The following is a 115343-nucleotide window of genomic DNA, read 5'->3' as shown; positions in this document are numbered from 1 at the left end:
CGCTCTCATCCAGAATAATCACGTCCGTTGAGGGCACAGGCAATCCGATACTGCCCGTGTGACAGCTGATGTCATAAGGGTTTACTGAGACCAGCGGGGAACACTCCGTCAGACCATAGCCTTCCAGCAAATAGTGTCCTGTGAGCTTTTCCCAGCGTTCGGCCACCGCTTTTTGGACTGCCATGCCGCCGCCCGCTGAAAGGCGTAACGTCGAGAAGTCGAGTTTATTAAAGTTGTCGTCATTAAGCAGCGCATTGAACAGCGTATTCACGCCGGTAATGGCGGTAAACGGATATTTGGCGATCTCTTTAACAAAGCCGGGAATGTCGCGCGGATTGGTGATTAACAGATTCTGGCCGCCTAACTCAACGAACAGCAAGCCGTTAACGGTTAATGCAAAGATATGGTAGAGCGGTAATGCCGTGACGACGCACTCTTTACCGTCACGTAACAGCTTGCCGTAGGTCGCTTTGGTTTGCTCCAGGTTGGCCTGCATATTGCGGTGGGTAAGCATAGCGCCTTTGGCCACGCCGGTGGTGCCGCCCGTGTATTGCAAAAATGCCAGGTCATCGTTGCTGACTTCCGGACGCTGGTACGCCATTTTTTCACCGGCATCCAGAACATGGCGAAACGATATCGCGCCTGGCAGATGATATTTGGGCACCAGCCGCTTCACATACTTCACCACAAAGTTCACCAGCGTGGCTTTAACCGGCGCAAGCTGGTCGCCCATGCGGGTCAGAACAACGTGTTTCACGGCGGTTTCACTGACGACTTTTTCCAGCGTATGCGCAAAGTTAGAAACAATGACGATTGCACTGGCACCACTGTCATTGAGTTGATGTTTTAATTCGCGCGGCGTGTAGAGCGGATTAACGTTGACCACCACCATCCCTGCCCGCAGAACACCAAACAGCGCCACCGGATATTGCAGGAGGTTCGGCATCATCAAAGCAACACGGTCGCCGGGCTGCAGTTTCAGCGCATGTTGCAAATAGGCGGCGAAGGCCCGGCTTTTCTCGTCCAGTTGGCGATAGGTCATCTTTTGACCCATGTTATAAAAAGCAGGCTGCTCAGCGTAGCGGACAACGGCCTGCTCAAACATATCAACCAGAGAGTGGTAACGATCAGCATTGATTTCGGCAGGTACGTCTGCCGGGTAGCGTTTTAGCCAAACCTTATTCAAGGATTCACCCCGATAATCTTGTTGTGTACTCATCGCCGCCTCGACAATCGTATTTTTAACAATATTTTAACTGATTGTACCAGTTTGCTCTGCTTGTCATGTTGAGGTTGCGAAGTGCATCACTAAATTTCGTGTTAGTTAACAATACAAATAAAAAGCCCGGCTGCGAGCACCGCGACCGGGCTTATTAAAAACGGCTAACGCTTACGGCGTCAGGAAAGTTTCCACCTGGGCAGGCCCGGTGTTATACATGCCCCAGTAAGGATTGGGCCCCCAGTAACCGCCGCGATGACGCGTTGGCCCGTACCAAATCCACGGATCGATCGGCTGTGGTGGCGCAACGATCTGGCGCGTGAGATGCCAGCGCTGGTAGCCCCGCACGTCAATGACCACAAACTGGTAATTTGCCTCGCCAATCTTGCCCTGCTCGGTGCCTTTTAGCGTGCCGAGCACCGTCACGTACTGATCTTTCACATCGGTAGGATCAACAAAGCCCGGAATATCAGCATAGATTCGGCCAAGCGAGCTGGCACCCAACACCGGTCTTGCGCCCTCATCCAGCGGCTGCGTTGCGATTTCCAGCCGGGTTTTGCCGTTGCGGTTGATAACGTTAACCACTTTACCGCCGAAGCGAGATTCCTGACCAACATAGATGGCCGGATCTTTCATTACGCGCAGCAAGTCCTGCTGGGGCATCGGCGAGTTGCCCTTAATATTATCCGGCACGGAAACACAACCACTTAAAACCAGGGCACAGGCCAACATCAAACCTGCAACACCGCGACGACACATTGACATGGGTATTCTCCTGAACGTTGCTGTTTAGAGTGCCTGGATAACAATAAGTTGCGTCATATTTTACCGTCCGGGCAGTTTTTTCCATGCCACTTCGTTTCTCAGATAAGTGGGCTCGGCATGTTCAGGTTGCACGGTAGCGCCCTGCTGTAATGCGGCGACCGCCAGTGGCAACATATCTTCAGCGGCCGGCAGCGCCACATTGCTGTTGACCAGTTGCAGGGCGTGCCCCTGCTGCAGGTCCGGCCAGGCCTGCCAGCCCGTTCCAGCGGTGTACCATTCTCCTTCCAGCGCCTGCATCCGGGCCAGCGCGGCGGCGGGCGACAGCACGCTCTCAGTCGCTTCCTCCTGCCAGTTGCCCTGTTCATCGCGCTGATATTCGGCCCAGTAGACTTCACCCATACGGGCATCGATCGCGGTTAACACCCGGTTTGCGCCGTGTTGCCGCCAGGCACCCTGTGCCAGCGTGGCCAGGGTGGAGATGCCCGCCATCGGCAAGGCGGCACCTAACGCCAGGCCCTGGGCAATCCCGATACCAATACGGACGCCAGTAAAACTGCCCGGCCCGCGGCCAAATGCCAGCGCGTCGAGTTCGGTCAGTTCAAGCTGCTGAGACTCAAGCAGCTCTGCAATCAGGGGTAAAATGCGTTGCGTGTGATCGCGGGGCGCTATCTCAAAGCGCGCGTCAATCTGTTGCCCGTTGAGCAATGCCGCAGAACAGGCTTCTGTCGCTGTATCCAGCGCTAAAATTCGGACCGACATAACGACCTCTGAAGATTCAAAAACGGCGCGCATCTTAGCACACAATTACTCGCCAGGTTGCTGACGAATAAAGGCAATAGCTTGCGCAATATCACGTGTTCGTGGCGTTGGCGGCAGACTGTTAAGAAACAGCGCGCCATAGGGACGGGAAACCAGCCGCTGGTCGCAAATCACCAGCACGCCACGATCGTCCGTATCACGAATCAAACGGCCAACGCCCTGTTTAAGCGTAATCACCGCGTCGGGCAGTTGCACGTCGCTGAAGGGATCGCCCCCCCGAATCCGGCAGTCTTCCATGCGTGCTTTAAGCAGAGGATCTTCCGGCGAGGTAAACGGCAGTTTGTCGATGATCACCAGCGACAACGCATCGCCACGGACATCCACACCTTCCCAAAAGCTGCTGGTGGCCACCAGCAGTGCATTGCCTTTATCAATGAACTGCTTCAGCAGTTGCCCTTTGCTGGTTTCACCCTGCACTAACACCGGCAACGTCATAGAGGCACGGAACTCCGCGGCCAACTCACGCATCATCAGATGCGAGGTACAAAGAAAGAAACAGCGGCCTTTGTTCGCGTCGATCAGCGGCTTCATCATTTTTGCCAACTGACGCGCACCACCCGGACGATTGGGTTCAGGCAGATTGCGCGGCACGCACAGCAAAGCCTGCTGTGAATAGTCAAACGGACTGTTGAGGATCAGATTCTTAGCCTGGCTCACGCCCAGCCGGTCGGCAAAGTGGTCCATCTTTTCATCGACGGCCAGGGTCGCAGACGTGAAAATCCATGCGGCTTTACGGTTATCCATCACTTCGCGGAAGCGTTCGGCCACCGATAACGGCGTCAGCGCCAGCACAAAGTGACGCGATGTGCATTCATACCAGTAACTGAAGCCGGGTTCACTAATGGCGCGTATCCGTTTCAGTCGTGTGCGATAGAGCGCTGCACGTTCAAACGCCGCATCAAGCAGCGCCGAACGCCCCAGCGAGAGCTTGATCACGTCGTAACAAAGCTCCAGCGCATCATCGAGCAGGGTAAACATGCGCATGATGTTGTTATCGCTGAGTAGATCACGCAGGTTACCGCGATAACCCGGCTCGCCCAGCGCCAGACGGAAGTCCTGCGCGCATTGTGCCAGACGGTCGGCTGATTTTTGCAGCTGCTGTACGTCACGGACTTCCGTGCGATAGGCAATAATGATGTCTTTTGCCAGATCGCCTAACTGGCGGCTGGAGAGCTGCTGACCGAAATACTGGCTGGCGATGTCCGGCAGCTGATGGGCTTCATCAAAAATCATCACGTCCGCTTCGGGGATAAGCTCACCGAATCCGCCCTCTTTCACCACCAGATCGGCAAGAAACAGATGATGGTTAACCACCACAACATCGGCGTCCATGGCCTTCTTACGCGCCTTCACCACAAAGCACTCTTTGTACAGCGGGCAGTCGCTGCCCAGACAGTTGTCATTGGTGCTGGTCACCAGCGGCCAAATCGGACTGTCTTCGGTAACGCCGGCACAGGAACTGATGTCCCCATCTGTGGTTTGCGATGACCAGGCGCGCAGCGTCACTAAATCCGTGAGCGCCTGAACGCTCAGATCGCCGCCGGTCGCCGACTGTTGTTCCATGCGCTCAAGGCAAAGGTAGTTAGAGCGACCTTTCAGCAGTGCCGTTTTACCGGTGAACTTCAGCGCGTTGGCAATGGTAGGCAAATCGCGGGCGTAGAGCTGATCCTGCAGGGCTTTTGAGCCAGTGGACACGATCACTTTTTTATTGGCGCGTAAAGCCGGAGCCAGGTAGGCATAGGTTTTGCCTGTCCCCGTCCCCGCTTCGACCACCAGCTCGCCGCTATTCTGCACGGCTTCCGCGACGGCCTGCGCCATTTCACGCTGGGCTTCACGCGGTTTAAATCCCGCAATGCCTTTTGCCAGCGCGCCATCAGTTGCAAAATCGTCTGCCACGTACCCTCTCAATAACGGCAAAAAACACTGTATATTATGCCAGCATTCCCTGACTTAAGTAAATCGCTGACGGTGGCGTCTTTATCACCCTGCCGTCCTGTTGCCTGCAGACCCAGGGATGACGCCGTTTTCAGCGCTAATGACTGATGTAAAGCGCGCCGGCAATCAGTAGCACCAGTAACACCGCCAGGGTGATAAACCCCTGTTTGGCCGTGCGTGACATGCCGACAAAGGTCGATATCACGATAAACAGCAGTGCCAGTGCTCCAAACATCACCCAAAACAGATATTGCGTATTCGCCATGCCTTCATCCTGATAGTCCTGAACCGGTAAGCGACGTTTTATACCATTTTTCCGCCCGTGATGCGCGGCTGACGCCCAGCGCGCGCTGCAACGGATGACAATCGCACCGGGATTATGGCAGGCTAGGCGTTCAAAAAAACAGGGAGAAGATGATGAGCATTACGCGCATTGATCCAGAACATCGTATGTCCGAAGCGGTCATTCATAACGACACGATTTATTATACCAGCGTGCCTGAAAACCTGGAGGCGGATGCCGAAGCGCAAACCGCCAATGCGTTGGCGGTGATTGATGCCCTGCTTACGCGGGTGGGCACTGACAAAAGCAAAATCCTTGATGCCACCATTTTCCTGGTGGATAAAGCTGATTTTGCCGCAATGAACCGCGCCTGGGACGCCTGGGTTTCGCCCGATAACGCGCCCGTTCGCTGCACGGTTCAGGCAGGTTTAATGAATCCACAGTATAAAGTCGAAATAAAAATTATCGCTGCACGCTAAACCGCTTGCCGGGCGTCAGCCTTCGTCGTCTTCATCTTCGAAGCGCGCCCGGATCAGCTCACCAGTGTGGCTTTCGCGAATCTCCTGCGCAACCAGAGTAATGGCTTCACCGCTGGACATGCCACCAGCCATTAATTGCTGAATACGTTCAACAGCGCGCTGTTGCTGGTCGTGTGAAAGTGCGGGTAATCCTGTAATCATGTTTTACTCCTGCTATGAGGCTGCCATTATTTCATGGGGAACAAACAGGTGCCAGTCAGGAAAAAATATGTCAGTCTAACGGCCTTACTGATGTCAGATTTCGTGCTCAATGATCGTTCAAACTCATAACCTAAGTTATTCGCCTGACGCCATCACCCACTATTTTTCCCGTATTGCGCATCTGCCGTGGGCGATGCTGTTGTCTTCAGGGCAAGCTGACCACAGCGATAATCGTTTTGATATCCTGACCGCCGATCCGCTGACGACGCTGACGACCCGGGGCAGGATAACAGAAATTCAGCAGGGCGATCGCTCCCAACGTAGCCAGGACGATCCCCTGTCCCTGGTACAACAGCAGTGCGACGCGTTGGGCATTGCCCCGCAACGCCATCCGGACTTGCCGTTTTTAGGCGGCGCGCTGGGTCTGTTTGGCTATGATCTGGGCCGGCGTTTTGAGCAGTTGCCGCATACCGCCCTCGCCGATCTTCATACACCGGATATGGCCGTCGGCATTTATAGCTGGGCGCTGATTGCCGACCATCACCGTCATACATTAACGCTGGTTGCCATTGATGATGTTGCGCGACGTCTTCGCTGGCTTGAAGGCTGGCCCGAACGTGAAACCGCGCCTTTCTCTCTGACCAGCAAATGGCAGTCCAACCTTAGCCGGGATGAATACGCGCAACGCTTCCACAAAGTGCAGGCTTATATTCAGGCAGGCGACTGCTATCAGGTTAATCTGGCACAGCGCTTTAAAGCAGGCTATCAGGGCGATGAATGGCGTGCTTTTTGCCTACTGAACCAGACCAACCGCGCGCCGTTCAGCGCCTTCTTACGTCTGCCGGAAAGTGCCATCCTCAGCCTGTCCCCCGAGCGCTTTATGGCGCTGGATCAACACGTCATTACAACCCGGCCGATTAAAGGCACCCGCCCGCGTAACCGCGATCCTGTTGCTGACGCGGCTCAGGCCGAAAGCCTGCGTACCTCGACCAAAGACCGCGCCGAGAACCTGATGATTGTCGATCTGCTGCGTAATGATATTGGCCGGGTCGCCGTTGCGGGGTCTGTCAGCGTCCCGGAACTGTTTGTGGTGGAGCCCTTCCCTGCGGTTCATCATCTGGTCAGCACTATTCGCGCCACGCTGCCTGATCACCTGCAGGCCTGCGATCTGCTGCGCGCCTGCTTTCCCGGCGGCTCGATCACCGGCGCACCTAAAATTCGTGCCATGGAGATTATTGATGAGCTGGAGCCGCAACGCCGCAACGCCTGGTGTGGCAGCATCGGTTACCTGAGTTTATGTGGCCGTATGGATACCAGTATCACTATCCGCACGCTGGTGGCTGAAAATCATCACCTCTACTGCTCTGCCGGCGGCGGGTTAGTGGCGGACAGCGAAGTCGAATCTGAATATCAGGAAACCCTGGATAAAGTCAGTCGTATTTTACCTGCGCTGGAAAAAGGGGCCTGAATGGCATTGACGCTCGCGGATTTCCGCACCCGTTTTTTACTGCAACAGCCCCTGGAGCCTGCACAAGCGCTCTCTGGTCGTCATGCTGCGGTGTTAATTCCTATAGTGGCACGTCAGCAGCCGGGTTTGCTGCTCACCCAGCGTTCGCACGGATTACGGAAGCACGCCGGACAGGTGGCCTTTCCCGGCGGCATGCAGGACCCTGAAGATGCCTCTCTGGTTGCCACCGCATTACGCGAAGCGCACGAAGAAGTGGGTATTTCGCCTCTGCAGGTCGATGTCCTGGGCTGTCTGCCGGCTGTCACCAGCAGCACGGGGTTTCAGGTCACGCCGGTGGTGGGCATCATTCCAGACCAGATTGCGCTGCGCATCAATCCGGATGAAGTGTTAAGTGCATTTGAAATGCCGCTCACGGAAGCTTTACGTCTGAGCCGTTATGCCGAGCTTGAATACTATCGCGCCGGGATTCGTCATCCTGTCTGGTTGTCGCGCTATCAGGATTACCTGGTCTGGGGAATGACAGCAGGGATTATTCGTTCGCTGAGTCAGCAGATTGCTTTTTAATTGACGCAGCCTCCATTTTTAAGCCTGTTTACAGGCTTCCGCGCAATATCACACTATAATTTTTTCTCGTGGTGTTAATTAGTTTATTTCATGCGAAAAGCAGCGCGTTTACCCTGCTTAGCCGTTTACTATTAGCGCCATAAACTGCTGCGGCAGTCTGAACGTTTTTTGTGAGGAGTGTCACCCATGATTTCGGTTTTTGACATGTTTAAAGTGGGCATTGGCCCATCCAGTTCTCATACGGTCGGTCCGATGAAAGCGGGTAAACAGTTTGTGGATCTGTTGTCTGAACAGGGCAAACTGCATGAGGTGACACGCATCGCCGTCGATGTCTATGGTTCCCTGTCGCTGACCGGCAAAGGTCACCATACGGATATCGCCATTATTATGGGATTAGCGGGTGAGTCGCCTGACAGCGTCGATATCGATGCTATCCCCGCCTTCATTAAAGATGTGCAACAGCGGGAACGTCTGCTGATCGCGAAAGGTGCCCATGAAGTCGATTTCCCTCGCGAAGGCGGCATGGTGTTTCGCAGCGAGAATCTCTCGCTGCATGAAAACGGCCTGCGTCTGCTGGCGTTTTCCGGCGATCTGCTGGTGCTGTCAAAAACCTATTACTCCGTTGGCGGTGGGTTTATTGTCGATGAGGAGCATTTCGGTCAGTCTGCGCTGGATGAAGTGTCCGTGCCCTGGCCGTTCCATTCTGCCAAAGAATTATTATCCCACTGCCGTGAGACCGGGCTTTCCCTGTCCGGCCTGGTGATGAAAAACGAACTGGCGCTGCATTCGCGTGAAGAGATTAACCAGTATTTCACGACAATTTGGCAAACCATGCAGGCCTGTATCGATCGCGGTCTCAACACCGAAGGCGTCCTGCCTGGCCCGTTGCGCGTTCCACGCCGCGCTGCCTCGCTGCGTCGTTTACTGATCTCCTCCGCCAAGCACTCTAACGATCCCATGGTCGTTATCGACTGGATCAACATGTATGCGCTGGCGGTAAACGAAGAGAATGCCGCCGGTGGGCGCGTCGTTACCGCACCCACTAATGGTGCCTGCGGTATTGTGCCGGCAGTGCTGGCTTACTATGACCACTTCATTGAAACGGTTACACCCGATATCTTTATTCGCTATTTCCTTGCCTCCGGTGCCATTGGTATTCTTTACAAAATGAATGCCTCTATCTCCGGTGCTGAGGTCGGTTGTCAGGGTGAAGTTGGCGTGGCCTGTTCGATGGCGGCGGCAGGTCTGGCAGAACTGTTAGGCGCAAGCCCGGAGCAGGTTTGCGTCGCCGCAGAAATCGGCATGGAGCACAACCTTGGCCTGACTTGCGATCCCGTAGCCGGCCAGGTTCAGGTGCCCTGTATTGAACGTAACGCTATCGCATCAGTGAAAGCCATCAATGCCGCACGCATGGCCCTGCGTCGTACCAGCGAACCGCGCGTTTCACTGGATAAGGTGATAGAAACCATGTACGAGACCGGCAAAGACATGAATGCGAAATATCGCGAGACGTCACGGGGCGGTCTGGCAATAAAAGTTCAGTGTGACTAATCATTTTTGAGATTTAATTCTAATTTTTTGCTTTTTAACCAGTGCATTAGTCAGTCCTGCCTGCTATAAATATTAACGATATTAAAGCGACCTGCGGGTCGCTCTGCTTTTCTTCTAGCCTTTCATTTTACGCTCGGGTCCTAAATTTGCGTTGGGCCGTGCCGATAACAACCCAGCTATATCTATTTTCTGGTTTTGGGAAGGTGATTCTTGATGTTCATGGCCCAGCAATATGTTGGACAATACAGACGTAAGCGATTGCTTATTGCTGTGGTGATTGCTTCGATTGTTCTTTCGTTAACGCTGGCTTTTCGCTACTTTGAAGAAAAATCATATGTTCAACAGCGAGCAATCAGTTTTGCCGATAATGCGATTACGCGTTTTGATCGCATGTTTTCACCGCTTGATGTCTCCGCCAACAACATGCAGGGATTGGTCGGAATGTCCTGTCCGGATGCCCGTTTTCCCTTAATCGAAAAGATTTCTTCGCTACAAACCGTGCGCGCTATTTTGCTGGTCGATGAGGACAGGCTTTACTGTTCCAGTATTTTTGGCTCACGAGATATCGCGTTCAGCCAGGTCTACCCTGAACTCGCCCTTAACGAGAAGCGCATGCTGCTCTCCACGGATGACTATTTGCTCAAAGGTTCGCCCGTCTTGTTATTGTGGACGCCCACGACGCTGGATAACCGTTCCGGAATACTTCAGGCCATCAATATTGAATTAATGAGCAGCTACCTGCTGGAGCCGCAGGCACCCTGGGTTGAACGGGCAATTTTTAACGTGAACGGCAAAAGCCTTGAATATGGCAATCCTCTCATTGAGTCCACGCTGCCTTCTGAGGATGAAGTTACCTATACCGAAGCCTCGCTGCGTTATCCCTATACCGTTACCCTTTATGGTCCCTCACCTTCGCGCCTGGCCCTGGCCTCTTTGCCCTCGCAGTTGCCCCTGGCGCTCATGCTGAGTTTGCTGATTGGCTATGTGGTCTGGCTGGCAACCGCCAATCGCATGAGCCTGAGCTGGCAGATTAGCTACGGCATCACAGCCAATGAATTTATGGTTTACTGCCAGCCCCTGATCAATGCACGAAACGGTAAATGTGATGGCATTGAGCTTCTGTTGCGCTGGCATAATCCGCGTCAGGGCTGGATTCCACCCGACGTTTTTATTCCCCTGGTTGAACGCCAGAACCTGATTGAGCCGTTAACCCGCTTTGTGCTGAACCGCGTCGTCGACGCCTTGCCGGATCTTCCCCACAGTCCACACTTTCATATTGCCGTTAATGTCGCGGCCAGCCATTTTCGCGAACGTGCCATTCTGGAAGACCTGCAAAATATTTGGTGGCCCGCCAATCCTGTCCCCCAACTGGTGGTCGAATTAACCGAGCGTGATGCCCTGCCCGTGGTCGATCAGACGGTCATTGCTCAACTGCACGACATCGGCGTGCGTTTGGCGATAGATGATTTCGGTACCGGGCACAGTTCGCTGTCCTACCTGAAAGATTTGCAGCCGGACGTGCTTAAACTGGACAAAATCTTTACTGCCTCTATCGGAACGGATGCGATTAACGCCACCGTCACCGATATGGTGATCTCGCTTGCGCAGCGTCTGAATATCAGCCTGGTCGCAGAGGGCGTAGAAACCCAGGAGCAGGCAGCCTATCTTCGCGATCGCGGCGTGGATCATCTGCAGGGTTATTACTTTGCCCGTCCGATGCCGCTGGAGGACTTTCCGGCGTGGTTGCGCCATCATCAACTTACCTGTGACCTGTAGTGCCCTCAACGCCATCCATCACGTCGGCAGGTCATGTCTTCACGCAAAAAAAACGCATCACCATGTGATGCGTTTTACGCTAAGAAGGTAGGTTAACCTTCTTCTTCCTCATCATGTTGTTGATCTTTGGTCACGCGCACCAGATCGATACGGTACTCCGTGGCTTCGATGATCTGGAAATGAAGCGGCTCAATATCGATGACGTCGCCAGGTTTAGGCAACTGCCCTTTCTGCGCAATCAGCAACCCTGCCAGAGAAGCGTGATCTTCTTCCGGCTTTACCAGCTCGTGGAAGTCGAGGAGCTGCTGCAGTGAATGCAGGTCGGTACCGCCTTTCACTAACCAGCCATCACCGTCCATGATGATATCCGGCGTTTCATCTTCATCCGGGAACTCACCGGCGATCGCTTCCAGCACATCCAGCGGCGTGATTAAGCCCTGCACCACGCCAAACTCGTTAGTCACGATAACAAAGCTGCCTTTGGCACGGCGCAAGACGCCCAGCAGGTTAATCGGGTCAAGCGTTTCCGGCACGATGATGATCGGTGTATTGGCAGCAAAGGTCGCGACGTCAACGCCGTGATCCAGCGCCACCAACAGCTCTTTGGCTCTGACCACGCCAATGATTTCATCCAGCTCACCCCGGCATACCGGGAACAGGCTATGCGGCGTATCCAGCAGCTGAATACGAATTTCGTCAACCGGACGGTTGGCATCCACCCAGGAGATATCACCACGCGGCGTCATAATGCTGCGAATCGAACGGGACGCCAGCGTCAGCACGCCATTAATCATATAGCGTTCTTCGTCTTTAAAGGCTTCCTGTGGCATGGCAATGGCAATCGCCTGCTCTTCCGTGCTCGCAGGAGCGGACTGCACCCGATTACGTCCGCCCATCAACCGCAAAATCGCCTCGGCGGTGCGCTCACGCATAGGTCGATGCGACTGATGACGGATAAAGTTGTGGCGGGCAATCTGATTGAACAACTCGATAAGAATCGAGAAACCAATCGCCGCGTACAGATAACCTTTCGGAATGTGAAAACCAAAGCCTTCGGCCACCAGCGACAGGCCGATCATCAACAGGAAGCTGAGACACAGCACCACCACAGTGGGATGCGCGTTGACGAATTTTGTCAGGGGCTTAGACGCCGCCAGCATCACGATCATCGCAATAACAACCGCTGTCATCATCACCGGCAGGTTATTGACCATACCGACGGCAGTAATCACCGCATCCAGGGAGAAGACCGCATCCAGGATGACAATCTGCGTCACAACCGCCCAGAAGCTGGCGTAGCTGCGGTTGCCGTTGTTTTCCAACTCACGGTTCTCCAGCCGCTCATGCAGTTCCATGGTGGCCTTGAATAACAGGAATATCCCTCCCGCCAGCAAAATGAGATCGCGTCCGGCGAAGCTGAAACTTCCCACGCTAAACAGTGGACGCGTCAGAGTCACCATCCAGGAGATAAGCGATAACAGGCCCAGACGCATGACCAGCGCCAGCGACAAACCAATCAAACGCGCTTTATCACGCTGCTTAGGCGGCAGCTTATCCGCAAGAATGGCAATAAAGACCAGGTTATCAATGCCGAGGACGATTTCCAGCACGATGAGCGTGAGCAATCCCGCCCAGATCGAGGGGTCGAACAGAAATTCCATTAGTGACTCCTGAACAAGGATGTGATTACGTTAAAGCGTGCCAGCGTCAGATGACGTGACTGAAATAAGCGCGGAAAAGCAGAGAAAACGCGGTCTGGCGTGAATTGACGCGCTGAAGAGCGCAAAGACAAGGTTAAGCAACGTCGGTGACGATCCATAAGGGTGGGCTGCTGCCCGCTACTCCTGAATAATAAACAGATTGCTAATGTATCAGTTCGTACCACGAGGTCAAAAAATTTTCTTATTTTTACACTCTCTCACGGCCGGGTTCAGGCGTCATAAAAACTCAATTTCCCTCTTTTATGCTGCAAATAGCCAACCAATATCACAAACTTTATTTTTTCGGACACTAAAATAAATCCGGCATTCACGTAGTGAGTTGGTTATCCCAACAATGTTGAAATTAGGTTAATTCACATTAACAAGATTTAGATGTTGTTAACGCGATAATTCTTAACGGTTCCTCACATTATGATGAACCAACAAGCGAACGGAGGTAGCACGTGACCATTGCTCTTGTAATTGGTACACACGGCTGGGCAGCGGAGCAGCTGCTTAAAACGGCAGAGATGCTTTTAGGCGAACAGAAAAATGTCGCATGGATAGATTTTGTACCGGGGGAGAATGCTGACACCCTGATAGAAAAATATCAGGCACGACTGGCAGAGCTGGACACATCACAGGGGGTGCTTTTCCTGGTGGATACCTGGGGCGGCAGTCCATTCAATGCAGCCAGTCGGCTGGTCGTTGATAAAACGCATCACGAGGTGGTCGCCGGGGTAAACATTCCTATGTTAGTCGAAACCCTGATGGCCCGAGACGATAACCCCTCTTTTGACGAACTGGTGGCGATTGCGGTTGAAACCGGCCGTGAAGGCGTCAGAGCGTTAAAAGCACAACCTGAAGAAAAACCGGCTGCTGTTGCCGCCCCTCCGTCTGCGCCTCGCGCAGCGGCCCCCGTCAACCGGCCGCTGACGCCTGACGAACATATGAATATTTGCCTGGCACGCATCGACGATCGTCTTATTCATGGGCAGGTCGCTACGCGCTGGACCAAAGAAACTAACGTCAGCCGCATTATCGTGGTCAGTGATGAGGTGGCTAACGACAAAGTGCGTAAAACGCTGTTAACCCAGGTGGCACCGCCGGGCGTTACCGCGCATGTGGTGGACATCGATAAAATGGTGCGCGTCTGGAATAACCCCAAATATGCCCGCGATCGTGTCATGCTGCTGTTTACCAACCCAACGGATGTCCTGCGGATTGTTGAACAAGGCGTGGATATCAAGAGCGTCAACATTGGCGGTATGGCATTTCGCCAGGGGAAAACCCAGGTGAATAATGCCGTCTCGGTCGATGAAAAAGATATCGCCGCCTTCCGCCAGCTTCACGCGCGCAATATAGAACTTGAAGTGCGCAAAGTCTCGGGCGATCAAAAACTAAAAATGATGGATCTGGTGGCTAAGGTGAGCGCATAACACGCCAGCTATATTTTTCTATCCTGTAGAGGACAAGAAGTATGATGGAAATAACCACACTTCAAATTATTTTAATCTTTATTGTCGCCTGTATTGCCGGTATGGGTTCGATTCTGGATGAGTTCCAGTTTCATCGCCCGTTGGTGGCCTGTACGCTGATCGGGATTGTACTTGGTGATATGAAAACCGGCATCATCATCGGCGGTACGCTGGAGATGATTGCACTTGGCTGGATGAATATCGGTGCTGCTGTTGCGCCTGATGCCGCGCTGGCCTCCATTATCTCCACCATTCTGGTGATTGCCGGTGGACAGAGCGTGGGTGCTGGTATTGCGTTGGCTATCCCACTGGCGGCGGCCGGTCAGGTTCTGACCATCATCGTGCGTACGCTGACCGTGGCGTTCCAGCATGCGGCGGACAAAGCCGCGGAAAAAGGCAACCTTACGGCCATCTCATGGATTCACGTTTCAGCCTTGCTGCTTCAGGCAATGCGCATTGCGATACCGGCGCTGATTGTGGCCATCTCGGTGGGAACGGATGCGGTTCACTCTCTGCTCAGCTCCATCCCTGAGGTCGTCACCAACGGTCTGAACATCGCAGGTGGCATGATCGTGGTCGTCGGTTACGCCATGGTCATCAATATGATGCGTGCAGGCTATTTGATGCCGTTCTTCTATCTGGGTTTCGTCACTGCCGCGTTTACCAACTTCAACCTGGTGGCTTTAGGCGTGATTGGCGTCGTGATGGCGGTGCTTTATATCCAGCTCAGCCCAAAATATAACCGCGTAGCCGGTGGGCCTGCGGCATCGCCGTCAGCTAACGACCTCGACAACGAACTCGATTAAGGAACAGGTGACAACATGGTTGATATAACAAAAGTCGAAAAGAAACTGACGCCGGGTGACGTTCGCGCTGTATTTTTACGCTCAAACCTGTTTCAGGGTTCCTGGAACTTTGAACGTATGCAGGCGCTGGGGTTCTGTTTCTCAATGGTACCGGTGATCCGCCGTCTTTATCCTGAAAATAATGACGACCGCAAGCAGGCCATCAAACGCCACCTTGAGTTCTTTAATACGCATCCTTACGTGGCCGCGCCTGTCTTAGGTGTGACGATGGCGATGGAAGAGCAGCGTGCTAATGGTGCAGCGATAGATGACGGTGCAATAAACGGTATCAAAGTGGGCCTGATGGGCCCGCTGGCCGGCGTAGGCGATCCGATTTTCTGGGGAACCGTTCGTCCGGTGTTTGCGGCCTTAGGTGCAGGCATCGCGATGAGCGGCAGTTTGCTCGGTCCGCTGCTGTTTTTTATCCTGTTTAACCTGGCGCGCCTGTTAACCCGTTACTACGGCGTCGCTTATGGTTACCGTAAAGGGATCGATATCGTCAGCGACATGGGCGGTGGCTTCCTGCAAAAACTGACCGAGGGAGCATCGATTCTCGGCCTGTTTGTTATGGGCGCGCTGGTTAACAAGTGGACGCACGTCAATATTCCGCTGGTGGTTTCACGCATTACCGATCAGACCGGGAAAACCACGGTGACGACCGTACAGTCGATTCTGGATCAGCTGATGCCGGGCATTGTCCCACTCCTGCTGACTTTCGCCTGTATGTGGCTGCTGCGCCGCAAGGTTAATGCGCTGTGGATTATCGTTGGCTTCTTTGCTATCGGTATATTTGGTTACTGGATCGGTTTGCTCGGGCTGTAACGTTAACCGCATCGGGAGCCTCGGCTCCCGATGCTTTTAAGCGGCCCGCTGCGTGAGAAGGCCGGCTTTTCTCTGTAAAGGAAGAACAATGTCATTGACCGACGGCATCATCGCCCTCTGCATCATCGCCCTTCTGTTTTTTGCTGTTTATGATGAAGCGGTTCTGCCACGTCGTCATGGCCCCACGCTGTTACGTGTACCGTTACAACGCCGTCATAAAGCCGACAGCCTGATCTTCATAGGTTTACTGCTCATCCTGTTGTGGAACAACGTCGCCCATCAAGGCCCGAAACTTACCACCGCGCTGTTGATGGTGCTGTGCTTTTTATCATTTTGGCTTTTCTGGCTGCGCCGTCCCAAACTGCTGATGAAAAGTCAGGGATTGTTTTATGCGGGCAGGTGGACAGACTATCGGCGCATACAGCGCATGAATCTTTCAGAGGACGGCATTTTAGTCATGGAGCTTGAACAGCGACGTTTGCTGATCGCCGTGCAGCAGCTTGACGATCTTGAGCGTATTTACCAAACGCTGGTCGAGGCGCGTTAGTCGCGTTGCCAAAGGGTAATCATAAAGTCCGCTTCACAGTGAAATTGCGAGCTTTCAGCGAGGGACTGCCAGACTTCTGGCCGCGCGCGCCAGGCAAACGGGGTCATCTGCAACAGGGTGGTTGCCGCCTGTGCGGTCAACGCCATCGGATAGGTCAAACGGTGCTGGGCCCGTTGCGTAAATCCCTGGTAGACTTTCTCTTCCGACACGTGAAGCTGCACTTCGCGATAAATCAGCGCCTTGAACTGCTCCAGATGATGAGGCCCGGGCGTAACCGTTAGCAGCAGGCCACCCGGTTTGATGACGCGGCTCAGTTCCGCCTCGTTGCAGGGCGCATAGATACGTACCACCGCATCCAACATGTTGTCACTAAACGGCAGGCGCTGGCTTGAGGCCACACAGAATAACACCTGCGGATAGCGCTTAGCCGCCAGTCGAATCGCCATTTTCGCCACATCCAGACCGTATACCTGCCCTTCAGGGGCGAGATTGTCGGCGAATGCGCCCGTGTAGTAACCTTCCCCGCAGCCGATGTCCAGAATCTGCGCAGCCGGTTGCTGCAGATGCTGATCAAGCACGCTCACCACCCGATCCCGCAACGGCTGGTAATAACCGGCCTGGAGAAACTCACGCCGTGCCTGCATCATGTCAGCACTGTCGCCCGGCTCACGCGAGCCTTTATGTTGAACGGGCAGCAAATTGACATAGCCCTCTTTCGCCTGGTCGAACTGGTGACGATTCTCACAGCGCCAGCTGCGTTCGGTAAGGCTCAGGGGAAAGTGACAAAGTGGGCAAATCAAAGACATCAGGCGCTCCGGCAGAAATCGACGCGCAGAAGTGTACTCGACGGGAAACAATATCGAAAGCGTAAAAAAAGCCTCGGCCAGATGGCCAAGGCTTTAATATCTGAGACAGTGGTGCCTGGCACCCGTCTGAGGCGAAATCAGATAGCAGTGACGTTAACTGCTGCTGGACCTTTCTGGCCGTCCTGAATTTCGAACTCTACGTTCTGGCCTTCAGCCAGTGTTTTGAAACCGTTGCCCTGAATAGCAGAGAAGTGTACGAACACATCTTTGCTACCGTCAGCTGGAGTGATAAAACCGAAGCCTTTAGACTCGTTGAACCACTTAACCTGACCTTTAATCTTTGCCATTTTACTAATTCCTTAAAGTGTTTATTTTGCCCGGAGGCTAACCTACAGATAAAACAGAGACATTACTGAATGAGGCACTGATTAAAGTTCGGCAAGGAAGCGGTATTCAACGTCAACGTCTTTACTCGTAACTTCTTTACTGAAGATGCCATACATAAACAGAACTGTACCTCGTTTAACCCACGAATTGTTATCACATATCCGCTAAATAATGGCAAGCCATTTTTATATGCCTGACCGGCGCTTTTTGCATAATTGCAAAGTGGCTCCCAGAGAATGTACTTCCTGGTACAAAACCCTGGATAGCGAACGCCAGTAATAGCCCTGACATCACTATAAAATAATGCTTTCCTGCCCGGACAGGATGATATCTGACTCCCTTACCCACCTCACTCGCGATGGATAACATTAAAAAAATAACATTGCACTAATATGGCAATATTGCACCAAATAAAGGAGCAGATAAGTGAAGCGCGAGTAATCTATTGCGGCAAGCTTGTACAACAAAACTTATTCCGTACACATATAAATATTATTTTCAGCAAAATCATAAGTTGAGCGTGAACGCAATCATTTATAGCTTGCGCGCAGGCGCTTTTTGAATTAGGCCTGCGCCATGAAGGATATTAAAATGGATTCCAGTCAACACGTAGCGGCGTCTGACGAGAATGTTATCACGACGGATTAATCGGGTTGATATATGTCAGGCTGCGGCTCTCCCCAATCTGCCATGGCGTAAAGCGCCTGCTCGCTTCACCGCTTTGCGTTAAAACACGCTGCAATTCCGCCGGAGGCGCATCCAGCGATTCATCGGCCAGTTCAAAAACCCCCCAATGGATTGGGACAGTAAGAGGCTGGCCGATTGCCCGCCACAACGCCACCGCCTGTTGAGGGTCCATATGTTGTGCCCCCATAAACCAGCGGGGTTCATAGGCCCCGACGGGCAGCGCGGCCAGATTGAACGGGCCGTGACGTTCTGCAATGGCATGAAGATTTTCCGTGTAGCCACTGTCACCCGAGAACCAAAAGCGCACTGTGTCGGTTTTAATGACCCAACCGCACCAGAGAGATCGGTTGCGATCGGTAAAGGTGCGCATACTCCAGTGACGGGCCGGTACCGCATCAAACTGAATCCCACCCATCGCCTTGTGTTGCCACCAGTCCAGCGCGTGCACCTGTTTAACCCCACGACGTTTACACCAGTCCGCCAGACCCAAGGGCACCAGAAAAACAGCCTCAGGAAAATGGCGTACGATCTGCTTGATGGTTGGCTTATCCAGATGATCGTAATGATTATGGGAGATCAGCACGTAATCCAGACGAGGCAACTGACTGATGGTCAGCGGGGACGGCGTTTTCCGTTCTGGCCCGATAAACGGCAGAGGCGAGGCCCGCGGGGAAAGCGCGGGATCGATTAATATATAGCGTTGATTCAGCCGCAACAGCAGCGCAGCATGGCCCAGCCACCAGAGCCGGTCATCCTCACCGCTCAGGTCGGCAGGTTGCCACCACTGCGCAATAAAGTCGTCATAACCCCGCTGAGGCGGATGGGGTAATCCCTGGGCTTTACGTTCCTTACGCCAGCGCTTCAGGTCACCCTGCTGGCGTGTGTCAGGTTCGGGGTTGCGAAAACCCGCCGGTGTGTGATGGGCTTTACTGCTGTCAAACCAGGGATTCTTCCAGGCCATCCGGCCTCCATGCAGGCGTTAACGTTCCGGAATGAGGCGAATAAAATCGCCATTTTCCGGCTGCGCGTCAGTTTTTTGCTCTGACGTACCATTTTGCTTCTCGATCAAACGCTTCAGCAGGGCGTTTTGTTTCTTTTGCTCTTCCAGCAGCGACGCCAGCAACGCAATCTGTTCATTTGCCCGAACGCTGGCGCGGTTAACGTAGAACCACAGGATCAATGCCACAATCAGCATTATCCCCATCACGCCATAGCTGACCACAGGACCCGCATTAGCGGCTAACTCATTCATAACTGCCTCAAGATACCAGGTGAAACCACCATAAAAGGTGCGACCGTCTATTCTACCCTGCGGCGCAGTAAAAGATAATGGCGGAGTAAGGGATGGGCATCATTCTGCTCATTTCAGTTATCTCTGATCGCTTCCCGCGTAAAAGCGAGGCATGCTGCTGCGGTACATCATGTCAGGCAGCAGTCACTGGAACGCTGCGTTAGGTATCATAAGGAGATACAATGAAACTGTTTATTCGGGCGATTGTTGTTGTGGGGATTATCTGGCTGGCGATGCTGTTTACCGGCTATGGCATTCTGGCTGGCAGTAATAAGAATGCGGCGGGATTAGGACTTAAGTGTAACTACCTTACCGCACGGGGCATGATCACGGCACAGTATCTGCACACAGACAGCGGCGTAGTAGGCGTCACCGACTGCCCGCTGTTGAAGAAAAGTAGTGAAGTGGTTGATAACTGATCGCACTGAAGCGGGCCAACTGGCCCGCTTTTTTTTACGAAAACGTGTAATCGTGATAACCCAGCTCGGCGGAAAGACGTCGTCCCGCGCCTTGCAGCATCGTGACATAGGTTTGCTTATTCGACTCTGAGAAGCGAATGGTGGGAAAAGAGATACTCAGCCCGGCGACGGCCACGCCAAAGCGATCAAAAATGGGCACGGCGATACAGCGCACGCCCGCTTCCTGCTCTTCGTTATCCTCACCATAACCCTGCTGCTTCACCTGACTCAGCGCCTCCAGCAGCGCACCCGCGTCCGAAAGCGTATTGGCGGTATGAATGCTAAACGTCATGCGCTGCAGAATCTCGTTGACGTCATCACGGCTGCGCCATGCTAATAACACCTTACCCAGCGCGGTAGAGTGCAGCGGATTACGGCGACCGATACGCGACGACATGCGCAGGTTATACAACGAATCGATCTTGTGAACATAGACGATGCTCTCGTCATCCAGCGCGCCCAGATGAATCGTTTCTTTGGTCAGGCGGGACAATTCCCGCATCTGCACATCGGCACTGCGAATCAAATCGATGTTCTGCAGCGCTTTCGATCCCACCTCAAACAGTTTTAGCGTCAGCGAGTATTTCTCGCTTTCCCCTTCCTGGGCCACATAACCCAGTGACTTCATGGTTTGCAGGAAACGGTAAACGGTGCTTTTCGACATCATCAGCCGTTGAGCCAGCTCGGTAATCCCATGTTCGCGCGCGTCACTTAATGCCTGCAAAATGCCAAACACCTTTTGCACCGACGAGACCGAATCAGGCTGTTTGTCCTTTTCATCAGGAACCATGTGCCACCTTGAATACGTGTTTCAAAAAAAACGGAACGAGGTTGCAGTATAGATGGGCCGACATTGCCCCAGCAATCTTTCAACGCCTGTAACATCTGCAAAATATATTTTTCGGCCCGGCGCGATGCATTTTGTCCGGTAATTGATTAGGATCATGATATTCACCCCCTTTAATATTAGCCTCTATGTCACTCTCTTCTTCAGACGGCGGACTTGCTGTGCCACAACGGTACTGGGCCATTCTGACGATCGCCATTGGTCTCATCATGGCGGTGTTAGACGGTTCGATTGCCAACGTGGCGCTTCCCACCATTTCACGTGAACTGCAGGCCAGTCCGGCCCAGTCGGTGTGGGTGATTAACGCCTATCAGATCGCCATTGTTTCTTCGCTGCTGTCATTGTCATTTCTGGGTGATATCGTCGGCTACCGTCGCGTGTATCAGTTCGGCCTGGTGGTGTTTGTCGCGACCTCCGTATTCTGCGCCCTGTCGTCCTCCCTGACGATGCTGACCGTTGCGCGCGTCATGCAGGGGCTGGGCGGTGCCGCGATAATGAGCGTGAACACGGCCCTGATACGCATTATCTACCCACCCCGCTATCTGGGACGCGGGATCGCCATTAACGCACTGCTGGTCGCGATCTCAACCGCCGCCGGGCCTACAGTTGCGGCGGCCATTCTCTCGCTCGCCAGCTGGCGCTGGTTATTCCTGGTTAACCTGCCGCTCGGTGCGGTGACACTGTGGCTTGCGTTACGCTACCTGCCGGATAACCCACAGCGGGCAAAAACACAGAAGTTTGATGTCATCAGTGCCGTGATGAATGCGCTTTTTTTCGGCCTGTTGATTTCTGCGCTGGGCGGCTTTGCACAGGGACAATCGCACTGGCTGATAGCCAGTGAAGTGGTGGTGGTCATCCTGGTGGGTTATTTCTTTATTCGTCGCCAGTTATCGATGGCGGTGCCGTTACTGCCGGTCGATTTATTGCGTATTCCCATTTTCGCCCTGTCTATCTGCACATCAGTGTGCTCTTTCTGCGCCCAGATGCTGGCCATGGTCTCACTGCCTTTCTATCTGCAAAGCGTACTGGGTCGTGATGAAGTTGCTACGGGCTTGCTGTTGACGCCCTGGCCGCTTGCTACCATGCTGCTTTCGCCGGTGGCTGGCCGCCTGATTGAGCGGGTGCATGCCGGTTTACTGGGCGGCATTGGTCTGGCTCTGTTTGCTGTCGGGCTGTTCCTGCTCGCCCGGATGCCAGTCCAGCCTGAGGATAGTGATATTATCTGGCGCATGATGCTGTGCGGTGCAGGTTTTGGCCTGTTTCAGTCACCCAATAACCACACCATCGTTACCGCAGCCCCGCGCAACCGCAGCGGCGGTGCCAGCGGTATGCTAGGAACGGCACGTTTACTGGGGCAGAGCAGCGGTGCAGCGCTGGTTGCGTTGCTGTTCAATCTGATGGGAAATGGCGGAACCCACGCCTCGCTGTTATTAGCCGGGGGATTCTCTACCGTCGCCGCCCTGCTCAGCCTGTCAAGGATGAAAGCGTCCTGAGTCCGGCGACAAAAAAGGCGACTGAGCAGTCGCCTTTTTATCGGGGTTTACTTCAGATATTCGCCGCTACGCAGCGCTTCGATACGTTTGTCTAACGGCGGATGCGACATAAAGAGTTCGCTAAATGACTTTCCTTTGCCGTTGATACAAAACGCCATCATGCTGCTGGGTTCCTGCGGCTCATAGCTGGTTTTCAGACGCTGCAAAGCCGCAATCATCTTCTCGCGCCCAACCAGTTTGGCCGAACCGGCATCGGCATGGAATTCACGATGGCGTGAAAACCACATGGTAATAATGCTGGCAAGGATACCAAACACCAGCTCAAGCACCATGGAAACGGCAAAGTACACCAGCGGATTACCGTTGCTGCTTTCTTCACCATCACGGTTGCCGGACATAAAACCGGCCGCAATCTGTGCCAGGATGCGCGACACAAAAATAACAAAAGTGTTCACCACACCCTGAATCAGCGTCATGGTAATCATGTCGCCGTTCGCAATGTGCGCAACTTCATGCGCCAGCACGGCCTCCGCCTCATCCCGGCTCATGTTTTGCAGCAGGCCGGTAGAAACGGCGACGAGGGAAGCATTACGTCGCGCACCGGTTGCAAACGCATTGATATCCGGCGCGTGGTAAATAGCGACCTGTGGCATCGCGATGCCCACTTGCTGTGCCTGGCGGCCAATGGTCTCAAGTAACCAACGCTCGGTTTCATTGCGTGGTTGTTCAATCACTTCACCACCGACCGAACGGAGCGCCATCCACTTCGACATCAGCAGTGAGACAAACGCACCGCCGAAGCCAAACAGACCTGCCATTATCATCAGGCCCTGAACACTGCTTGACTGAATTCCTGTCAGGCTGAGAATCAGCCCGAATACCAACATCACAGCCAGGTTGGTCAGCAGGAAAAGAGCAATACGCATCATAACGGTTAATCTTCCTCAGTAGTTCATGCGCTCATGCGCGGATACATATCCTATGAGCATTACGCGGGTTTTCAAGCGACCTTAACGTTTAAGTGCCTAAAAAGACATAACTTTACAATATGACACAACCTTCCGCGTAACCTGCCGAAAACCGCCCGGAAGAACACATTAACTGTGCTAATCACTGCCAAATTAATGATAAAAAAAAGCACCGCGCTGAGCGGTGCTTTTCGTCAATCTTATGCCGTTAGTTGGTCTTTGCCGCGGGAGCGTCGGGTAATGACTTCTCCAGTTGCGCCAGATCATTGGCAATTTTGACCGTTTCATCCAGATAAGGATCGGGCTCTTTATAGTCCTTCGGTAAATCATCCAGGCTTTTCAGCGGCTTTTTACCTTCAGCCTGATAGCGCGCATTAATCCGTTCCAGACGCAGTGCATCTTCTTCGTGATTCTCTTTCTCACGCTGGGCAAGATTGAGTGACACGATATTGCGTTTGTCTTTCATGGCATTAAAGCGAGCGATGTCCTTCATGATGTACTGGAACTCGCGATCTTTAGCGATACGTTCGTCGTGTTCTTTGGTCAGCTGCGGTGCCAGCGCTTTGACATCACCGGTCCTGGTGTACGTGGCGGCCGTAATGCTGTCCCACGGTAACGCGTTATCTTCAAACTTCTCGCCCGTTTCTGCCGCTTCTACGCCGGTCGGCATCAGCAGGTCAGGCGTAACGCCTTTGCGCTGAGTACTGCCACCGTTGATGCGATAGAACTTCTGAATCGTATACTGCACCGAACCCAGTGCCGGCCATTCCGGGCGCAGCATCTGATCGTAAATCCGGTTCAGAGAACGATACTGCTGAACGGTACCTTTACCAAACGTCGGCTCGCCAACAATCAGCGCACGTCCATAATCCTGCATGGCAGCCGCGAAGATTTCTGATGCTGAAGCACTGAAGCGATCAACCAGCACCACCAGCGGGCCTTTATAGTAAACAATGCCGTCGTTGTCGCTGTCCTGGCGAACGTGGCCGTTGTTATCACGCACCTGCACAACCGGGCCGCTGGGTATAAACAGGCCGGAAAGTGAAACCGCTTCGGTCAGCGCACCGCCGCCGTTGGTACGCAGGTCAATAACAATACTGTCCACATTCTGCTTCTGCAGTTTCTGCAGCTGTACCTTAACGTCATCGGTCAGGCCAACGTAGAAGCCCGGAATGTCCAGCACGCCGACTTTCTGTTTACCGACGTTATGAACGCTCATTTTAACGGCGCGATCTTCCAGACGGATTTTCTCACGCGTTAACGTCACAATGCGGGTCTTGGTGCCTTTGCCTGCAGGCAGAACCTCAAGGCGAACCTTGCTGCCTTTCGGCCCTTTAATTTTGGCGACCACATCATCCAGACGCCAGCCGATCACGTCTTCCATTGGCTTGCCCGGTTCACCGACGCCGACAATCCGGTCGCCAACGGTAATGGCTTTGCTTTTCGCCGCCGGACCGCCTGCCACCATCGAGTTGATAACGGTATAGTCATCATCCATCTGCAACACGGCACCAATACCTTCAAGCGACAGACTCATTTCAGTATTGAACTGCTCGGTATTACGCGGCGAGAGATAGTTGGTGTGCGGATCGATTTCGTGAGCAAACGAATTCATGGCCAGCTGGAACACATCTTCACTGTTGCTCTGCGCCAGACGGCGTATCGCAAAGTTATAGCGTTTGGTCAGCACTTCACGAATTTCTTTTTCGTCTTTCCCGGCGAGTTTAAGGCTCAGCTCATCGTATTTGACCTTGGCGTCCCACAGCGCATTTAACTCGCTCTGATCTTTCGGCCAGGGGGCTTTAGCACGGTCAATATCGATCGTGTCATTGCCGGAAAAGTTCATCGGGCGAGCCAGCACCGTGAGCGCATACTGATAGCGCTCAAAGCGGCGTTTCTGCGCCAGATTATAAAGATCGTAGAAAATATCCAGTTTACCGCTACGCAGCTCATCACCCAGTTGGGCTTTCTTGCTGGCAAACTGCGCGACGTCCGACGCCAACAATACGTTGTGGCTGTAGTCGAGCATATTCAGGTAGCGATCAAAAATCTTAGCGGAAAACGTACCGTCAAGATCGAACTGGCGGTAGTGAGAACGGGTAAACCGCGAGGTCACACGCTCGCTTACCGTCGGATCCTGCGGGTCCTCGTGCAATTGAGGAATTTGATCGGCACGCGTGATGTTCTCGGCCGCAAAGGAAGGGCCTGACAACAGCAGGCCCGCGATCAATCCAACTTTTAAAAGGGTGTTCATGCCGGGGTCAGCCTCCGTTTCAGAACTGCAAATGTTCTGCGCGCACAATCATTGCCATGCCGGAAGCGAGCTGCACCCGGACGCCGTCTTTTGATACTTCCAGAACGGTCGCGTCCATCGCACTTTTGCCTGCTTTAACTTTAATACTCTGGCCGGGTTGCAAAGTTGAGGTATCAGTGATGGGTTTAGCCTGCTGCTCCGGGCGTGGTGCCGGTTTGTGATTCTGTGATGCAGTAGGACGCTCAGCAGACTGTGGACGCGGCTTACGCGCGGCCTCACCTTCTGCCGGTTTACGCGAAGCAGGTTTACGTGGGCGACGTGGTGCAGATGCACCTTCTTCGCCTTCACCGGCTTCACGACGCGCGGCTCGCTGCTGGTCGCGTTGTGCCTGAACGCGCGCTTTCGCATCTTCAAGCTGCTTGCGGGCATGCTCCACGTGCTGCTCATCGAGCACACCACATGGGTTTCCATCGAGATCCACGCGGGTTGCGCCCGCTTTGATACCGTAGAGATAACGCCAGCTGGAGGTATAAAGGCGCAGGGCCGAACGCAACTGCGTTTTGCTCAGGTTCATTTCGCCCTGAACGCGCTCTACCAGATCCTGAAAGATACCGATTTTGAGCGGACGCGCTTCACCTTCAGCGCTAAAGCAGTGCGGAAAGCGCTCCGCCAGAAAGCTAATGACTTCTTTACTGCTATTCAACTTAGGTTGATTTTCCATGAAATTTCCTGATTACTACGGGTTTGCCGACCAGAGCAGGCATGAACAGGCGACATTATAATGACAACATCGCCAAATGCCATGCAATCCAGTCGATTAGCTGCGCGTCAGTTGCAAATATTTTTCTAAGTCACTGTTCGCGAGCACGTCGCAAAGCCCGTTAGTCAAGGCGACCAGCCCTTTTTCATCTTCACTATCAAAGCGATTGTATTCCACGCTGTCGATGTCCAGAACGCCGACAACCTGACCGTTTATTTTCAGAGGAATCACAATTTCTGCATTACTGGCCGCATCGCAGGCGATGTGTCCGGGGAAAGCATGGACATCATCAACACGCTGAACCTGTTCCTGCGCCAGTGCCGTACCACAAACTCCTTTACCCACCGGAATGCGGACGCAGGCAATCTTACCCTGGAACGGGCCAAGTACCAGCGTGTCCGCTTCCGTCAGCAGGTAGAAGCCTGCCCAGTTCACGCCTTCAAGACGTTCATACAACAGCGCGCTAAAATTACCCATCGCGGCGAGGAACGCCGTTTCTCCCGCCAGTAAGGCGCGCATATCGCGATCTAAATCGGCGTAAAAGGCAGTTTTGTTCATTATTCAACCGTTACTAGTGACATCCGAGCGGCTAACCACTCCGCTTGTTAAAAATAAGCACTAAAAATCCATAGCCATAAGGTGAATCATAGCGTTAGTTACTATAACCTTAACATTCTGTGGATCGAAGCGTGATACCCAAGACAGGTACCCAGGCGATGTCTTACTGACCCTTTGCGTTAATGACAATAAGCGAAACTTGCACTTAATGATGAAAATTCACGCTATCAGCCAGACATTGCCTCACGCACGTTATCAGCGTTGTCCGCAATGCGATACCCTTTTTTCCTTACCAGATGTGAAATCGCATCAGTCAGCGCACTGCCCCCGCTGCAACGCGCAGATTGTGAGCGGCCGTGACTGGTCAATGACGCGTTTACTGGCGATGGCGGCCACCATGCTGGTGCTGATGCCTTTTGCTTTTAGCATGCCGCTCATCGACATTCGCCTCCTGGGCATGCGCATTAATGCCAGTGTGCTGGAAGGCATCGTGCAGATGACGCTGCAGGGCAATGTTCTGACGGCCTCGATGGTCGCGTTCTGTACTATCGGTGCGCCAGTCACCCTGGTAGCGGGCATCGGCTACCTGGCGCTGGGTCAGCGTTTAGGCATGAACCTCCGTCCGGTGTTGTTGATGCTGGATAAGCTTAAAGAATGGGTCATGCTGGATATTTTTTTGATTGGCATCGCCGTGGCCTCAATCAAAGTGCAGGATTATGCCGATCTTGAACTGGGCTATGGGCTGGTGGCCTATGTGGCGTTAACCGTGCTGAGCGTGATAACCCTGATCCATCTGAACATGGAGCAACTCTGGGAACATTTTTACCCACAACAGCCTCAGGTGACGCGCCGGGACGATTTGCAGGTCTGCCTCAACTGCCACTATACCGACATTCCTGATGCGCGCGGGCGCTGTCCGCGCTGTCATACGCCGCTCGACTTTCGGCGTCGCCACAGCTTACAAAAATCCTGGGCCGCACTGATCGCTTCTATCGTGCTGTTGATTCCGGCCAATCTGCTGCCGATTTCTGTGGTGTATCTGAATGGTTCGCGCCGGGAGGACACGATTTTCTCCGGTATCCTTTCGCTGGCCTCCGGTAACGTCCCCGTGGCCGCCGTGGTATTTATCGCCAGTATTTTAGTCCCGTTTACCAAAGTGCTGGTGATGCTGGCGCTGCTGATCAGTATCCATTTCCGCTGCGAGCAAGGCATGAAAACCCGCATTCGTCTGTTGCGTTTTGTTACCTGGGTTGGACGCTGGTCTATGCTGGATCTGTTTGTCATTTCACTAACCATGTCGTTGGTCAACCGTGATCAACTGCTGGCTTTTACCATGGGACCAGCCGCGTTTTACTTTGGCGCTGCTGTTGTCCTGACCATTATGGCCGTTGAGTGGCTGGATAGCCGCCTGCTCTGGGATGCACATGCAACAGGAAACGCCGACTACACCGACTAATGCTACGCTGCGCAATAAGCGTAAGATTTCGCCTTTTTGGCTTCTGCCCATTATCGCAATGCTGATTGCGGGCTGGTTGCTCTGGACAAGCTTTCAGGAGCGCGGCACCACCATTTCTATCAATTTCCAGACGGCCGATGGCATCGTGCCTGGGCGGACGCCTATTCGCTATCAGGGCGTGGAAGTCGGTACGGTGCAGGGCATCAATCTGAGCGATGACTACAGCAAGATTCAGATCAAAGCCAGCATCAAAAGCGATATGCGCGATGCGCTGCGTGAAAATACGCAGTTCTGGCTGGTCACGCCGAAAGCCTCGCTGGCGGGTGTGTCCGGTCTTGACGCGCTGGTTGGCGGTAACTACATCGGCATGATGCCAGGTGATGGTAAAGAAAGTGACACCTTCACCGCACTGGATACCCAGCCCAAATACCGCGTGAACACCGGTGAGCTGATGATTCACCTGCATTCACCTGACCTCGGCTCGCTAAATACCGGCTCGCTGGTGTATTACCGTAAAATCCCGGTAGGTCGGGTTTATGATTACAGCATCAACGGTCAAAATAACGGCGTTTCGATTGACGTCCTTATTGAACGCCGCTTCGTGAATCTGGTGAAAACCAACAGCCGCTTCTGGAATGTGTCGGGGATGAACGCTGACGTCAGCCTGAGCGGTGCCAAAGTCCAGCTTGAAAGCCTGGCGGCACTGGTCAACGGCGCTATCGCCTTCGACTCCCCTGACGGCGCTGAAGCCGCGAAAACCGATCAGAACTACCAGCTGTATCCCGATCTGGCACACAGCCAGCGCGGCGTGCTGATATCACTTGATCTTCCCAGCGGGGATAACCTCTCGGCAAACCGGACGCCGCTGATGTACCAGGGCTTAGAAGTGGGCACCCTGACCAAGCTGAATTTGCAGGATGGCGGTAAAGTGACGGGCGAGATGACGATCGATCCGTCGGTCGTGGGCCTGATGCGCGCAGGCACCCGCATTGAGATGCGCAGTCCTAAACTCAGCCTTACCGATACCAGCCTGAGCAGCTTACTCACCGGTAACACCTTTGAACTGGTGCCGGGCGACGGTGCGCCGCAGCAGCATTTCACGGTGGTCGCGCCCAACAAGACGTTACTACAAAAACCCAATGTCCTCACGGTTAAGCTCAGTGCTCCCGAGAGCTATGGCATTGATGCGGGACAGCCGCTGATGTTACACGGCCTGAAAATCGGCCAGGTAATTTCGCGGGATCTGGATGAAAACGGCGTTAACTTTGTGGTCGCAGTCGATCCTGAACAGCGGCAACTGGTCCATGGTGACAGCAAATTCATTGTTAACAGTCGTCTTGACGTGAAGTTTGGTCTGGATGGCATGCAGGTGCTGGGTGCCAGCGCCCGCGAATGGGTTGACGGTGGCATTCGCCTGGAGCCGGGTAAGCAAGGCGCACCCAAAACGGCTTATCCGCTGTTTGCCGATGCCGAACGCGCAGAAGAAGGTATTACCGGCGATGGCCCGTCAACCACACTGATGCTGACTGCCAAAAGCTTACCTGACGTGCAGGCTGGCTCCATCGTGCTCTATCGCAAATTCCAGGTGGGTGAAATTACCAACGTCACGCCGCGAGCCGATGCGTTTGATATTGCAGTCCATATCAAACCGGAATACCGCAAGCTGGTCTCTGGCGAAAGTGTGTTCTGGGCGGAAGGCGGCGCACGTGTTCAGCTTAACGGCAGCGGCTTAACCGTGCAGGCGTCACCTTTGAACCGTGCGTTAAAAGGGGCCATCAGCTTTGATAACCTGACGGGCGCGAAAGTTGATAAAGGCGTTAAACGGGTGCTGTATCCGTCTGAAACTGCGGCCCGTGCGGTCGGCAGCCAGATTACGTTACATACCTACGACGCCAGCAAACTGTCCGCCGGTATGCCAATTCGCTACCTGGGGATTAACGTCGGGCAAATTGAGTCACTGTCGCTGAGCAATGATAACAATCAGGTGGTGGCGAAAGCCGTGCTTTACCCTGAATATGTCCAGAGTTTCGCCCGCGTCGACAGCCGTTTCTCCGTCGTGTCACCAGAGATTTCTGCTGCGGGCGTCAATCATCTGGAAACCATTCTGCAGCCCTACGTTAATGTCGATCCGGGCAAAGGCCGTGGCGCGCGGACGTTTGAGCTGCAGGAAAGCACCATTACCGACTCACGTTACCTCAACGGCCTGAACATCTATGTTGATGCCACCGAGGCGGGTTCCCTGTCACTGGGGACGCCGGTGCTGTTCCGCGGGGTGGAAGTGGGTACGGTGACCGGCACCTCGCTGGGTAATATGGCGGACCGCGTCCAGATCGCCCTGCGCATCAGTAAGAAATACCAACATCTGGTGCGTAATAATTCCGTATTCTGGCTGGCCTCTGGCTACAACCTGGACTTTGGACTGATTGGTGGTGTGGTGAAAACCGGCACCTTCCAGCAGTTTATTCGCGGTGGTATTCAGTTTGCTACGCCGCCAACGGTGCCGCTGGCTCCGCAGGCGACCGCAGATAAACACTTCCTGTTGCAGGATGAACCGCCTAAAGCGTGGCGGAACTGGGGAACGGCGATTCCGGACCCAAATCAGCCTTAAGACAGACGGGCAGAGCAGGCTGCCCGTTTTCTTTCTGCGTGCTACACTGCCACCTTTGCCTCAAAGAGAACCTATCCGTGTCCGACTCCGCCTCACGCTTCCCTGCCGACTTCCTTGACCTGATACGCCAGAGTTTGCCCGATGACACCAGCCTGCAGCAGTTTATGGATATCAGCCTGCAGCCTTTGCGCCGCAGCCTGCGGGTTAACACCTTAAAGATCAGCGTGAGCGACTTTCTGGCACAAACGGCCCACTACGGCTGGCAGTTAACGCCCGTGCCCTGGTGCAAAGAGGGATTCTGGATCACCCGCGAGGATGAAAGCCTGCCATTGGGCAGCGTCGCCGAGCATCTGAGCGGCCTGTTCTATATCCAGGAAGCCAGCTCGATGCTGCCGGTAACGGCATTGTTTGATGCGCAACCCGATGCGATGAGCGTCATGGACATGGCCGCGGCACCCGGCTCAAAGACCACCCAGATTGCCGCCTGTATGCATAATCAGGGCGTCATCCTTGCCAATGAGTTCTCCTCCAGCCGGGTCAAAGTGTTGCACGCCAATATTACCCGTTGCGGCGTCACCCATAGCGCACTCACGCACTTTGATGCCCGCGTCTTTGGACCTGCGCTACCGGAGCAGTTTGATGCGATCTTGCTGGATGCGCCCTGCTCCGGCGAAGGTGTCATGCGTAAAGACGCTGATGCCCTGAAAAACTGGTCGCTTGCCAGCACCCATGATATTGCCGCTACCCAGCACGATCTGATTGACAGCGCGTTTCATGCCCTGAAGCCAGGCGGTACGCTGGTGTACTCCACCTGTACGCTGAATCAGATTGAGAACCAACAGGTGGTAGCCGGGCTACTTGAGCGCTATCCGAACGCCGTCGAAATTGCCCCCTTGCAGTCATTGTTCGCAGGTGCGGAGCGGGCAGCCACGCCTGAGGGGTTCCTGCACGTTTTTCCTCAGCTGTTTGACAGTGAAGGTTTCTTCGTCGCCCGCTTACGTAAAACGGCGTCCGTCGAGCGTTTGCCCGAACCGACTTATAAAGTCGGTAAGCTGCCGTTTAGCCACCTGAGCCGCAAGCTCGAAAGCGAAATTGTGCAGGCAGCCGCGAAGGTCGCCATTCAATGGGATGACAGTCTGCAGCTCTGGCAGCGTGATAAAGAGATCTGGCTGTTCCCGACCGCGGTTACACCGCTGTTAGGTAAGGTGCGCTTCTCGCGGATTGGCCTGAAGCTGGCAGAGACCTTTGCAAAAGGCTATCGCTGGCAACATGAGGCGGTTATCGCGCTGGCCTCACCGCGCCCTGAGCAGACGTTTGCGTTGAGCGAGGCGGAAGCCGAAGAATGGTATCGCGGTCGTGATATCTATCCTGAAAATGCGCCAACCCTCGACGAAATGATAGTGACCTATCAACATCAGCCGCTGGGTCTGGCCAAACGTGTTGGTAACCGCATTAAAAACAGCTACCCGCGCGAGCTGGTGCGTGATGGCAGGCTGTTCCGCTAGGCGCACGCACACAATGTGACACTGTCACGTTGCGTGCCCTGTTTTTGGCCCAGGATTGCGGTTAAATCGGGCGTGATGTGATTGAAGATGCGTTAAACAGGACAGGACCACGCCGGACGCCGCCGGCGCGTTCAGCCTTTATGCGTTGCGCAGTTTGGCGGGATGCGTCAGCAGTTTAGCCGCAGGCCGGATTGGCCGCCGGACTAATTCCCCGCCACAGTTTGGACACAGCCCTTTAAGATGCTGCTCAGCACAGGGAGCGCAATAGGTACATTCGAACGAACAGATGCGCGCATCGTAGGATGCGGCAGGCAAGTCGGTATCACAGCGTTCACAGTTAGGGCGCAGTTCTAACATGGCATCCTCCTTGGCGGTAGCGGCTGTCAGCGTGGCAAAAGCCGCACCGCTTGTCGAGGATTTTCATCTTGCCATCAGGATGCCGTATGGATTTTATCAGCGGTTAGCGTGTTCCTGATTTTGCCTATCCTTGCTGCCCCGATCGTCATCATCCTCTTTATTCTCATCGTCATCCTCGTTCTCTTCGTCGCTATTCACCATCGCCGCCTGAATCGCCTCATCTTCCAGCACAGGGTTAAGCGCCGCGCCTAATGGCGATGTCGCCAGGCTGTCTGGCAAGACCACATGGGGCAGCGGTACTTCGGTGGTCGGCAACGGAAGCGGCGTTTTCATATAGCTCAATGCGGCAATCAGCAGCGTACACAGGGTGAAGAACAGATAAAGCATGTTGCTGCCAAACGGCTGAATTAATGCCCCCACCAGCAAAGGACCGATACTGGCACCGATGCCAAAGGCCATCAATAAACAGGCCGTGAGTGACACGCGCTGCTCGGCAGCCACCTGATCGTTAGCCAGAGCGACCTGTAAAGGATAAAGCGAAAACTGCACCATGCTGGCGACAAACGCGATGCCCAGCACCCAGTTGAAAGAGAGGTTTGGCAATACAACCAGCGGCAGACAGGCCAGCATCAATACGACGGAAATATAGAACAACAGTCGCTGGCGGTCGTAGCGATCGGACAGCCAACTGAGGGGAAACTGTGAAACCAGCCCGGCGAAAATAGTCAGGCTCATGAATATCCCGGTTTGGGCATCGCTGAACCCTTTACTGCTGGCGTAAACCGGTGCCAGGCCATAAAACGCACCGACCACCATACCGGTTAACAAGGTGGTACTGAGCAACTTTGGAATCGTGCGAATAAAATAGCTCAGCTCCATGGGCGCGGGCGACATGGGCCGCACATGGGTGCGCGTTGTCAGGGCGATGGGCACCAGACAGAGCGCAAAACAGAGGGCCACAATCAACAACGTATTGATACCAAAACCGCTTTGCAGCGTCAGCACCACCTGGCCACTACTCAACCCAAGGTAAGTTGCCACCATATAGAAGCCAAAAATCAGGCCGCGCTGTGAAGATTCCGCCTGATCATTGAGCCAGCTTTCCAGCACCATGTACTGACACATCATGCACAGGCCGATAATCAGACGCAGAAAAACCCATAGCGGTATAAAGTCTGTCAGACCGTGCCCTATCACCGACGCGGTGATAATACCGGCACAGGCCACATACGCACGAATATGGCCGACGCGCGCAATCAGGTTGTGCCCCACTTTTCCGCCGATCACCAGGCCAATGTAATAGGCTGCGATAATCGCACCGATCACCGCACCGTTAACCTGTTCATGCGCCAGACGCAGCGACACATAGGTCGTCAGCAACCCCGATCCCAGCAGCATCAGTAACGTAGTGGTGTAAAGCGGCAGAAATGTTCTAAGAATTTTTCGCATACGACTCCCTGTCAACCACGGTAATCGGTGTCCTGTAATGTTTAAAGATAGTTGATTTTGTGACGGTTTAGGTCGGGACTATTCCGACTATGAAAAAAGCCCGTAAACCTCTCGGCTTACGGGCTGCTGACTCAGGCGTTGGGGAAGGTAATGTTGCTTCCCGGTGCCTCGCGATGGAGGTGGATAAAGTTCAGGTGACGTTCATATTGATCGAGGATATCAATAATCACCTGCTCTTTGCTGTAGTCCATCAGGTCATTGCCCTGACTGCCTTCCAGCAGGAAGGTTTCCAGTCGGTAATAGGTGGACTTACCGCTACGCGCCCGGTAGGTAAAACCAGGTACCGAGTATTGCTGCGGCCAGACCTGGTAGAGGAAGTCCTGCTCGTCGCCCAACTGAACGCGCAAATCCAGATAACCCAGCGGATGCTCGTCGTCAGCCGCCACCTTATCCAGCGAAACCCTGGCGCCACGCAGCTCCAGCTCTTTTGCCACTTCCTGCATGGCAGGGAAGATGGTCTCTTCCATCATCTTCAGGGTGTAACGCGAGCCGGGGTAGTTCATCAGCCGCGACAGACGTTTTTTCCAGGTCAGACGATCGGTTGCATGTGCCAGGTAAGGCGCAGTATCGCGTGTTGCACTGGCACGACGGTAGTCCTCTACCTTGAGTGACTTATACAATCCCGCCATCACAAAGAAGATCACGAAGCTAAACGGCAGCCCCATAATCACCGTGGCATTTTGCAACGCGGTGATGCCGTTGGTCATCAGCATACTCAACGTCAGCACACCAATCGCCACCGACCAGAAGATACGCAGCCAGTTGGGCGCATCGCTGTTGATGTCTTTCAGTTTTGAGGTGAAGTTACCTAACACCAGCGAACCGGAATCCGCCGAGGTGACGTAGAACAACATACCGGTAATGGTTGCCACCGATGCGCTCAGCTTAAACGCCGGATACTGGGCCAGCAGGCTATAGAAACCGCGCTCTGCGTGCGTCATCACTTCCTGGGCAAAGCCCGCGTCGCCATGAATAATTTCATACAGGGCAGCGTTACCGAATACAGACAGCCAAAGCAGCGTAAAGGTAAAAGGAATCACCAGCGTGCCAAGAACGAACTCACGGATGGTACGACCACGTGAAATACGCGCCAGGAACAGGCCAACGAATGGCGACCAGGCAACCCACCAGGCCCAGAAAAACAGCGTCCAGCTGTTCATCCACTGTGTTGGCCGATCAAAAGCAAAGGTATTCAGCGTCATGCCCATAAAGCGGTTGATATAGTCGCCCACATTAAGGACCAGCGCATTAAGCAGGAAGCTGGTATCACCGGCAAACAGGACAAACAGAATCAGGCCAAGTGCCAGTGCCACATTCAGCTCGGACAGAATACGGATACCTTTGTCCACGCCAGAGGTAACAGAGATGGTCGCGATAACCACCGACAGAATGATCAGGGCCGTCTGGGCGGTCAGCCCTTCGGGAACATCAAACAACACCTTCAGCCCGTAATTCAGCTGAACAACGCCGATGCCCAGCGTGGTTGCGATACCAAAAATCGTGCCGACAACCGCCGCAATATCCACGGTATGTCCAATCGGGCCGTTAATGCGCTTTCCAAAGATAGGATACAGCGCCGAGCGGATGGTTAACGGCAGATTATAACGGTAGCTAAAATAACCCAGCGCAATGCCCATTAAGGCATACATTGACCAGCCGGTTAAGCCGTAGTGGAACAGCGTCCAGACCATCGCCTGGCGGGCCGCCTCCATGGTCTGCCCTGCACCTTCCGGCGGCTGCATATACTGTGAAACAGGTTCCGCTACCGAAAAGAACATCAGGTCAATACCGATACCGGCGGCGAACAGCATCGCCGACCAACTCAGTACACTGAACTCAGGCTTTGACTGCTCTGGCCCCAGCTTGATCGAGCCGAAGCGCGAACACGCCATATAAACCACAAAGACAATGTACAGCGTTGCCGCCAGCATGTAATACCAGCCAAACGCGGCTGACACCCAGTTAACTGCCTTTAAAATCCAGCCTGCAGCTTCGTTGCTAAACAGAATGGTGATGAGTGAAAACGTCAGAATCAATCCTGCCGATGTGTAAAACACTACAGGATTGATTCTGTCTTTTTCACTAGTTGGTGGACTCGTCATCGTTTACCTCTGGTTGTTGGCTTGTAAATTCTGCAAGAGATCAATCCGGTTAAAAATCCGGCGCCCTGGCGGCATGTGTTTTTTTACGCTTCGTTTCCTGCTGTTACATTCTGGTCAAAACTAGCAAATCTGCCACACTTACCGCTTCACTTACTCAACTTTTAAGACACATCATCCTAACAAGGTTTCTATTTATATTGAACATCCAATCAAAAAAAGTTTAAATAGAGGCTCAGTTTCAGGCTGGAGTGAAAGTCATGCCAAAGGTAGGGATGCAGCCAATACGACGTCGGCAGTTGATTGATGCCACGCTGGGCACCATCAATGAAGTCGGCATTAATGATGCCACCATTGCCCAGATTGCGCGGCGCGCAGGCGTTTCAACGGGCATCATTAGTCATTATTTCAAGGACAAGAATGGCTTGCTGGAAGCCACCATGCGCGATGTAACCCGACAACTGCGTGAAGCGGTCGCGCGTCGGCTGGCGCCACTGGCGCAGGCTTCGGCAGAAGTCCGGCTGCGCGCTATCGTCGACGGCAATTTTGACGAAAGTCAGGTGGAACGCGCGGTAATGAAAGCCTGGCTTGATTTCTGGTCAAGCAGCATGCATCAGCCTCAGCTTCGACGGCTGGAACGGGTCAGCCACCGGCGCTTGTTTTCAGCGCTGGCAGTGGAATTTCGCCGCCAGTTGCCCAAAGAAAAGGCCCGCCTTGCCGCCCACGGGCTGGCCGCCATGATAGATGGCCTGTGGTTACGCGCCGCACTGAGCGGAAAGCCTTTTGACCCGGCTACCGCCCGGACACTGACCACCCAATTCATTCGTCAGCAGTTAGCTGGCGAACACGAGTAACGGAACCAGGAGAAATTATGTCCCGATTCAACGAGCAACAACTCTACATCAATGGTACTTACGTTGCCGCCACCTCTGGGGAAACCTTCCAGAGCATTAACCCGGTTAACGGTGAGGTACTGGCTGATGTTCAGATCGCCGGACGCGAGGATGTCGATCGCGCCGTTGCCGCTGCCCGAAAAGGACAAAAAGTCTGGGCGGCCATGACCGCAATGGAACGTTCACGCATTCTGCGTCGTGCGGTTGATATCCTGCGCGAGCGCAATGATGAGCTGGCTGAACTGGAGATGCTTGATACCGGTAAGCCGTTCAGTGAAACCGTAAGCGTTGACATCGTTACCGGTGCCGACGTGCTGGAATATTACGCTGGGCTGATCCCTGCGCTGGAAGGCCAACAAATTCCGCTGCGTGATACCTCATTTGTTTATACCCGCCGCGAACCACTGGGTGTTGTCGCAGGCATCGGTGCTTGGAATTACCCGATTCAGATTGCACTCTGGAAGTCTGCGCCAGCGCTGGCGGCGGGTAACGCCATGATCTTTAAACCAAGCGAAGTTACCCCGCTGACAGCGCTGAAACTGGCTGAAATCTACACAGAAGCCGGCGTGCCAGATGGTGTGTTTAACGTGCTGCCGGGCACCGGCGCGGTCACCGGCCAACTGCTGACCGAACATCCGGGCATCGATAAGGTGTCATTCACCGGCGGTGTGGTCAGTGGCAAGAAAGTCATGGCGAACGCGGCAGGTTCCACGCTGAAAGACGTCACGATGGAGCTGGGCGGTAAGTCTCCGCTGATTATTTTTGATGATGCCGATCTCGACCTGGCCGCCGATATTGCCATGATGGCCAACTTCTACAGTTCTGGTCAGGTGTGCACTAACGGTACGCGGGTGTTTGTGCCTGCCGCCCTGCAGTCTGCCTTTGAGGCCAGGATTCTTGAGCGCGTTGCACGTATTAAAGCAGGCGACCTGCGCGATCCTGACACTAACTTTGGTCCGCTGGTCAGCTTTAGCCACCGTGATAATGTCATGCGCTTTATTGCATCTGGCATTGAAGAAGGCGCACGTCTGCTGTGCGGCGGTAAGCGCTTAACCGGCGAAGGCTTTGATCAGGGTGCCTGGGTTGAACCCACCGTATTCAGCGACTGCCGTGATGAGATGAAGATTGTCCGTGAAGAAATCTTTGGCCCGGTCATGTCGATTCTGAGTTACACCTCTGAAGACGAAGTTGTGCGCCGCGCCAATGACACCGAGTTCGGCCTGGCTGCCGGTCTGGTGACGCAGGATCTGAACCGCGCACACCGGGTGATCCATCAGATTGAAGCCGGCATTTGCTGGATTAACACCTGGGGTGAGTCCGCCGCCGAAATGCCGGTTGGCGGTTACAAGCACTCTGGCGTGGGACGTGAAAACGGCCTGATGACGCTACAGAGCTACACCCAGGTCAAGTCGGTTCAGGTGGAACTGACGCGTTTTCAGTCTGTATTTTAATCCCCTAACCTGAGGAACGACGAATGGAATTTGATTACATTATCATCGGAGCCGGATCCGCAGGGAATGTTTTGGCTACCCGACTCACCGAAGACAGCAACGTAAATGTTTTACTGCTGGAAGCGGGCGGCCCTGACTACCGTTTTGATTTTCGCACCCAGATGCCTGCAGCCCTGGCTTACCCTTTACAGGGAAAACGTTATAACTGGGCGTACGAAACAGAGCCTGAGCCCTACATGAACAACCGCCGGATGGAATGTGGCCGAGGCAAAGGCCTGGGCGGTTCATCGCTGATCAACGGTATGTGCTATATCCGCGGTAACGCCATGGATCTGGACAACTGGGCTGACATGCCTGGGCTGGAGAACTGGAGCTATCTGGACTGCCTGCCCTACTACCGTAAATCAGAAACGCGCGATACCGGTGCCAACGATTACCATGGCGGTGACGGTCCGGTCAGCGTCACTACGCCGAAGAAAGGCAATAACGTTCTGTTTGAAGCGATGATTCAGGCTGGCGTTCAGGCGGGCTATCCGCGTACCGATGACCTTAACGGCTATCAGCAAGAAGGCTTTGGCCCGATGGACCGGTTTGTGACGCCTGAAGGCCGACGCTCCAGTACCGCTCGCGGCTATTTGGACAGGGCGAAAAGCCGTCCTAACCTGAAAATCACCACACATGCCACGACTGACCGCATTTTGTTTGAAGGTAAGCGCGCGATTGGCGTCGAGTATTTAATCGGTGACAGCAATACGTTGCACACGGCTCACGCACGTCGTGAAGTCCTGCTGTGTGCGGGTGCCATTGCCTCACCACAAATTCTGCAACGCTCCGGCGTCGGTGCATCAGCGCTACTGAAGCAGTTCGATATTCCCGTGGTACACGACCTGCCAGGCGTCGGTGAAAATCTGCAGGATCACCTTGAGATGTATCTGCAGTACGAATGCAAAGAACCGGTATCGCTTTATCCGGCCTTGAAATGGTGGAATCAGCCTAAGATTGGTGCGGAGTGGCTGTTTAACGGCACCGGCGTGGGAGCAAGTAACCAGTTTGAAGCGGGCGGCTTTATTCGTAGCCGTGAGGAGTTTAGCTGGCCAAATATTCAGTACCACTTCCTGCCGGTGGCGATTAACTACAATGGCTCAAACGCAGTTGATGCGCATGGTTTCCAGTGCCACGTGGGTTCAATGCGTTCACCGAGTCGCGGTCACGTGCACCTGAAATCACGCGATCCGCGTCGCCATCCGGCTATCCTGTTCAACTATATGTCTCATGAACAGGACTGGCATGAATTCCGCGATGCGATTCGTATCACGCGTGAGATCATTAATCAGCCCGCGCTGGATAAATACCGTGGTCGCGAAATCAGTCCCGGTATTGAATGCCAGACCGATGAACAGCTGGATGAGTTCGTGCGTAACCACGGCGAAACGGCCTACCATCCTTGCGGCACCTGTAAAATGGGCAACGATGAGATGTCAGTCGTTGACAGTGAAGGCCGCGTTCACGGGCTGCAGGGGCTACGCGTTGTCGATGCCTCTATCATGCCGCTGATTATCACCGGTAACCTGAATGCGACCACCATCATGATCGGTGAAAAAATTGCCGACAGCATTCGTGGCCTTGAACCACTGCCACGCAGCACGGCAGACTACTATGTTGCAGGGGATGCTCCCGTCCGCACGGCGCCAGAACGCACGGCGTAACGGTTTTCAGTGCCACCACCAAGCCGGACATCTGTCCGGCTTTTTTATTTCTCTGCCAGAACGAAACCGCGCCTCAACCCACGTCATATTCACCTGATATTCGTCAAATATCCGAACAAACAGACTGTCTCTTCATCTGACTACGTGATATAACGCTGTGGTGTTTATTACCGGAGGCTTTATCCGTCCACTGAAGAGAAGCAACAACGTGGATGCATTGTTAAATTATGAGCAGGACGTTCATTACGCTTTTTACCGCCCTTTTAACCCTTACCGCTTTTAGCGTTAACGCCGTCGATCAGCACTGGCGCAGCGCGCTTTAGTCCCCTCTCTGCCAGCAAATTTCTCTTTCTGCCGTTGCGTTACGCATCACGGTAAATCATGACGTTTATTTGTGGAGAAAACCCATGCGCGCCTGGGGATTATTAGCACTCGCTATTGTTACGGAAATCATTGGCACCTTAACCATGAAATGGTCCAGCCTGAATCAAAGCCAGACGGGCTATGTGATCATGCTGGGGATGATTGCCTGTTCTTATCTCTTTCTGAGTTTCGCCATTAAGCGCATTGCGTTGGGTGTCGCTTATGCGCTCTGGGAAGGCGTTGGCATTATGCTGATCACCGTATTTAGCGTGCAGCTGTTTGACGAAACCTTATCGCTGATGAAAGCCTGCGGCCTGTTCACCCTGGTTGTCGGCATCCTGTTAATGAAAGCCGGCAGCGGTGAGGTTAAGGAGGCAGAACATGATCCTGCCTGATCTTATTCACTTTGCCTGGCTGGCGCTGGCCGTACTGCTGGAGATCGCCGCTAATATTTTACTTAAGTACAGCAACGGCTTTAAAAAACCCGGTTATGGGATTCTGTCGTTGGCCTGCGTGCTGCTGGCGTTTAGCGCGCTGTCTCAAGCGTTAAAAGGCATCGAGTTGTCGATTGCGTATGCCCTGTGGGGCGGCTTTGGCCTCGTCGCGACCGTGGCAGCAGGATGGATTCTGTTTGATCAGCGGCTCAACCGAACAGGCTGGGCCGGGCTTGCCCTGCTATTACTGGGAATGATTATCCTTAAACTGGCCTGACACTGCGGGGACGGTGACGTCCCCCATTGTCATTTATGACGTCACGCGTATCAGGCGATGCGCAAAAACATCCCTGCGCGCTCGGGAGGCAGTGCCGGTTCAAAACCATAGCGCGCATAAAAAGCGGGCGTACCGTGGCTGGCGATTAAACTGATATAAGCTGACGGCGGTGCGTGACGCTGAATATAATTCATCAGCGCACGCATAATACGATCGCCTACGCCTTTCTTTTGATGCTGCGGGATCACTGCAATATCCGTAATGACAAAAAAGCATCCTCCGTCCCCGATGACCCGGCCAATACCAATGGGGCTATCCTGGTGATAAACAACAATGCTGTATAAGCCATTTTTTAGCCCAATCCCGGCCGCCTTGACCGATTTGTCACTTAGCCCGGCGCGGGTTCTGATCTGACGATAGGTTTCTACAGACGGTATTTCTTCCTGAATGATATAGTCCACGTGAATAACCTCCTGGTAATATAAACGGCCAACCCCTTTTCGGTTTCATTCATCTTAATGGTGAAAAAACGCGGGATATAACGATGATTTCTGAGCCAAAAGGTGAGTTAAACTCACCGTTGACCGCTACCCGGATGCCCTCATTAGTGGCTTTACGTTGTTTTGAGGCGGCGGCGCGCTTTGAGAATTTTGCCCGGGCGGCGGACGAACTGCATCTTACGCCCGGCGCAGTCAGCCGTGCGGTGCGCGTGCTTGAAGAGGATTTGGGGATTGCACTGTTCGAACGGCGTAACCGGAAAGTTTACCTGACCGAGGCGGGCAGAAACCTTGCTGATGCGGTCAGTAATGGCTTTGCCATGATTTCCCGCAGCGTAAGCCAGTTACGCGCGGGGACTCGCCAGCGCGTCCTGTCCTGCGAACCCACGTTACTGATGCGCTGGCTGATTCCGCGTTGGGGAGAATTTGAGGCGCGCTTCGGAAAACATGAAATCCATCTGGTGGCGGCCAGCGGCGCATTCTCCTTTAATCAGGGCATCGACTTTGCCATTCGCCGCAATGACTTCCCTGAAGCGCCGACCTGCCATGTTGAACACCTGTTTATGGAAAAAGTCGGGCCGGTGTGCCGACCCGATCGTGTCGCAGCCTGGTTTGATGAAGGCAGCAGCCTGAAGCAAGAGGCACCTTTGCTGGTTTCCCGCAGCCGATCCAACGCCTGGCAGGCGTGGTCGGCGGCAAGGGGAATAGCGGAACCGACCAATGCACTGCAATGTTTTGAGCACTTCTACTTTAGCCTTCAGGCGGCGGTTGCCGGTATCGGCGTAGCGATAGGACCCTGGCAGCTCGTCAAAGACGATCTGCAGAGTGGCCTGCTGGCCGCCCCGTTGGATTTTGTTGAAGATGGCACGCAGTATTGTCTGTTCTCACCTGAGGTGGCTAAAGCCGGAAGCGTTGAGCGCGATCTAACCGACTGGCTGCACGACATCAGCTGAACGCTCGCCATCGACACTCGCGTTATCCGATCGTGCCCGCGTGCTCTTAGCTGTACTTCACGAGCATTTGCAAAGCCTCATCAAAGTGGCCTTTCGCTTCGGCCTCGCGAAAATAGCGCACGCGCGCCACGCAGACTTCCGCAGGCGTTGCCCCGCTATGCAATAACGTCATCACCTCATCGGCAAACGCATCAAGCGGCATACTGTTGGCATCCTGTGACTGTCCGGGCGCCAGCTCGGTCTGCACCTGGGGCGGGATAATCTCAATCACCTCCACCTTTCCCTGCAATAGCGGCCGAATAGCCGCCGTATAGGAATGGAGTGCCGCTTTGGTCGCACTGTAAGTCGGTGACGCCGGAAAAGGCACAAAAGCCAATCCTGAGGAGACGTTGATGATGGCGGCATCGGGCTGACCGCTAAGATGATCGATCAGCGCATCCGTGAGCCTGATGGGAGCAATAAAATTGGTTTCTGTCATTCTGGCTACCTCGCTCAGATCCCGCACTGTAGTGATATCTTCGGGGCTGAACACACCGGCATTATTCACTAAAACATTCACGTGCGGGTAGGTGCGCAGTAGTTGAGGAATGGCGTTGTTGACGTCGGCTGCATCCGTAACCTCCATCACCCAGGTTGCAATCCGCTCTCGTCCGGCTGCCGCATCGTCTAAGGTTTCCTGCCGACGTCCGGTGATAATCACCTGATTTCCGGCGTCGTGCCAGCGATGTGCCAGTGCCCGCCCAATGCCCGATCCCCCGCCGGTAATCAACAACGTATTGCCACTCTTTTTCATGTTTTCGGTTCCCGTTTGACGTACCAGACAGCGGTAGCGAGCACATCATCTCGCCGTTCAATTATTAACCACAGCGTCAGAATCCTCTCACTTTTTTGTTTGCGGGTGGACTTGGCAACAGCGTTAAGGCTTAGTTACCGCCTTAGAGCCAGTATAACTAACTGATTAACGAGGTTTTACCATGTCTGCGACACGAGGTTGGTCCACGGAGCTGGAGGGGTTGCGTGGCATTGCTTCTCTTTGGGTACTGCTGGGGCACATCAGTCTGCTTATCCATTGCCATATCACCCTGATTTCCTCACCCGGCATTGGTGTGGATCTGTTTATCCTGCTTTCGGGTTATCTGATGGCGAAAAACTACGTAGAACGCCAGCATAAAGAGCCCTGGCAAAGTGCGGAAACCATCAAGAAATTCTGGTTACGTCGTTTTTTCCGCATCGCCCCACTCTACTATTTGCTGCTGGCCGTTGCGCTGATTTACGGCCCCTGGTTTGGTGAAATGCGCGATACCATTGCACAGTTTTATTCCGGCACCGCGACAGAATCCTCCCGCTATGCCGATCAGTCGTTGATGAACGTGCTAACGCACCTGTCGTTCCTGTTCGGCTTGCTGCCCGCCTATGGGTTCAATACAACGCTGCCCGACTGGAGCATTGGGCTGGAAATGCAGTTCTATCTGCTGTTTCCCTTTATTATGCTGGCGGTGATGCGCTTTGGCTATGCCACCGCCCTGCTGAGCATTATGGCGCTGAGCTGTGCCGGTCGTTACCTGCTGCCCGACTACTATGAAGCGTTTGAAATGCCATCGATGATTCTGATTAAACTGAATATGTTTATTTCAGGTATGTTGCTGGCCGAAGCCGTTCGACGCAAATCCCTGCTTTATATCGTGTTTGCCCTTGCCGGACCGGCAGTCAGCGTTCTTATCGGATTGGGTGCCATTAAGCTGCAGGTGATGCTGGAAGCCGTCATGATTATCGGTATGGCGGCCGTGCTGTGGCAGTATCAGGAAAACAGTCTGATGGCGAAACTGATCCAGATCCCACGCAAGCTTTTGAACAACCGACTGAGTACATGGTTAGGTGACGTCTCGTTTTCGGTTTATTTGCTGCACCTGCTGATCGTGATTCCAGCGATTGCGCTGTTGCTTAATCAGACGGATATCGAGTATCAACATGATCTGACGCGTTTCCTGATCGTGTGCGCCGTGTCGATTCCGCTGACCTATGGACTGGCATCTTTACTGTTCAAATACGTGGAAAAACCGGGGATCAATCTGGGTAAAAGGTTCCTGTCAGCTAAGCCTGCACGCTGACCGAACAATGGCTCGCGAGTGCGAGCCATTTTATTCACTTCACACGGCTTTACCCACCTCGTGCTGCCTTTCCCTCACGTGTTCATCCGGTGACTCCGGCGTATCGGCGATGCTGCTATGGGTTTTTAATCCGGCGACATGAACGCGATCGATCCTGGTGTGCACCAGACCTTGTGCGGTTGCCCCAAATGAAATCATCAAAAATAACCAGGCCACGGCTAACGGTTTCTTCATTGCGCTTTCCCATGCTGTGAATGGAGTCGCTATAGTGAAGAAACTGGCGTAATGAAGTGTCTGATAAACTTAAAATTCGCGTCAAGATTGTTACCTTGATCACATATTCTTGCTGCTGTTTATCCTCTCTTTCTGCGGGCACAGCACCCGGTTGCATCCTGCTATCTCGGCACGCGGTGTTATCCGTTCGGTAATGTTGCGTCATCTCCGCGGAGAGAGGATGGCATCGCCGTGTGCGATAGGCGTTATGCGTTAAGGCACTGGCTAAAGCCTGATAGCAGGTCGCGGGCATGATCCTGATGTCCACTGAATCAGCGCTATCAGGCTTAATCGCAACCACCATTATAATTTATGTTTTCACCGAAAATCCGCGCTCAAACCGATTAAACACATCAACCTGCCATCTTAAATTCCTGATTTCTGCCTGAATATACTGCACATAACAAAAATATCCCTCTTTATTGATTAAGATCATTTTTCTGATTTATAAAAATAATATTAAAGAAACTTATGTAAATTTTGCTTTTTTCGTTAATCCTTTTCCAGACTGGTGCCGATAGAGAACAAAACGGTAATCCATCGGGAACATCCACATGAAAATCTCTACTCGTCTTTCAATCGGTTTCGGTTTGTTAATTCTGCTTTTTATTATCTGTACCTCCGTCTCCCTTAACTCGCTGCATAACGCTAAAACGGGGATGGATGAGGTCGTGAATGTCAAAATGAGGAAGTACCAGCTTATTCTTGATATGCGCGGCGGGCTGCGGGATTTGGCGATAGCCGTGCGAAATCTGGCCTTACTTTCTGACACGAAAGAGATGCAGCCAGAATGGGAACGCATTGAGGCGCAGAAAAGCCTGTTCACCAAAAACCGTGAAACGCTTGAAACCATTATGCAGAGCCAGTCCACTGCTGAAGAACAAGCTGCCTTGAGTCACATCAAAGAACTTGAGGCCACGGTGATGGGTGCCTTTGAGTCCGCCGGGCAACTGGGACTGAAGAATGAGCGAGATGAAGCGACACGTTATCTCATGGAAACCCTGCGTCCGCTGCAACGCGATATGCTGAACGCCCTAAATAAAACCACCGACATTCTGATGCACAACAGCCGAAATGCGGTGGAAGTCAACAGCAATGCCACCAGTCGGGCCTCGCTGACCCTGGTGTTTTTATCCGTGCTTTCCGTGCTGTTCTCGGTGGCCACCGGCTATATGATAACCCGTGTGTTGATGCGGCAACTTGGCGGTGAACCGGCGCAGGCACAGGTGCTAGCGGCCACGATTGCCGCAGGCGATCTGACCTCCAGCGTCACGCTCCGTCGTAATGATTCCACCAGCCTGCTTGCTTCACTGGATGCCATGCAGGCCAAACTTCGTGGTCTGGTATCGGAAATTAAACAGACCTCGGGCAATGTCGCGCTGGCGGCTGAAGAAATCGCCCAGGGTAATACGGAGCTCTCCTCCCGTACCGAACAGCAGGCAGCCGCGCTGCAGGAAACCGCAGCCAGCATGGAACAGCTTACCGCCACAGTGAAAAGTAATGCCGCCGGTGCTCAGAGTACCGCATCTACGGCTCGCGAGACCGCCGTACTGGCACGCAGCGGCGAAAGCGACGTCCACCGGATGTCGGAAACCATGAACGAGATTTCGCTGAGCGCGTCTAAAATTCGCGATATCACCGGCGTCATCGAAGGAATTGCCTTCCAGACCAATATTCTGGCGCTCAATGCTGCGGTTGAAGCCGCACGGGCCGGCGAAGATGGCCGCGGTTTTGCGGTGGTGGCGGGCGAAGTCCGTACCCTGGCGCAGCGCAGCGCTACCGCAGCGAAAGAGATAAAATCACTGATTGAGCAGGCAGTGGAACAGGTTGGTAGCGGCGTCAAAGTCGCCAGCGGTACAGGTGAAAGCATCCTGAAGATTGTCAGCATGGTGGGCGATCTGGCAAGTGCGATGGATGAGATCTCACTGGCCTCTTCCGAACAGATGCAGGGCATTTCTCAGGTCAGCGTCGCCGTCAGCCAGATGGACAGCGTCACGCAGAATAACGCCGCCCTGGTGGAAGAGTCATCGTCCGCTTCACAGTCACTTTCTGAACAGGCGCACGCCCTGCGCGGCATGGTCGAAGCCTTCAGGGTATAAATGCGCCCCCTTCACCTGGCAGAGATGACCTGACCGATCAGGTTATGTCTGCCATCCCGTTACGGGGACCGGGCCAGAACAGTGCGGCCTGGCCCCAGCCGGCCTCTGCGTCCCTGTCTGACTGCCATACCTCGCCCTCATAGATGATGAAACTCTTGCCCTGTTTATCTACCCGCGGCCCGCTGTAGCCGGTGGCAATGCCGTCGCGTTTGACAATGTCCAGCAGGCGCTGCCGCGCTTCCCTGTCGGAAGGTCCGGCACTGAGTCGTGAAGGCAATTGCAGCATCTCTTCCAGGCTGTATTTGAAGCAGCTCAGTGCACAACGATTGGCGTAGACAAATACCGGATCGGCTTCGCTACTGTGGGCCAGAATGCTGTACGGTGCATGTTCATGCAGCCACAGGTAGCGATCAACACGCTCATCGGGGCAATAAAGGCCGCGTCCGGTGAGTGCACGGTAGCGTTCATCAATACGCTGCAATAAAGCCAGTTGGTTTTCCGTCGACATTATCAACTCCGTTACAAAAGGCAGGATGCGAGGAGGTAATGTGGCGGGATGCGTGTTGAAAATCAAGAATGGGTTACGGTGAAGATGAATGGCTCGCAGGTATCTCCCTCGCGCGCTGCGCACAGCGCGGCTATCGCCGCTCACTGCACGTTAGAATATTGGTATCTCCCGCGCCCCATCCACAGGGTGATCCATAACGGCATTCGATTCTGTTGGCTTGCCCTGTGTGCGCTGAAGTCAGCCAGCCTGAACGCAAGCCCAGGCTGGCTGGCGGTTTAGCTCAACGGCGGCCAGAAGGCTTTATTCGCCTCGATAAGATCGTCGAGAATCGCGTTTGCGACCGTCGCACTCGGCACCGTTTTAGACAAGGTAATGGCCTGCCATAACTTTTGCCGGGAACGCGCTTCCCATGCCTCCACCACAAGCTTTTCGACCGCAACCTGCTGACTCATTAAGCCCTTCTGGAAAGTAGGAATGTCTCCAACCTGAAGCGCTTCCGCACCGTTACGACCGACCAGACAGGGAATTTCCACCATCGCTTCCGGGTCGAAGTTGGAAATGGCACCCTGGTTAGGCACAATTAACAGCATACGCGCCTGAGTATTGAAGGCGATCGCGGTCGCCAGATCGACAATGTAGGAAGCATGTTCGTCTATCTCCAACTCGCCGGCAGATGAATGACCTGCATCGCTGATTGCCCTACAGGCACTGAATACCTGCTTTTCACGATGCTCCATGACTTCATTAGCGCGGGTGCGTGCAGGATTGGAATGCGCGACTACATAATCAGGAAACAGATAATATTTCAGATAGGTATTGGGCAACGTCAGTGGGTCCAGCGCCTGCACATCGCGCGCCTTCACGAAGGTGTCGTTCCAACTCGGCTCCACTGACGACGCCTCTGAAGGCGGCACATAGCCGTGTTTCGCCACGTACTCAAGCAGTTGTGGCATCAAATCATTTCCCTTCAGATCTTCAACAGCGGTCCACCAGCCAAAATGATTGAGTCCGTAGTAGCGTACCCGCATTTGTTTGCGGTCTTGCAGACCGACAATTTTCGCCATCCGACCTTCTATACCAATCGGCATATCACAAATGTTCAGGATCTTCGCCTCAGGTCGCAGGCGCCGCGTTGCCTCAGCCACGATGGCGGCCGGGTTAGAATAATTCAGCATCCAGGCGTCGGGTGAGTACTGTTGCATATAATCGACGAGCTCAAGGACGCCGCCGATTGAGCGCATCCCATAGGCAATGCCACCCGGCCCACAGGTTTCCTGGCCCAGCACACCATGACGCAACGGGATTTTTTCATCTTGCTCACGCATGGGATATTTACCGACCCGAATATGCGCCATAACAAAATCGACGTCGCTAAATGCTTCCTGCGGATCGGTGGTGTAGCTGAACGCAATCTCAGGTGCCTGTTCCTGCAAGATAATCTGACAGGCCTGTGCAATGGTTTCCTGACGGGCGGCGTCATTATCGTAAAATTTCAGCTGGCGCAAAGGAAAGCGGTGCCGGTTCGCCAGGAGCATCAGCACAATACCCGGCGTAAACGTGCTGCCGCCGCCCGCAATTAAAACTGAGAATGTCTTCATAATGGTTTCTCCATGGAAGGTGTTGCTTCAGATTCGGCCTGGTCTTTCATTTGGCTTTCAAGTTGCTCGCGCACCTGGGGGACCTGTAAGCCCACGATGACCTGAATACCGTTGCCACGCCGGACGACACCGTGCGCACCCAGCGCCATAAACGCGGCATCGTTTTGCGTTTTAGCCTCATCGACCAGGGTTATCCGCAGGCGCGTGGCGCAGTTGTTGATGTTGGCTATATTGCTGGCCCCACCTAATGCTTGCAGAAAACCCCGCGCTTGATCGCGTTGCGGGTTCTGCCCACCAGATGAAGCAGACGCGTGTCGCGCTGCCCGGTAGTCGGCTTTGTTGTAAAGCCTGACTTCACTGTCCTCACGACCGGGCGTTTTCAGGTTCAACCGCAGGATGAGTTGGTGAAAAACCACAAAGTAGAGGCCCGTAAAAACCAGGCCAATGCCTATTTGGGTCAGGACCATGCCAGCATGATTAGGGAACATGGGTATCCAGTTTTGCGGCAGAAACTGGTCCAGTAAGCCGCCGCCATAATTCCCCACGACGCCGCACATATACATTGCTGTCGCCATGCTGGCGGCCAGCACAGCGTGCACCGCAAACAACAGGGGCGAAATAAACAGGAAGGTAAACTCCAGGGGTTCTGTGATGCCGACCAGTACGGCTGTCAACGTGGCCGGAATTAATAACCCTGCGACTTTGATTCGCTGAAGCGGTGAGGCTGTCGAATAGATCGCCAACGCAATCCCCACTGCGCCGAACACTTTGGCGTTGCCATGAAGGGCGAAACCGCCTTGAGGAAACAGTTGTTTAAGGGGTTGCGTGCTCTGGCTGAACGCCTGCAGATGCTCGGCCCAGTAAACCTGGATGCCACCTTCAACCACTGCCGGGCCAAAGATAAAAGGTCCATAAATAAAATGGTGCAGTCCGGTGGGGATCAGAATGCGTTCAAGAAAGGTATAAACCCACACGCCAACAGCGCCCGCATCGCGTAAAAACTGTTGAAGCGACTCAATGCCCATTTGAATTTTGGGCCAGCCAAACAGCGTTAACCAGGCGCAGGGGATCATCGCTAAGAAGGCCACAATGACCACAAATGATGAGCCCTGAAAGATACCCAGAAACACCGGCAGTGGTTTATCAAAATAACGATTGTGTAGCGCCGTCACCAGACCGGCGATGACGATGGCACCGATGATGCTGGTATCCAGCGTTTTTATCCCGGCGATCATGGCCAGTCCGCTTCCGGCTTCAGTGCCTTTGGAAAAATCGACGGAAAAAAAATCGCCCCAGGTGCTGCCCATGGCATTAATCAGGTAATTCCAGGTTAAAAAACTGACGACAACGGCCAGGCAGGCACGTCCCTGGGCCTGTTTTGCCAACCCCACCGGCAAGCCAACCGCAAAAATTAACGGCATATTTCTAAAAACCGTCCAGCCGCCTTCTTCAATAATGAACACGACTTGATTAAATAAACTATCTGGATGCGTTAGTGCTTCCCCTACAAATAAAGGATTGCGTAACATAATTGAAAGGCCAACGATGATGCCGGCAAAGGGAAATAACAATACTGGGGTAAACATGGCGCCGCCAAAGCGCTGTATTTGACTGAGCATTTTAGTTCCTCACGCAACGACTCTAAGAATATATCGTTATAGTCAATGTAACCGCAGTCAAAATAAGGCAATACCTCACCTGACATACGTGGTCACTGGCGACTTTGTGAGCACCCTCATGGTTTTATTTTTAATCATGATGTCTATTTTCATGGTAATAACCAGACATCTTGCAGTGCGGTTAAAAAAAATAAAAATTGAGTTTATTTATAACCCCTGCACGCCTTAACGTTATGCTACGTATGTTGGCGGTTATGTCCCCATTCCAGGAGGTACAGAAGTGATCTATAAATTTATTGCTGACAAACTTCGTCTCCGGTTAAATTCACCCTACGTGGCAGTCGGTAGTGCTATACCGGCTGAAAAAGTGCTCGCCACAGAATTTGGCGTGGCGAGAATGACCCTACGTAAGGCAATAGATTTGCTGGTCAGTGAAGGGTTGCTGGAGCGACGACATGGCAGCGGAACCTACGTTTCAGGAAAGGATATTTGTCATGAAACCAGTTCGCTCACCGGGCTGGCTGAGGTATTACGTCTGCAGGGAAAGGAGGTTATTAGTAAAGTTCTGGCATTTGAATTAATCGCCGCGCCTCCCGCCGTAGCCAGTCAGTTACGCATAAACAGCGGTGAACGCCTCTTTTTCTCACGTCGGTTACGATATGTTGATGAAAAGCTGCTGATGCTTGAAGAAAGTTATATGCCAGTTAAAACATTTCCTGATCTTACCCTGGCCCATCTGGAAAAATCTAAATTTGACTATATCGAGCAGGAATGTGGCATTGTTTTAGAGGGCAATTACGAATCTTTGAGCCCGATTTTATCAGATAAGCGCCTGTCGCACCTCATGAATATCGCTGAGAAAACACTGCTACTCAGAGTCGATTCGCTTTCATACAGCAATACGGGCGCATTTATCAACTACGCAGTGATGTACAGAAACACCTACGATTACCAGGTTAACTATCATTTACGACGCACCGGGTTGAGTGACTAAAGCTATCAGCAGTCTTCATCAAGGCGAGAGCGTGCTTCACTCCCGTGAAAGAAAATCACCGGTTCGAATCGCAGTTTAGTTTTTGAGACAGAGTTTCGTTAACACATTTTAAAATGTCGTTAAATTTAATGTAGCAGGCGATCGGATAAACTTGTCTGTTAATTTTACAAAAGCGTCACTCATAAGGAAAATGGGGGCACTTATTTCAAATTAAGGAAAATGCAGTTCTTTCCTCGTGGCACATCTTTAGCGATCCACTGCTGTGCTGCATAATAGCTTTGTGAAAATTATCCTCCTCCCTATCATCAGCCACGTTCAATAGGTTAATTAAACTTATAAGTCCTTTTAAATGACCATTCCCCCAGAAACTTTCACCCTACGTACAGATTTTATTATTTCAAAAATGTGCATTTTTTATTAATTTTTTATATATTTTCTGCCGATAAGAACCCTGAACTTAACTTTCAGGAATTCTAAGATGAAAATCTCAACGCGTCTGGCAATAGGTTTTGGCCTGTTAATTCTGCTTTTTATTATTTGTATTGTTATTTCTTTCAAAGCCCTTAATTCCGCCAGTGCCGGTATGGATGATGCGGTCAATGTTAAGATGCGCAAATATCAACTCGCCGTTGATATGCGAGATGAACTGAGAGATATGGCTATTGCAGCGAGAAACCTCGCACTTCTTACCGATATCAAAGCAATGCAGCCTGAGTGGGAGCGGCTGAAACTGCAAAAAGCGGCTTATTTAAAAAATCGTGAAGCCCTTGAAACCATCATGCGTACGGACTCAACGGCCGCCGGGCGTGCCGCGCTGGAAAAACTTCAGGTCAATGAAGATCAGGTGATCTCCGGTCTGGAAAAGGCCGGTCAGTTTGGTCTGGATAACCGTTCACAAGAAGCCATAAATTACCTGATGGTAACGGTGCGTCCTGCTCAGCGTGCACTACTCAATTCTCTTAGCGAGATGACTACCGTTCAGTTGAATAACAGCCGTAAAGCAGTCGAAGATAACAGTCGTTCAACCCGGACCTCAACGCTCATTTTGGTTATCCTGGGCCTGCTTTCCATCGTGTTTTCAGTCGTCACCGGATTTATTATCACCCGTGTGCTGATGCGTCAGTTAGGGGGCGAGCCTGCTCAGGCTCAGTCTATTGCGGCTGCGATTGCCAACGGTGATTTGACCTCCGCAGTGCTACTGCGTCGTAACGATACTTCAAGCCTGTTGGCCTCCCTTGACGGTATGCAGGCCAGGCTTCGCAGCCTGGTTTCAGAGATCAAAAGCTCTTCCGCTAACGTCGCGCTGGCCGCCGATGAAATCGCACAAGGCAATACCGAACTCTCTTCCCGTACTGAAGAGCAGGCTGCCGCCTTACAGGAAACCGCTGCCAGCATGGAGCAGTTAACCGCGACAGTGAAGAGCAATACCTCTGGGGCACAGCACACAGCGACATCAGCGCGCGAGACAGCCAATCTGGCTCAGCGTGGCGAGGCAGATATGCAACGGATGTCGGAAACCATGAAAGAGATTTCAGACAGTGCGACAAAGATCCGTGATATCACCGGCGTCATTGAAGGCATTGCTTTTCAGACCAATATTCTGGCGCTTAATGCCGCCGTTGAAGCCGCGCGGGCCGGAGAGCAGGGTCGCGGTTTTGCCGTAGTGGCAGGGGAAGTCCGAAATCTGGCCCAGCGTAGTGCTATCGCCGCCAAGGAAATAAAAACGCTGATTGAACAGGCCGTTCAACAGGTTGCAGACGGTGTGACAGTCGCGAGTGGAACCGGTCAAAGTATTCTGAAGATTGTTAACATGGTGGGTGAACTGGCAACGGCAATGGATGAGATCTCTCTGGCCTCGTCCGAACAGATGCAGGGGATTTCGCAGGTCAGTATCGCCGTGAGTCAGATGGACAGCGTTACCCAAAACAACGCCGCACTGGTTGAGGAATCCTCCTCTGCTTCACAGTCACTTTCTGAACAGGCACATGCCCTGCGCGGCATGGTTGCAGCGTTCCAGGTGTAGCGCCCTTTAGCACAAGGCAATGAAACGTGACCGCGCCGGTTACGTTTCGGCCCTCCGGTTGCGGGGGCCGGGTGCTGTCGGGTGGATAACATCTCAGACAATCTGCGCCGTCATGTAGCGTGCAGAAAAGCAAAAAAAGACCGTTATTTTAACGAGTACTATCGCCAGTTTTACCTCTTTATTCGTCTGGCAGGTATCGAGTTGTCTGGGGGGGAAATGAGTCACGTTCTGCGATACAGCTTCGCCAGTCACTTTATAATGGCCGTGGGGAACATCATCGTTCTGCAGCGCATCCTGGGACACTCAGACATCAGGGCAACAATGCGGTACGCACATTTTGCTCCAGATCATTTTGAAGACGCTATCAAGTTAAACCCAATTGCAAATTCGATTTGCTGAGCGAATAATCGCCCATAGGTTTTTTTGGGGTAAGAAAGGTATTAAATGAAACTTGGAAAGATAAATTCGGTTTTAGTAGCAATTACTATGCTCGCAGGTTGCGCGACCAGCATGTCTGAAAGAGCATCTCGCGTACAAATCATCTCCGCCGATGATGCAAAACAATATCAATTCGTCGCTAACTTAACGGGATCTTCCTCTCTGACCGGTGTAGCCAGACATACCGGTTATCAGAATGCATTGAATGAGGTATTAGATAAAGCGGCTACAACTGGCGCGCAATATATAGTTCTCGATCCTAATAGTGCGCCATCGTATTGGACAACGAGTGAAGTTGTCAGGGCCACAGCTTACAAGAATAAATAATCACTACTTAAGTTCAAAATAGATGACTACAAGCAGGTTCTGACACTGTTAAGAACCGGACTTTGGCGGTTAGAGAGTGGCGGCACAGGTTCCAACAGAGTAGAAAAAAAGGCCACATGATGGGCTTTAACTCATTTAGCTTGCGATAAATCATCGATGCTAAATACTAAATAAAAAAAGACCGAACACGATTCCTGTATTCGGTCCAGGGAAATGGCTCTCAAGGAGCCGTGCGCTAAAAGTTGGCATTGATAGAGGCTCTCGCCTTGCTAATAAAGCGTAGGACAACCCTGTAGATTTTCCAGCCAGCGCAGCGGCTCAGTCCATAAACCCGACAGGTTTGTGACCGGTAAGACAAATTTGCGGTGATTCGGGCACGTCACCGTGCCCTGAGTCTTATTGGGTGCACAGCGCCTGGGCGCGTTCAACAATCGGTTGCAGACTCATCATCTGACCCGGATGTGCTTTATCGGGTGCCTGAATCACACTGATGGGCTGCGCTGTCACCCGCTTAGCATTGAGCTGGGCATCCGCTTTATCATTGAGCGGATACTGCATCAGAGTACTGGGATTGATGGCAAACAGCGATCCGTCTTTCTCGCAGGTTAACATCACCTCTTCACGATTAAATGGCCATTTGTCTTTGCCAATTTCAAAACGGCTGACGGTGATGATTTGCGCCGCCAGCGCCTGACCAGCCAGCGTTAATAACAGCAGTGTGGGGATCGCTCTCTTCAGCAACATAACTTACCTTTATCGGGTTCTTATCAATCAGGTTGGCGACAACGTGGCGAACACGCTGACCAACCCCACTACGCCGCATGCCAGCACAATTTCCAGCTGAGTCATACGAATAAACAGACGTTGCGCAGCAAGGCCCGCAACATGAAAGCGCGGGACCAGCCAGTAACGGTTCCAGAGCGCAATCAGCACCATAAGTGACACCAGCCCTGCCTTGCACAACAACAGTACAACATAATCATTGAGATGCCAGTCTACTGGCGACCCGGCAATCAGCAGGCTGTTAATCACACCGGTGACGATCGTTAAGGCTACAGCAATGTGACCATAACGGGAAAAACGCATCATGGTTCGGATGGCATCAGTCCGGAATTCAATATTACGTGCCACTCGCATCAGCACCAGTATCGGCACTAACCCGCCCGCCCAGAAGGCGGCGGCGACTAAATGTACTGCGTGGTTACCTTGTTGCAGCAGTCCGGTTATACCTTCGCGCATCGCGGCATGGCCGGTGAGCGCCAGGGAGCTGGTCTGCAGCAGGCCAGACAACAACCAGACCTGCTGACGTAGCCGCCCGCGCAGGATTATCGCGGCCAGGCCGCACAGCGCAAACAGTAGCTGCCATTGCCATACCGATCCCCAGCGGGTTGAGAACACCGCCAACCAGACAGACATGTCTGACAGATTGTGCCAGTCGCCGCTCATCAGCACATTTTGCGTGGCCAGCATCCCTAGCGCCGTTAACAGCGCCAGCCAGGCGCTTGCCTTCAGCAAGGGAAACAGACGAGTTGCCAGTGATGGCCGAAACGCAGCAGGCGCCAGCAGCGTGGTATAAAAGGTACTTCCCACCAGCAATATCAACGCCGTGAAATGCAGCGCGCGCAGCACCAGCCACAACAGGGTCACAGATTTATTTCACGGTAAAAGCGTAACGTCCGTGCGTCTTATGCCCATCCACGGACAGCACGTGCCAGTTGACCTGATAGCTGCCCTGCGCCAGCGGTTGGGCAAAATCCACCAGCAGGCGGTTGTGCTGCTTGCCATCCAGCCGGGCCTTTTCGCCTACGGCTTTATGCTGTGCATTGGTTACCTCAACGCCACTGAATGCGGCTTCCACATCTTCTGTGAAGGTCAGCGTAATGTTCTGTGGGGCGGGTGAAACCGCCGCGTTGGCTGCAGGCGTCGAAGACTGCAGATGCGCATGGGCTAGCGCGAACTGGCTAAAAGCCAGGGCACCAGTGGCAACCAGGCCGATTACCACACGAGAAATCGCTGTTTTGTTCATCACATCATCCTGTTAGCTGTCGTTAAGGCCACGAGCGTGGCGCAAGAATACGCCGCAGCGATTTAACTGTCGAGGCCAGCAATGCTATCCTGTACCTTGCGCTATGCGGAGGAAAACATTCCGTTTGGCCACGTTTATCGGGAGAACATCATGAGTCATAACCTTGCCTTGCTGTCGCAGGAAGAGAAAGACAAAGTTAATGTCGATCTGGCGGCGGCAGGTGTTGCGTTTAAAGAGCGCTATAACATGCCTGTCGTGGCTGAAATGGTCGCGAATGAACAACCAGAAGCCCTGCGCGACTGGTTTCGTCAGCGTTTAATGCATTACCGTCAGGCCTCTCTCAACTTGTCACGCCTGCCCTACGAGCCTAAACAGAAATAATGATGCTACGCGTAATTGATACAGAAACCTGCGGGCTGCAAGGCGGTGTGGTGGAGGTTGCCTCGGTCGATGTGGTTGACGGCCAGATCGTCAATCCAATGAGCGATCTTGTGTCACCTGACCGGCCAATCAGTCGCCAGGCCATGGCCGTGCACCGCATTACGGAAGCCATGGTCATCGGCAAACCGCCGATTGAAGAGGCCGTCGCCCGCTATCACGGCAGTGCCTTTTATGTGGCACATAACGCCAGTTTCGATCGCCGGATGTTGCCGGAAATGCACGGCGAGTGGATCTGCACGATGACGCTGGCACGTCAGCTGTGGCCGGGCATCAAATATGGCAATCAGGCGCTGCGCCATAGCCTTAAGCTGGAAGTGACCCCGCCTGCGGAGTTACATGCCCACCGGGCACTTTACGACTGCTATGTGACGGCCGCCCTGCTCATCAGGATTATGGCGATCTCCGGCTGGAATGCGGAAGAAATGTGTCAACGCTCGCAGCCTGCCGCTCAACGTGATGATGTGCTGCCATTTGGCAAGTATCGTGGTCAGGCGTTGGCCGTGATTGCCCGTAAAGATCCGGGTTATTTGAAATGGATGCTGGATAACGTAAAAGATTTGCGCCCACCGTTGCGGCAGGCGCTGCGTAAGTGTCTTAGTCAGCTTCCGTAAGATCTGCCGGTGGCAGGCTGCCCTGCGCAAGGGCGACAATGAAGGTGAGCTCAAGGGCTACGCCTTCATAAGCCTTATATCGACCGGACTTGCCGCCGTGCCCCGAGTCCATGTCGGTACAGAGCAGCAGCAGATTGTCATCCGTTTTATGCTCCCGCAGTTTTGCCACCCACTTAGCCGGTTCCCAGTATTGCACCTGTGAATCATGCAATCCGGTTGTCACCAGCAGGTGGGGACAGGTTTTTGCTTCAACATTGTCATAAGGACTGTATTGCCGGATATAGCGGTAGTACTCCGCCTCATTGGGATTCCCCCACTCCTCATATTCTCCGGTCGTCAGAGGAATAGACTCGTCCAGCATGGTGGTTAACACATCGACAAAAGGCACCTGTGCGACCACGCCATGATAAAGCGTTGGGGCCAGATTAATGATCGCGCCCATCAGTAATCCCCCCGCACTTCCGCCCATCGCGTAAAGCCGGTCTGAATGACCGAATCCGCGAGCCACGAGCGCATTCGTCACATCGATAAAATCGGTGAAGCTGTTCATTTTATTCAGCAGTCGACCACCGTCATACCACTGCTGTCCCATCTCCCCGCCGCCTCGCACATGCACCAGCGCATAGACAAAACCGCGATCCAGCAGACTGAGGCGACTGACGCTAAAATCAGCGTCCATGCTACTGCCATAGGCGCCGTACCCGTAAACCAGCATCGGGTTTTGCCCCTTCTGGAAATACTTGCGGTTGTACACCAGCGAGACCGGTACTTCTGTCCCGTCAGAGACGGTGATCCAATGGTGCTCGCTTTTGTAATCATCCGGATTAAAGTCTTTTACCGCACTCTGTTTCAAAATGCGGCGTTCGCCCGTGTCCATATCCAGTTCAAACAACGTGGCGGGCGTGGTCATTGACGAATAACCATAGCGCAGCTTGCTGGTGCGGGTCGTGGGGTTGTATGCCAGCCAGGTGACATAGGTGGGATCGTCAAACGCAATGCCGCTGGTTTCTCCCGTTTGCCAGTTGATTTGCCGCAGGCTGGTCAGCCCACGCTGGCGCTCTTCCACCACCAGCCAGTCACGGAAGAGCTGAAAGTCTTCCATCACAATATGGTCGCGCGCCGGGATCACGGTTTCCCAACGTGACTCCTCCAGATAGCGGCTGCGATACAGGCCGAAGTTTTTCCCATCGCGATTCGAGCGTATAAAAAACGTATGGTCATAATGATCGAGACTGTATTCGTGATCGCGCCGTCTGGGTAAAAAAACCTGTGGAATAGCGTCCGGGAAATTGGCATCAATCAGCTGAATTTCACTGCTGCTGGTGCTGTACAGCACGACCAGGATGAATTGTTTCGATGTGGTTTTATGGATGCTGAGGTGATAGGTATCGTCTTTTTCTTCGTACACTAACCGGTCGTCGCTCTGCGGCGTGCCCAACTCATGTTGCCAGAGCTGGTAAGGCAACAGGGTTTGCGGATGTTTACGTACGTAATAGAGCGTGCGCGAATCGCTGGCCCACGCGAAGCTGGAGGACGCATCGTTGAGCACCTCTGGATACCAACTGCCGTTATCCAGATTGCGAAAGCGGATACCGTACTGACGCCGGGAAAGGAAGTCTTCTGCCAGCGCCATTACCCGGTTATCCGGGCTGATGTGCAGCGCGCCCATGGTGTAAAAATCACTGTGTGACGCACGCTGATTCGCATCCAGCAGCAACGTCCACGCCTCGCTCTCCTCGCTGGCGGCTGGCTGTCGGTAATAGGCAGCGTATTCATTGCCGCTTTCATACCGGCTTTGATAGCGATAGCCATTTTTCACGTAAGGTACGGAGTGATCCTGCGGTGGCAGGCGGTCGATAATTTCATGCAGAATACGATGCTGTAAGGGCTGCTGTGAGCCCATGATTTTTTGGCCGTAATTGTTCTCAGCACGCAAATAGTCCAGTACGTCGCTGTCTTCACGTCTGTCATCACGCAACCAGTAATAATTATCAACGCGCGTCTCGCCATGCAACGAGAGTTCATAAGGTATTTTTTTTGCGCTCGGTGCTTTCATGTCATCCGTCCCGCTGAATGTAATGAACACTAAGCGTGGCACTAATGTAATCAGATGCCAAGTTAAGTACGAACATTGTTAATTAATTCAGGGCCATGTGGCGGCCCTGTTCGGGATTAGCTGGCTTTCTGCTGGAGGATATCTTGCTGAATGCCATCACGGACATCCTGTGGGATTTTTAACGCATCGCCCAGTGCCGATAGATAGCTGCGCTCCATAAAATGGTCCACATCAATGGCGGCACAGCTCAGAAAATAGAGTTCAAGCGCCTCTTCTTCATTTTTGACATCAGCGGCGAGCCACTCAGGGTCCAGCGGTCGCTGCATAGCCTGCTGGATGAGCGTTTCGGCATCCTGACCATAGCCTGCCTGATGGATATTTTGCTCAATCGCTGCGCGTTCCCGATCGTCGATATGACCATCACTTTTGGCGGCAAAGACCAGAGCGGTTACCAGACGTTCTGCCCGCTGATCCACAGGCGTTTGCCATTCGCCAAAGCCGGGGTCATTCTGATGGGTTTCCCGCACCCGTTGTTTGTATTTGTTCCACAGTACAGCCCCTGCTGCTGCACCGCCGCCGATAATCAATGCTTTGCCGCCATAGCGGGTTAACAACTTCCGGGATGATTTACTGGCCACCAGCATGCCCGCCAGTCCACCCAGTGCACCCGGAGCCAACATATCGCTCAATCCACCGCTGGATTTGCCATCACTGCTTTTTTTAGCCAGCAGCGATTGAATCTGTTGCAGCCAGTTATTCATCGTTCACTCCCTTAACCATTCGGAAACATCATCATTACCAAAAAGATGTCAGGAAACGTCAGAGCAGGAAAAGTAGCGCAAACCCTGCCTCAAAAGCAGAAGGGGTGAGAACGCAAACGTTTTCGTATATACTGCGCGCGCATTTTGACTGCTTTGATTTTAGGTGGATTTATGACGACTCTCGGAACTGCGCTGCGCCCTGCCGCAACGCGCGTTATGCTGTTGGGCTCAGGTGAACTGGGCAAAGAAGTTGCGCTGGAATGTCAGCGTCTGGGTGTGGAAGTGATCGCGGTTGACCGCTATGCCGATGCGCCTGCGATGCATGTTGCCCATCGCAGCCATGTGATTAACATGCTGGATGGCGATGCACTGGCCGCCGTTATCGCGCAGGAAAAGCCTCACTTTGTCGTGCCCGAAATTGAAGCTATCGCGACCGATAAGCTTCTGGAGCTGGAGCAGCAAGGCCAGCACGTGGTGCCCACCGCACGCGCCGCGCGCCTGACCATGAACCGCGAGGGCATTCGTCGTCTGGCGGCAGAGGAGCTGGCGCTTCCTACCTCCAGCTACCGCTTTGCCGACAGTAAAGATAATTTTGTGTCTGCCGCCGCCGAGATAGGGTTTCCATGCATCGTTAAACCGGTGATGAGCTCTTCAGGTAAAGGTCAGAGCTTTATCCGGGATGCCAGCCAGCTGGAAAAAGCCTGGGACTATGCCCAACAAGGCGGCCGTGCGGGCGCAGGACGCGTTATCGTCGAAGGCGTGGTGAAGTTTGATTTTGAGATCACGTTGCTGACCATCAGTGCCGTTGACGGCATTCATTTTTGTGCACCCATTGGCCATCGTCAGGAAGACGGCGATTACCGCGAATCCTGGCAGCCTCAACAGATGAGCAAACTGGCACTGCAACGTGCTCAGCATATCGCTGAAACCGTGGTAAAAGCCTTAGGTGGCTATGGACTGTTCGGCGTGGAGCTGTTTGTCTGTGGCGATGACGTGGTATTCAGTGAAGTCTCACCCCGGCCACACGATACCGGTATGGTGACGCTGATATCACAGGACCTGTCTGAGTTCGCCCTTCACGTTCGTGCTTTTCTTGGTCTGCCCATTGGTGCCATTCGTCAGTACGGCCCTTCTGCGTCAGCCGTGATCCTGCCGCAGTTAACCAGCCAGAATGTGCAGTTCGTGAATGTGGAAGCCGCGCTGGGTGCAGGTTTACAGTTGCGCCTGTTTGGCAAACCGGACATCGAGGGTCAGCGCCGTTTGGGCGTCGCCCTGGCCTGTGCTTATACAACCGAAGAAGCCGTTGCGCGCGCGGTCGCCAGCGCGGCAGCAGTCAGCGTTCAGGGTTAATGCCGTTTGCGGTGAGTCCGGGACTCACCGCACACTTTTGACTTGCTTTACTTCGCGCCAGCGACGGCGTCACGCGCCAGTTGGGTAATGCGTTGCCAGTCACCCGCTTCCAGTGCATCGTTGGGCACCAGCCAGGAGCCGCCGATGCAAAGCACGCTTTTCAGCGCCAGATAGTCACGGTAATTCGCTGGTGAGATACCGCCCGTCGGACAGAAACGGACCTGAGGGAAAGGCCCGCCGATAGCCTGCAGCGCTTTTACCCCGCCGTTGGCCTCCGCCGGGAAAAATTTGAATTCCCGCAAACCATAATCCATACCCGTCATTAATTCTGACACCGTGCTAATACCAGGAATCAGCGGGATCGGGCCTTCCACCGCAGCCTTGAGCAACGGCTCAGTAATACCCGGACTGATCACAAACTGAGCACCCGCGTCTGTGACTTCCTGCAGCTGTTGAGGGTTAAGCACGGTGCCGGCCCCTACAATTGCGTCAGGCACATGTTTGATAATGGCACGCAGTGCCTCCATCGCCACGGGGGTGCGTAACGTCACCTCAAGCACCTTGACGCCGCCTGCGACCAGCGCCTGCGCCATAGGAACCGCATGTTCCAGTTTATTAACCACAATTACCGGCACGACCGGTCCGGTTTTCAGAATCTGTTCGGCACTCGTTTTCCAGTTTTTCATCACATCCCCTGATGCATAACATTGGGAGCGGCACGCCGGAGAAAACACAGCGTCAGCCCTGTTAACAGCGCTACTACCATACAGGAACAGCGGTTTATCCGTCTATTGCCGGTTGAGATTTTTAAAACAGCAGTTCATTTTTGAGAGTGAGTGCAAAAAAAAAGCCCGCACGCGGCGGGCTGAGGCATTTATTCAAATTCGTTCCAGGAACGACCATCACGGGTAATCATGGCGACGGAGGCAACCGGCCCCCACGTCCCTGCCTGATAAGGCTTGGATGAATCGCCATCTGCGGCCCATGCATCGATAATCGAATCCACATACGTCCAGGCGGCTTCCACTTCATCGCGACGCACAAACAGCGCCTGAATACCGCGCATGGATTCCAGCAACAGGCGCTCGTAGGCATCCGCCAGATGAGACTGATTGAAGGTTTCTGAGTAGCTCAGATCCAGCTTGGTGGTTTGCAGTTTATGTTTATGATCCAGGCCTGGCACTTTGTTCAGGATCTCGATATCAACACCTTCGTCAGGCTGCAGACGAATAGTGAGTTTATTCTGTGGTAACTGAGAGTAGGAATCTTTGAACAGATTCATCTCAGGGTTTTTGAAATACACCACAACTTCTGAACACTTTGTCGGGAGACGTTTACCGGTACGCAGGTAGAAAGGTACGCCTGCCCAACGCCAGTTATCGATATCCACGCGGATAGCCACAAAGGTTTCAGTAGCGCTGGTTTTATTCGCGCCTTCTTCTTCCAGGTAGCCCGGTACCTTCTTGCCCTGCACAAAGCCAGACGTGTACTGACCGCGCACCGTTTTTTCGCGGACGTTGGTTTGATCGATTGGACGCAACGAGCGCAGCACTTTCACTTTCTCATCGCGAATACTGTCCGCGCTGAGATCGGAAGGCGGAGACATGGCGATCATCGTCAGAACCTGTAACAAATGGTTCTGGATCATATCGCGCATCTGCCCGGCTTTATCAAAATAGCCCCAACGGCCTTCGATACCGACTTCTTCGGCCACGGTAATTTGCACGTGATCGATCGTGCGGTTATCCCAGTTATTCACAAAGATGGCGTTGGCAAATCGCAGGGCTAACAGGTTCAGCACCGTTTCTTTGCCCAGATAGTGGTCGATGCGGAAAACCTGGCTCTCGTCGAAATATTCGCCCACGCTGTCGTTAATTTCTTTTGACGTTTCCAGCGAGGTGCCCAGCGGCTTCTCCATCACGACACGCGCCGGCTTGTCATTCAGCTTCGCTTTGCCCAGTCCCTGACAAATGGCACCAAAGGTGCTTGGCGGCATGGCAAAATAGTTGATGGTGGTACGGTTTTTCTGATCCAGCATCTTACCCAGTCGTGGGAAATGCGAGGTATCATTCACATCAAGATTACAGAAGTCGAGACGGCTGCTGAGCTTGTCCCAGAGCGCTTCATCAATCTTTTCCTTCATGAAGGTTTCTAACGCTTCACGCACCACTTTGGTGTATTCAGCTTTATCCCACTCAGCCCGGCCCACACCGATGATTCGGGTTTCTTCATGAATCTGGCCCGCTTTTTCTAACTGATACAGCGAGGGCAATAGTTTACGACGGGCGAGATCGCCTTTGGCGCCGAAAATTACCAGATCGCATGCCTGGGCTATTTGTGTTACCGCCATTTTCCTCTCCTCGTTGCAGGATTGTCCCGGTGGCGTTGCGTCCTGAGCACCGGGTCCACGTTGTCATGTTCTTTCAGCACAATGTACTTTTTTCCCCAGGCCAGGTAAACCAGCCAGCGGCGTCACGACGCTAACTCTGCACCCAATTAGCATCTGAGGTAGGTTGACCCGTGCGCTTTCCTCTATTTTTCTGTGTCAAATATTGTCTGGCAAAAATCCAGCGTGGGCCTGATTATCGCAAAAAAAAGTGCTGCAGACTTATCAGACATTGCGCCCCTGTCGGTCAGGCAGGGTATATTCTCTGTTAATTTACTGTAACAACAGCAATTATTCATTTTAACAGATACGCCATGTTTAGCAGGTCAGGACTATGTTGGATAAAATTCGTGCGCAGATGACTGTGCTCAGTAAGTCAGAACGTAAAGTGGCACACCATATTCTCGCCGCACCTGAGCAAGCGATACATTCCAGTATTGCCACGCTGGCTCGGGCAGCCGAGGTCAGTGAGCCCACGGTAAACCGCTTTTGCCGACACCTGGGCACGGCGGGTTTCCCCGACTTTAAACTTCAGCTTGCCCAGGCCCTGGTGAAGTCACCTAACTGGCTGAGTCGGGATGTGCAGGAAGATGACAGCGTTGAGCGCTACAGCGAGAAAATCTTCGATTCCGCCCTGGCCGGTCTTCAGCGGGTACGGGACAGCCTCGATCTTGCCGCCCTGCAACAGGCCGTGGTTTATTTAACGCGTACCGACAAAATTACCTTCTTTGGTTTAGGTGCGTCCGCCGTGGTAGCGCATGACGCCTTCAACAAGTTTTTGCGGTTTAACCTGCCGGTTATCTGGTCAGACGATGTGGTGATGCAACGCATGAGCTGTATCAACAGCCGCGACAACGAGGTGTTTGTTTTGATCTCCCATACCGGGCGCACCCGCAATATGGTCGAGCTGGCGCAGCTCGCGCGCGCCAACGGTTCTACCGTTATCGCTATGACGTCAGCAGGCTCACCACTGGCGCTTAACGCCACGCTGGCGCTGCTCGTCGATGTGCCGGAGGACACCGATATCTATCTGCCAATGGTTTCGCGACTGGCTCAACTCACCGTGATCGATCTGCTGGCTACCGGTTTTACGCTGGAACGGGGGCCGTCCTTCCGGCAGAACCTGAAGCGGGTTAAAGAAGCCCTGAAGGCCTCGCGCTACGACAAAACCGCTATCGCCGATAACGATATCTCCTGATTCACCGGCTGGTCGGGCAGCATCTGGCTGGCGCGTAGCCTGTGCGAAAAAGCGACCTGGCTTGCGTCTGGTCAATTAAGCTTTCGCTAAAGCCGTCCGGGGGATGACTTCCTTGGTGAGTCTCAGTATTGTATCTAAGAAAAATGCCTTTACTTTACTTCGTAAAGGCCCGGTGCCACAGTTCTGACACACTCGAATGTATAATAATACCTCTGTGTGGTAAGCATGATCTGATAGGTTAACCCCTTAAAATGTAATGATTCAGCTCAGTTCCAACCTCCAAAGGAATCCCTATGTCCCGACGTTTAAGAAGAACCAAGATCGTAACCACCCTCGGCCCAGCCACTGACCGCGACAATAACCTCGAAAAAATCATTGCTGCTGGCGCTAACGTCGTGCGTCTTAACTTTTCCCACGGCACCGCTGAAGATCACCAACTGCGTGCTGACAAAGTGCGCCAGATTGCGGCAAAACTGGGGCGCCATGTTGCCATTCTTGGCGACTTGCAAGGGCCTAAAATCCGCGTTTCAACCTTTAAAGAAGGCAAAGTCTTCCTGAACGTCGGTGACCCTTTCCTGCTGGATGCATCAATGGGGAAAGGTGAAGGCGATAAAGAGCGCGTGGGCATCGACTATAAAGGTCTGCCTGAAGACGTGGTGCCTGGCGATATCCTGCTGCTGGATGATGGGCGCGTACAGTTAAAGGTGCTGGAAGTTCAGGGCGTAAAAGTCTTTACCGAAGTCACCGTTGGTGGCCCGCTCTCTAACAACAAAGGCATTAACAAACTGGGTGGCGGTCTGTCGGCCGAAGCGCTGACCGAGAAAGACAAAGCAGACATCCTTACTGCGGCAAAAATTAACGTTGATTACCTGGCCGTTTCCTTCCCGCGTTGCGGCGAAGACATGCACTATGCACGTCGTCTGGCGCGTGATGCCGGCTGTGATGCCCTGATGGTCGCGAAGGTGGAACGTGCTGAAGCGGTTGCCTCTCAGGAAGCCATGGACGACATCATTCTGGCCTCAGACGTTGTTATGGTCGCCCGTGGTGACCTTGGCGTCGAGATTGGCGATCCTGAACTGGTCGGTATCCAGAAAGCGCTGATCCGCCGCGCCCGCCAGCTTAACCGTACCATCATCACCGCGACCCAGATGATGGAATCGATGATCACAAACCCAATGCCAACCCGTGCAGAAGTCATGGATGTGGCCAACGCCGTGCTGGATGGGACGGATGCCGTAATGCTGTCAGCTGAAACCGCCGCAGGCCAGTATCCTGCTGAAACGGTCGCTGCCATGGCAAAAGTCTGTCTGGGTGCAGAAAAAATCCCGAGCGTTAACGTCTCCAAACACCGTCTGGACGTACAGTTTGACAATATCGAAGAAGCTATCGCTATGTCGGCGATGTACACCGCCAACCACCTGCAGGGTGTAACCGCGATTATCACCATGACGGAATCCGGTCGTACGCCCCTGATGACTTCGCGCATTACCTCTGGCTTGCCCATCTTCGCCATGTCTCGTCATGAGCGCACGCTGAACATCACGGCCTTATTCCGTGGTGTCACACCGGTGTTCTTTGACAGCAACAATGAAGGCGTGGCTAACGCCCATGATGCCGTAAATCTGCTGCGCGACAAGGGCTTCCTGGTGTCTGGCGATCTGGTTGTAGTAACCCAGGGTGACGTCATGGGTGCCACCGGCACAACCAATACAGGTCGTGTGCTGCGCGTCGATTAATTCCGCCTTTTTAGCCTCACCTGTATTACCATTGGAAACGCGACTGCCCTGCAGTCGCGTTTTTGTTTTTTGACAAGGAGGCCGGATGGCCCGTTACCAACCCATCAGCCAGCTCACTGGTCGCATGATGCTGTTTCCGCTGGCGATGGTGCTGTACGAATTTGCGACCTATATTGCTCACGATATGATTCAACCCGGCATGTTGCTGGTGACTGCCGAATTCGATGTAGGCGCAGAATGGGTATCCACCTCTCTCACAGCCTATTTACTGGGCGGCGTTGTGCTGCAGTGGTTACTTGGCCCGCTGTCAGATAAATATGGCCGTAGGCCAGTATTGCTGTTTGGGATTCTGTTTTTCGCTGCCGCCTGCATTCTGACCACCTGGGTCAGTGATATTCAGGAGTTTGTCAGCCTGCGTTTCGTCCAGGGCATCAGCTTGTGTTTTATTGGCGCGGTAGGTTATGCGGCCATCCAGGAAGCTTTTGACGAAGCCTTAGCGGTGCGCATCATGGCGCTGATGGCAAACGTGGCCTTACTGGCTCCCCTTGCCGGCCCGCTGGCGGGCGCAGCCTGGCTGACAGTGGGAAGCTGGCGCAGTATGTTTTGGCTGTTCGCCGCCTGTAGCGCTGTGGCATTTATCGTTTTATGGCGCGTCATGCCTGAAACCGCCGGGGATCGCACCCAGTCTGTTGCGCTGCCTGTGCTGGCACGCAACTACGGCCGTATTCTCAAAGATCGTCAGGTGATGTTTGGCTCTTTCGCTATTGGGCTGGTGTTTATCCCCATCCTGACCTGGGTTGCGCTGTCCCCGGTGATTTTAATGCGGGATGAAGGGCTTTCCCGTATGCAGTACGCCCTGCTCCAGCTCCCGGTTTTTCTGGCGATGATCGCCGGCAACGTGACGTTGAGTAAGCTGGTAGGCCGGATGCCGATTGAACAACCCGTCAGGTTTGCGGCATGGCCGATACTGCTGGGCCTGAGCCTCGCCCTGTTAGCCACACTGCTTAACGCGCACAGCTACCTGTTTATTACGGCGGGGCTCAGTTTGTATGCGTTTGGCGGCGGAATGGTCAATGCCGGTCTTTATCGCCTGACGCTGTATGCCAGCGATGAGGGTAAAGGCAGCGTAGCGGCGATGCTGGGCATGGTCAGCATTATGACGCTGGCCACGGGCATTGAACTGGCTAAGCATTTTTATTTTAACAGCGGGGTGATCGGGTTTAGCCTGATTAACTTTATCAGCGGCATACTGTGGTTTGGTTTGGTGCTGATGTTTCTGCGCGAACGTAAGCGCCACGCAAAAGTGACGCCACTTTAAATCATGCAGGCCGCCTTGCGGCCTGCATGCTATTTGCGCGGATACAGCTCGTCACGCGAATAAGGTTCTTTGTCTCCCGCTTTGCGTGTTTTAAGCAGCTTTAATATCCAGGTATATTGTTCCGGATGAGGGCGCACAAACACTTCCACTTCTTCATTCATCCGGCGAGCCAACTGACGGTCATCGGCTTCCACTAAATCGTCCATCGGCGGACGGACATAAATGTCCAGCTTGTGGCTTTCGGCATTATAAACCGGGAACATCGGTATAACCCGCGCACGGCAGACTTTCATCAACCGGCCAACGGCAGGCAACGTGGCTTTATAGGTCGCAAAGAAATCCACAAACTCACTATGTTCAGGGCCATGATCCTGATCGGGCAAATAATAGCCCCAGTATCCCTGACGGATCGAGCTGATAAAGGGTTTGATGCCGTTTTCGCGCGCATGCATACGTCCACCAAAGCGGCGTCGGGCGCGGTTCCAGACATAATCCAACAGCGGGTCGCTCTGGTGATGGAACATCGCAGCAATGCTTTGCCCTTCTGACGCCAGCAGCATGGCGGGAATATCGATGGCCCAACCATGCGGCACCAGGAAAATCACGTTTTCCTTTTCGGCGAGCATCTGATCGATAATTTCACGACCGTGCCACTCAACGCGCTTTCGCACCTGAGCCGGATCGCGCATGCCCAGTTCCGCCATCATTGCCATGGCCTGTGGCGCAGTCGCAAACATCTGATCCACGATCGCTTCACGCTGAGATTCACTGAGTTCAGGCAGGCAATAGTAGAGATTAATCAGCGCACGGCGACGCGCCCCTTTCGCCAGCTTTCCGGCAAATTTACCCAGCCGCCCCAGAAGCGGATCGCGCATTTTTGCCGGTACTAACGCAATGCCAGCCAGCGCACCAATGCCCAGCCAACTGCCCCAGTATTTTGGTTTTAAAAAAGAACGTTCAAAAACGGGAATAAATTCACTGTTATTTTTTTTACGGGTTTCCATGCACTCGCCTCAATCAATGACGGGCTAATGATAGTGGCGACGAGTAAATTTGCAATCATCCTGCGCCAGAGATAAAAAAAGTCGACGGCAATACCGTCGACTTTATCAAAAACTTACTTCAGTCCCAACTGGGGTAGCCAGCCTTTCACCTGAGCAAGATACTGTGTTCGTTCTTTACCCGCCAGCCCTTCCATACGCGGCAGCTTGGCCGTTAAGGGGTTCACAGCCTGGTTATTAATCCAGATCTCGAAATGCAGGTGTGGACCGGTTGAACGACCGGTGTTACCAGAGATCGCAATACGATCGCCACGCTTCACTTTTTGCCCCGGTTTCACCAGCACTTTTTTGAGGTGCATATAGCGCGTCATATACTGACGCCCGTGCCGAATGGCAACATAGTTACCGGCTGCGCCGCCATTTTTGGCCACCACGACTTCACCATCGCCAACCGCCAGAACAGGGGTACCGATCGGTAAGGCGAAATCGACGCCTTTATGAGGCGCAATGCGTCCCGTTACCGGATTAAGGCGACGGGGATTAAAATTAGACGACACGCGGTACTGCTTGACGGTCGGGAAGCGCATAAAGCCACGAGCCAGGCCTGCGCCACTGCGGTCATAGAACTTACCGTCATCCGCACGGAAGGCGTAGTAATCTTTACCCCCACTGCGTAAACGCACACCCAGCAGTTGGCTTTGAGCGCTCTTGCCGTCCATCATTTCACGCGACATCAGCACGCTAAACTTATCGCCTGCACGCAGCTTACGAAAGTCCATTTGCCACTGCATCGCTTTGATGACGCTGCTGGCTTCACCACTGGTCAGGCCGGCACGGCGGGCACTGGCGGCAAAGCTGCCGTGTACCTCACCCTGCATCACGCTATTGCGCCACTCGCCCTGCTGCATCTGCGACTGCATTTTAAAGCCACCGTTATCGGTGCGCTCATAGGTGCGGGTTTCCCGACGCGAAATTTCCCAGGTAAAGGTGTTCAGTGCGCCGTCGTCGTTTAACGTCCAGCTAAGCTGCTGACCGACCTGTAAATTACGCAGATCACGATCGCTGGAGGCCAGGGCGTTAATATCGCCCATGTCGATACCGTACTGATTCAATGCACTACTGAGCGTGTCACCAGAAGAAACCGTGTATTCATGCGTACCAGCGCTGTCTGCGACATCCTGATCGACATCATCCGCAGGAAGCTCTTCATCCGGTTCAGGGGTGCTTTGATCGATGGGTTCACTGGCTTCAGGAAGCAGTGTCCGAAATTCGTTTTTGTCCAGTTCGATGGTTTTGACGATGGGGGTCACATCGTTACTGGGATGGTAGACGTAAGGCCGCCAGACTGCGACGGCCAAAGTGACAACGGTTAACGATCCCAGCATAACGCGGTGGGGGCGCGGCAAATTATTAAATGCGAGGGCGACAGAGCGGGCTATCTGCTGCACGTTGAACTATTCCTCTATGCTCCTTTCAGGCAGGTCTCATACTGGCTCGACAACTGTGAGAGGAATTTCACATAGCTGTCTTTTCCTAAGCTGATGTCTGTGCCCAGTGGATCGAGCGTGCCTTTTCGCACCTGGGTTCCACGGGCAACAGCATCGATGACCGCCGGCCTGAATTGTGGCTCAGCAAAGACGCAAACGGCCTTTTTCTCAACCAACTGTGTTCGAATTTGATGTAAGCGCTGTGCTCCAGGCTGAATTTCTGGGTTAACGGTAAAATGCCCTGTGGGCGAGAGACCGTAGTGTTTTTCAAAGTACGTGTAAGCGTCGTGAAAAACGAAATACCCTTTATCTTTAACCAGAGCAAGCTGTGAGATAATGCGCTTATCTGTGTTCGCTAATTCTGCCTCAAAGTGCTGCAGGTTGGCGTCAAGTTTGGCTTTATCCTGCGGCATAAGTTCCAATAATTTGCCATGGATTGCAACCGCGGTTTTTTTCGCTATCTCTGGTGACATCCACAAGTGCATATTAAACTCACCATGATGATGGTGATGCTCTGCATCGTGATCGTGCTCAGTATCGTCGTGGTCATGATGATCATCGTCTTCACCACCGCGGAGCAGCATCGGTTTTACGCCGGAAATTTGCACTATCTCAAGATTCTTTTTCTCGGGCAGTGCTGCGGCTGACTTGGTCATGAAAGCTTCCATTTCAGGACCAACCCAAACAACTAACTCCGCGTTTTGTAAGCGTTTTACGTCAGAGGGACGCAAGGCATAATCGTGTTCGGATGCCCCATCAGGCAGCAAAACGTCCACGGGCGTCACGCCATCAGCAATGGCCGAGGCGATAAACCCCACGGGCTTAATTGAGGCCACGATAGTGGCATGCGCGGGTAAGACAGCAGAGGTCGCAAAAGCCATCGCAGTCAGGGTAAAAAATACCCCTTTTTTATTATGTAACATAATGCGTCATTCCTTCGTCATCAACAGATTGGATGTGATATTATAACATTCGAAATTCTGTGCAACCTGTAAATCTTATGCCATCACTTGTCACACTTGAGAACGTATCCATTAGTTTTGATCATCGCCCGGTGTTATCTGGCGTGAGTTTAGAACTTCATCCTGGTAAAATTTTAACGCTGCTGGGTCCTAACGGCGCGGGTAAATCGACGCTGGTTCGGGTGGTACTTGGCCTGCTTGCGCCCACGTCCGGTCAGGTTCGCCGAAGTGCGGACTTGCGTATCGGTTACGTGCCACAGAAACTGCATATCGATCCTACGCTGCCGGTGACGGTCGAGCGGTTTATGCGTTTGTCACGCGGCGCCCGTAATCAGGATATTTTGCCGGCCCTGAAGCGCGTTCAGGCCGGACACCTGCTGAAATCACCGTTGCAGAAACTGTCGGGCGGCGAAACCCAGCGCGTGTTACTGGCCCGCGCCCTGCTCAGTCAGCCTCAGTTGCTGGTGCTGGATGAACCGACTCAGGGCGTGGATGTTAACGGGCAAGTCGCGCTTTACGATCTGATCAATCAGCTGCGTCATGAACTGAATTGTGCCGTGCTGATGGTTTCCCATGATTTGCATTTAGTCATGGCAAAAACGGATGAAGTGCTCTGTCTTAACCATCATATTTGCTGTTCAGGTACGCCTGAAGCGGTGTCACAGCATCCCGAGTTTATCGCGATGTTTGGACCGCGTGGCGCGCAGGAACTGGCTATCTATCGTCATCATCATAATCACCGTCACGATCTTCAGGGACGTATCGTATTACGCAAAGGACCGGGTCCATCATGATTGAATTACTGCTTCCGGGCTGGCTGGGCGGCGTGATGCTGGCGCTGGCGGCCGGTCCACTGGGCTCGTTTGTCGTCTGGCGCAAGATGTCCTATTTCGGCGATACGCTGGCGCATGCCTCACTGCTCGGTGTCGCCTTTGGTTTACTGCTCAACGTCAATCCCTATTACGCCGTGATCATGGTGACGGTCTGTCTGGCGTTGGGTTTGGTCTGGCTGGAACGCCGCCCACATCTGGCGATTGATACGCTGCTGGGGATTATGGCACACAGTGCACTCTCACTTGGGCTGGTCGTGGTGAGCCTGATGTCGAATGTCCGGGTGGATTTGATGGCCTATCTGTTTGGTGATTTGCTGGCGGTAACGCCCAGCGATCTGTGGGCGATGGCGGCTGGCGTGCTGTTCGTCCTGGCCGTGATGGCCTGGCAGTGGCGCGCACTGTTGTCGATGACCATCAGCCCGGAGCTGGCTCAGGTTGACGGCGTCAATATTCAACGCACCCGACTGATGCTGATGCTGGTAACCGCATTGACCATTGGTGTGGCGATGAAATTTGTTGGCGCACTGATCATCACATCGCTGCTGATTATTCCGGCCGCCACTGCCCGGCGCTTTGCCCGTTCACCTGAAATGATGGCGGCGGTCGCCGTACTGATTGGGATCATAGCGGTAACCGGTGGATTAACCTTCTCGGCATTTTATGACACGCCTGCCGGCCCTTCAGTGGTGCTATGCGCAGCCATACTTTTTATGCTCAGCATGGTGCGCAAACCGGCGCTGTAATCACGCGTCTTTGGTGATACCAAAGTGGCGATAGGCATGCTGCGTGGCCATCCGGCCGCGCGGTGTGCGCTGAATAAAGCCCTGTTGAATCAAGAATGGCTCGATGACATCTTCGATCGTTTCCCGCTCTTCACCAATTGCCGCCGCCAGGTTGTCCAGCCCCACCGGGCCGCCGGTGAATTTATCAATAATGGCCAGCAACAGTTTACGATCCATATAGTCGAAGCCTTCACTGTCCACATTCAACATATTGAGTGCTGTTACCGACACCTCGCCGCTCAGAAGACCATTTGCACGCACCTCCGCAAAATCGCGTACCCGACGCAGCAGGCGATTGGCGATACGTGGCGTGCCCCGTGAGCGGCGGGCAATTTCCAGCGCGGCTTCTTCGCTCAACGCCAGGCCAAGGCAGGCGGCACTCCGGCCTACGATATGCTGGAGATCTTTTACCTGATAAAACTCCAGACGCTGTACGATGCCGAAGCGATCGCGCAAGGGCGAGGTCAGCGAGCCTGCCCGCGTCGTGGCACCGATCAGGGTAAAGGGCGGCAGATCCAGTTTGATTGAGCGCGCTGCCGGGCCTTCGCCAATCATAATATCCAGTTGGTAATCTTCCATGGCCGGATAAAGGACCTCTTCCACCACCGGCGAAAGGCGATGGATCTCATCAATAAACAACACATCGTGAGGTTCGAGGTTGGTCAGCATCGCCGCCAGATCGCCCGCTTTCTCCAGCACCGGGCCAGAGGTTGTGCGCAGATTAACGCCCATCTCGTTTGCCACAATATTGGCCAGTGTGGTTTTACCCAATCCGGGCGGACCAAAAATCAGCAAATGATCCAGCGCATCGCCGCGCAGTTGCGCAGCCTTGATGAAAATTTCCATCTGCTCGCGCACCTGAGGCTGGCCCACATATTCGGTCAGCATTTTCGGACGAATAGCGCGGTCGAGGCCCTCTTCTTCGTTAATGCTGACAGCGGAGATCAGGCGATCGGCTTCAATCATGAATTACCTCAAATAGCAGCGCGGAGCGCTTCACGGATCAACGTTTCGCAATCCGCATCAGGGCGGCCAACTTTGCTGATCATACGGCTCGCTTCCTGCGGTTTATAACCCAGTGAAACCAGCGCTGCAACCGCTTCCGCTTCTGCGTCGTTGGTCTCCGGCTCCGGGCCAGGCGTGGTAAGCGTAAAGGCCGAATCCCCGCCGAACAGATCGCCATGCATGCCTTTAAAGCGATCTTTCATTTCCACCACCAGACGTTCAGCGGTTTTCTTGCCCACGCCCGGCAGTTTAACCAGCGCGGCGATCTCTTCTTTTTCCACTGCCGTGACAAACTGCTGTGCCGACATGCCCGACAGAATCGCCAGCGCCAGCTTAGGGCCAACGCCGTTCACTTTAATTAACTCGCGGAACAGCGCGCGTTCCTGCTTGCTGTTAAACCCAAACAGCAGTTGCGCATCTTCACGTACCACAAATTGGGTGAAGATCACCGCTTCGTGATTAAGATCAGGCAGCTCATAAAAACAGGTCATTGGCATATGTACTTCATAGCCGACGCCATGCGCCTCAAGCAGCACCAGCGGCGGCTGCTTTTCCAGAATAATGCCCCGTAAACGACCAATCACCTGATGCCTTCCTTATCCAAAGTATGTGGCGGAATTTATACCATAAAAAAGGCTGGATGAATATCCAGCCTGATAGCGATTACGCTGCGGTTGCTGTTAACTCTGGCGCAATCTGCCACGGCTCAGCACCAGCTTGCTGTCACTCATGCGCGCCGCGTTTTGTGCAACGTGGCAGTGCGTGATGGCGATTGCCAGTGCATCGGCGGCATCGGCCTGCGGATTCGCCGCCAGTTTCAGCAGGGATTTGACCATATGTTGAACCTGGCTTTTTTCCGCACCACCTGTGCCCACCACCGTTTGCTTCACCTGACGCGCCGCATATTCGAATACCGGCAAATCATGGTTAACCGCCGCCACGATAGCTGCACCTCGCGCCTGCCCCAGCTTCAGGGCAGAATCCGCATTCTTCGCCATAAAAACCTGTTCTATCGCGAAAAAATCCGGGGAAAACTGCGTAATGATTTCGCAGACCCCGGCATAGATCAGCTTGAGACGTGCTGGTAATTCCGTTGTGTTGGTACGAATACAGCCGCTGCCCAGATAAGTGAGCTGGCGACCGGTCTGACGAATCACCCCATAACCGGTAACGCGTGAGCCGGGGTCAATCCCCAAAATAATCGACATAACGCGTCTCCAGCCTGAGCGTGCGGCAGTACAGCATTAAAGCGTTTCCGCCACCTCGTCGGAGATTTCACCGTTATGGTAAACCTCCTGCACGTCATCACAGTCTTCCAGCATATCGATAAGACGCAGCAGTTTGGGGGCCGTTTCCGCATCCATTTCCGCTTTGGTTGACGGGATCATCGCCACTTCGGCCGTGTCGGCTTTCAGGCCAGCCGCTTCCAGCGCATCACGCACTGCACCCATCTCTTCCCACGCGGTAAACACGTCGATGGCACCGTCATCGTAACTGACCACATCTTCTGCGCCCGCTTCCAGCGCCGCTTCCATGACCGCATCTTCGTCATGTCCCGGTGCGTAGGAGATCACGCCTTTTTTGCTGAACAGATAGGCCACGGAGCCGTCGGTGCCCAGGTTGCCGCCGGTTTTGGTGAAGGCATGACGCACTTCACCAACGGTGCGGTTGCGGTTGTCACTCAGGCACTCAATCATCACGGCTGACCCGCCTGGACCGTAACCTTCATAAATGATGGTTTCCATATTGGAATCATCTTCACCGCCCACGCCGCGTGCAATCGCCCGGTTCATGGTGTCACGCGTCATGTTGTTGGACAGCGCTTTATCCATCGCCGCACGCAGACGCGGATTCGAGCCAGGATCGCCGCCGCCCAGTTTGGCCGCCGTGACCAGCTCACGAATGATTTTGGTGAAGATTTTACCGCGCTTGGCGTCCTGAGCCGCCTTGCGGTGCTTGGTATTCGCCCATTTACTGTGTCCAGCCATCTTACTTTCTCTCCAATCTTTTATTTCGCCCGAGCTATCTGACGTGCGACCCCGACTCCCGCCAGTGCTCACCCAGGTTGCAGACAACCTGAACGCCCGGAAAAGGCGGCCCCGAAGGGGCGAGCATCACCCGTCATCCTCACGTACCCAAGTACGCGTCGGTTGCGGTACGCTGGCGGTAACCGGCCTCGCTGCGCCGATTATGCTCGACTGTTCAATGCGTTGGTGACGTTGTGTGAAAACTTACCCGCTTCATAAAACTTAATGCATTCGCCGCGCAAATAACGCGTTGCGGCAAGCATTCAAATAAATTCTTCAATCGCCTGACGATTACTCCAGGACTTAGTGAGAGCCGCGGCAGCAGCAGGCTCAAGCCAGCACGCGGCAAGATGCTCAGTGAGCAGCAGGTCGCGCTCAGTCGGTAAGGTCAACCTGAACCAGTGCTCACGATTGTGCGTGGTGCCGGGCGCGTAACGATGCCGATAGTGCGGGAAAATCTCAAAGTCGATTTCACGCTGACAGTCTTCTATTGTTAGCTGCTCGGCCTGCACATCAATGCCTAATTCCTCACCCACTTCGCGCTCAGCGGCCTGAAGCGGCACTTCATCCGCTTCAAGGCTGCCGGTGACCGATTGCCAAAAGTCCGGGTCGTCACGGCGCTGCAGCATTAACACCCGGCCACTGTCCTGCGCAACAATCACCACTAACACAGAAACCGGATGTTTATACGGCATTACTTATTCTCAAGCTTATCTTTCTTCACCACCTGAATGCCTAATTCAAGCAGTGAGGCCGGATTGGCTTCGCTTGGCGCTTCAGTCATCATACAGGCCGCTGCCGTGGTTTTCGGGAAGGCGATAACGTCACGAATATTATCGGTACCGGTTAACAGCATGGTCAGACGATCCAGACCAAAGGCCAGGCCAGCATGCGGCGGCGTGCCGTACTTCAGTGCATCCAGCAGGAAGCCAAACTTCTCACGCTGTTCATGCTCTTCTATGCCCAGAATGCTAAACACCGTCTGCTGCATTTTACCGTTATGGATACGCACAGAACCGCCGCCCACTTCATAGCCGTTGATCACCATGTCGTAAGCATTCGCTACGGCCTGGGTAGGATCGGCCGCCAGCTGTTCCGCACTCATCGCTTTCGGTGCGGTAAACGGGTGGTGCATTGCGGCCAGACCACCTTCGTCATCTTCTTCAAACATCGGGAAGTCGATAACCCACAGCGGTGCCCAGGCTTTCTCATCGGTGATCTGCAGGTCGCGGCCCACTTTCAGACGCAGTGCGCCTAACGCATCCGCCACTACTTTGGCACGATCGGCACCGAAGAAGAGGATATCGCCATCCTGAGCGCCGGTGCGGCTGAGAACGGTTTCGACGATCTCAGCGTTAAGGAATTTCGCCACCGGACTCTGCACGCCGTCCAGACCGTTCGCGCGTTCATTTACCTTCATCCATGCCAGACCTTTGGCACCGTAGATCTCGACAAACTTGCCGTATTCATCAATCTGTTTACGGCTCAGCTGCGCACCGCCGGGTACGCGCAGCGCGGCAACACGGCCTTTCTCGTCGTTAGCCGGGCCGGAGAACACCTGGAATTCCACCGTTTTCAGCAGATCGCCAACATCCACCAGTTCCATCGGGTTACGCAGGTCTGGTTTGTCAGACCCGTAGCGATGCATGGCTTCGGCAAAGGTCATCTGCGGAAACTCACCGAGATCCACGCCCTTCACGCTCTGCCAGAGTTCGCGGATCATGCGTTCCATAATCTCACGCACCTGCGGCGCGGTCAGGAAGGAGGTTTCCACGTCGATTTGCGTAAATTCAGGCTGGCGGTCAGCGCGTAAATCTTCATCACGGAAGCATTTGACGATCTGATAATAGCGGTCAAAACCCGACATCATCAGCAACTGCTTAAACAGCTGCGGTGACTGAGGCAGTGCGTAGAACTTCCCTTTGTGCACGCGGCTCGGCACCAGGTAATCACGCGCGCCTTCCGGCGTGGCCTTCGTCAGCATCGGCGTTTCAATATCCAGGAAGCCCGCCTCATCCATAAAGCGACGCACAAAGCTGGTGATTTTTGCACGGGTCTTTAAGCGCTCAACCATTTCCGGACGACGCAGATCCAGATAGCGGTACTTCAGACGCGCTTCTTCGCTGTTGTTCTGATTGGAATCGAGCGGGAGCGGTTCGGAACGGTTAATGATATTCAGCGTTTCGGCAAACACTTCGACTTCACCGGTCGCCATATCGGCATTTTTGTTTTTCCCGTCACGCGCACGCACAGTTCCGCTGATCTGGATACAGAATTCGTTACGCAGTTCAGAAGCCAGCTTGAATGCATCCTGACGATCGGGATCAAAAAATACCTGCACAATACCTTCACGGTCGCGCATATCGATAAAAATCAGGCTTCCCAGATCGCGACGGCGGTTGACCCAGCCGCAAAGCGTGACTTGCTGACCTACATGAGACAGATTGAGCTGTCCACAATACTCTGTACGCATAACACTATCCTTTTAACTTCGCCGCTGCAGCTGACAGCACCGGGCCGCGTAACCTGATGAGGTGCTGTCGTAAAAAAGGCCGCTATTATAATGGAAAAAGGCAAACAGGATAAGTGGAGCCACGTTAAAGCGCGGCATTTCCTGTTCGCTTTTCACCGGTTTGCGTCAATATACTGCCTTACAGGATAATTACTATCACACTCAACGGCGGGAGTCAGGCGTGACACTTCGTATTGGTTTGCCACAATGGCATCATGCGCACTGGAAGCGATGGGGCATCGAAACCCTGGCTGACTATGCGCGTTATTTCGGCACGGTGGAGGGCAATACCACGCTGTATGCGCTGCCGGATACCGAAACGGTCCTGCGCTGGCGGGATATGACACATGACCAGTTTCGTTTCTGTTTTAAGTTTCCCAGCAGCATTAGCCATCAGGCAGCTCTGCAAAATACTGACGATTTAGTCACCGACTTTTTTCGCCTGATGACACCGCTCGCCGATCGCATTGGTCAGTACTGGTTACAGCTGCCTGCCAGCTTTTCGCCCGCTCAGTTGAACGATCTCTGGCGCTTTCTGGACAGCTTACCGGCGCATTTTTCCTATGGCGTAGAAGTGCGTCATGCCGCGTTTTTTGCCAAAGGTGAGGCAGAACGCGCCCTGAACCGCGGTCTGCTGCAGCGTGGCGTGAATCGCGTCGTACTGGACAGCCGCCCGGTCCATAGCTCCACCTCGCAAAGTCCGGCAGCGCTTCACGCCCGTCAGCAAAAGCCTCGCGTTCCGCCGCACGCGCTGTTGACCGGTTCGCGGCCCATGATTCGCTTTGTCGGCAGCGACAATCTGGAAGAAAGCCTGCCACTGTTTCACATCTGGCTGACAAAGCTGGCGGAATGGCACACCCAGAGTGAACCGCTGGTGTTTATTCACACGCCGGATATGGGACAGGTTTTTCCGCTGGTGCAGGCTTTATGGCCTGAACTCCAAAAAATTGATGCCAGCATCGGTCCCGGACCTGACTGGCCGCAACAGGATTCGCTATTCTGATAGCAATGGGCAGCCTCGCCCCCTCTGGTGATATCGATAAAAAAGGAATCAATGATGATCAGCGCGTTATATGTGGTTATAGGTGCTTTACTGATAATGAAGTTCACGCTCAACGTCGTTCGCTTTCGGCGTCAGCACAAGGTTGCCTTTGGGGATGGCGGTCATCACGACCTGAATATGGCTATCCGTATTCACGGCAATGCCATTGAAACGATTCCCCTGGCGTTGCTGCTACTCGTGACCCTGGAAATGAACGGCGCAGATGTCTGGATGGTTCACCTGACGGGCATCCTGTTTTTTATTGGCCGTTTCCTGCACGCTTATGGGTTGCGCAATGACGCCATGAGCGGCCGCAAATATGGCATGATGCTGACGCTGTTTGCCCTGTGTGGAATGGTGGTTTTTAACCTTATTTATCTCCCCTGGCAGTTGGTGCTCACCCTGCATTAATGTTCGCGGCTTAAAGGGTGCAGGCCGCGGCAGTTTCTGCCAGAATAGCGCCCTTTCCGCTGTCTCTTCGGATTTTCGATATGTCTGATCGCGATCAACTCTTTTCTGCGCCCATTGCAAAACTGGGCGACTGGACTTTTGACGAACGTGTAGCTGAAGTGTTTCCCGACATGATTCAGCGCTCGGTGCCCGGCTATTCCAATATTATTTCGATGATTGGGATGCTGGCTGAACGGTTCGTCCAGCCCAACAGCCAGGTGTTTGACCTTGGCTGCTCATTAGGTGCCGCCACGCTCTCGGTGCGCCGCAATATTCACGTGCCCGGCTGCCAGATTATTGCCGTGGACAACTCTCCGGCCATGGTCGAGCGCTGCCGCCGCCATATCGATGCCTTTCGCGCCGATACGCCGGTTAGCGTGGTTGAAGCGGATATCTGTGACATTGAGATTGAGAACGCCTCTCTGGTCGTGCTTAATTTCACCCTGCAGTTTCTTGAGCCACCGGCCCGTCTTACGCTGTTAAGTAAAATCTGGCAGGGGCTGAATCCCGGTGGTGCGCTGGTGCTTTCTGAGAAGTTTAGCTTTGAAGATCCTGAAGTCGGCGAACTGCTGTTTAACATGCACCATGACTTTAAGCGTGCCAACGGTTACAGCGAGCTGGAAATCAGCCAGAAGCGCAGCATGCTGGAAAATGTCATGCTGACCGACAGCGTGGAAGCGCACAAGGCGCGCCTGAAGCAGGCGGGGTTTTCCCATGCTGAGTTATGGTTTCAGTGCTTTAATTTTGGTTCGTTGGTGGCATTAAAATGATCGACTTTGGCCGTTTTTATCAGCAAATCGCCGTTGGCCCCCTGGCAAAATGGCTGGAAGTGCTGCCCGCACAGATCAGCGACTGGCAGCGGGAAAATTTGCATGGACATTTCCGTGACTGGTACAAATCGCTGGAATATTTACCGCTGCTGGAACCCCAGCGGCTGGATCTGCTGAATAGTGTGAGCGCCGATCGTGATGATATCAGCGATCGTCATCGTCAGGGCATTGAGAAACTGCTGCGAAACCTGATGCCGTGGCGTAAAGGCCCCTATTCTCTGTATGGGACTGAGATTAATACCGAATGGCGTTCGGACTGGAAATGGGAGCGCGTGCTGCCTCATATTTCATCGCTGGCCGGACGAACCGTGCTGGATGTCGGTTGTGGCAGTGGCTATCACATGTGGCGCATGATTGGTGCGGGCGCGCATCTGGTGGTAGGTATCGATCCCATGCAGCTGTTTTTATGCCAGTTCGAAGCCGTGCGTAAACTGCTGAATGACGATCGGCGCGCCCATTTGCTGCCGCTCGGCATTGAACAACTGCCGGTTCTTCAGGCATTTGATACGGTGTTTTCCATGGGCGTGCTGTATCACCGTCGCTCCCCGCTTGACCACCTTCTCCAGTTAAAAAATCAGCTGGTGAACGGCGGCGAACTGGTACTGGAAACGCTGGTGATCGAAGGCGATGTGAATCAGGTACTGGTGCCAGGCGAACGCTATGCGCAGATGCGCAACGTCTATTTTATCCCCTCGGCTGAGGCGCTGAAAAGCTGGCTGGAGAAGTGCGGTTTTGTTGACGTGCGTATTGTTGATTTCGCCCTGACCTCCACCGAAGAGCAGCGCCGTACTGACTGGATGACCAGTGAATCACTGGCCGAGTTTCTCGACCCCGACGACAGCAGCAAAACCGTTGAAGGTTATCCAGCCCCGCTGCGCGCCGTGCTGGTTGCCACAAAACCGTAGCCCTCAGCGGCGAGACAGCGCCAGTTTCGCCGCAAAGCCTATAAATACACAGCCGGTTAAACGGTCCATGACCTTCAGTACCCGAGGCCGTTTTAACTGCTCAGCAAAATAATGGCTGCTGCCGATCAGCACCGTGCTCCAGGCCAATCCCACCAGCATATGCGTCAACGCCATCAGACTGCACCAGATCGCCACGGAAGCACCCTGCGGAATAAACTGTGGCAAAAATGTCACATAGAAAACGCCGACTTTGGGATTCAGCAGATTACCCAGCAAGCCACGGCTAAAGCAGACCAGATGGCTTTGCTGAGCCACGGCTTCAGCAGGCAGCGACGCGCTCTGGGTGCGTGGGTGCCACAGCAGCTTGACGCCCAGATAAAGTAAATAGGCCGCACCTATCCACTTCAACAGGTTATAAGCCATTTCAGAGGCCAGCAGCAGCGCGCCCAATCCCAGCCCCACCGCTATCCCCCACAACAAACACCCTGATGCCACGCCCAATGCCGTGGCGCTGGCGCGCCGCCAGCCTTGTGCCGCTGCCGAACGCAGGATTAAGGCGGTATCAAATCCCGGTGTCAGGGTCAAAATCACAATAGCAAACAGGAAAGAGAGTAAAGAAGCCGTCATATGCGTATCCCCGATAAACACCGACTCACGATATCAAGCGCATTTCTGTCTGTACAGCCAGCAAAAAAGCATTAGCTGCTATTCTTTTTAAGGGCTTTATCTTCGGGCCGGTAACGGCCTTCATTTATGTAACCAGGAGCAACGTTTATGAAATTTATTTTCTCTTCACCCCGCAAATATGTGCAAGGTGCTGGCGTACTCGATGAACTGGGAAACTATGTCGCCGAGCTGGGTAATCATGCTTTTGTGGTGGCAGACGATGTCGTCTGGGGACTGGTCGGTGAGCGGGCGCATTCTACGCTGACCCAGGCGGGCGTGAAGGTTATTCGCCAGCAGTTCAATGGTGAAGCGTCCAGTAATGAAATCACCCGCCTCAGCCAGCAGGCACAGCAACAAGGCTGTAACGTGGTGATTGGGCTGGGTGGCGGTAAAACGCTGGATACCGTTAAAGCAGTTGCCGATGAACTCAAGCAACCGGTGGTTATCGTTCCGACGATTGCCTCCACCGATGCACCCTGTAGTGCCCTGTCGGTGATCTATTCTGACAGCGGCGTCTTTGAAAGCTATCGCTTCTACAGTAAAAACCCGGATTTGGTTTTGGTCGATACCGCAGTCTGCGCCGCCGCGCCTGCTCGCTTATTTGCCTCGGGCATTGCGGATGGTCTGGCCACCTGGGTCGAAGCCCAGGCAGTAGCCCGTAGCCATGCTAAATCGATGGTGAATGGCGATCCGACCATCGCCGGGCTGGCAATAGCCCGCTCCTGTGAAGAGACCTTATTAACGTGGGGCTACAGCGCCTATGTGGCTGTTAAGGAAAAACGCGTGACGCCTGCGGTCGAGGCGGTGGTGGAAGCGAATACCTTGCTGTCAGGACTGGGGTTTGAGAATGCCGGTCTGGCAGGCGCGCACGCCATTCACAATGGTTTTACCGCCATCGAAGGCGATATTCACCACCTCACTCACGGCGAGAAAGTGGCCTACGGCACCTTAACCCAGATGGTACTGGAGCAGCGTCCCGATGAGGAAATTGCCCGCTACATCCGTTTCTACCGCTCCATCAATATGCCAACAACGCTGAAAGAGATGCATCTGGACGGGGTAAGTTGGGAGAATCTGGTAAAAATAGGGGCGCTGGCCAACAGTGAAGGCGATACGCTGAAAAACCTTAACCCTAACCTGGCACCGGAGCAGATTGCCCATGCGCTGCTGGGGTTGGATGCCTTTAGTCAGACGGTAAAATAATCGCTATTCCGTCGCCTCAGCGGGGTTATCCCAGTACTGGTATTTATAGACCGCGCTGAGGTGGCGTTGAATGGTCCCTTTTTCGAACACTTCGGTTTCATTCAGATAACTCAGCGTGCAGTTGCCCTTTTCATCCCAAAACTGGCATTCATCCACGGAGCGCAAGGTGCTGACGTCGGTCGTCGCGGTGCCATTCAGGCGCAGTTCCCGCGCCTGCTTGTCGTAGGTGTAAGTATCTTTGCGACGGGACGAGGTCGAACGCGTTACCAGACCTTGCGAATTCCATTGATAACGGTATTCACCGTTACTGACGGGATCGGTTCCCCGCGCAACACTTTTCAGCAAACGAAAGCCGTTGTCATAACGGTAAGTCGTATCGGTAAAGCCGTCTTTACCCATGCTGATAAATTTATCTGACGCGCTGATGATGTTGCCGTTTTTACCCTTCTGCCAGTTAATCGTGCCCTGGCGATTATCCACCACCACTTCGCTACCCTGCTTTAACACTTTAACCAGATAGGCATATTCCGCGACCCAGCCGCCCTGAACCCGCACCAGGTGTTGCTCCATGCTCAGGATGACATTACGCTCATTTTTGTCGTAGCTGATATCGGCCACCAGCAGATCGCCACAGCGGTCGAACTGTCCCAGCACCCGCTTTTGTGAATTAACGTCTTTGCCAAACTCACCGGCGATGACCTGACGTACCTCACCCTTTGCGCTACCGCCCAGCAGAATCCAGTTATTGCTGTTGGTCACCGCTTTATTGTGTGGCTGGCATGCTGCTGCCCATGAAGAGGGGAATAAAATCAGGGTGATTACAGCGGACAGCAGAACGCATCGCATGGTATGAGCCTCGGACGTCAATGTCGTTAACGGTTTACCTTAAATAGCAGGAACCGACTGATGAAGGAAAGCAGAATTATTTTGACAGCACGATTGCCTCACAGGTCATCCCAGAGGCGTCCTGACGGAATTTTGGACAAAAAATACCCCAGCAAATGTGCTGGGGTTTGGTACTTGCAAACATCACGTCATCAAACGGCGTGCTGCGCGGCAAAACTGGTAGTGAGTCAGGCCACTCGGGCGGTATTCATCTGCATCACGCTTTTCATTGCTTCAACGACATCGCTGTCGACGCAGTAACGGCTGAACTCATCAATTTCGGCTTCGGAACACATGGAGACACCCGCTTTGCGGTAGCGCATCGGCGATGCCACAAGGTGGCTGGCCGAGCTGTGTACCTCGCGGATATCCGCATCAAGAAACTTTTGCAGGTTGCTGAGACGTACCCCAGCACCGGCCATAATGATTGGACCTGTGCTGTATTCATTAAGTTCCCTCAATAATGCAATTCCGTTTTCCGCGCTTTGTTGCTGGCCAGAGGTCAGGATGCGCCGGACGCCGAAGTCCGTCAGCACCTCAAGCGATCGCTTAGGCCGATGGCACAAATCAAAGGCGCGATGAAAGGTCACCGCCATACCGTCGCAAAGCGCCATAATCTGGCGCATCTGGCTGGCGTGGATATTGGCATCTTCATCCAACATACCCAGCACGATGCCAGGGAACCCCAGTTCACGGATGCGTGCTACGTCTGACTTCATCGTTTCAAATTCACGGCTGGAATAGCAAAAGTCGCCGCCGCGCGGGCGAACGATAGGATGCACCGGAACAGAAATGTCACGACGGGCGACTTCCAGCATGCCGGCAGAAGGCGTCAGTCCGCCTTCACGTGGCGCCGCGCAAAGCTCAATGCGATCGGCTCCCGCCTGCTGGGCGGTTAATGCACAATCCACGCCATAGCAACAAATTTCCAGTGTGGTCATTCTCTTCTCCTTTACATGGCTTCCTGTTCACGCCAAATTCGTCAGGTATGCTTATCCCTTAGAACAGTTTACGTGGAAAACTAACTATGACATTCAATTTTGACCAACGGATAGACCGCCGTCACAGTGATAGTCTTAAATGGCACAAATATGCGGGTCAGGATATTCTGCCACTGTGGGTCGCCGATACCGATTTTCGATCGCCTGAGTCGATCATTGAAGCCATTAAAAGTCGCGTTGACCACGGCGTTTTTGGTTACGGTGATGCGCCTCACGGCCTGATAAAAGCGCTGATCGCACGTTGTGCATCGCGCTATCACTGGCAGGTTGATCCCGAATGGATAGTGGTTTTACCCGGCGTGGTCTGCGGCTTAAATCTGTCGGTTCGGGCCTTTACCTCGCCACAGCAAGGCACCGTTGCCCCCTTACCGATTTATCCCCCTTTCCGTTCGGCCGCCAGACTGGCAGAGCGCGATCAGCTGAGCCTGCCATTAACCTTGCAGCAAGGACGTTGGGTGATGGATCTGCGCGCAGCGGAGGGAAAGATGCAGGACAAAAAGCTGTTAATGCTGTGTAATCCTCAGAACCCAGGCGGCACCGTTTATCGTCGGGAGGAACTGGAGGCACAGCTGGCATTTGCCCAACAGCATGATTTACTCGTGTGTTCTGATGAAATTCATTGCGATCTGCTGTTAACGCCGGGCTTGCAGCATATTCCGTTTGCCTCGCTGAGCGATGATGCTGCCCAGCGCAGCGTCACGCTGCTGTCCCCCTCAAAAACTTTTAATATTGCAGGCCTGGGCGCCTCCGTCGCCATCATCCCCAACCCCGAACTGCGCGCGCGTTTTACCGCCGTGCGTCAGGGCATTGTGCCCTCGGTGGATATTCTGGCGCTGGTCGCTGCCGAGGTTGCCTGGCGCGACAATGATGACTGGCTTGATGCACAGCTTGAATATTTGCGGGGTAATCGCGACTGGCTGGTTTCTCAGGTGAATGCGCTGCCCGGGCTCTCAATGACATCCCCCGAAGGCAGCTATCTTGGCTGGATCGATGCCAGCGACTTGCCGGTGGCCAGTCCGGCACTTTACTTCGAAAAGCACGGACTGGGATTCTCACCGGGTCGCGATTTTGGCGATGACCGCTTTGTGCGGATTAATTTCGGTTGCCCGCGCGCCCTGCTGGAAGAAGCGGTCAAACGGCTTCAACGCGCCGTCGAGGCTCTCGCCTAAGACTGCTCACTGGCTACGATTTCTTCCAGGCTCCACGGGTGAAATTTTATCGTGGTTTCTCCATCGGTCACCGCCAGGGTCGGATTAGGCAGACGCTCATTTTCCCCTTTAGGCGAGCTGGTTTTAAAAGAAATACCGGGTTGTGCGAGCGCGTGGTCAGACAGTAGCGCCATCGCACGCATCCCAAGGGTTTCTGGCTCGCCCCTCAATACCACTTCTACATGCTCCCAGCCTTCATGGCGATAACGTTTCTCTCCCGGCCACGGCAGTTCAATCACGTCAATGTGCCAACTGGCAATGACCAGAGGTTGATACAGTTTGAACAGGCAGACAGGACGACCATTAATCATGGCCGCCGAGAACTGCCGCCCCATTTGTGCCAATCCCCGCTGCCAACGTTCGGCGGTGGCGTTTTGGTGACAGCGCACAGCAACGTGATCGACGTGCAGTTCGTCAGCCCTTAACCCCAAACGTTGTGAAAACTTTTGTAACCGTTGTTCAAAGGCGGCCAGATCGTCGCGTAAGTCGTCCAGTTCTGCTGGAAAGGGGGTACTCACTGTTACTTCTCTCCCGATCAAATTTAATTACTTAAGGTTCGTAACTCATTGTCAACGTTGAATCGTAAATGACAAAAGGGTGAGATTCATCTTATTTGGGTGATTATTTTCAGCTAAAGCGAATAAATAACGTTTTTAATTCAGAGTTATCTTCTTTTTAGATCCACTCTTAAGTTGATAAACACCAGTTAATATAATGTTTTTATTGAACATAATTAATACAATAAGATAAGTCTCATTTAATCCCGGACTGATTGCAGCTGCGTCGCCTTTCTTATAAATTTGCATTGATACCATTATAAGGAAAGTTTTTATGACTATGCTCATCGTTGTTGCAACATTGATCGCACTGATGGGATTTGCCCTTGCGCGCCACTGGAAGGTGCGAGAAGACAAAAGTGTTAAAAACGCGCGCCACGCACGCCGTCGCTGACGCCGCCGGGAAACATTTTCGGGCCTGTTTCCCCCGCCTTTATCCAGTTACTGACTCAAGCTGACATTTCACGTATACTTTTTCCCTCATTTTTTCCGTTCTGCCTGATGATAGCTCTTGTCACTCCATCCGGCAGAATGATGATGACAGCTCGCTGCGCTGTCAGCGTGCTTTTCTCAGCATATTTAAGGTAATCCGGTGAATATTCAGGCGCTTCTTTCCGCAAAAGTCAGTCAGGCTATGGTGCTGGCTGGTGCTCCCTCCGATTGTGAACCTCAGGTTCGCCAGTCGGCCAAAGTTCAGTTTGGTGATTATCAGGCAAACGGCATTATGGCCGTTGCTAAAAAACTGGGCCAGGCGCCACGACAACTAGCCGAAACCGTCATTCAACATCTGGACCTTAGCGGTATCGCCAGCAAGGTTGAGATTGCCGGACCGGGTTTCATTAATATCTTTCTCGATCGCAGCTGGCTGGCAGATAACGCCAGAAAAGCACTGCATCATCCGCGACTCGGTGTTAGCACCGTTGAACCCCAAACGGTGGTGGTGGATTACTCTGCGCCGAACGTGGCGAAAGAGATGCACGTCGGTCACGTACGCTCCACCATTATTGGTGATGCGGCCGTGCGCACCCTGGAGTTTCTGGGACATAACGTCATCCGCGCCAACCACGTTGGCGACTGGGGCACGCAGTTCGGTATGCTGATCGCCTTTCTTGAGAAACAGCAAAACGAGAACCACGCCGAAATGGCGCTGGCAGACTTAGAAGGCTTTTACCGTGAAGCCAAGCGCACCTACGATGAAGACCCTGATTTTGCGGAGCGTGCGCGCCGCTATGTGGTGAAGTTACAGGGCGGCGACGAGTACTGCCGTCAGATGTGGAAAAAGCTGGTTGATATCACCATGAGTCAAAACCAGCATATTTATAACCGCCTGAACGTCACCCTCACCCGTAAAGATGTCATGGGCGAAAGCCTTTATAACGATATGCTGCCCGGTATTGTCGCCGACCTGAAAGCAAAAGGCTTAGCGGTCGAAAGCGAAGGTGCAACGGTCGTTTTTCTGGATGAATACCAGAATAAAGAAGGTGAGCCGATGGGCGTCATCATTCAAAAGAAAGACGGCGGCTATCTTTACACCACAACCGATATTGCCTGTGCGAAATACCGTTACGAGACGCTGCACGCCGATCGCGTAATTTATTACATCGATTCGCGCCAGCATCAGCATCTGCAGCAGGCATGGACCATCGTGCGTAAAGCCGGCTATGTACCTGAATCTGTCCCGCTTGAGCATCACGCATTTGGCATGATGCTGGGCAAAGACGGTCGTCCGTTTAAGACCCGCAGTGGCGGTACCATTAAACTTTCCGATCTGCTGGATGAAGCCTATCAGCGTGCTTACACGCTGGTGCGCGAAAAAAACCCGGATATGAGCGAAGACGAAGTGGTTTCGCTCGCGGAAGTGGTGGGCATCAGCGCAGTGAAATATGCTGACCTGTCAAAAAGCCGTACCACGGATTACATCTTTGACTGGGACAACATGCTGGCGTTTGAAGGTAACACCGCGCCCTACATGCAGTACGCTTATACGCGTGTGCTGTCCGTATTCCGCAAAGCGGGCATCGAGGCCGAGACGATTCAGGCAGACATCACCCTGAGCGACGATCGTGAAGCCCTCCTGACAACGCGCCTGCTACAGTTCGAAGAGGTCATCACCCAGGTTGCCCGCGACGGCACGCCGCATGTGATGTGTGCTTACCTCTACGACCTGGCCGGTCTGTTTTCTGGCTTCTACGAACACTGCCCGATTCTGGCGGCAGAGGATGACGCGACCCGCCAGAGCCGCTTGCAGATTGCTGCCCTGACCGCTAAAACCCTGAAGCTGGGGCTGGATACGCTGGGTATCAAAACCGTCGATCGCATGTAATTGCTTTAGGCGCTGAGCCCTCACTCTGACTCAGCGCCTGTCTGTCATCCTGCCCACCTGTCTTATCCCCCGCTGCCTCATGATTTCCTCTGCGCCCCTCTGCATGCCTGTCTTCGCACCTGAAGGTGGTAACGACATAAATCAGCACACTATTGCCTCAAAACAAGACATCGTCATGCCTGGCAGCAGCCCGATAGGCGCAGACAACCTACATCCCCTGTTTATCGGCAAAATCTCATGACGTGATGCCATTCTCAGTACCGAACTCTACTATAAGCCCGCATTTCATCAGGTCTTTACGTGTTTCGAGAAAGGATAATCCATCGATGTTAAGAAAAACATTTGCCGAATTCATCGGTACATTCTGGCTGGTATTGGGGGGTTGCGGGAGCGCCCTCTTCGCCGCGAATTTTCCGCAAACCGGGATAGGTTTTGCTGGCGTGGCTCTGGCTTTTGGCCTCTGCGTGCTGACCATGGCCTTTGCTGTTGGTCATCTCTCAGGCGGGCATTTTAATCCTGCCGTCACTCTGGGGCTGTGGGCCGGTGGCCGCATCGGATATCAGACTATTTTCCCCTATATGATTGGGCAAGTGGCTGGCGGTATCGCCGCGGCGGCTCTGCTGTATCTGATCGCACGGGGCCAGGCTGGTTTTGATGTGGCAGCCAGCGGTTTCGCTGCCAATGGCTTTGCCGAACATTCCCCAGGCGGCTATTCACTGTGCGCAGCCGTGGTGACTGAGCTGGTGCTCAGCGCCTTTTTTCTGATCATCATTCAGGGTGCGACCGATAAACGCGCGCCTGCGGGTTTCGCGCCGGTGGCGATTGGCCTCGCCTTAACGCTTATTCATTTAATCAGCATTCCCGTGACCAATACGTCGGTGAATCCGGCGCGCAGTACGGCGATGGCGGTATTCCAGGGAACCTGGGCGTTACAGCAGTTGTGGGTATTCTGGCTGGTGCCGCTGGTGGGCGGTGTAACTGGCGGGTTGCTCTATCGTTATTTGCTGGCAAGTAAAGACTAATGGATGACGGTGATGACCGAACCTGTGGGTCATCGCCCAGACCGGCAGCGGCAACAGGATCGCACGCTGTCGGTCTGACCTGAGCCGGTTGATGGCCCGACTCAGTGATAATTGACCGTCACTTCGGTGCTGACCACTTTTAGTCCCGGCGGTAAGCTTCCGCTGCCGGCGAAACCAAACACCATGTGCAACGTTTCACCTGCGGCAACCCCGGTAAGACCGCGCGTCCCACCATTTGCCCCCTCCAGATCGGTACAACGCTGCTCAGCACAAAGCCGAACCTGCAGGCCTGACGGCGCAGGCTGGGTAAACTGATAGCGCCAGTTCACGAGGCTGATTGCCCCTTTGACCTCTCCCGGCGGCGTCAACGGCTGGGAGGATTGCCAGCTCCCGCGATTGACCAGCAATGGCCCTGCGGCGCTGGCACTCCATGCGCCATCGGCGGCCTGAGCAAACATCGGCAGCAGTAGCGCAAACAGCATCATCGATCTCATTGTTTGCCTCCGATGGTAGCGGTCATTCGAATCTGGCGATTATCGCTTAATTCCATATTTGACAGCACCACCAGCTGCGGCATGTTACGGCGCAGGAAGCGGGCCAGTAAGGCACGCAATGGATGATTCACCAGTAATACCGGCGGTGCGCCCATCATCTCCTGACGCTGCAATGCTTCTTGCGTCTGCGCTAACAGGCGGTCAGCAAGCCCCGGCTCCAGTCCGCCACCGCCCTGCAGGGCCTGCAGCAACAGGCGCTCCAGTGTGGCATCCAGTCCAATCACCTGAACTTCACCGTTACCCGGGAACCACTGCTGGGTAATTGCCCGACCCAATGCCACGCGTACCACGCTGGTTAATTCCTGCGGATCGCTTTGTACCGGGGCGTGCTCCGCCAGGGTTTCAATAATGGTGCGCATATCGCGAATTGAGACACGCTCTACCAGCAGGTTTTGCAGAACTTTATGCAGGGTGGTCAGATTGATAACGCCCGGCACCAAATCTTCGGTCAGTTTAGGCATCTCTGAAGAGACGCGGTCCAGCAGTTGCTGTGCTTCCTGACGACCAAACAGCTCGCTGGCATACTGACCAATGAGATGATTAAGGTGGGTTGCCACCACGGTACTGGCTTCCACCACGGTAAAGCCCTGAATCTGCGCCTGTTCTTTCAGCGCGCCATCAATCCAGACGGCGGCAAGGCCAAAGGCCGGGTCCACCGTGGCTTCACCCGGTAAGGTCCCTGCGGCGGTGCCTGGGTTGATCGCCATCCAACGTCCCGGATAGGCATCACCACTGCCAATTTCCACGCCTTTCATCAGAATACGATAGCGGGCTGGTGGCAATTCCATGTTGTCGCGGATATGCACCACAGGAGGCAGGAACCCGACGTCCTGCGCCACCTTTTTACGAATGCTGCGGATACGACCGAGCAGTTCGCCGTTTTGGTTATGATCGACCATCGGAATCAGGCGGTAGCCCACTTCCATGCCCAGCGTATCTTCCAGTTGGACATCGGTCCAGGAGGCTTCAGCCGATGCCGGTGTGTCCATGGATTTGGTGAGGCTGCCCGGCGATTCGATATTCGTTTTAGGCTGCATTTCACGGCCACGTAACCACCATGCCAGGCCCAGCAATGCGGCGGTAAACAGCAGGAAAACAAAGTTTGGCATGCCCGGCACTAAGCCCAGCAAACCAATCACCCCGCCACTCAGCATCAACACGCGGGGATCTTTGAACAGCTGCCCCACCATCTGCTCACCCACGTCCTGGTCAGTCGCTACGCGGGTAACAATCACACCGGCCGCCGTGGAGATAACCAGCGCCGGGATCTGGGCAACCAGGCCGTCACCGATGGTCAGCAACGTATAAGTCTCTGCCGCCTGTCCTGCGGCCATCCCGTGCTGAACGATACCGACCAACAGTCCACCGATCACGTTGATTACCATGATCATAATGCCCGCGATGGCATCACCACGCACAAACTTACTGGCACCGTCCATTGAGCCGTAAAAGTCGGCTTCCTGGGTGACTTCGGCACGGCGGCGTTTCGCCTCATCTTCACCAATCAACCCCGCATTCAGGTCGGCGTCGATGGCCATCTGTTTACCGGGCATCCCATCAAGCACAAAACGTGCGCCCACTTCAGCGATACGGCCAGCACCTTTGGTGATAACCATAAAGTTGATAATCACCAGGATGATAAACACCACAATACCGATGGCAAAATTGCCCCCGACCAGAAAGTGGCCAAAGGCTTCAACCACCCGTCCGGCTGCGGCCGCACCCGTGTGACCTTCCAGCAAAATGATACGGGTTGAGGCGACGTTCAGCGCCAGGCGCAGTAAGGTCGAAAACAGCAAAATGGTCGGGAACGCGGCAAATTCCAGCGTCCGCTGGGTAAACATCGCGACCAGCAGCACCATAATCGACAAGGCAATGTTGAAGGTGAACAACAGATCCAGGATGAATGGTGGTAACGGCAGGACCATCATCGACAAAATCATGATGATCAGGACCGGACCAGCAAGCACCTGCCACTGCATGTCTTTGAAGTTGCCCGGTAGGCGTAGTTTAGCGGCCAGATTAGCCATCGTTTTTGTTCTCTCCTGCAAAGTCCATCTCTGCCGGGACCGGCAGGTCTTTAGGTTTTACGGGTATCAGGCCGCCTTCGCGCTTCCAGCGACGTAGCTGCCAGACCCAGGCCAGCACTTCTGCCACAGCGCCATACAGCGCGCCCGGAATGTGTTGTCCAATTTCAGTATGTCGGTACAGCGCACGCGCCAGCGGCGGTGCTTCCAGAACCGGGATACGGTGTTCCGCGCCCAGTTCACGAATGCGTAAGGCAATATCCCCTGCGCCCTTGGCGATGACCTTCGGTGCACTCATCTTTTTCTCGTTATATTGCAGAGCAACCGAATAGTGCGTCGGGTTAGTGACGATCACATCCGCTTTGGGGACATCGGCCATCATGCGACGCCGGGCTGCGGCACGCATTTGTTGACGGATGCGTCCTTTAACATGCGGATCACCCTCTTGCTGCTTGTGCTCATCGCGAATTTCCTGACGCGACATGCGCAGCTTTTTAAAGTGACTGTACAGCTGCCAGAAAACGTCATAGCCCACCATGGGGATCAACCCGAGCATGACCAGCGAACAGCAAATGGCAATCATATCCATGCCGTGAATCAGTGCTGTTGTAGGTGACTCGGCAATCAGACGCAGCATATCCGGCCAGTGCGTCCAGATGTACCAGCCTGCCACACAGCCAACCAGGATGGTTTTCAGTATCCCTTTAAACAGTTCGGTCCATGCCTGCGCCGCAAACATACGTTTAAAGCCCGTCAGCGGATTAAGCTTGCCGAAATCCACTTTGATGGATTTACCGCTAATCACTACGCCGCCCAGTAGCATCGGCGAGGCGATGGCGACCAGAACCAGTCCACCCAGTAACGGCAACAGTGCGCCAAGAGCCTGCATAATCAGATTGCCGACATGGGCAATAATGATTTTGTCATCGGTGACCATGCCGTGGTCAAAACGTAACCCGGTTGACACCATGGCACCCAGTCGGTGAGCCATCATGGTGCCGCCAATCCATAAAATCATGATGCCGGCTAACAGCATCAGCAATGAGGTCAGTTCGCGCGAACGCGGAATCTGGCCTTCTTCACGTGCTTTTTCAAGTCGGTGGGCCGTGGGCGATTCTGTTTTGTCTTCGTCGCTATTTTCTGACACCACACACCTCGGTTGGCAGGAATTCTGAGCATAGAATGCCAAATTTGGGTTTGGTTAAAGCGTGGATAAAACGTGAAAAACACGCGCTCTTTCACGGATGGCAAAAGAGAAAAGAGAAGTGGCCTGTCAGAAACAGGCCATCTTGAAGAAGGGGGCGATGGCGACCCGGTAGTGGGTCAGCCATCGCCAGACAGGCTGGCGGTTAAAAGCCCAGGCTATCCAACAGGTCATCAACCTGGTCCTGGTTAGCCACAACGCCTGGCGCAGCAGAGTTTACCTGCGGGCCATTGAGCAGCGTGGTGCCAACCTGACGTTTCTCGGCGCTCACTTCTGGCATGTTTTCCAGCAGCACCATTAACAACTGGCGCTCGATTTCCTGGATCACATCCATCATGCGCTTGATAACCTGACCGGTAAGGTCCTGGAAATCCTGCGCCATCATGATGTCGAGCAACTGCTTGTTAGTAAAAGAGGTGTGCTCAGGCACTTCCCCTAAATACTCACGCGTATCCGTCACCAGTTCGCGCGCGTCGGCAAGTTCAATTGGATTTTCAAACCACGCATCCCAGCGTCCTTTCAGCGCTACAGCTCCCGCTTCCATTTTATCCTGGTGCGGTTGCGCAGCTTCGACGCTGTTCAGCGCCCGGTCGGCCGCCTGGGCGGTCTTTTGCACTACATAGTCCAGACGGTCGCGGGCGTCAGGAATGGCTTCAGCAGCTTCTGCAATGGCCTGATCCAGCCCCAGCTCACGCAGGCTTTCACGCAGCATGCGGGTCAGTGAACCGATGCGGGAAATAATATCATGTGCCGCGGCTTGCTCAGCTGATTTCGGAAGGTCGCTCATCACATCTCCTTACATACCCAGTTTTTCAAAAATTTTGCCCAGCTTTTCTTCAAGCGTGGCGGCCGTAAACGGCTTAACTACGTAGCCGCTTGCACCCGCCTGAGCGGCAGCAATAATGTTTTCTTTCTTCGCTTCCGCCGTCACCATAAGTACTGGCAGACTCGCCATGGCAGCATCGGCACGAATAGTCTGCAGCAGTTGCAGGCCATCCATATTCGGCATGTTCCAGTCAGAGATCACGAAATCGAAACCACCTGCCTTGAGTTTGCCTAACGCATCAACGCCGTCTTCTGCTTCTTCTACGTTATTGAAGCCCAGCTCTTTCAGCAGGTTACGCACAATACGACGCATCGTATTGAAGTCGTCCACTACCAAAAAGCGCATGTTTTTATCAGCCATATCTACTCCTGTGTTATCTCGCCCGGCAGGACGGGCCTGTTATATACGCAATGCCTGTCCGGCGCTAATTTTCGCCAGCATATGCTGGCTGATGTTGCTTAAATCCACTACTTCGCTCACGCCACCGCTGGCTATCGCCTCGCGTGGCATGCCAAAAACGACACAACTTGCTTCATTTTGTGCGATGGTCCAGGCGCCGGCACGATGCATTTCCAGCATGCCTGCAGCCCCATCGTTACCCATACCGGTCAGGATGACGCCGACGGCATTACGCCCTGCGTTGATCGCAACCGATTTAAATAAGACATCGACGGAAGGTTTATGCCGGTTGACCGGCGGACCTTCATTCAGTTTCACCACGTAGTTGGCACCGCTACGGCCCAGTTCCATATGCATCGCGCCGGGCGCAATGTAGGCATGGCCTGGCAGAATACGCTCGCCGTCTTCCGCTTCCTTCACCGTGATCTGGCACAGCTTATTCAGCCGTTCAGCAAAGGAACGGGTAAAACCTGGCGGCATATGTTGTGTAATCAGCAGCGCCGGGCTGGTCGCGGGTAACGGTTGCAAAACGTGACGAATCGCTTCTGTGCCCCCGGTTGATGAACCAATGGCAATCAACTTCTCACTACTCAGCAACGGGCCGGCTTTCAACGTGAGCGGTGCAGGCATCACGTTACGCACATGCAGACGTGCCCGGGCAGCGGCGCGAATTTTGTCACCAATCATCTGGCTGTAGGCCAGCATACCTTCACGAATACCCAGTTGCGGCTTGGTGACGAAATCAATGGCGCCTAACTCCAGCGCACGCAACGTGATTTCTGAGCCCTGTCCGGTCAGTGATGACACCATGACGACGGGCATCGGCCGTAAACGCATCAGTTTTTCAAGAAAATCCAGGCCATCCATGCGCGGCATTTCCACATCCAGCGTTAACACCTGCGGATTAAACTGTTTAATTAAATCGCGTGCCACTAATGGATCGGGGGCAGTCGCCACCATTTCCATATCAGGATGACTGTTGATGATTTCGGTCATCAGTTGCCGCATCAGCGCAGAGTCATCTACGCACATCACGGTAATTTTGCTCATCATCTTTCCTTCGTCAGTCCATACACGGTTTGCCCACGCAGCCAAAACTCTTTACTAATCTGGCTGAAGTTCTCTGAGTGTCCGGCGAACAGGATGCCGCCAGGCTTAAGCAGTGGAACAAAACGACGTAGAATTTTTTCTTGTGTTTCTTTATCGAAATAGATCATTACGTTGCGGCAAAAAATCGCATCGAAAGGTCCGGGTAAGGCCCAGTCGTTTGCCAGCAAATTAAGTTGGCTGTAGTTCACCATGTTCGCCAGTTCGGAACGTACACGAACCATGCCAGCATGCGGACCCGTGCCACGTAAAAAGAAACGCTGTAACTGTGCAGGCGACAGCGTGCGCAGCTCTTCCTGGCGGTAAACGCCCGCCACGGCTTTCTCCAACACCTGGGTATCGATATCACTGGCGTGAACCTGGAATTTACCCGGTCCCGCGCCCAATGTTTCTGCCAGCGTAATCGCGATAGAGTAAGGTTCTTCGCCGGTTGAGGCAGCCGTACTCCAGACGCTAAAATTACCCTGACGTTTACGTGCATGTTCCGCCAGAATTGGAAAATGATGCGCCTCACGGAAAAAAGCCGTCAGGTTGGTGGTTAACGCATTAATAAACGCCTGCCACTCTGCACTGTTCTGATCATTCTCTAGCAGCGCCAGGTAGCGACCAAAGTCATCAATATTCAGCGTGCGCAGACGACGAACCAGACGGTTGTAAACCATCTCGCGCTTATGATCGGCCAGCACGATACCCGCACGCTGATAAATGAGCTGGCTGATACGGCGAAAATGGGTATCGGAGAGGGGCAGGCGCTGTACCATTTGTGACAGCAGCGTGGTCGCCTCCGGTTGATCTAATAACGTCGATTTCTTCATCTTTGCACCTGGCCTGAACTAAACCTGTTGAACATCTGCTGCTACGCCCAACCGCACATCAGCGGTTGGGCCATCCAGGCAATTAGAAGGTTTCCCAGTTCTCATCACCACGTGGTGATGGCTGGCGAATACCTTCTGACGGACTTTCTAAACGTAAATTTTTTACCGCCGTAGTCTTGTTAACGGCCTGCGTGACAATTTCTTTACCAATATTGAAGACAGAAACCGCTTGTTTTAAGTTACTGGCCTGATCTTCCAGTGCAGCCGCGGCTGCAGCAGACTCTTCAACCAGGGAAGCATTCTGTTGTGTCACGCGATCCATCTCCGTCACCGCCTGGCCAACCTGGTCAATGCCACGGCTTTGCTCGTCGGATGCAGAGGCAATTTCACCCATGATGTCGGTAACGCGCGTCACCGCGCTGACGATTTCACTCATGGTGTCGCCCGCGCTTTCGACCAGGACTGAGCCGGTGTTAACCCGACCAACAGAATCTTCAATCAGCCCTTTAATCTCTTTGGCCGCCTGCGCACTGCGCTGGGCCAGGTTACGCACTTCACCCGCGACGACAGCAAAGCCACGGCCCTGTTCGCCTGCGCGCGCGGCTTCAACGGCGGCGTTAAGCGCCAGAATATTGGTCTGGAAAGCGATACCATCGATCACGCTGATAATGTCGGCAATTTTGCGCGAACTTCCGGCAATCTCTTTCATGGTTGTCACCACGCCATCCACGACTTTGCCGCCCTGCTGTGCGGTTTCAGAGGCGTTAAGCGCCAGCTTTGAAGCCTGACGGGCGTTTTCCGCATTTTGCTTCACGGTCGCGGTGAGCTGCTCCATGCTGGCCGCCGTTTGCTCCAGCGACGCCGCCTGCTGTTCCGTTCGGGACGAGAGATCGTTATTGCCAACAGCAATTTCGCTGGCACCGGTATAAATCGCATCAGCGCCGTCACGTACGGTGCCGACAGTTCGCACCAGCGCCTGTTGCATGTCTTGCAGGGAGGTCAGTAAATCGCCAATTTCGTTACGCACCGAAATATGAATCGGCTGCGTCAGATCGCCGTTCGCGATACATTGAATGTGTTCGATGCTTTGTTTAAGCGGGCGAATAAGCAGGCTTCGCATCAGGTTCCATACCAGCACGATCACTAACAGCGTGACCGCCAGCGTACCGATCACCAGCATAATCATGCTCTGATAGGCGGCATCATTGGCATCCACACCCTGTTGGCTCAGCTTAAGGTTATAATTGAGCCAGTCATCGTAGTCTTTCTGGAATTTGTCCTGATAGCTCTGCGTCGGCTGATCAACAAATCCCTTAAAGTTACCGTTGCCCAGAAACACAATCAGTTCAGCGAGCCCGTCATGGAACTGCTTATAGTTCGCCTGCAGCGTCAGCACGTTAGCTGCGCTTTTGCCTTTCTCAGAAAGATTCGCGTTGAACAAGGCATAGCCTTCCTCGGCGCGCTTTAATTCGCTATCTGCCAGCGCCACTAATTCTTTTACCGTGGCACCTGAACCCGCCATTTGTCCGTCCTGTAAATAACGAATTCCGGCGCGGTTTAAGGTATTTCGCGCCTGAACCAGTGCCACCCAGGAGGTGCCCATGGCGCGTTGAAGAGTACTCAGACGTTGGTTATAGGCAAAGTTTTCTTTATCTTCCGTCACCGTCTTGTAAAACACACCACCTGAAAAAATTTGCAGTAATGCGAACAGTGCCAATACACATAGAAGACCGGAGACAACACGTACTCGACTAAACATAGAAACCTCATTCATTAGCAATTCGATTCTGTTTATCGGCCCGGACGTGCGGAACTTTACGGCCAGCGTGAAGAGAGGTTCACGCTGGCCGTAAAAAGTGTTGGAAAACTTATAAGCGGGAAATTTTAAATACGGCCACGGCCTGTGACAGTGAGCTGGCCTGTTGCTCCAGCGCAGCGGCGGCGGCGGCGGACTCTTCAACCAGTGAGGCGTTCTGTTGCGTCACGCGATCCATTTCCGTTACGGCCTGACCTACCTGGTCGATGCCGCGACTTTGTTCGTCAGAAGCAGACGCAATCTCGCCCATGATGTCGGTGACGCGCGTTACAGCGCCAACGATGTTATTCATGGTGCTGCCTGCGCTTTCAACCTGGAGCGAACCGCTGTCAACGCGCGCGACGGAGTCTTCGATCAAGCCTTTAATTTCTTTAGCGGCCTGGGCACTGCGCTGCGCCAGATTGCGCACTTCACCCGCCACGACGGCAAAGCCACGGCCCTGCTCACCTGCACGTGCCGCTTCGACGGCGGCGTTAAGCGCCAGAATGTTGGTCTGGAAAGCAATGCCATCGATCACGCTAATGATGTCAGCAATTTTCTTCGAACTGCCGGCAATCTCTTTCATGGTGGTTACAACACCGTCCACCACCTTGCCGCCCTGCAGCGCAGTTTCCGATGCCGTTTGCGCCAGCTGAGAAGCCTGGCGGGCATTATCCGCATTCTGTTTCACCGTCGCGGTTAACTGCTCCATGCTGGCAGCGGTTTGTTCAAGCGATGCTGCCTGCTCTTCCGTACGGGCAGAAAGATCGTTGTTTCCAGCGGCGATTTCGCTGGCACCGGTGAAAATGGCATCACATCCGCTGCGCACCTCACCCACCGTGGAAACCAGAGAGCGTTGCATCTCATGAATGCCCTCTGCCAGCTGACTCATCTCATTGCGGCCTTCCACCAGAATGGGTTGTGTCAGGTCGCCAGAGGCGATGGTCCGAATATCCACCAGCAGACGTTGCAGAGGATGGATAAGAAGCTGGCGCAGCCCAAACCAACAGCCCATGATGACAACGATAACCAGTACGCCAACCATGCCAAGCAGCCACATCATCTGGGTAAAGGCCTGCTGGTTCTGCTCTGCCCCGTGCGCAGACAGTTCACTCTGCTTCATGCGCCATGTTGAATAGGTGGCCTGCATCGCCTGCTGCTTCTGCTCAATGTTTTGTTTAAACATGCCTTCCAGGTCTTTCGCTTTCAGGCTGGCGATCATGCCGCGCAGTCCGGTCAGGTAGGCGGCAAAATTGTGTTGCAGCTGATCGCGCAATTCGGTATCGGCCCCTGGCGTTTCAGGAATGGCGTTAAACTCCGTCAGGAACTGTTCACCTTTGTTAGCCTCGCTGATGGCTTTATCTGTCAGGCTCTCCAGTTGACCGCCATTCATCTGTGTCGCCAGGCTGGTTTGTAAGCGCAACATGGCGCGGTTGAGGGTGGTACGTGACTGATTCAGCGCCATATAAGCATCGGTCATCGCCGCAACATTTCGGGTGGAAATTTGCGACAGGGCAAAGGCCTCTTTATCTTTGTGCAGCGCTGACCAGAACAGACTGCCCGATAGCAGCTGCATGGCACCGAAAAGCATCAGTACCGCAATAAGACTGGTCACCACTTTTATTCGTTTTAACATCGTTTTCCCCGAGCGTAATAAGTAAAGTGCAGGGGCTGTATCGGCGGGAAGATGAGATGTTTTAGTGAAGTTCGAGGAAAAAGCAGCGTTTAAGGCTTTTGTAATTATTGATATCAGTTAATTGTGTTATTTAGCGGGAACGATCACAGACAACGCGAGAAGAATTAACATATTGCGAACACTGTTAACGCTTTTGAAGCAGGCGAGAATGCAGAAAGCTATGGAGATCAACACGGGCCAGCGTTCACTGACCCGTGAAGAAAGATTAGGCAGTACGCAGGTTGTCTACCAGCGCCATCTCTTCGCTGCTCAGCAGCTTCTCGATGTCAACCAGAATCAACATGCGGTCGCCCAGTGCACCCAGACCGGTCAGGTACTCGGTGGACATTGTCACCGCAAACTCTGGTGAAGGACGGATCTGTTCCTGCGTCAACGACAGGACATCAGAAACACCATCAACCACGATACCGACTACGCGGTTTTCCAGATTAAGGACGATTACGACCGTATTCTCATTGTACTCAACATCGGCCTGTGCAAACTTCACACGCAAATCGATGATGGGCACGATAACGCCACGCAGGTTGGTCACGCCGCGAATAAAGTCAGGCGTGTTAGCAATGCGGGTTACCTGATCGTAGCCGCGAATTTCCTGAACCTTAAGAATATCGATGCCGTACTCTTCATCACCCAGCGTGAACACCAGGAATTCCTGACCAACAGTTTCGCCAGCAATTTTTGTCACGGTTGCCATTCCACTCATGTTATTTACCTTTTCGTTATCAATCAGGCGGCAGCGCCGGCCACACGTTTTTCACGGTTAAGTGATTGCAACGCCGAAACGTCAACAATCAACGCCACGCTGCCATCGCCGAGGATGGTGGCGGCTGAAATACCTGGTACTTTGCGATAGTTGCTTTCCAGGTTTTTAACGACAACCTGATGCTGACCGATTAACTGGTCTACCAGCAGCGCGTAACGCTTGCCCGCGCTTTGCAGAATCACCACGATGCCTTGCGTCGCTTCTGTTTTGGCCTCTTTCACATCAAAGACGTTCCACAGCTCAACCAGCGGCAGATATTCACCACGGACTTCCAGGACACACTCGCCACCCGCCAGCGGTTTTAACTCTTCTGCGCGAGGCTGTAATGATTCCATCACCGCGTTCAGCGGCAGAATGAAGACCTCATCGGCTACGCGCACTGACATACCATCCAGAATGGCCAGCGTCAGCGGCAGCAGGATACGGATCGTGGTGCCTTTACCTTGTTTAGAGGCAATTTCAACGTGACCACCCATTTCCTGGATGTTCCGTTTCACCACATCCATGCCCACACCACGACCAGACACATCGGTTACCTGTTCTGCGGTGGAGAAGCCTGGGGCGAAAATCAACATGCCAACTTCTTCGTCGCTCATGTTTTCGTGAACCGGCAAGCCGGATGTGAGCGCTTTAGCAAGAATACGTTCACGGTTAAGGCCCGCACCGTCATCTGACACTTCAATACAGATGTTGCCGCCCTGATGTTCTGCCGACAGCGTCAGGTTGCCCGTTGCCACTTTTCCTGCGGCAATACGCTTGTCCGGCGACTCAATACCGTGGTCAAGACTGTTACGCACCAGATGCGTTAACGGATCGATGATACGTTCGATCAGGCTCTTATCCAGTTCGGTAGAACTGCCGAGTAAGGTCAGCTCGACTTCTTTGCCCAGTTTGCTGGCCAAATCGCGAACCAGACGCGGGAAGCGGCTGAACACATATTCCATCGGCATCATACGAATCGACATCACCGACTCTTGCAGGTCGCGTGCATTACGCTCCAACTGCCCCATGCTGTTCAGCAGTTCGCCATGGGCCACCGGGTCCAGCTCACCTGAACGCTGCGCCAGCATAGACTGGGTAATCACCAGTTCGCCCACCAGGTTAATCAACTGATCGACCTTTTCTACGGCAACACGGATGCTGCTTGATTCGCTGGTCTTGGCCGGTGCGGCAACACGTTTGCTTTCGCGCTTGACGGCAGCAACTGGCAATTCGGTGACGGTGGCGGTCTGCACTTCTGCAACCTCAGGCTCAGCATCGCTTTCCGCCGCTGCAGCAGCGTCGGCGTCTGCGCTCGGGAAGCGAATCTGTGCTTCATCAATCACAAAGCAGAGTACGGCAACAATATCGTCTTTACCGACGCCAGTGATGTGGCACTCAAGAGACGTCGAGCCTTTCTTGACGTCGCTGAGCGTGCCGAGGTTACCCAGTTCTTCCAGCATCAGGTCGATGTCTTTTTCTTTCAGATCGACCAGCTGCAGGTGGACGCTGTCTGCGCCCGCTTTCGCTGAGTCTGCCTGACTTACTGGCACATCAAGTGAAACCACAACCGGTGCTGCAACCGGCAGACCTTTAGCCTCTAACGCCAGTTGGCGTAATGCTTCACAGATATACTTGAAGCTTTCCGCGTTAGGCTCTTGCGCGGTTTTATAAGCATCTAGCTGTTCCTGCATAATGTCTTTAGTTTCCAAAAACAGATTGATGATGTCGGTGCTGAGCTGCATCTCGCCGCGACGAGCACCATCCAGAATGTTTTCCAGGATATGGGTTGTTTCCTGTAAAACCGTAAAACCAAAGGTTCCGGCTCCGCCTTTAATGGAATGGGCGGCGCGGAAGATGGCGTTAAGCTGCTCAGAATCTGGCTCCTGGGGATCGAGTCCCAACAGGTGTTGCTCCATATCCGCTAACAGCTCATCGGCTTCATCAAAAAACGTCTGGTAAAAATCGCTGATGTCCATGCTCACGGGAATCACCTCTGCTGTGAGGGGGCTGCTGTAGTCACCGCACCCGCCGATGACGCTGGCGGCGCGGAGGTTATTTTACCCGCACCAGCCGATGACGCTGGCGGTGCAGAGGTTACTGTTATCACCGCACTCGTCGACGAAGCTGACGGTGCAGGAGATACTGTGGTTACCGCACCAGTCGAAGACGCTGGTTGTGCGGATGTTGCTGTTTTCACCGCACCCGTCGAAGACGCTGGCTGCGTGGAAGTTCCTGTTTTCACCGCACCGCTCGATGATGATGGCGACGTCGATGTGGCTGGTTTAGCCGCACCCGCGGATGGGGCAGCGGATGAAGGTGCAGACGTCACGTTGTCTACCGCATTCCCTATTGAAGCTGAGGGTGCGGTCACCTTTTCAATGGCTGCCGGATCGCTGACCTGAACGGCGTCACTTTCAGCGTTCTCTTTTTCAATCGCTGCTTCGGTATCATGGTTCAAGACCAGCAGACTAATACGGCGGTTTACGGCATCATCACCACCGCGGTTTTTCAGTTTCATCGTGTCAGCCATGCCGACGACACGAAGAATTTTTCCGCCATCCAGGCCACCAATCACCAGCTCACGACGGGAAGCATTGGCACGGTCAGCCGACAGCTCCCAGTTACTGTAGCCTTTATCGCCCCTGGCATACTGAATGTCATCCGTGTGCCCCGCGATACTGATTCGGTTGGGGATATCATTCAAAACCGGTGCAATCGCACGCAAAATATCGCGCATATAAGGTTCAACTTCAGCACTGCCGGTTTTGAACATTGGGCGATTCTGACTATCGATAATCTGAATACGCAGCCCTTCTTCCACCATATTGATGATCAAATGCGGTCGCAGTGCTTTCAGGCGTGGGTCGGCTTCAATCAGCTGGTCGAGCTTTTCACGCAACCGGTTGAGGCGAATCTCATCCAGCTTGCGTTTCTGCGCATCCATATCCACAACCTTTTTAACTTCGCCATCCTTCTTGGTCGCATCATCACCGCCGCCGGGAATAGGACTGCTGCTATCGCTGCTTCGCTGTCCACCCGTCAGCGCCACTTTTAATGGCGTCTGAAAATATTCTGCTATCTGGATCAACTGCTGTGGACTGGCGATCGACAGCAGCCACATCACCATAAAAAATGCCATCATCGCCGTCATAAAGTCGGCATAGGCAATTTTCCATGAGCCATGTCCTCCTTCATGTTTTTTATGTTTGCGCTTTCTAATCAGCACAATTGGGCGATTGCCATGTTTCATGAGGTCTGATCCGAAGTCTGTTTAGCCGGGTTCTTCGCGTTGCGAACGTGCTCTTCCAGTTCGCTGAACGAAGGACGTTCGGCTGAGTAAAGCGTTTTACGACCAAACTCGACGGCGATTTGCGGTGCGTAGCCATTCAGGCTGGACAGCAATGTCACTTTGACGCACTGCATCATTTTGGTCGTTTCGGCACATTTCTGACGTAATACTGACGCCAGAGGCGAAACAAAACCGTATGCCAGCAAAATCCCGAGGAAGGTTCCCACCATCGCATGTGCAACCAGCGCGCCTAACTCTGCAGCTGGGCGGTCGGCGGATGCCAGGGCATGTACCACACCCATTACCGCTGCGACGATACCGAAGGCTGGCAGGCCATCGCCTACTGCTGAGATACTTTGCGCAGGCACTTCACACTCGTGTTCGTAGGTTTCAATCTCTTCATCCATCAATGCTTCAATCTCAAACGCATTCATGTTGCCGCTGACCATCAGGCGTAAATAATCAGTGATGAAATCTACTAACTGTTTATCGGCTAAGATGCGGGGATAATTAGCAAAAATTTCGCTCTGCGCAGGATCTTCAATATCGCGCTCCAGCGATAACATGCCTTGCTGGCGAGATTTCGCCATTAGCCTGTAAAGCAGGGCCATTAAATCCATGTACACCGCTTTATTGTATTTGGACCCGCGAAACAGCATCGGCAGGGCTTTCAGCGTCTTTTTAATCGCCTTACCGTTGTTCCCCACCAGAAAAGCACCCAGACCCGCACCGGCGATCATCAACAGTTCAGCAGGTTGGTACAGCGCGCCAAGATGGCCGCCTACTAAAGCGTATCCGCCCAACACGGAACCTAATACAACGATGTAACCTATAATTATCAGCACAAAAAATCCTTACGTCCGTAACGTGTTGGTCGACGTTAAGCCAGAGACCCAGGTGATATTCACCACATGGAGGCAAAAAAAAAGCAGCGGGATTAACCGCTGCTGGATGACTTCCACATTGCGAACAAATTTAAACGGCTTGTTTAACCTGTTCATCCAGCAGTTGTGGAAAGATATCGGCAGTATCTGCAGAAAGTTTACGTCTTTTTACGGCACGTGATGGCGGCTGGCACAGGCTGCAAACAAAACTGCCAATGGGCTGATGTGCATGATTAATAAAGCTACCATTGCAGCTTTTGCAGTCAGATAATTCCAGCATACCGCTTTCAACGAATCGCACCAGGGTCCAGGCGCGTGTCAGCGCCAACAGCGGGCCCTCGTCCGATTGCGGGCACTGCTCAAGATAGAGACGATAAGCTTTAATTACCGCATCAATACCTTTGCTCAAACCGGTCTTCAGTAAGAAAGTCCAGGCGTTACAGAACATGGAAGAGTGAATATTCTGTTCCCACGTCATGAACCAGTCAGTAGAGAAAGGCAACATGCCTTTTGGTGGCGGACTACCACGCAACTCTTTATACAGTTTAATCAGGCGACCGCGGCTAAGCTGGGTTTCACTTTCCAGCATTTGTAAGCGCGCACCCAATGTGATCAACTCCATCGCGAGCTGAATATCACGTGCTTCCTGAACAATACTTTTTTCACCCATTATACCGCCCTCTTTTTAGTAGGCGCGGCGTCTTTAGACGCGCTGCGTAGTAAACGGCTGGATAACAGAATCCCGGTGTGGATTTGTTGTAAATCATCCACGCGTGATTCCTGCGTCAGGCGATTAATAACGGTGCTATCGGTAAAACGAAACTGACACACAAGTTGATTGGTCTCAGCTAATTTTACCATTTCAGGTAAGGTTAATTCAGACAATGCGTCTGCCATCTTTTCATCAATCCCGAGGCGAAACATTGCCGAAGCTTTTTCCTGGTTAATTAATCGCTGCGCGAGCAGTAAATATGACAAGTTGATATCGTAAATATGTTTTAGTAATTCAGATGTACCCATTTTTCCATCCTGAGAGACGCGACGTAACTTACCGCAGATAACTTCTCTGCGTATCGAGCTGCTGGTTGGTAAATCTAAAGATGGCAAAATAATTAATCATAAACAGCCAATGGTTCTGAGCACTGCTTCTTTTTGTGACCCTTTTACGTCCGGGTCAGAAGTCATTTTTCAGTCCACTTTATTCTTAAGTCGTTAACCTTCTTCCGTGAGGTCTTTTCACATTTTTTAAGACTAATCCGAAAACAAGGCAAATCTATATCGTCTGATCCTCACATACAACGACAGTTAGGTTAAATTTTAGATAAAGTGTGACGCAGGTCACACTTTTGCCCCTATTTTCTTCAGAAATACTTTATGATCACACTTTGAATGGCTAATTTTTGAACAAATCCGTGTTTTTTTTGTAGGGATTTGTCCTGACAAGGACTTAATTGGCAACAAAACCATGACGGAATTGAAACAGGGTGGTTGAGCTCACGTTTATGTTCGCGAATGCAATTTGCGCCCTATTTAGAACCAGCCAAAACCATAAAACTAGTGTAATACTCTGTCACCAGAAACAATTATTCGCATTCAAATTAGACAGTTAGACGTTTACTGGCCCCTGAAGACAACCAGTAATGAAAGGCAGCTCAGAAGGATTACGCGCTTTCTGACAATCCGGTATAAAGGCCGACAGCAAGGTGTTTAGGAGGCGATCGTCGATGTAACAAGGAGTTACATTAAGAACGTGAATGAATTGCAGGCAGGATACTTTTGTGCACTTAGACTATCGGCAGAATTGAAGAGAACTTTAGCTTAACCAGGTAAAAATAGTGTTTTGCCATTTTTGTTACTCATCCTGAGGTCAGGATGGCGTCATACCGTACAGCCGCAGGTCAGGTGAGGCTTTGCGTTAAGGATAACCTATTAGAAACCTGAGTCATGGGACTGGCGAGGCCAGACGCGTTTTGTGGGGGTGAGAAAGGGTTTTGCGAGGTAAGGGATAAGTACGGCAAACAGCAAGCCATCCGTGGCTTGCTGAGGCATCAGGCGAGTTTAGGAAAGGTTGCCACTTTATTCGCTATTCCATGATCTGCGCTACGTGGCGCAATCTTTTCCAGATCGCGTAAGAAGCTTTCACGCCAGGCGGTGATATCGTTTTTGCGTAATACCGCCATCATGTCGTTATAGCGTGAAATCCTTTCTGTACGGGGCATGGTAATGGCCTTATCCAGCGCTGCGGCCACTTCATCCCGGTCATAAGGATTCACTATCAATGCCGAGGTCAGCTCATTAGCTGCACCGGCAAAACGGGACAGCACCAGTACGCCTGGGTCATCCGGGTCCTGCGCCGCAACATACTCTTTCGCCACCAGGTTCATGCCATCACGCAGCGGTGTGACCAAACCGACGTCGGTTAGGCGGAAGATTTTCATCAGCAAGCGACGATCAAAGTGCTGGTTGAGGTAATAGAGTGGTGTCCAGCCCAGCGTACCGTATTTACCGTTGATGCGCCCTGCTTCGGTTTCAAGCTGATGGCGGATGTCCTGGTAAGCCTGCACATCACCACGTGACGTTGGCGCGATCTGCGAGTAGCGGATTTTACCCCGATGTTGAGGATAGTTTTCCAGCAGCGCTTCATAAGCCAGGAAGCGCTCGGGAAGCCCTTTGGAGTAATCCAGCCGTTCACAGGCAATGATATTACGCGCATCGCCGAGCTCTTTTTTCATCGCGGCCATCTTCGGTGGCAACGGCCCTTCTGCCATCTCTTTAATGCTGTCTGGTTCAATCCCGATAGGGTAAACCTCAGTCATAAAGGTGTTGCCGTAGGCGCGATGTTTCTTGTCACCCTTGTTCTGCAACTGGGTCAGTTGGCTGACGCTGTCGAGAAAGGCGACGCGATCTGATTCTGTCTGGAAGCCCAGTAAATCGTATTCGCACAGCATCTCCAGCAGTTCCTGATGCGGAGGCAGCGCATTGAAAATTTCCGGTGTAGGGAACGGAATATGCAGGAAGAAACCGATACGGTTGTTGATGCCTGCCCGACGCAGCGCGGCGGCGAACGGCAAAAAGTGGTAATCATGAATCCACAAGATGTCATCTGGCTGGATCAATGGCTTCAGGCGCTGTGCCACCGCATCATTTACCTCGCAGTAGCCTTCCCAGGCTTCACGCTGGAACTGCACTAAATCCAGGCGGTAATGGAAGGCAGGCCAGATAACGGTGTTGGAGAACTGGCAGTAGTAGAGATCGTACTCGTTCTGGCTCAAAGGGAAAGAAGCGTACTCAATACCGTCGTGCTCCATGACCGATACCGGGTTTTCTTCCTCGCCTGAAAACTCACTAATCTCACCGTTCCAGCCAAACCAGAGTCCGCCAGTGCTCTTAAGCGCATCCAGAATACCGACTGCAAGGCCGCCTGCACTGGTTTTGTTCCCATTTGGCATGGCGATACGGTTAGATACAACCACTAAACGACTCATAACCTAAACTCCTTACCAACGTTGTCTTTCTCTAATTGTAATCGTGTTCTTTCAAGCCAGGCATAGACATCCGTAACGTCATGTAAACGATAACGTGCCTCGCTTGGGCCTTCTCCGACTTTTATCGAGATCCCCTGCATCGCATTCACTGCAGCGAATCCTTTTTCATCTGTGAGGTCGTCGCCGATAAATACGGGGATACGGCCTGAGAATGGCGCTTCCTGCATAAATTTATGGACGGCTGCGCCTTTATCAATACCGGTAGGTTTGATTTCAACGACGCATTTGCCTGGCTGCAGCGCAAGGCCATCAAAACGGCTGACAGCCGCCTCTGCCAGCTGCATGACATCCTGCTCGTACTGCGGTGCGCGACGAAAATGCAGCGCAAACGCCATGCCTTTGGCTTCAAGTTGCGTGCCGGGCCACTGCGCCATCGCATTCTCAAGCATGATTTTTAGCGGACGTTCAACGTCGTCCGGCAAGGTCACCCGGTGCAGCTCGCCTGTCGCATCGCGCCGTTCTGCGCCATGAACGCCCGCTGCTGGTGCACGCAGAGGAGCCGCCAGTGCGTCAAGTTGTTCAACGGGTCGGCCTGAGACCAGCGCCAGCGCGCCGTGGCATAAAGATGAGAGCCGTTGCAGTTGTGCGACGACATTTTCTGGAATGAAAACGGCATCTGGCTGGGACTGAATCGCTGCCAGCGTGCCATCAACATCAAAAAAGAAGGCATACAGACCGCCGCTCAATGACGGGAATGAGGCATCACTATCTGCCGTCTGGGTCACGTGTCTTCTCCTGTAAATAGGTTCATCATCAGGACATTACAGCAGAGGGATTTCAGCAAGAGGTTGGCTCAAGGCCATATGAAGTAAGGAGAGTGCGTGGTAAAACCCTGCAATTCAATAACGTTATCTCCAAAAACAAACGCGTTTCAATGCTGATAAACCCGCTGACTGTCATTGTCGCCACATAAAGTGTAGTCGCTATCTTCTGTTCTGCCAGAAATATGCATTTCCCGTGCCAGCCGTCTCGCTTTAACAGGGTCGTGGAAAATTTCTCTTGCATTTCGCGATTACTGGATCGTTTTTGCGCAAATCCAGACGAAACATAAATGTAATAAATGGACCTGTTTAAGGTTTTCCTAATCTTTCACAGGCAGACTCGACAATATTATTGTCGGCAAATATGTCTTGTCTGTTCTGGACGTTTTGAACCCGGCTTTTGCTTCTGGGTTAAATGAATATTCCTCAATTGATAATAAGGGTGATTAATTGTTTTTTCTTATAGCGCATGGCTACCCTCTTTTTCTGATTATTCCTTTTTAAATTGGCGCACTGTCCTTTTTTACTGATTAGATTATTTTTACCGATGCTGAACGCTGTATTTGCCGAAAGGGATGCGTGCTTTACGATAAACGTGCACGTTAACGCGCTTTCTGGCCCTGGCAAATGCGGGCAGGCCGCCGGCGTAAACGCGGTGTCACTCAGGCATTGAGTACGGGATGCCTGTAACAGATATTCGTCGCGCGATGCAAAAGTCGCATTTCCCCGGATTCGATAGGCGGCTTTCTGGTTTTCGGTCAAAATGCTCAACATGCATGTCCTGAGAAATCCGAGTCTGTTGAGGCGGAGGCGCTGCAACCTCTCTTCCAATAACCTGCGCTGGTTGGAAAAGGTCCCCAAAAAACGATTATGAAGATATTGATTGTTGAAGACGATACCCTGCTCTTACAGGGACTGGTACTGGCGCTGGAAGGTGCAGGCTACGTTTGTGATGGTGTTTCGACGGCGCGTTCCGCAGAAGCGCATCTGGCTAATGGGCTCTATAGCCTGCTGGTTCTGGATATCGGCCTACCAGATGAAGACGGGCTGCATTTGTTGCAACGTCTGCGTCGGCAAAAGCAGATGCAGCCGGTGTTGATCCTGACCGCTCGCGATACCATAGAGGAGCGTATTGCGGGACTGGACGCCGGGGCTGATGACTATTTGATAAAGCCTTTTGCACTGGATGAGTTGCTGGCACGGATTCGTGCGCTGATCAGGCGTCACGTTAATCAGGGTGACTCCCGCGTCGAGGTGGGTAATCTGTCGCTGGATATGACTCACCGCCAGATTCATCTGGACAATACGCTACTGGACCTCACACCAAAAGAGTTCTCCATCCTGTCCCGCCTGATGCTTAAGGCGGGCCATCCGGTTCATCGCGAGTTGCTGTATCAGGACATCTACAACTTTGATAATGAACCTTCCACCAATACGCTTGAAGTTCATATTCATAACCTGCGTGACAAGATTGGCAAAAGCATGATCCGTACAGTGCGCGGTTTCGGCTATGCCTTATCGCCGTCGCGTACAGAAAAAGAGTCGTGATAACCATGAATCCTTATCGCTCTGGCACCACGATGCGTTTTCGGCTGATGCTCACGATTGGCCTGATCATGCTGTTTTTTCAGTTGATCAGCGTTGCGTGGCTCTGGCATGAAAGCAAAGAGCAGGTACAGTTTTTGGTTGAAGCCCATCTGCATAACCGCAATATGGATAAGCACGTTAATAAAGAAGTGCGCGAAGCCATCGTCAGCCTTGCCTTGCCAAGCCTGGTGATGATTACCCTGACGCTGCTGCTGTGCTATCAGGCGGTAAGATGGATTACGCGCCCGCTTTATCAACTGCAGCACGAACTCGAAAGTCGCAGTGAAGTGAATCTGGAACCGATTGTCTTTGAAGGCTCGGTGCAGGAGATTGACGCGGTGACGCAGGCTATTAATCGGCTCGTCGCGCGCTTAACCGCCAGTCTGGAACGTGAACGACTCTTCACTGCCGATGTTGCCCATGAACTGCGGACGCCTTTGGCCGGGCTGCGGTTACATCTTGAGCTGTTACAACGTAATCAGGCGGTCGATACTCAGCCTTTATTACAGCGGCTGGATCAGATGACTGCAAATGTCGCCCAGTTGCTGCAACTCACGCGTGCCGGTCAGCAGTTTACCTCTGGCAGCTACCAGAATGTCGCGATGGTGGATGAGGTGATCCTGCCGATGGAAGCCGAGCTGAGCGCGATGCTTGAGGCGCGTAACCAGACACTCACTCTGGACGTTGAAAACGCTTTCGTGGTTAAAGGCGATGCCATATTGCTCAGGATGCTGCTGCGTAATCTGGTCGAGAACGCCCATCGCTATAGCCCACCCGAAGGCAACATTACGGTTCGGCTTGAAAACGCCACCGGCATGTCGCTGGTAATAGAGGATGAAGGGGCCGGGATTGATGAGAGTATGAGCGGTGAACTGAGCAAAGCGTTTGTGCGCATGGATACGCGCTATGGCGGCATCGGGCTGGGATTGAGTATTGTCAGCCGGATTGTCCAACTGCATAACGGAAAATTTCTGCTGGAAAATCGCCCTGACCTTTCAGGCTGCCGCGCCAGGGTAAACTTCGCTGGCGTGCTTTAGCCGTTGAACCAGCAGGCCAGGAAGGCAATCACTGTGCAAACGGCAATCATGGTAGCAAGATATTCGCTGCTGCTGCGCGACGAAACAGAACTGACGGATACGCTAGTGGTTTTCATTGGTCTCTCCGGTAACGTTTTATGCAGTATCTCTTCCTTATATTAAGGAAACATTAAACCGCACTGCCCTCAGGTTTCCCTTCAGGCACAGGCAAGCAATCCCTGCTACGCTAAGTCATTCGCCTCACGTCATTTCCTTACCCTGCCACAGGCTGACACGGAGTGAATTGCCTTGTGGCGTTGAAAACGATCGATCCCATCCCCACCTCTTTCCTTCAGACCAGACAGGAGTAACTTTATGGCTATCGAATATGCAGTGATCGCAGGCGGCTGTTTCTGGTGTACAGAAGCGGTATTTAAAGATGTGATCGGCGTTGAGTCAGTGGAAAGTGGTTATACCGGCGGCGAGCGCCCTAATCCGACCTATGAGCAGGTGTGCAGTGGTGCCACCGGCCATGCCGAAGCCATTCGTATTGGTTTTGATCCTGAGAAGGTCAGCTACGGTGATTTGCTGGACATCAGCTTTGCAACCCACGATCCGACCCAGCTTAATCGTCAGGGCAATGACATCGGTACACAGTACCGTTCCGCTATTTTTGTTGAGACGCCGGAGCAGGAAGCCGAAGCCCGGGCGGCCATTGCGCGCGCTCAGCAGGATCACAATGACCCGATCGTGACCACCATTGAGCCGTTAAAAGCATGGTATCCGGCGGAAGGTTATCATCAGGATTATTGGGAAGGTGCCGGTCAGCGCAACGGTTACTGCATGGCGGTGATTCCACCTAAACTGCAAAAGCTGCGTAAGAGTTTTGCTAACCGGGTAAAAAGCGCGCAGTAAGCTTACGCATCCTGGCGAATCTTCCCGACAAATGCGCTGTGCACTGTCGCCTTTTTTGCACTAAAAAACCGACTTTTGCGCAGCCTTAATGCGATTCGTTCAGAGCTTAAGCGAATAGAACAAAAGAGAAAAATAGTGCTTGACCGTTTCAGGCCGACTCCCTATAGTAGCGCCCCGTTGACCCAGCGCGGTCAGCGACAATTTGCGGTGAGGTGTCCGAGTGGCTGAAGGAGCACGCCTGGAAAGTGTGTATACGGCAACGTATCGGGGGTTCGAATCCCCCTCTCACCGCCATCTTCAAAGAAGAGCCTGAACTCACGTTCAGGCTTTTTTTTTACATATTCTCCGCTGAGGGGGATGAGAAGCCCCGACCGGGGTTCGACAAAACGGCCCGCCGTTTTGCATGGCCGCAAGGCCACCCGCAGGGCGAGCGCAGCGAGTGAATCCCCCTCTCACCGCCATCTTCAAAGAAGAGCCTGAACTCACGTTCAGGCTTTTTTTTTACATATTCTCCGCTGAGGGGGATGAGAAGCCCCGA

Annotated in this window: 107 protein-coding genes, 1 tRNA gene, 1 other RNA gene and 2 pseudogenes (1 of these 111 running past the window's edge); 47 read left to right on the top strand and 64 right to left on the bottom strand. The window is 53.4% G+C overall.

The annotated features are described in order from the left end of the window. The 5 genes from fadD to FBY13_RS23410 all read right to left on the bottom strand — a co-directional run. On the bottom strand, positions 1-1186 hold the 5' portion of the coding sequence (gene fadD / locus FBY13_RS08285; protein WP_128604249.1) for a long-chain-fatty-acid--CoA ligase FadD. The gene continues 491 nt to the left of window position 1, outside the view; 1186 of the gene's 1677 nt are visible here — the first part of the coding sequence; it begins with the start codon at positions 1184-1186; its stop codon lies beyond the left edge, outside the window. Positions 1187-1390: 204 nt separating this feature from the next. Further along, positions 1391-1984 carry a Slp family lipoprotein gene (locus FBY13_RS08280; protein WP_145393950.1) on the bottom strand — a complete coding sequence of 198 codons (594 nt, stop codon included), beginning with the start codon at positions 1982-1984 and terminating at the stop codon, positions 1391-1393. Positions 1985-2044: 60 nt separating this feature from the next. Then, complete coding sequence (gene tsaB, locus FBY13_RS08275; protein ID WP_145393949.1) at positions 2045-2743, bottom strand: tRNA (adenosine(37)-N6)-threonylcarbamoyltransferase complex dimerization subunit type 1 TsaB; 699 nt, start codon at positions 2741-2743, stop codon at positions 2045-2047. A 45-nt stretch (positions 2744-2788) separates the two neighbouring features. Next, a complete protein-coding gene (locus FBY13_RS08270) occupies positions 2789-4699 on the bottom strand; it encodes an ATP-dependent DNA helicase (RefSeq protein ID WP_096010494.1) in 1911 nt (636 codons plus the stop codon). A 136-nt stretch (positions 4700-4835) separates the two neighbouring features. Further along, positions 4836-5003: a hypothetical protein gene (locus FBY13_RS23410; protein ID WP_186440800.1), complete on the bottom strand. Its 168-nt coding sequence runs from the start codon at positions 5001-5003 to the stop codon at positions 4836-4838. Positions 5004-5155: 152 nt separating this feature from the next. Between FBY13_RS23410 and FBY13_RS08265 the strand changes: the two genes are divergently transcribed. Beyond that, a complete protein-coding gene (locus tag FBY13_RS08265) occupies positions 5156-5500 on the top strand; it encodes a RidA family protein (RefSeq protein WP_145393971.1) in 345 nt (114 codons plus the stop codon). Positions 5501-5515: 15 nt separating this feature from the next. Here FBY13_RS08265 and FBY13_RS08260 read toward each other — a convergent pair whose 3' ends face one another. Beyond that, entirely contained in the window at positions 5516-5701 is a 186-nt protein-coding gene (locus FBY13_RS08260; protein WP_063879843.1) for a YoaH family protein, read from the bottom strand. 109 nt (positions 5702-5810) lie between these two features. On the opposite strand from FBY13_RS08260, the gene pabB reads away from it, so the two are divergent. The 4 genes from pabB (at position 5811) to FBY13_RS08240 (ending at position 11060) form a co-directional block, all read left to right on the top strand. Further along, on the top strand, positions 5811-7169 hold the full coding sequence (pabB, locus tag FBY13_RS08255; protein ID WP_145393948.1) for an aminodeoxychorismate synthase component 1: 1359 nt from the start codon (positions 5811-5813) through the stop codon (positions 7167-7169). After that, on the top strand, positions 7170-7733 hold the full coding sequence (locus FBY13_RS08250) for a CoA pyrophosphatase (protein WP_145393947.1): 564 nt from the start codon (positions 7170-7172) through the stop codon (positions 7731-7733). It abuts the gene before it with no gap. A gap of 186 nt (positions 7734-7919) precedes the next feature. Further along, entirely contained in the window at positions 7920-9284 is a 1365-nt protein-coding gene (locus tag FBY13_RS08245; protein ID WP_063879846.1) for an L-serine ammonia-lyase, read from the top strand. Positions 9285-9497: 213 nt separating this feature from the next. Next, positions 9498-11060 (top strand): EAL domain-containing protein, encoded by a 1563-nt coding sequence (locus FBY13_RS08240; RefSeq protein WP_145393946.1) that lies wholly within the window; start codon positions 9498-9500, stop codon positions 11058-11060. Between the two features lie 92 nt (positions 11061-11152). On the opposite strand, the gene FBY13_RS08235 is transcribed toward FBY13_RS08240, so the two are convergent. Next, a complete protein-coding gene (locus FBY13_RS08235) occupies positions 11153-12721 on the bottom strand; it encodes a TerC family protein (RefSeq protein ID WP_096010490.1) in 1569 nt (522 codons plus the stop codon). Positions 12722-13224: 503 nt separating this feature from the next. Here FBY13_RS08235 and manX point away from each other — a divergent pair. From manX to FBY13_RS08215, 4 genes are all read left to right on the top strand, one after another. Continuing rightward, positions 13225-14199, top strand: coding sequence for a PTS mannose transporter subunit IIAB (gene manX, locus FBY13_RS08230; RefSeq protein WP_109716455.1), 975 nt, complete (start codon positions 13225-13227; stop codon positions 14197-14199). Between the two features lie 44 nt (positions 14200-14243). Next, complete coding sequence (locus FBY13_RS08225; protein ID WP_063881190.1) at positions 14244-15044, top strand: PTS mannose/fructose/sorbose transporter subunit IIC; 801 nt, start codon at positions 14244-14246, stop codon at positions 15042-15044. Between the two features lie 15 nt (positions 15045-15059). Next, entirely contained in the window at positions 15060-15905 is an 846-nt protein-coding gene (locus tag FBY13_RS08220) for a PTS mannose transporter subunit IID (protein ID WP_013026024.1), read from the top strand. 88 nt (positions 15906-15993) lie between these two features. Next, positions 15994-16452: a DUF986 family protein gene (locus FBY13_RS08215; RefSeq protein WP_145393945.1), complete on the top strand. Its 459-nt coding sequence runs from the start codon at positions 15994-15996 to the stop codon at positions 16450-16452. Here the strand turns inward: FBY13_RS08215 and rlmA are convergent. From rlmA to FBY13_RS08190, 5 genes and pseudogenes are all read right to left on the bottom strand, one after another. Beyond that, positions 16449-17258 (bottom strand): 23S rRNA (guanine(745)-N(1))-methyltransferase, encoded by an 810-nt coding sequence (rlmA, locus tag FBY13_RS08210; RefSeq protein ID WP_145393944.1) that lies wholly within the window; start codon positions 17256-17258, stop codon positions 16449-16451. The two genes, FBY13_RS08215 and rlmA, sit on opposite strands and share 4 nt — an antisense overlap. A gap of 137 nt (positions 17259-17395) precedes the next feature. Then, a complete protein-coding gene (gene cspE / locus FBY13_RS08205) occupies positions 17396-17605 on the bottom strand; it encodes a transcription antiterminator/RNA stability regulator CspE (protein ID WP_001062678.1) in 210 nt (69 codons plus the stop codon). A gap of 37 nt (positions 17606-17642) precedes the next feature. Next, positions 17643-17761: pseudogene (locus FBY13_RS08200) on the bottom strand (DUF2627 domain-containing protein). Positions 17762-18279: 518 nt separating this feature from the next. After that, on the bottom strand, positions 18280-19293 hold the full coding sequence (locus tag FBY13_RS08195; RefSeq protein ID WP_145393942.1) for an MBL fold metallo-hydrolase: 1014 nt from the start codon (positions 19291-19293) through the stop codon (positions 18280-18282). A gap of 18 nt (positions 19294-19311) precedes the next feature. Further along, positions 19312-19584 carry a YebO family protein gene (locus tag FBY13_RS08190; RefSeq protein ID WP_145393940.1) on the bottom strand — a complete coding sequence of 91 codons (273 nt, stop codon included), beginning with the start codon at positions 19582-19584 and terminating at the stop codon, positions 19312-19314. Positions 19585-19805: 221 nt separating this feature from the next. Here FBY13_RS08190 and FBY13_RS08185 point away from each other — a divergent pair, with 221 nt between their 5' ends. After that, positions 19806-20042 carry a YobH family protein gene (locus tag FBY13_RS08185; RefSeq protein ID WP_063879853.1) on the top strand — a complete coding sequence of 79 codons (237 nt, stop codon included), beginning with the start codon at positions 19806-19808 and terminating at the stop codon, positions 20040-20042. 34 nt (positions 20043-20076) lie between these two features. Here FBY13_RS08185 and kdgR read toward each other — a convergent pair whose 3' ends face one another. Continuing rightward, positions 20077-20871: a DNA-binding transcriptional regulator KdgR gene (kdgR, locus tag FBY13_RS08180; RefSeq protein WP_145393939.1), complete on the bottom strand. Its 795-nt coding sequence runs from the start codon at positions 20869-20871 to the stop codon at positions 20077-20079. Positions 20872-21056: 185 nt separating this feature from the next. On the opposite strand from kdgR, the gene FBY13_RS08175 reads away from it, so the two are divergent. Beyond that, positions 21057-22421 carry an MFS transporter gene (locus FBY13_RS08175; protein ID WP_145393937.1) on the top strand — a complete coding sequence of 455 codons (1365 nt, stop codon included), beginning with the start codon at positions 21057-21059 and terminating at the stop codon, positions 22419-22421. 47 nt (positions 22422-22468) lie between these two features. On the opposite strand, the gene htpX is transcribed toward FBY13_RS08175, so the two are convergent. The 4 genes from htpX to FBY13_RS08155 all read right to left on the bottom strand — a co-directional run bounded on the left by htpX (position 22469) and on the right by FBY13_RS08155 (position 26961). Further along, complete coding sequence (htpX, locus tag FBY13_RS08170; RefSeq protein ID WP_063879856.1) at positions 22469-23350, bottom strand: protease HtpX; 882 nt, start codon at positions 23348-23350, stop codon at positions 22469-22471. 247 nt (positions 23351-23597) lie between these two features. Next, entirely contained in the window at positions 23598-25643 is a 2046-nt protein-coding gene (gene prc / locus FBY13_RS08165) for a carboxy terminal-processing peptidase (protein ID WP_063879857.1), read from the bottom strand. A 19-nt stretch (positions 25644-25662) separates the two neighbouring features. Next, positions 25663-26364 (bottom strand): RNA chaperone ProQ, encoded by a 702-nt coding sequence (gene proQ / locus FBY13_RS08160; RefSeq protein WP_145393935.1) that lies wholly within the window; start codon positions 26362-26364, stop codon positions 25663-25665. 96 nt (positions 26365-26460) lie between these two features. After that, positions 26461-26961 (bottom strand): GAF domain-containing protein, encoded by a 501-nt coding sequence (locus FBY13_RS08155; RefSeq protein WP_063879858.1) that lies wholly within the window; start codon positions 26959-26961, stop codon positions 26461-26463. A gap of 211 nt (positions 26962-27172) precedes the next feature. Between FBY13_RS08155 and yebS the strand changes: the two genes are divergently transcribed. The 3 genes from yebS to rsmF all read left to right on the top strand — a co-directional run bounded on the left by yebS (position 27173) and on the right by rsmF (position 32530). Beyond that, positions 27173-28417, top strand: a complete 1245-nt coding sequence (yebS, locus tag FBY13_RS08150; protein WP_063881191.1) for a membrane integrity lipid transport subunit YebS — start codon at positions 27173-27175, stop codon at positions 28415-28417. Beyond that, positions 28386-31025, top strand: a complete 2640-nt coding sequence (locus tag FBY13_RS08145) for a PqiB family protein (protein WP_063879859.1) — start codon at positions 28386-28388, stop codon at positions 31023-31025. The genes yebS and FBY13_RS08145 overlap by 32 nt, the downstream gene beginning before the upstream one ends. Before the next feature lie 77 nt (positions 31026-31102). Beyond that, positions 31103-32530, top strand: coding sequence for a 16S rRNA (cytosine(1407)-C(5))-methyltransferase RsmF (gene rsmF / locus FBY13_RS08140; RefSeq protein WP_145393934.1), 1428 nt, complete (start codon positions 31103-31105; stop codon positions 32528-32530). Between the two features lie 138 nt (positions 32531-32668). Here the strand turns inward: rsmF and FBY13_RS08135 are convergent, their stop codons facing one another. The 3 genes from FBY13_RS08135 to FBY13_RS08125 form a co-directional block, all read right to left on the bottom strand. After that, on the bottom strand, positions 32669-32887 hold the full coding sequence (locus FBY13_RS08135) for a DUF1272 domain-containing protein (protein WP_145393932.1): 219 nt from the start codon (positions 32885-32887) through the stop codon (positions 32669-32671). 96 nt (positions 32888-32983) lie between these two features. Then, the gene (locus FBY13_RS08130) at positions 32984-34336 is read right to left on the bottom strand and encodes an MFS transporter (protein WP_145393930.1); all 1353 of its coding nucleotides are present in this window, start codon (positions 34334-34336) and stop codon (positions 32984-32986) included. A gap of 131 nt (positions 34337-34467) precedes the next feature. Next, complete coding sequence (locus FBY13_RS08125; RefSeq protein WP_063879863.1) at positions 34468-36498, bottom strand: choline transporter; 2031 nt, start codon at positions 36496-36498, stop codon at positions 34468-34470. A gap of 257 nt (positions 36499-36755) precedes the next feature. Between FBY13_RS08125 and betI the strand changes: the two genes are divergently transcribed. The 5 genes from betI to mdtI all read left to right on the top strand — a co-directional run bounded on the left by betI (position 36756) and on the right by mdtI (position 41619). Next, positions 36756-37349 carry a transcriptional regulator BetI gene (betI, locus tag FBY13_RS08120; protein WP_145393928.1) on the top strand — a complete coding sequence of 198 codons (594 nt, stop codon included), beginning with the start codon at positions 36756-36758 and terminating at the stop codon, positions 37347-37349. Positions 37350-37366: 17 nt separating this feature from the next. Continuing rightward, positions 37367-38839 (top strand): betaine-aldehyde dehydrogenase, encoded by a 1473-nt coding sequence (betB, locus tag FBY13_RS08115; RefSeq protein WP_145393926.1) that lies wholly within the window; start codon positions 37367-37369, stop codon positions 38837-38839. Positions 38840-38862: 23 nt separating this feature from the next. Beyond that, a complete protein-coding gene (gene betA, locus FBY13_RS08110; protein ID WP_096011175.1) occupies positions 38863-40545 on the top strand; it encodes a choline dehydrogenase in 1683 nt (560 codons plus the stop codon). Between the two features lie 407 nt (positions 40546-40952). Continuing rightward, positions 40953-41303: a multidrug/spermidine efflux SMR transporter subunit MdtJ gene (gene mdtJ / locus FBY13_RS08105; RefSeq protein ID WP_145393924.1), complete on the top strand. Its 351-nt coding sequence runs from the start codon at positions 40953-40955 to the stop codon at positions 41301-41303. Then, complete coding sequence (gene mdtI, locus FBY13_RS08100; protein WP_145393922.1) at positions 41290-41619, top strand: multidrug/spermidine efflux SMR transporter subunit MdtI; 330 nt, start codon at positions 41290-41292, stop codon at positions 41617-41619. Before mdtJ ends, mdtI begins: the two co-directional genes overlap by 14 nt. 50 nt (positions 41620-41669) lie before the next feature. On the opposite strand, the gene FBY13_RS08095 is transcribed toward mdtI, so the two are convergent. Continuing rightward, positions 41670-42080 carry a GNAT family N-acetyltransferase gene (locus tag FBY13_RS08095; protein ID WP_145393920.1) on the bottom strand — a complete coding sequence of 137 codons (411 nt, stop codon included), beginning with the start codon at positions 42078-42080 and terminating at the stop codon, positions 41670-41672. Positions 42081-42163: 83 nt separating this feature from the next. Between FBY13_RS08095 and FBY13_RS08090 the strand changes: the two genes are divergently transcribed. Then, on the top strand, positions 42164-43069 hold the full coding sequence (locus FBY13_RS08090; RefSeq protein WP_145393918.1) for a LysR family transcriptional regulator: 906 nt from the start codon (positions 42164-42166) through the stop codon (positions 43067-43069). A gap of 46 nt (positions 43070-43115) precedes the next feature. Here FBY13_RS08090 and FBY13_RS08085 read toward each other — a convergent pair whose 3' ends face one another. Continuing rightward, positions 43116-43862, bottom strand: coding sequence for an SDR family oxidoreductase (locus tag FBY13_RS08085; RefSeq protein ID WP_145393916.1), 747 nt, complete (start codon positions 43860-43862; stop codon positions 43116-43118). 181 nt (positions 43863-44043) lie between these two features. Here FBY13_RS08085 and FBY13_RS08080 point away from each other — a divergent pair, with 181 nt between their 5' ends. After that, positions 44044-45177, top strand: a complete 1134-nt coding sequence (locus FBY13_RS08080; protein WP_063879870.1) for an acyltransferase — start codon at positions 44044-44046, stop codon at positions 45175-45177. 39 nt (positions 45178-45216) lie between these two features. Here FBY13_RS08080 and FBY13_RS08075 read toward each other — a convergent pair whose 3' ends face one another. Then, positions 45217-45411, bottom strand: a complete 195-nt coding sequence (locus FBY13_RS08075; RefSeq protein WP_063879871.1) for a hypothetical protein — start codon at positions 45409-45411, stop codon at positions 45217-45219. 593 nt (positions 45412-46004) lie between these two features. Here FBY13_RS08075 and FBY13_RS08070 point away from each other — a divergent pair. Beyond that, positions 46005-47549, top strand: coding sequence for a methyl-accepting chemotaxis protein (locus FBY13_RS08070; RefSeq protein WP_109716469.1), 1545 nt, complete (start codon positions 46005-46007; stop codon positions 47547-47549). Positions 47550-47586: 37 nt separating this feature from the next. Here the strand turns inward: FBY13_RS08070 and FBY13_RS08065 are convergent, their stop codons facing one another. The 3 genes from FBY13_RS08065 to FBY13_RS08055 form a co-directional block, all read right to left on the bottom strand. Further along, positions 47587-48057, bottom strand: coding sequence for an MEKHLA domain-containing protein (locus tag FBY13_RS08065; RefSeq protein WP_186440799.1), 471 nt, complete (start codon positions 48055-48057; stop codon positions 47587-47589). 275 nt (positions 48058-48332) lie between these two features. Next, positions 48333-49655 carry a 6-phospho-alpha-glucosidase gene (locus FBY13_RS08060; RefSeq protein ID WP_145393914.1) on the bottom strand — a complete coding sequence of 441 codons (1323 nt, stop codon included), beginning with the start codon at positions 49653-49655 and terminating at the stop codon, positions 48333-48335. Next, the gene (locus FBY13_RS08055) at positions 49652-51274 is read right to left on the bottom strand and encodes an alpha-glucoside-specific PTS transporter subunit IIBC (RefSeq protein WP_145393912.1); all 1623 of its coding nucleotides are present in this window, start codon (positions 51272-51274) and stop codon (positions 49652-49654) included. The genes FBY13_RS08060 and FBY13_RS08055 overlap by 4 nt, the downstream gene beginning before the upstream one ends. Positions 51275-51554: 280 nt before the next feature. Between FBY13_RS08055 and FBY13_RS08050 the strand changes: the two genes are divergently transcribed. From FBY13_RS08050 to FBY13_RS08035, 4 genes and pseudogenes are all read left to right on the top strand, one after another. Then, the gene (locus tag FBY13_RS08050; RefSeq protein ID WP_145393910.1) at positions 51555-52268 is read left to right on the top strand and encodes a GntR family transcriptional regulator; all 714 of its coding nucleotides are present in this window, start codon (positions 51555-51557) and stop codon (positions 52266-52268) included. A gap of 478 nt (positions 52269-52746) precedes the next feature. Next, the gene (locus FBY13_RS08045; protein WP_145393909.1) at positions 52747-54291 is read left to right on the top strand and encodes a methyl-accepting chemotaxis protein; all 1545 of its coding nucleotides are present in this window, start codon (positions 52747-52749) and stop codon (positions 54289-54291) included. A gap of 132 nt (positions 54292-54423) precedes the next feature. Next, positions 54424-54690: pseudogene (locus FBY13_RS08040) on the top strand (tyrosine-type recombinase/integrase); the annotation flags it as partial. 45 nt (positions 54691-54735) lie between these two features. After that, a complete protein-coding gene (locus tag FBY13_RS08035) occupies positions 54736-55056 on the top strand; it encodes a hypothetical protein (RefSeq protein WP_145393906.1) in 321 nt (106 codons plus the stop codon). Between the two features lie 396 nt (positions 55057-55452). Here the strand turns inward: FBY13_RS08035 and FBY13_RS08030 are convergent, their stop codons facing one another. Genes FBY13_RS08030 through copC form a run of 3 tightly spaced genes read right to left on the bottom strand, consistent with a single transcriptional unit; the run spans position 55453 to position 57082 of the window. Further along, positions 55453-55800 (bottom strand): YebY family protein, encoded by a 348-nt coding sequence (locus FBY13_RS08030; protein WP_063879880.1) that lies wholly within the window; start codon positions 55798-55800, stop codon positions 55453-55455. A 27-nt stretch (positions 55801-55827) separates the two neighbouring features. Next, complete coding sequence (gene copD, locus FBY13_RS08025; protein WP_145393904.1) at positions 55828-56703, bottom strand: copper homeostasis membrane protein CopD; 876 nt, start codon at positions 56701-56703, stop codon at positions 55828-55830. Positions 56704-56707: 4 nt separating this feature from the next. Beyond that, positions 56708-57082: a copper homeostasis periplasmic binding protein CopC gene (gene copC / locus FBY13_RS08020; protein WP_063879882.1), complete on the bottom strand. Its 375-nt coding sequence runs from the start codon at positions 57080-57082 to the stop codon at positions 56708-56710. A 150-nt stretch (positions 57083-57232) separates the two neighbouring features. Between copC and FBY13_RS08015 the strand changes: the two genes are divergently transcribed. Together FBY13_RS08015 and exoX are read left to right on the top strand one after the other, a co-directional pair. After that, a complete protein-coding gene (locus FBY13_RS08015; protein ID WP_019105100.1) occupies positions 57233-57463 on the top strand; it encodes a DNA polymerase III subunit theta in 231 nt (76 codons plus the stop codon). Positions 57464-57465: 2 nt separating this feature from the next. Further along, positions 57466-58134: an exodeoxyribonuclease X gene (gene exoX / locus FBY13_RS08010; RefSeq protein ID WP_063879883.1), complete on the top strand. Its 669-nt coding sequence runs from the start codon at positions 57466-57468 to the stop codon at positions 58132-58134. Here the strand turns inward: exoX and FBY13_RS08005 are convergent. Together FBY13_RS08005 and FBY13_RS08000 are read right to left on the bottom strand one after the other, a co-directional pair. Then, a complete protein-coding gene (locus FBY13_RS08005; protein WP_145393903.1) occupies positions 58118-60190 on the bottom strand; it encodes a prolyl oligopeptidase family serine peptidase in 2073 nt (690 codons plus the stop codon). The two genes, exoX and FBY13_RS08005, sit on opposite strands and share 17 nt — an antisense overlap. Before the next feature lie 116 nt (positions 60191-60306). After that, a complete protein-coding gene (locus FBY13_RS08000; protein WP_096011159.1) occupies positions 60307-60951 on the bottom strand; it encodes a tellurite resistance TerB family protein in 645 nt (214 codons plus the stop codon). Between the two features lie 171 nt (positions 60952-61122). Between FBY13_RS08000 and purT the strand changes: the two genes are divergently transcribed. Next, complete coding sequence (gene purT, locus FBY13_RS07995) at positions 61123-62301, top strand: formate-dependent phosphoribosylglycinamide formyltransferase (protein WP_145393902.1); 1179 nt, start codon at positions 61123-61125, stop codon at positions 62299-62301. 47 nt (positions 62302-62348) lie between these two features. Here purT and FBY13_RS07990 read toward each other — a convergent pair whose 3' ends face one another. Together FBY13_RS07990 and zwf are read right to left on the bottom strand one after the other, a co-directional pair. Then, on the bottom strand, positions 62349-62987 hold the full coding sequence (locus tag FBY13_RS07990; protein WP_096011157.1) for a bifunctional 4-hydroxy-2-oxoglutarate aldolase/2-dehydro-3-deoxy-phosphogluconate aldolase: 639 nt from the start codon (positions 62985-62987) through the stop codon (positions 62349-62351). A 188-nt stretch (positions 62988-63175) separates the two neighbouring features. Beyond that, positions 63176-64651 (bottom strand): glucose-6-phosphate dehydrogenase, encoded by a 1476-nt coding sequence (zwf, locus tag FBY13_RS07985; protein WP_063879888.1) that lies wholly within the window; start codon positions 64649-64651, stop codon positions 63176-63178. A 370-nt stretch (positions 64652-65021) separates the two neighbouring features. On the opposite strand from zwf, the gene FBY13_RS07980 reads away from it, so the two are divergent. From FBY13_RS07980 to FBY13_RS07970, 3 genes are all read left to right on the top strand, one after another. Then, complete coding sequence (locus FBY13_RS07980; protein ID WP_145393900.1) at positions 65022-65885, top strand: MurR/RpiR family transcriptional regulator; 864 nt, start codon at positions 65022-65024, stop codon at positions 65883-65885. A 293-nt stretch (positions 65886-66178) separates the two neighbouring features. Further along, a complete protein-coding gene (gene pyk / locus FBY13_RS07975; RefSeq protein ID WP_063879890.1) occupies positions 66179-67621 on the top strand; it encodes a pyruvate kinase in 1443 nt (480 codons plus the stop codon). A gap of 85 nt (positions 67622-67706) precedes the next feature. After that, positions 67707-68939 (top strand): MFS transporter, encoded by a 1233-nt coding sequence (locus tag FBY13_RS07970; protein ID WP_145393899.1) that lies wholly within the window; start codon positions 67707-67709, stop codon positions 68937-68939. A 29-nt stretch (positions 68940-68968) separates the two neighbouring features. Here FBY13_RS07970 and lpxM read toward each other — a convergent pair whose 3' ends face one another. The 3 genes from lpxM to znuA form a co-directional block, all read right to left on the bottom strand. Continuing rightward, complete coding sequence (gene lpxM, locus FBY13_RS07965; RefSeq protein ID WP_096011155.1) at positions 68969-69943, bottom strand: lauroyl-Kdo(2)-lipid IV(A) myristoyltransferase; 975 nt, start codon at positions 69941-69943, stop codon at positions 68969-68971. Positions 69944-70056: 113 nt separating this feature from the next. Further along, positions 70057-71388, bottom strand: coding sequence for a murein DD-endopeptidase MepM (mepM, locus tag FBY13_RS07960; protein ID WP_063879893.1), 1332 nt, complete (start codon positions 71386-71388; stop codon positions 70057-70059). 14 nt (positions 71389-71402) lie between these two features. Further along, a complete protein-coding gene (gene znuA, locus FBY13_RS07955; protein ID WP_145393898.1) occupies positions 71403-72350 on the bottom strand; it encodes a zinc ABC transporter substrate-binding protein ZnuA in 948 nt (315 codons plus the stop codon). 77 nt (positions 72351-72427) lie between these two features. Here znuA and znuC point away from each other — a divergent pair, with 77 nt between their 5' ends. Together znuC and znuB are read left to right on the top strand one after the other, a co-directional pair. Then, the gene (gene znuC, locus FBY13_RS07950; RefSeq protein WP_096011152.1) at positions 72428-73183 is read left to right on the top strand and encodes a zinc ABC transporter ATP-binding protein ZnuC; all 756 of its coding nucleotides are present in this window, start codon (positions 72428-72430) and stop codon (positions 73181-73183) included. Then, positions 73180-73965, top strand: a complete 786-nt coding sequence (znuB, locus tag FBY13_RS07945; RefSeq protein ID WP_063879896.1) for a zinc ABC transporter permease subunit ZnuB — start codon at positions 73180-73182, stop codon at positions 73963-73965. The genes znuC and znuB overlap by 4 nt, the downstream gene beginning before the upstream one ends. Here the strand turns inward: znuB and ruvB are convergent, their stop codons facing one another. The 6 genes from ruvB to aspS form a co-directional block, all read right to left on the bottom strand. Then, positions 73966-74970: a Holliday junction branch migration DNA helicase RuvB gene (gene ruvB, locus FBY13_RS07940; RefSeq protein ID WP_063879897.1), complete on the bottom strand. Its 1005-nt coding sequence runs from the start codon at positions 74968-74970 to the stop codon at positions 73966-73968. A gap of 8 nt (positions 74971-74978) precedes the next feature. Beyond that, positions 74979-75593 (bottom strand): Holliday junction branch migration protein RuvA, encoded by a 615-nt coding sequence (gene ruvA, locus FBY13_RS07935; protein WP_063879898.1) that lies wholly within the window; start codon positions 75591-75593, stop codon positions 74979-74981. A gap of 96 nt (positions 75594-75689) precedes the next feature. Next, complete coding sequence (gene ruvC, locus FBY13_RS07930) at positions 75690-76217, bottom strand: crossover junction endodeoxyribonuclease RuvC (RefSeq protein WP_063879899.1); 528 nt, start codon at positions 76215-76217, stop codon at positions 75690-75692. Positions 76218-76253: 36 nt separating this feature from the next. Continuing rightward, positions 76254-76997: a YebC/PmpR family DNA-binding transcriptional regulator gene (locus FBY13_RS07925; RefSeq protein ID WP_063879900.1), complete on the bottom strand. Its 744-nt coding sequence runs from the start codon at positions 76995-76997 to the stop codon at positions 76254-76256. Between the two features lie 302 nt (positions 76998-77299). Beyond that, positions 77300-77731 carry a dihydroneopterin triphosphate diphosphatase gene (gene nudB, locus FBY13_RS07920; RefSeq protein WP_063879901.1) on the bottom strand — a complete coding sequence of 144 codons (432 nt, stop codon included), beginning with the start codon at positions 77729-77731 and terminating at the stop codon, positions 77300-77302. Further along, positions 77731-79509, bottom strand: a complete 1779-nt coding sequence (gene aspS / locus FBY13_RS07915; RefSeq protein WP_096011151.1) for an aspartate--tRNA ligase — start codon at positions 79507-79509, stop codon at positions 77731-77733. The genes nudB and aspS overlap by 1 nt, the downstream gene beginning before the upstream one ends. A 220-nt stretch (positions 79510-79729) precedes the next feature. Between aspS and FBY13_RS07910 the strand changes: the two genes are divergently transcribed. The 4 genes from FBY13_RS07910 to cmoB all read left to right on the top strand — a co-directional run bounded on the left by FBY13_RS07910 (position 79730) and on the right by cmoB (position 82775). Next, positions 79730-80551: a DUF72 domain-containing protein gene (locus FBY13_RS07910; RefSeq protein ID WP_063879903.1), complete on the top strand. Its 822-nt coding sequence runs from the start codon at positions 79730-79732 to the stop codon at positions 80549-80551. A gap of 54 nt (positions 80552-80605) precedes the next feature. Continuing rightward, on the top strand, positions 80606-81001 hold the full coding sequence (locus FBY13_RS07905; RefSeq protein ID WP_063879904.1) for an MAPEG family protein: 396 nt from the start codon (positions 80606-80608) through the stop codon (positions 80999-81001). 80 nt (positions 81002-81081) lie between these two features. Beyond that, complete coding sequence (cmoA, locus tag FBY13_RS07900) at positions 81082-81810, top strand: carboxy-S-adenosyl-L-methionine synthase CmoA (RefSeq protein ID WP_063879905.1); 729 nt, start codon at positions 81082-81084, stop codon at positions 81808-81810. Further along, a complete protein-coding gene (gene cmoB, locus FBY13_RS07895) occupies positions 81807-82775 on the top strand; it encodes a tRNA 5-methoxyuridine(34)/uridine 5-oxyacetic acid(34) synthase CmoB (RefSeq protein WP_096011149.1) in 969 nt (322 codons plus the stop codon). Before cmoA ends, cmoB begins: the two co-directional genes overlap by 4 nt. Positions 82776-82778: 3 nt before the next feature. Here cmoB and FBY13_RS07890 read toward each other — a convergent pair whose 3' ends face one another. After that, complete coding sequence (locus tag FBY13_RS07890; protein WP_096011182.1) at positions 82779-83402, bottom strand: LysE family translocator; 624 nt, start codon at positions 83400-83402, stop codon at positions 82779-82781. Between the two features lie 147 nt (positions 83403-83549). Here FBY13_RS07890 and FBY13_RS07885 point away from each other — a divergent pair, with 147 nt between their 5' ends. Further along, complete coding sequence (locus tag FBY13_RS07885; RefSeq protein WP_145393897.1) at positions 83550-84644, top strand: glycerol dehydrogenase; 1095 nt, start codon at positions 83550-83552, stop codon at positions 84642-84644. 3 nt (positions 84645-84647) lie between these two features. Here FBY13_RS07885 and FBY13_RS07880 read toward each other — a convergent pair whose 3' ends face one another. Both FBY13_RS07880 and cutC read right to left on the bottom strand, forming a co-directional pair. Beyond that, the gene (locus tag FBY13_RS07880) at positions 84648-85490 is read right to left on the bottom strand and encodes a hypothetical protein (RefSeq protein ID WP_145393896.1); all 843 of its coding nucleotides are present in this window, start codon (positions 85488-85490) and stop codon (positions 84648-84650) included. 227 nt (positions 85491-85717) lie between these two features. Continuing rightward, positions 85718-86470, bottom strand: coding sequence for a copper homeostasis protein CutC (gene cutC, locus FBY13_RS07870; protein WP_063879909.1), 753 nt, complete (start codon positions 86468-86470; stop codon positions 85718-85720). An 86-nt stretch (positions 86471-86556) separates the two neighbouring features. On the opposite strand from cutC, the gene FBY13_RS07865 reads away from it, so the two are divergent. Beyond that, the gene (locus FBY13_RS07865) at positions 86557-87699 is read left to right on the top strand and encodes a MalY/PatB family protein (RefSeq protein WP_145393894.1); all 1143 of its coding nucleotides are present in this window, start codon (positions 86557-86559) and stop codon (positions 87697-87699) included. Here FBY13_RS07865 and FBY13_RS07860 read toward each other — a convergent pair. Beyond that, on the bottom strand, positions 87696-88256 hold the full coding sequence (locus FBY13_RS07860) for a VOC family protein (RefSeq protein ID WP_063879911.1): 561 nt from the start codon (positions 88254-88256) through the stop codon (positions 87696-87698). The genes FBY13_RS07865 and FBY13_RS07860 overlap by 4 nt on opposite strands. Positions 88257-88887: 631 nt before the next feature. Between FBY13_RS07860 and argS the strand changes: the two genes are divergently transcribed. Both argS and aqpZ read left to right on the top strand, forming a co-directional pair. Then, positions 88888-90618, top strand: a complete 1731-nt coding sequence (gene argS / locus FBY13_RS07855; RefSeq protein ID WP_109716486.1) for an arginine--tRNA ligase — start codon at positions 88888-88890, stop codon at positions 90616-90618. Positions 90619-90944: 326 nt separating this feature from the next. Next, positions 90945-91640: an aquaporin Z gene (aqpZ, locus tag FBY13_RS07850; RefSeq protein WP_096011145.1), complete on the top strand. Its 696-nt coding sequence runs from the start codon at positions 90945-90947 to the stop codon at positions 91638-91640. 101 nt (positions 91641-91741) lie between these two features. Here the strand turns inward: aqpZ and FBY13_RS07845 are convergent, their stop codons facing one another. The 18 genes from FBY13_RS07845 to FBY13_RS07760 form a co-directional block, all read right to left on the bottom strand. Further along, positions 91742-92134: a flagellar protein FlhE gene (locus FBY13_RS07845; RefSeq protein ID WP_063879915.1), complete on the bottom strand. Its 393-nt coding sequence runs from the start codon at positions 92132-92134 to the stop codon at positions 91742-91744. After that, positions 92131-94224 (bottom strand): flagellar biosynthesis protein FlhA, encoded by a 2094-nt coding sequence (gene flhA / locus FBY13_RS07840; protein ID WP_063879916.1) that lies wholly within the window; start codon positions 94222-94224, stop codon positions 92131-92133. Before flhA ends, FBY13_RS07845 begins: the two co-directional genes overlap by 4 nt. Beyond that, the gene (flhB, locus tag FBY13_RS07835; RefSeq protein WP_063879917.1) at positions 94217-95368 is read right to left on the bottom strand and encodes a flagellar biosynthesis protein FlhB; all 1152 of its coding nucleotides are present in this window, start codon (positions 95366-95368) and stop codon (positions 94217-94219) included. Before flhB ends, flhA begins: the two co-directional genes overlap by 8 nt. A 202-nt stretch (positions 95369-95570) precedes the next feature. Beyond that, a complete protein-coding gene (gene cheZ, locus FBY13_RS07830; RefSeq protein ID WP_109716489.1) occupies positions 95571-96212 on the bottom strand; it encodes a protein phosphatase CheZ in 642 nt (213 codons plus the stop codon). Between the two features lie 9 nt (positions 96213-96221). Then, positions 96222-96611, bottom strand: coding sequence for a chemotaxis response regulator CheY (gene cheY / locus FBY13_RS07825; RefSeq protein WP_013026101.1), 390 nt, complete (start codon positions 96609-96611; stop codon positions 96222-96224). 39 nt (positions 96612-96650) lie between these two features. After that, positions 96651-97700, bottom strand: coding sequence for a chemotaxis response regulator protein-glutamate methylesterase (locus FBY13_RS07820; protein WP_063879919.1), 1050 nt, complete (start codon positions 97698-97700; stop codon positions 96651-96653). After that, positions 97700-98572, bottom strand: coding sequence for a protein-glutamate O-methyltransferase CheR (cheR, locus tag FBY13_RS07815; RefSeq protein ID WP_096011142.1), 873 nt, complete (start codon positions 98570-98572; stop codon positions 97700-97702). Before cheR ends, FBY13_RS07820 begins: the two co-directional genes overlap by 1 nt. Positions 98573-98654: 82 nt before the next feature. Then, positions 98655-100331, bottom strand: a complete 1677-nt coding sequence (locus FBY13_RS07810; protein WP_145393892.1) for a methyl-accepting chemotaxis protein — start codon at positions 100329-100331, stop codon at positions 98655-98657. A 109-nt stretch (positions 100332-100440) separates the two neighbouring features. Next, positions 100441-102003, bottom strand: coding sequence for a methyl-accepting chemotaxis protein (locus FBY13_RS07805; protein WP_063879921.1), 1563 nt, complete (start codon positions 102001-102003; stop codon positions 100441-100443). Positions 102004-102268: 265 nt separating this feature from the next. Next, on the bottom strand, positions 102269-102766 hold the full coding sequence (gene cheW, locus FBY13_RS07800) for a chemotaxis protein CheW (protein ID WP_013026106.1): 498 nt from the start codon (positions 102764-102766) through the stop codon (positions 102269-102271). Between the two features lie 23 nt (positions 102767-102789). Beyond that, positions 102790-104784, bottom strand: coding sequence for a chemotaxis protein CheA (gene cheA / locus FBY13_RS07795; protein WP_172897401.1), 1995 nt, complete (start codon positions 104782-104784; stop codon positions 102790-102792). An 11-nt stretch (positions 104785-104795) separates the two neighbouring features. Beyond that, positions 104796-106058 carry a flagellar motor protein MotB gene (gene motB / locus FBY13_RS07790; protein WP_145393890.1) on the bottom strand — a complete coding sequence of 421 codons (1263 nt, stop codon included), beginning with the start codon at positions 106056-106058 and terminating at the stop codon, positions 104796-104798. Beyond that, positions 106055-106942, bottom strand: coding sequence for a flagellar motor stator protein MotA (gene motA, locus FBY13_RS07785; protein ID WP_063879924.1), 888 nt, complete (start codon positions 106940-106942; stop codon positions 106055-106057). Before motA ends, motB begins: the two co-directional genes overlap by 4 nt. Before the next feature lie 130 nt (positions 106943-107072). Further along, entirely contained in the window at positions 107073-107651 is a 579-nt protein-coding gene (gene flhC / locus FBY13_RS07780; RefSeq protein ID WP_063879925.1) for a flagellar transcriptional regulator FlhC, read from the bottom strand. Continuing rightward, positions 107651-108001, bottom strand: a complete 351-nt coding sequence (gene flhD / locus FBY13_RS07775; RefSeq protein WP_006120236.1) for a flagellar transcriptional regulator FlhD — start codon at positions 107999-108001, stop codon at positions 107651-107653. The genes flhC and flhD overlap by 1 nt, the downstream gene beginning before the upstream one ends. A gap of 1028 nt (positions 108002-109029) precedes the next feature. After that, positions 109030-110466: an alpha,alpha-trehalose-phosphate synthase gene (gene otsA, locus FBY13_RS07770; protein WP_063879926.1), complete on the bottom strand. Its 1437-nt coding sequence runs from the start codon at positions 110464-110466 to the stop codon at positions 109030-109032. Next, a complete protein-coding gene (otsB, locus tag FBY13_RS07765) occupies positions 110463-111251 on the bottom strand; it encodes a trehalose-phosphatase (RefSeq protein ID WP_145393889.1) in 789 nt (262 codons plus the stop codon). The genes otsA and otsB overlap by 4 nt, the downstream gene beginning before the upstream one ends. Before the next feature lie 462 nt (positions 111252-111713). Next, positions 111714-112061, bottom strand: coding sequence for a hypothetical protein (locus FBY13_RS07760; protein ID WP_145393888.1), 348 nt, complete (start codon positions 112059-112061; stop codon positions 111714-111716). 96 nt (positions 112062-112157) lie between these two features. On the opposite strand from FBY13_RS07760, the gene pmrA reads away from it, so the two are divergent. The 5 genes from pmrA to FBY13_RS07735 all read left to right on the top strand — a co-directional run bounded on the left by pmrA (position 112158) and on the right by FBY13_RS07735 (position 115266). Continuing rightward, positions 112158-112835 (top strand): two-component system response regulator PmrA, encoded by a 678-nt coding sequence (gene pmrA / locus FBY13_RS07755; protein ID WP_063879929.1) that lies wholly within the window; start codon positions 112158-112160, stop codon positions 112833-112835. 5 nt (positions 112836-112840) lie between these two features. Further along, the gene (gene pmrB / locus FBY13_RS07750; protein ID WP_145393887.1) at positions 112841-113911 is read left to right on the top strand and encodes a two-component system sensor histidine kinase PmrB; all 1071 of its coding nucleotides are present in this window, start codon (positions 112841-112843) and stop codon (positions 113909-113911) included. Positions 113912-114265: 354 nt separating this feature from the next. Further along, on the top strand, positions 114266-114805 hold the full coding sequence (gene msrA / locus FBY13_RS07745; protein ID WP_063879930.1) for a peptide-methionine (S)-S-oxide reductase MsrA: 540 nt from the start codon (positions 114266-114268) through the stop codon (positions 114803-114805). 206 nt (positions 114806-115011) lie between these two features. Next, positions 115012-115099: transfer RNA gene (locus tag FBY13_RS07740), tRNA-Ser, on the top strand. Between the two features lie 42 nt (positions 115100-115141). Beyond that, a non-coding RNA gene (locus FBY13_RS07735) (RtT sRNA) lies at positions 115142-115266 on the top strand. Positions 115267-115343: the final 77 nt, after the last annotated feature.

The organism is Pantoea sp. SJZ147 (assembly GCF_007828605.1).
GTDB classification, from domain to species: Bacteria; Pseudomonadota; Gammaproteobacteria; order Enterobacterales; family Enterobacteriaceae; genus Pantoea; species Pantoea allii.
The sequence above is the reverse complement of the archived record's forward strand: the minus strand, read 5'-3'. Positions and strand labels throughout refer to the sequence as shown.

Bases quoted from the DNA above. Each gene is read 5' to 3' on its own strand.
- FBY13_RS08280 (WP_145393950.1), bottom strand. From the start codon at position 1,984: ATGTCAATGTGTCGTCGCGGTGTTGCAGGTTTGATGTTGGCCTGTGCC.
- tsaB (WP_145393949.1), bottom strand. From the start codon at position 2,743: ATGTCGGTCCGAATTTTAGCGCTGGATACAGCGACAGAAGCCTGTTCT.
- FBY13_RS23410 (WP_186440800.1), bottom strand. From the start codon at position 5,003: ATGGCGAATACGCAATATCTGTTTTGGGTGATGTTTGGAGCACTGGCA.
- FBY13_RS08265 (WP_145393971.1), top strand. From the start codon at position 5,156: ATGAGCATTACGCGCATTGATCCAGAACATCGTATGTCCGAAGCGGTC.
- FBY13_RS08260 (WP_063879843.1), bottom strand. From the start codon at position 5,701: ATGATTACAGGATTACCCGCACTTTCACACGACCAGCAACAGCGCGCT.
- pabB (WP_145393948.1), top strand. From the start codon at position 5,811: ATGATCGTTCAAACTCATAACCTAAGTTATTCGCCTGACGCCATCACC.
- FBY13_RS08250 (WP_145393947.1), top strand. From the start codon at position 7,170: ATGGCATTGACGCTCGCGGATTTCCGCACCCGTTTTTTACTGCAACAG.
- FBY13_RS08245 (WP_063879846.1), top strand. From the start codon at position 7,920: ATGATTTCGGTTTTTGACATGTTTAAAGTGGGCATTGGCCCATCCAGT.
- FBY13_RS08240 (WP_145393946.1), top strand. From the start codon at position 9,498: ATGTTCATGGCCCAGCAATATGTTGGACAATACAGACGTAAGCGATTG.
- FBY13_RS08235 (WP_096010490.1), bottom strand. From the start codon at position 12,721: ATGGAATTTCTGTTCGACCCCTCGATCTGGGCGGGATTGCTCACGCTC.
- FBY13_RS08225 (WP_063881190.1), top strand. From the start codon at position 14,244: ATGGAAATAACCACACTTCAAATTATTTTAATCTTTATTGTCGCCTGT.
- FBY13_RS08220 (WP_013026024.1), top strand. From the start codon at position 15,060: ATGGTTGATATAACAAAAGTCGAAAAGAAACTGACGCCGGGTGACGTT.
- FBY13_RS08215 (WP_145393945.1), top strand. From the start codon at position 15,994: ATGTCATTGACCGACGGCATCATCGCCCTCTGCATCATCGCCCTTCTG.
- rlmA (WP_145393944.1), bottom strand. From the start codon at position 17,258: ATGTCTTTGATTTGCCCACTTTGTCACTTTCCCCTGAGCCTTACCGAA.
- cspE (WP_001062678.1), bottom strand. From the start codon at position 17,605: ATGGCAAAGATTAAAGGTCAGGTTAAGTGGTTCAACGAGTCTAAAGGC.
- FBY13_RS08195 (WP_145393942.1), bottom strand. From the start codon at position 19,293: ATGGCCTGGAAGAATCCCTGGTTTGACAGCAGTAAAGCCCATCACACA.
- FBY13_RS08190 (WP_145393940.1), bottom strand. From the start codon at position 19,584: ATGAATGAGTTAGCCGCTAATGCGGGTCCTGTGGTCAGCTATGGCGTG.
- FBY13_RS08185 (WP_063879853.1), top strand. From the start codon at position 19,806: ATGAAACTGTTTATTCGGGCGATTGTTGTTGTGGGGATTATCTGGCTG.
- kdgR (WP_145393939.1), bottom strand. From the start codon at position 20,871: ATGGTTCCTGATGAAAAGGACAAACAGCCTGATTCGGTCTCGTCGGTG.
- FBY13_RS08175 (WP_145393937.1), top strand. From the start codon at position 21,057: ATGTCACTCTCTTCTTCAGACGGCGGACTTGCTGTGCCACAACGGTAC.
- htpX (WP_063879856.1), bottom strand. From the start codon at position 23,350: ATGATGCGTATTGCTCTTTTCCTGCTGACCAACCTGGCTGTGATGTTG.
- prc (WP_063879857.1), bottom strand. From the start codon at position 25,643: ATGAACACCCTTTTAAAAGTTGGATTGATCGCGGGCCTGCTGTTGTCA.
- proQ (WP_145393935.1), bottom strand. From the start codon at position 26,364: ATGGAAAATCAACCTAAGTTGAATAGCAGTAAAGAAGTCATTAGCTTT.
- FBY13_RS08155 (WP_063879858.1), bottom strand. From the start codon at position 26,961: ATGAACAAAACTGCCTTTTACGCCGATTTAGATCGCGATATGCGCGCC.
- yebS (WP_063881191.1), top strand. From the start codon at position 27,173: ATGAAAATTCACGCTATCAGCCAGACATTGCCTCACGCACGTTATCAG.
- FBY13_RS08145 (WP_063879859.1), top strand. From the start codon at position 28,386: ATGCAACAGGAAACGCCGACTACACCGACTAATGCTACGCTGCGCAAT.
- FBY13_RS08135 (WP_145393932.1), bottom strand. From the start codon at position 32,887: ATGTTAGAACTGCGCCCTAACTGTGAACGCTGTGATACCGACTTGCCT.
- FBY13_RS08130 (WP_145393930.1), bottom strand. From the start codon at position 34,336: ATGCGAAAAATTCTTAGAACATTTCTGCCGCTTTACACCACTACGTTA.
- FBY13_RS08125 (WP_063879863.1), bottom strand. From the start codon at position 36,498: ATGACGAGTCCACCAACTAGTGAAAAAGACAGAATCAATCCTGTAGTG.
- betI (WP_145393928.1), top strand. From the start codon at position 36,756: ATGCCAAAGGTAGGGATGCAGCCAATACGACGTCGGCAGTTGATTGAT.
- betB (WP_145393926.1), top strand. From the start codon at position 37,367: ATGTCCCGATTCAACGAGCAACAACTCTACATCAATGGTACTTACGTT.
- betA (WP_096011175.1), top strand. From the start codon at position 38,863: ATGGAATTTGATTACATTATCATCGGAGCCGGATCCGCAGGGAATGTT.
- mdtJ (WP_145393924.1), top strand. From the start codon at position 40,953: ATGCGCGCCTGGGGATTATTAGCACTCGCTATTGTTACGGAAATCATT.
- mdtI (WP_145393922.1), top strand. From the start codon at position 41,290: ATGATCCTGCCTGATCTTATTCACTTTGCCTGGCTGGCGCTGGCCGTA.
- FBY13_RS08090 (WP_145393918.1), top strand. From the start codon at position 42,164: ATGATTTCTGAGCCAAAAGGTGAGTTAAACTCACCGTTGACCGCTACC.
- FBY13_RS08085 (WP_145393916.1), bottom strand. From the start codon at position 43,862: ATGAAAAAGAGTGGCAATACGTTGTTGATTACCGGCGGGGGATCGGGC.
- FBY13_RS08080 (WP_063879870.1), top strand. From the start codon at position 44,044: ATGTCTGCGACACGAGGTTGGTCCACGGAGCTGGAGGGGTTGCGTGGC.
- FBY13_RS08075 (WP_063879871.1), bottom strand. From the start codon at position 45,411: ATGAAGAAACCGTTAGCCGTGGCCTGGTTATTTTTGATGATTTCATTT.
- FBY13_RS08070 (WP_109716469.1), top strand. From the start codon at position 46,005: ATGAAAATCTCTACTCGTCTTTCAATCGGTTTCGGTTTGTTAATTCTG.
- FBY13_RS08065 (WP_186440799.1), bottom strand. From the start codon at position 48,057: ATGTCGACGGAAAACCAACTGGCTTTATTGCAGCGTATTGATGAACGC.
- FBY13_RS08060 (WP_145393914.1), bottom strand. From the start codon at position 49,655: ATGAAGACATTCTCAGTTTTAATTGCGGGCGGCGGCAGCACGTTTACG.
- FBY13_RS08055 (WP_145393912.1), bottom strand. From the start codon at position 51,274: ATGCTCAGTCAAATACAGCGCTTTGGCGGCGCCATGTTTACCCCAGTA.
- FBY13_RS08045 (WP_145393909.1), top strand. From the start codon at position 52,747: ATGAAAATCTCAACGCGTCTGGCAATAGGTTTTGGCCTGTTAATTCTG.
- FBY13_RS08035 (WP_145393906.1), top strand. From the start codon at position 54,736: ATGAAACTTGGAAAGATAAATTCGGTTTTAGTAGCAATTACTATGCTC.
- FBY13_RS08030 (WP_063879880.1), bottom strand. From the start codon at position 55,800: ATGTTGCTGAAGAGAGCGATCCCCACACTGCTGTTATTAACGCTGGCT.
- copC (WP_063879882.1), bottom strand. From the start codon at position 57,082: ATGAACAAAACAGCGATTTCTCGTGTGGTAATCGGCCTGGTTGCCACT.
- FBY13_RS08015 (WP_019105100.1), top strand. From the start codon at position 57,233: ATGAGTCATAACCTTGCCTTGCTGTCGCAGGAAGAGAAAGACAAAGTT.
- exoX (WP_063879883.1), top strand. From the start codon at position 57,466: ATGCTACGCGTAATTGATACAGAAACCTGCGGGCTGCAAGGCGGTGTG.
- FBY13_RS08005 (WP_145393903.1), bottom strand. From the start codon at position 60,190: ATGAAAGCACCGAGCGCAAAAAAAATACCTTATGAACTCTCGTTGCAT.
- FBY13_RS08000 (WP_096011159.1), bottom strand. From the start codon at position 60,951: ATGAATAACTGGCTGCAACAGATTCAATCGCTGCTGGCTAAAAAAAGC.
- purT (WP_145393902.1), top strand. From the start codon at position 61,123: ATGACGACTCTCGGAACTGCGCTGCGCCCTGCCGCAACGCGCGTTATG.
- FBY13_RS07990 (WP_096011157.1), bottom strand. From the start codon at position 62,987: ATGAAAAACTGGAAAACGAGTGCCGAACAGATTCTGAAAACCGGACCG.
- zwf (WP_063879888.1), bottom strand. From the start codon at position 64,651: ATGGCGGTAACACAAATAGCCCAGGCATGCGATCTGGTAATTTTCGGC.
- FBY13_RS07980 (WP_145393900.1), top strand. From the start codon at position 65,022: ATGTTGGATAAAATTCGTGCGCAGATGACTGTGCTCAGTAAGTCAGAA.
- pyk (WP_063879890.1), top strand. From the start codon at position 66,179: ATGTCCCGACGTTTAAGAAGAACCAAGATCGTAACCACCCTCGGCCCA.
- FBY13_RS07970 (WP_145393899.1), top strand. From the start codon at position 67,707: ATGGCCCGTTACCAACCCATCAGCCAGCTCACTGGTCGCATGATGCTG.
- lpxM (WP_096011155.1), bottom strand. From the start codon at position 69,943: ATGGAAACCCGTAAAAAAAATAACAGTGAATTTATTCCCGTTTTTGAA.
- znuA (WP_145393898.1), bottom strand. From the start codon at position 72,350: ATGTTACATAATAAAAAAGGGGTATTTTTTACCCTGACTGCGATGGCT.
- znuC (WP_096011152.1), top strand. From the start codon at position 72,428: ATGCCATCACTTGTCACACTTGAGAACGTATCCATTAGTTTTGATCAT.
- znuB (WP_063879896.1), top strand. From the start codon at position 73,180: ATGATTGAATTACTGCTTCCGGGCTGGCTGGGCGGCGTGATGCTGGCG.
- ruvB (WP_063879897.1), bottom strand. From the start codon at position 74,970: ATGATTGAAGCCGATCGCCTGATCTCCGCTGTCAGCATTAACGAAGAA.
- ruvC (WP_063879899.1), bottom strand. From the start codon at position 76,217: ATGTCGATTATTTTGGGGATTGACCCCGGCTCACGCGTTACCGGTTAT.
- FBY13_RS07925 (WP_063879900.1), bottom strand. From the start codon at position 76,997: ATGGCTGGACACAGTAAATGGGCGAATACCAAGCACCGCAAGGCGGCT.
- nudB (WP_063879901.1), bottom strand. From the start codon at position 77,731: ATGCCGTATAAACATCCGGTTTCTGTGTTAGTGGTGATTGTTGCGCAG.
- aspS (WP_096011151.1), bottom strand. From the start codon at position 79,509: ATGCGTACAGAGTATTGTGGACAGCTCAATCTGTCTCATGTAGGTCAG.
- FBY13_RS07905 (WP_063879904.1), top strand. From the start codon at position 80,606: ATGATCAGCGCGTTATATGTGGTTATAGGTGCTTTACTGATAATGAAG.
- cmoA (WP_063879905.1), top strand. From the start codon at position 81,082: ATGTCTGATCGCGATCAACTCTTTTCTGCGCCCATTGCAAAACTGGGC.
- cmoB (WP_096011149.1), top strand. From the start codon at position 81,807: ATGATCGACTTTGGCCGTTTTTATCAGCAAATCGCCGTTGGCCCCCTG.
- FBY13_RS07890 (WP_096011182.1), bottom strand. From the start codon at position 83,402: ATGACGGCTTCTTTACTCTCTTTCCTGTTTGCTATTGTGATTTTGACC.
- FBY13_RS07885 (WP_145393897.1), top strand. From the start codon at position 83,550: ATGAAATTTATTTTCTCTTCACCCCGCAAATATGTGCAAGGTGCTGGC.
- FBY13_RS07880 (WP_145393896.1), bottom strand. From the start codon at position 85,490: ATGCGATGCGTTCTGCTGTCCGCTGTAATCACCCTGATTTTATTCCCC.
- cutC (WP_063879909.1), bottom strand. From the start codon at position 86,470: ATGACCACACTGGAAATTTGTTGCTATGGCGTGGATTGTGCATTAACC.
- FBY13_RS07865 (WP_145393894.1), top strand. From the start codon at position 86,557: ATGACATTCAATTTTGACCAACGGATAGACCGCCGTCACAGTGATAGT.
- aqpZ (WP_096011145.1), top strand. From the start codon at position 90,945: ATGTTAAGAAAAACATTTGCCGAATTCATCGGTACATTCTGGCTGGTA.
- FBY13_RS07845 (WP_063879915.1), bottom strand. From the start codon at position 92,134: ATGAGATCGATGATGCTGTTTGCGCTACTGCTGCCGATGTTTGCTCAG.
- flhA (WP_063879916.1), bottom strand. From the start codon at position 94,224: ATGGCTAATCTGGCCGCTAAACTACGCCTACCGGGCAACTTCAAAGAC.
- cheZ (WP_109716489.1), bottom strand. From the start codon at position 96,212: ATGAGCGACCTTCCGAAATCAGCTGAGCAAGCCGCGGCACATGATATT.
- cheY (WP_013026101.1), bottom strand. From the start codon at position 96,611: ATGGCTGATAAAAACATGCGCTTTTTGGTAGTGGACGACTTCAATACG.
- FBY13_RS07820 (WP_063879919.1), bottom strand. From the start codon at position 97,700: ATGAGCAAAATTACCGTGATGTGCGTAGATGACTCTGCGCTGATGCGG.
- cheR (WP_096011142.1), bottom strand. From the start codon at position 98,572: ATGAAGAAATCGACGTTATTAGATCAACCGGAGGCGACCACGCTGCTG.
- FBY13_RS07810 (WP_145393892.1), bottom strand. From the start codon at position 100,331: ATGTTTAGTCGAGTACGTGTTGTCTCCGGTCTTCTATGTGTATTGGCA.
- FBY13_RS07805 (WP_063879921.1), bottom strand. From the start codon at position 102,003: ATGTTAAAACGAATAAAAGTGGTGACCAGTCTTATTGCGGTACTGATG.
- cheW (WP_013026106.1), bottom strand. From the start codon at position 102,766: ATGAGTGGAATGGCAACCGTGACAAAAATTGCTGGCGAAACTGTTGGT.
- cheA (WP_172897401.1), bottom strand. From the start codon at position 104,784: ATGGACATCAGCGATTTTTACCAGACGTTTTTTGATGAAGCCGATGAG.
- motB (WP_145393890.1), bottom strand. From the start codon at position 106,058: ATGAAACATGGCAATCGCCCAATTGTGCTGATTAGAAAGCGCAAACAT.
- flhC (WP_063879925.1), bottom strand. From the start codon at position 107,651: ATGGGTGAAAAAAGTATTGTTCAGGAAGCACGTGATATTCAGCTCGCG.
- flhD (WP_006120236.1), bottom strand. From the start codon at position 108,001: ATGGGTACATCTGAATTACTAAAACATATTTACGATATCAACTTGTCA.
- otsA (WP_063879926.1), bottom strand. From the start codon at position 110,466: ATGAGTCGTTTAGTGGTTGTATCTAACCGTATCGCCATGCCAAATGGG.
- FBY13_RS07760 (WP_145393888.1), bottom strand. From the start codon at position 112,061: ATGTTGAGCATTTTGACCGAAAACCAGAAAGCCGCCTATCGAATCCGG.
- pmrA (WP_063879929.1), top strand. From the start codon at position 112,158: ATGAAGATATTGATTGTTGAAGACGATACCCTGCTCTTACAGGGACTG.
- pmrB (WP_145393887.1), top strand. From the start codon at position 112,841: ATGAATCCTTATCGCTCTGGCACCACGATGCGTTTTCGGCTGATGCTC.
- msrA (WP_063879930.1), top strand. From the start codon at position 114,266: ATGGCTATCGAATATGCAGTGATCGCAGGCGGCTGTTTCTGGTGTACA.